Origin of the sequence: Wolbachia endosymbiont of Tettigetta isshikii, assembly GCF_041154185.1 — a bacterium.
Classification (GTDB): Bacteria; Pseudomonadota; Alphaproteobacteria; order Rickettsiales; family Anaplasmataceae; genus Wolbachia.
This window is the reverse complement of record NZ_JBFTEN010000002.1, coordinates 1-87833: the sequence shown is the minus strand read 5'-3', so window position 1 is coordinate 87833 and position 87833 is coordinate 1. Positions and strand designations below refer to the sequence as shown.

The 87833-nt window shown below is 35.4% G+C and carries 69 protein-coding genes, 3 tRNA genes and 7 pseudogenes; 28 read left to right on the top strand and 51 right to left on the bottom strand.

Annotated elements, in window-relative coordinates; genetic code table 11:
• Positions 1-238: 238 nt before the first annotated feature.
• The 5 genes and pseudogenes from AB6N09_RS01045 to AB6N09_RS01025 all read right to left on the bottom strand — a co-directional run bounded on the left by AB6N09_RS01045 (position 239) and on the right by AB6N09_RS01025 (position 5236).
• Complete coding sequence (locus AB6N09_RS01045) at positions 239-1216, bottom strand: RluA family pseudouridine synthase (protein ID WP_411131114.1); 978 nt, start codon at positions 1214-1216, stop codon at positions 239-241.
• Entirely contained in the window at positions 1216-1998 is a 783-nt protein-coding gene (locus AB6N09_RS01040) for a hypothetical protein (RefSeq protein ID WP_411131105.1), read from the bottom strand. Before AB6N09_RS01040 ends, AB6N09_RS01045 begins: the two co-directional genes overlap by 1 nt.
• A 77-nt stretch (positions 1999-2075) precedes the next feature.
• Positions 2076-2864 carry a hypothetical protein gene (locus tag AB6N09_RS01035; protein ID WP_411131104.1) on the bottom strand — a complete coding sequence of 263 codons (789 nt, stop codon included), beginning with the start codon at positions 2862-2864 and terminating at the stop codon, positions 2076-2078.
• Positions 2865-2909: 45 nt separating this feature from the next.
• Positions 2910-3065: a hypothetical protein gene (locus AB6N09_RS01030; RefSeq protein ID WP_411131103.1), complete on the bottom strand. Its 156-nt coding sequence runs from the start codon at positions 3063-3065 to the stop codon at positions 2910-2912.
• Positions 3066-3126: 61 nt separating this feature from the next.
• Positions 3127-5236 (bottom strand): annotated as a pseudogene (locus AB6N09_RS01025) (ComEC/Rec2 family competence protein).
• Between the two features lie 74 nt (positions 5237-5310).
• Here AB6N09_RS01025 and AB6N09_RS01020 point away from each other — a divergent pair.
• Positions 5311-5384 (top strand) — tRNA-Met (locus tag AB6N09_RS01020).
• A gap of 366 nt (positions 5385-5750) precedes the next feature.
• Here AB6N09_RS01020 and AB6N09_RS05725 read toward each other — a convergent pair.
• Positions 5751-6835, bottom strand: a pseudogene (locus tag AB6N09_RS05725) (Rpn family recombination-promoting nuclease/putative transposase).
• A gap of 565 nt (positions 6836-7400) precedes the next feature.
• Here AB6N09_RS05725 and AB6N09_RS00995 point away from each other — a divergent pair.
• Together AB6N09_RS00995 and AB6N09_RS00990 are read left to right on the top strand one after the other, a co-directional pair.
• Positions 7401-7556, top strand: a complete 156-nt coding sequence (locus AB6N09_RS00995) for a PQ-loop domain-containing transporter (RefSeq protein WP_411131099.1) — start codon at positions 7401-7403, stop codon at positions 7554-7556.
• Positions 7557-7665: 109 nt separating this feature from the next.
• On the top strand, positions 7666-8334 hold the full coding sequence (locus AB6N09_RS00990) for a thiamine diphosphokinase (RefSeq protein WP_411131113.1): 669 nt from the start codon (positions 7666-7668) through the stop codon (positions 8332-8334).
• A 31-nt stretch (positions 8335-8365) separates the two neighbouring features.
• On the opposite strand, the gene AB6N09_RS00985 is transcribed toward AB6N09_RS00990, so the two are convergent.
• On the bottom strand, positions 8366-9301 hold the full coding sequence (locus AB6N09_RS00985) for a hypothetical protein (RefSeq protein WP_411131098.1): 936 nt from the start codon (positions 9299-9301) through the stop codon (positions 8366-8368).
• A 126-nt stretch (positions 9302-9427) separates the two neighbouring features.
• Here AB6N09_RS00985 and AB6N09_RS00980 point away from each other — a divergent pair, with 126 nt between their 5' ends.
• Both AB6N09_RS00980 and lepA read left to right on the top strand, forming a co-directional pair.
• Complete coding sequence (locus AB6N09_RS00980) at positions 9428-10825, top strand: malonyl-CoA decarboxylase (protein WP_411131097.1); 1398 nt, start codon at positions 9428-9430, stop codon at positions 10823-10825.
• Between the two features lie 64 nt (positions 10826-10889).
• On the top strand, positions 10890-12686 hold the full coding sequence (lepA, locus tag AB6N09_RS00975; protein ID WP_411131096.1) for a translation elongation factor 4: 1797 nt from the start codon (positions 10890-10892) through the stop codon (positions 12684-12686).
• Between the two features lie 65 nt (positions 12687-12751).
• On the opposite strand, the gene AB6N09_RS00970 is transcribed toward lepA, so the two are convergent.
• From AB6N09_RS00970 to AB6N09_RS00925, 10 genes and pseudogenes are all read right to left on the bottom strand, one after another.
• Positions 12752-13501, bottom strand: coding sequence for an SDR family oxidoreductase (locus AB6N09_RS00970; RefSeq protein WP_411131095.1), 750 nt, complete (start codon positions 13499-13501; stop codon positions 12752-12754).
• 9 nt (positions 13502-13510) lie between these two features.
• Positions 13511-14335 (bottom strand): YihY/virulence factor BrkB family protein, encoded by an 825-nt coding sequence (locus AB6N09_RS00965; RefSeq protein ID WP_411131112.1) that lies wholly within the window; start codon positions 14333-14335, stop codon positions 13511-13513.
• 787 nt (positions 14336-15122) lie between these two features.
• Positions 15123-15710, bottom strand: coding sequence for a hypothetical protein (locus AB6N09_RS00960; RefSeq protein WP_411131094.1), 588 nt, complete (start codon positions 15708-15710; stop codon positions 15123-15125).
• Between the two features lie 127 nt (positions 15711-15837).
• Positions 15838-16380, bottom strand: a complete 543-nt coding sequence (locus AB6N09_RS00955) for a hypothetical protein (protein WP_411131093.1) — start codon at positions 16378-16380, stop codon at positions 15838-15840.
• 399 nt (positions 16381-16779) lie between these two features.
• A complete protein-coding gene (locus tag AB6N09_RS00950) occupies positions 16780-17451 on the bottom strand; it encodes a potassium transporter TrkG (protein ID WP_411131092.1) in 672 nt (223 codons plus the stop codon).
• A gap of 27 nt (positions 17452-17478) precedes the next feature.
• Complete coding sequence (locus AB6N09_RS00945; RefSeq protein WP_411131091.1) at positions 17479-18495, bottom strand: substrate-binding domain-containing protein; 1017 nt, start codon at positions 18493-18495, stop codon at positions 17479-17481.
• Positions 18496-19028: 533 nt separating this feature from the next.
• Positions 19029-19527 (bottom strand): annotated as a pseudogene (locus tag AB6N09_RS00940) (efflux RND transporter periplasmic adaptor subunit); the annotation flags it as partial.
• Between the two features lie 95 nt (positions 19528-19622).
• Entirely contained in the window at positions 19623-19949 is a 327-nt protein-coding gene (locus AB6N09_RS00935) for a cytochrome d ubiquinol oxidase subunit II (RefSeq protein WP_411131111.1), read from the bottom strand.
• Positions 19950-19982: 33 nt separating this feature from the next.
• On the bottom strand, positions 19983-23219 hold the full coding sequence (gene carB, locus AB6N09_RS00930) for a carbamoyl-phosphate synthase large subunit (protein ID WP_411131090.1): 3237 nt from the start codon (positions 23217-23219) through the stop codon (positions 19983-19985).
• Positions 23220-23815: 596 nt separating this feature from the next.
• Positions 23816-26443: a PD-(D/E)XK nuclease family protein gene (locus AB6N09_RS00925; RefSeq protein ID WP_411131089.1), complete on the bottom strand. Its 2628-nt coding sequence runs from the start codon at positions 26441-26443 to the stop codon at positions 23816-23818.
• A gap of 99 nt (positions 26444-26542) precedes the next feature.
• On the opposite strand from AB6N09_RS00925, the gene AB6N09_RS00920 reads away from it, so the two are divergent.
• From AB6N09_RS00920 to gatB, 3 genes and pseudogenes are all read left to right on the top strand, one after another.
• A complete protein-coding gene (locus tag AB6N09_RS00920; protein ID WP_411131088.1) occupies positions 26543-29941 on the top strand; it encodes an AIR synthase-related protein in 3399 nt (1132 codons plus the stop codon).
• A 738-nt stretch (positions 29942-30679) separates the two neighbouring features.
• A pseudogene (locus AB6N09_RS00915) lies at positions 30680-31331 on the top strand (hypothetical protein).
• Between the two features lie 473 nt (positions 31332-31804).
• Positions 31805-33235: an Asp-tRNA(Asn)/Glu-tRNA(Gln) amidotransferase subunit GatB gene (gene gatB / locus AB6N09_RS00910; protein ID WP_411131110.1), complete on the top strand. Its 1431-nt coding sequence runs from the start codon at positions 31805-31807 to the stop codon at positions 33233-33235.
• 49 nt (positions 33236-33284) lie between these two features.
• Here gatB and rho read toward each other — a convergent pair whose 3' ends face one another.
• The 4 genes from rho to AB6N09_RS00890 form a co-directional block, all read right to left on the bottom strand.
• Entirely contained in the window at positions 33285-34700 is a 1416-nt protein-coding gene (gene rho, locus AB6N09_RS00905; protein WP_411131087.1) for a transcription termination factor Rho, read from the bottom strand.
• A gap of 204 nt (positions 34701-34904) precedes the next feature.
• Positions 34905-35492 carry a cell cycle transcriptional regulator TrcR gene (locus tag AB6N09_RS00900; RefSeq protein ID WP_411131086.1) on the bottom strand — a complete coding sequence of 196 codons (588 nt, stop codon included), beginning with the start codon at positions 35490-35492 and terminating at the stop codon, positions 34905-34907.
• 622 nt (positions 35493-36114) lie between these two features.
• Positions 36115-36939, bottom strand: coding sequence for an exodeoxyribonuclease III (locus tag AB6N09_RS00895; RefSeq protein ID WP_411131085.1), 825 nt, complete (start codon positions 36937-36939; stop codon positions 36115-36117).
• The gene (locus AB6N09_RS00890; RefSeq protein ID WP_411131084.1) at positions 36939-37646 is read right to left on the bottom strand and encodes a uroporphyrinogen-III synthase; all 708 of its coding nucleotides are present in this window, start codon (positions 37644-37646) and stop codon (positions 36939-36941) included. Before AB6N09_RS00890 ends, AB6N09_RS00895 begins: the two co-directional genes overlap by 1 nt.
• An 837-nt stretch (positions 37647-38483) precedes the next feature.
• Here AB6N09_RS00890 and AB6N09_RS00885 point away from each other — a divergent pair.
• The 9 genes and pseudogenes from AB6N09_RS00885 (at position 38484) to dapA (ending at position 46397) form a co-directional block, all read left to right on the top strand.
• Positions 38484-39713 (top strand): lipoprotein-releasing ABC transporter permease subunit, encoded by a 1230-nt coding sequence (locus AB6N09_RS00885; protein ID WP_411131083.1) that lies wholly within the window; start codon positions 38484-38486, stop codon positions 39711-39713.
• On the top strand, positions 39706-40437 hold the full coding sequence (locus AB6N09_RS00880) for a hypothetical protein (protein ID WP_411131082.1): 732 nt from the start codon (positions 39706-39708) through the stop codon (positions 40435-40437). The genes AB6N09_RS00885 and AB6N09_RS00880 overlap by 8 nt, the downstream gene beginning before the upstream one ends.
• A complete protein-coding gene (locus AB6N09_RS00875; RefSeq protein ID WP_411131081.1) occupies positions 40434-41654 on the top strand; it encodes a heme biosynthesis protein HemY in 1221 nt (406 codons plus the stop codon). Before AB6N09_RS00880 ends, AB6N09_RS00875 begins: the two co-directional genes overlap by 4 nt.
• 298 nt (positions 41655-41952) lie before the next feature.
• Positions 41953-43392 carry a hypothetical protein gene (locus AB6N09_RS00870; RefSeq protein ID WP_411131080.1) on the top strand — a complete coding sequence of 480 codons (1440 nt, stop codon included), beginning with the start codon at positions 41953-41955 and terminating at the stop codon, positions 43390-43392.
• Positions 43393-43396: 4 nt separating this feature from the next.
• Complete coding sequence (locus AB6N09_RS00865; RefSeq protein ID WP_411131079.1) at positions 43397-44005, top strand: hypothetical protein; 609 nt, start codon at positions 43397-43399, stop codon at positions 44003-44005.
• Positions 44006-44009: 4 nt separating this feature from the next.
• A pseudogene (locus tag AB6N09_RS00860) lies at positions 44010-44824 on the top strand (hypothetical protein).
• A 12-nt stretch (positions 44825-44836) separates the two neighbouring features.
• Positions 44837-44910: transfer RNA gene (locus AB6N09_RS00855), tRNA-Arg, on the top strand.
• A gap of 61 nt (positions 44911-44971) precedes the next feature.
• Complete coding sequence (gene ssb / locus AB6N09_RS00850; RefSeq protein ID WP_411131077.1) at positions 44972-45454, top strand: single-stranded DNA-binding protein; 483 nt, start codon at positions 44972-44974, stop codon at positions 45452-45454.
• 9 nt (positions 45455-45463) lie between these two features.
• A pseudogene (dapA, locus tag AB6N09_RS00845) lies at positions 45464-46397 on the top strand (4-hydroxy-tetrahydrodipicolinate synthase).
• Between the two features lie 342 nt (positions 46398-46739).
• Here the strand turns inward: dapA and ispG are convergent.
• Both ispG and AB6N09_RS00835 read right to left on the bottom strand, forming a co-directional pair.
• Positions 46740-48014, bottom strand: coding sequence for a flavodoxin-dependent (E)-4-hydroxy-3-methylbut-2-enyl-diphosphate synthase (gene ispG / locus AB6N09_RS00840; protein WP_411131076.1), 1275 nt, complete (start codon positions 48012-48014; stop codon positions 46740-46742).
• Positions 48015-48030: 16 nt separating this feature from the next.
• Complete coding sequence (locus tag AB6N09_RS00835) at positions 48031-48657, bottom strand: TRP75-related protein (protein ID WP_411131075.1); 627 nt, start codon at positions 48655-48657, stop codon at positions 48031-48033.
• Between the two features lie 187 nt (positions 48658-48844).
• Here AB6N09_RS00835 and AB6N09_RS00830 point away from each other — a divergent pair, with 187 nt between their 5' ends.
• Complete coding sequence (locus tag AB6N09_RS00830) at positions 48845-49024, top strand: hypothetical protein (protein WP_411131074.1); 180 nt, start codon at positions 48845-48847, stop codon at positions 49022-49024.
• Here the strand turns inward: AB6N09_RS00830 and murB are convergent.
• The 5 genes and pseudogenes from murB to gap form a co-directional block, all read right to left on the bottom strand.
• Positions 49021-49906, bottom strand: a pseudogene (gene murB / locus AB6N09_RS00825) (UDP-N-acetylmuramate dehydrogenase). The gene AB6N09_RS00830 and the pseudogene murB overlap by 4 nt on opposite strands.
• Positions 49897-50775, bottom strand: a complete 879-nt coding sequence (gene hemC, locus AB6N09_RS00820) for a hydroxymethylbilane synthase (RefSeq protein ID WP_411131073.1) — start codon at positions 50773-50775, stop codon at positions 49897-49899. The pseudogene murB and the gene hemC overlap by 10 nt, the downstream one beginning before the upstream one ends.
• A gap of 248 nt (positions 50776-51023) precedes the next feature.
• Positions 51024-52547, bottom strand: a complete 1524-nt coding sequence (locus tag AB6N09_RS00815; protein ID WP_411131072.1) for a recombinase family protein — start codon at positions 52545-52547, stop codon at positions 51024-51026.
• A gap of 654 nt (positions 52548-53201) precedes the next feature.
• Positions 53202-53969 carry a twin-arginine translocase subunit TatC gene (gene tatC / locus AB6N09_RS00810; protein ID WP_411131071.1) on the bottom strand — a complete coding sequence of 256 codons (768 nt, stop codon included), beginning with the start codon at positions 53967-53969 and terminating at the stop codon, positions 53202-53204.
• Positions 53966-54952, bottom strand: a complete 987-nt coding sequence (gene gap / locus AB6N09_RS00805) for a type I glyceraldehyde-3-phosphate dehydrogenase (RefSeq protein ID WP_411131070.1) — start codon at positions 54950-54952, stop codon at positions 53966-53968. Before gap ends, tatC begins: the two co-directional genes overlap by 4 nt.
• Positions 54953-55115: 163 nt before the next feature.
• On the opposite strand from gap, the gene AB6N09_RS00800 reads away from it, so the two are divergent.
• The 4 genes from AB6N09_RS00800 to AB6N09_RS00785 all read left to right on the top strand — a co-directional run bounded on the left by AB6N09_RS00800 (position 55116) and on the right by AB6N09_RS00785 (position 58586).
• Positions 55116-55343, top strand: coding sequence for a hypothetical protein (locus tag AB6N09_RS00800; RefSeq protein ID WP_411131069.1), 228 nt, complete (start codon positions 55116-55118; stop codon positions 55341-55343).
• Positions 55344-55509: 166 nt separating this feature from the next.
• Positions 55510-57897 carry a phenylalanine--tRNA ligase subunit beta gene (gene pheT, locus AB6N09_RS00795; RefSeq protein ID WP_411131109.1) on the top strand — a complete coding sequence of 796 codons (2388 nt, stop codon included), beginning with the start codon at positions 55510-55512 and terminating at the stop codon, positions 57895-57897.
• Between the two features lie 140 nt (positions 57898-58037).
• Positions 58038-58286, top strand: a complete 249-nt coding sequence (locus AB6N09_RS00790; protein ID WP_411131067.1) for a hypothetical protein — start codon at positions 58038-58040, stop codon at positions 58284-58286.
• Between the two features lie 81 nt (positions 58287-58367).
• Complete coding sequence (locus AB6N09_RS00785; protein ID WP_411131108.1) at positions 58368-58586, top strand: type II toxin-antitoxin system RelE family toxin; 219 nt, start codon at positions 58368-58370, stop codon at positions 58584-58586.
• Between the two features lie 170 nt (positions 58587-58756).
• Here AB6N09_RS00785 and dcd read toward each other — a convergent pair whose 3' ends face one another.
• The 7 genes from dcd to AB6N09_RS00750 all read right to left on the bottom strand — a co-directional run bounded on the left by dcd (position 58757) and on the right by AB6N09_RS00750 (position 69179).
• On the bottom strand, positions 58757-59314 hold the full coding sequence (gene dcd, locus AB6N09_RS00780; RefSeq protein WP_411131066.1) for a dCTP deaminase: 558 nt from the start codon (positions 59312-59314) through the stop codon (positions 58757-58759).
• Between the two features lie 585 nt (positions 59315-59899).
• Entirely contained in the window at positions 59900-62803 is a 2904-nt protein-coding gene (locus AB6N09_RS00775; RefSeq protein ID WP_411131065.1) for a YhdP family protein, read from the bottom strand.
• The gene (gene rnhA / locus AB6N09_RS00770) at positions 62796-63233 is read right to left on the bottom strand and encodes a ribonuclease HI (protein ID WP_411131064.1); all 438 of its coding nucleotides are present in this window, start codon (positions 63231-63233) and stop codon (positions 62796-62798) included. Before rnhA ends, AB6N09_RS00775 begins: the two co-directional genes overlap by 8 nt.
• Before the next feature lie 184 nt (positions 63234-63417).
• Positions 63418-64311, bottom strand: coding sequence for a heme o synthase (locus AB6N09_RS00765; protein WP_411131063.1), 894 nt, complete (start codon positions 64309-64311; stop codon positions 63418-63420).
• Between the two features lies 1 nt (position 64312).
• Positions 64313-65863 (bottom strand): cytochrome c oxidase subunit I, encoded by a 1551-nt coding sequence (ctaD, locus tag AB6N09_RS00760; RefSeq protein ID WP_411131062.1) that lies wholly within the window; start codon positions 65861-65863, stop codon positions 64313-64315.
• Between the two features lie 15 nt (positions 65864-65878).
• Positions 65879-66643, bottom strand: coding sequence for a cytochrome c oxidase subunit II (gene coxB / locus AB6N09_RS00755; protein ID WP_411131061.1), 765 nt, complete (start codon positions 66641-66643; stop codon positions 65879-65881).
• A gap of 1015 nt (positions 66644-67658) precedes the next feature.
• Entirely contained in the window at positions 67659-69179 is a 1521-nt protein-coding gene (locus AB6N09_RS00750) for an HlyD family type I secretion periplasmic adaptor subunit (RefSeq protein ID WP_411131060.1), read from the bottom strand.
• 227 nt (positions 69180-69406) lie between these two features.
• Between AB6N09_RS00750 and fabG the strand changes: the two genes are divergently transcribed.
• Entirely contained in the window at positions 69407-70141 is a 735-nt protein-coding gene (fabG, locus tag AB6N09_RS00745; protein WP_411131059.1) for a 3-oxoacyl-[acyl-carrier-protein] reductase, read from the top strand.
• Positions 70142-70240: 99 nt separating this feature from the next.
• Positions 70241-70591, top strand: coding sequence for a TrbC/VirB2 family protein (locus tag AB6N09_RS00740; RefSeq protein ID WP_411131058.1), 351 nt, complete (start codon positions 70241-70243; stop codon positions 70589-70591).
• Between the two features lie 28 nt (positions 70592-70619).
• On the opposite strand, the gene AB6N09_RS00735 is transcribed toward AB6N09_RS00740, so the two are convergent.
• The 8 genes from AB6N09_RS00735 to AB6N09_RS00700 form a co-directional block, all read right to left on the bottom strand.
• Positions 70620-71900, bottom strand: a complete 1281-nt coding sequence (locus AB6N09_RS00735; protein ID WP_411131057.1) for a M48 family metalloprotease — start codon at positions 71898-71900, stop codon at positions 70620-70622.
• A 71-nt stretch (positions 71901-71971) separates the two neighbouring features.
• The gene (ribB, locus tag AB6N09_RS00730; protein WP_411131056.1) at positions 71972-72625 is read right to left on the bottom strand and encodes a 3,4-dihydroxy-2-butanone-4-phosphate synthase; all 654 of its coding nucleotides are present in this window, start codon (positions 72623-72625) and stop codon (positions 71972-71974) included.
• A gap of 3 nt (positions 72626-72628) precedes the next feature.
• Positions 72629-73123: a transcription elongation factor GreA gene (gene greA / locus AB6N09_RS00725; protein WP_411131055.1), complete on the bottom strand. Its 495-nt coding sequence runs from the start codon at positions 73121-73123 to the stop codon at positions 72629-72631.
• Positions 73124-73132: 9 nt separating this feature from the next.
• The gene (gene atpA / locus AB6N09_RS00720) at positions 73133-74674 is read right to left on the bottom strand and encodes a F0F1 ATP synthase subunit alpha (RefSeq protein ID WP_411131054.1); all 1542 of its coding nucleotides are present in this window, start codon (positions 74672-74674) and stop codon (positions 73133-73135) included.
• Positions 74671-75231 (bottom strand): ATP synthase F1 subunit delta, encoded by a 561-nt coding sequence (gene atpH, locus AB6N09_RS00715; protein ID WP_411131053.1) that lies wholly within the window; start codon positions 75229-75231, stop codon positions 74671-74673. The genes atpA and atpH overlap by 4 nt, the downstream gene beginning before the upstream one ends.
• A 293-nt stretch (positions 75232-75524) precedes the next feature.
• Positions 75525-75875, bottom strand: a complete 351-nt coding sequence (locus AB6N09_RS00710) for a TrbC/VirB2 family protein (RefSeq protein ID WP_411131052.1) — start codon at positions 75873-75875, stop codon at positions 75525-75527.
• Positions 75876-76021: 146 nt separating this feature from the next.
• A complete protein-coding gene (dnaJ, locus tag AB6N09_RS00705; RefSeq protein WP_411131051.1) occupies positions 76022-77134 on the bottom strand; it encodes a molecular chaperone DnaJ in 1113 nt (370 codons plus the stop codon).
• A 93-nt stretch (positions 77135-77227) separates the two neighbouring features.
• A tRNA-Arg gene (locus AB6N09_RS00700) sits at positions 77228-77302 on the bottom strand.
• Between the two features lie 165 nt (positions 77303-77467).
• Here AB6N09_RS00700 and AB6N09_RS00695 point away from each other — a divergent pair.
• The 4 genes from AB6N09_RS00695 (at position 77468) to AB6N09_RS00680 (ending at position 80317) form a co-directional block, all read left to right on the top strand.
• A complete protein-coding gene (locus AB6N09_RS00695; protein ID WP_411131050.1) occupies positions 77468-77773 on the top strand; it encodes a TrbC/VirB2 family protein in 306 nt (101 codons plus the stop codon).
• 131 nt (positions 77774-77904) lie between these two features.
• Positions 77905-78243, top strand: a complete 339-nt coding sequence (locus AB6N09_RS00690; protein ID WP_411131049.1) for a TrbC/VirB2 family protein — start codon at positions 77905-77907, stop codon at positions 78241-78243.
• A gap of 588 nt (positions 78244-78831) precedes the next feature.
• Complete coding sequence (locus tag AB6N09_RS00685; RefSeq protein ID WP_411131048.1) at positions 78832-79614, top strand: MlaE family ABC transporter permease; 783 nt, start codon at positions 78832-78834, stop codon at positions 79612-79614.
• On the top strand, positions 79607-80317 hold the full coding sequence (locus tag AB6N09_RS00680; protein ID WP_411131047.1) for an ABC transporter ATP-binding protein: 711 nt from the start codon (positions 79607-79609) through the stop codon (positions 80315-80317). The genes AB6N09_RS00685 and AB6N09_RS00680 overlap by 8 nt, the downstream gene beginning before the upstream one ends.
• An 8-nt stretch (positions 80318-80325) precedes the next feature.
• Here the strand turns inward: AB6N09_RS00680 and ccmE are convergent, their stop codons facing one another.
• The 8 genes from ccmE to AB6N09_RS00645 are packed head-to-tail and all read right to left on the bottom strand — an operon-like array spanning position 80326 to position 87219.
• The gene (ccmE, locus tag AB6N09_RS00675) at positions 80326-80724 is read right to left on the bottom strand and encodes a cytochrome c maturation protein CcmE (RefSeq protein ID WP_411131106.1); all 399 of its coding nucleotides are present in this window, start codon (positions 80722-80724) and stop codon (positions 80326-80328) included.
• A complete protein-coding gene (locus AB6N09_RS05720; RefSeq protein ID WP_458783164.1) occupies positions 80708-80845 on the bottom strand; it encodes a CcmD-like small membrane protein in 138 nt (45 codons plus the stop codon). Before AB6N09_RS05720 ends, ccmE begins: the two co-directional genes overlap by 17 nt.
• Positions 80842-81633 carry a biotin--[acetyl-CoA-carboxylase] ligase gene (locus AB6N09_RS00670; protein ID WP_411131046.1) on the bottom strand — a complete coding sequence of 264 codons (792 nt, stop codon included), beginning with the start codon at positions 81631-81633 and terminating at the stop codon, positions 80842-80844. The genes AB6N09_RS05720 and AB6N09_RS00670 overlap by 4 nt, the downstream gene beginning before the upstream one ends.
• A gap of 1 nt (position 81634) precedes the next feature.
• Positions 81635-83029, bottom strand: a complete 1395-nt coding sequence (locus tag AB6N09_RS00665; protein ID WP_411131045.1) for an NADH-quinone oxidoreductase subunit N — start codon at positions 83027-83029, stop codon at positions 81635-81637.
• On the bottom strand, positions 83026-84468 hold the full coding sequence (locus tag AB6N09_RS00660; protein WP_411131044.1) for a complex I subunit 4 family protein: 1443 nt from the start codon (positions 84466-84468) through the stop codon (positions 83026-83028). The genes AB6N09_RS00665 and AB6N09_RS00660 overlap by 4 nt, the downstream gene beginning before the upstream one ends.
• A gap of 3 nt (positions 84469-84471) precedes the next feature.
• Positions 84472-86328 carry an NADH-quinone oxidoreductase subunit L gene (gene nuoL, locus AB6N09_RS00655; RefSeq protein ID WP_411131043.1) on the bottom strand — a complete coding sequence of 619 codons (1857 nt, stop codon included), beginning with the start codon at positions 86326-86328 and terminating at the stop codon, positions 84472-84474.
• Positions 86329-86332: 4 nt separating this feature from the next.
• Positions 86333-86641 carry an NADH-quinone oxidoreductase subunit NuoK gene (nuoK, locus tag AB6N09_RS00650; RefSeq protein ID WP_411131042.1) on the bottom strand — a complete coding sequence of 103 codons (309 nt, stop codon included), beginning with the start codon at positions 86639-86641 and terminating at the stop codon, positions 86333-86335.
• Complete coding sequence (locus tag AB6N09_RS00645) at positions 86632-87219, bottom strand: NADH-quinone oxidoreductase subunit J (protein WP_411131041.1); 588 nt, start codon at positions 87217-87219, stop codon at positions 86632-86634. Before AB6N09_RS00645 ends, nuoK begins: the two co-directional genes overlap by 10 nt.
• Between the last annotated feature and the right edge of the window lie 614 nt (positions 87220-87833).

Below are 87833 nucleotides of genomic sequence, written 5' to 3'. Positions count from 1 at the left end.
CTCACTCTCTAATCCTGCAAATTGGCGTACTATACTGTCTTGAACGACTTATAAGCGCGTTTCAGCTTGTATAGGCAAAAACCTAGAAGTCTAGGTGAAATTAATAAAGACATGAGGTGCACATAGTGCAAAAAATTAAACATAAGACGCCAACCGTGATACTTTCGTCGTTTAACCTGCGCAGATTGAAGCTAAGTGAATAGCTTCAATGCTATAATAAGGGTAACGGCGGAGGTTGTCAAGTAGTTTTTTTGTTTCTACAATTTGTTAGTTCTTCAAACTCATCAATTAAAGTTCTCATGTCTTGCGGTAAATCAGAGCAAAAGTCCATATATTCCTTGCTCTTTGGGTGATATAATCCTAGCTTATAGGCATGTAATGCTTGTCTATTGAAGACACAAATAAAATCGGAGCTTTTAGCGTATTTTGCGCTTTTACTGCTATTTTTTCCGTAGACTTGGTCACCAACAATAGAATGTCCCATGTGACTCATATGTACTCGAATTTGGTGTGTTCTGCCCGTTTCCAAAACACATTTAACTAGGCTTGCTTTTCCTACAACTTTCTGCACCAAATAATGGGTAATTGCCAGTTTTCCTGTGGTTTTCGTTACATACATCATTTCTTTGTTGCTACGTTTTGGAGCAATATTAGTTTTTATAGTTCCCTGGTTAGAAGGCAATATTCCCCAAACTACTGCTAAATATTCCCGCTTTATCTTGCGATTTGAAAGTAATTCAGACAAAAAACTATGGGCTTCTTCATTTTTTGGAATTACCATCAGCCCACTAGTGTCTTTATCGAGCCTATGAACAATTCCTGGTCTTACGTGGGTATATGGAATTTTACCAAGGTGAGCAATAACTGCGTTCAAGAGCGTATCATTATTTGTCTCAGCACCTGGGTGCACTGTTAATCCACTTTGTTTATTGAGAACCATAATGTCCTCATCTTCGTAGATAATATCAAGTTTTATGTCGTGATTAGGCTCAATCGATGTGGATTCGTTATTAGAAGTAAGATGCACAACATACTTCTCATCTGGTTTTACCATGTGATCGTTATTAATTATAGGTACGCCAAGTAATCTCACTTGCCCATTTTGTATCAATCTCTGCGCTTTACTGCGTGATATGTTGCACTTTTCAGCGATATAGGCATCCAACCTTAATTTTTCCCCATTACTATCAATATTTAAGGTTACATCTATTGCAATTACCACACGCACGCTGCTTCAAATGCTGCTTGAATATTTTTATCTACGAAATCAACTTCTGTACTAGGAAGATCACCTTGTTTTTTAATATGGCAAATTGTCTGGGAACCATCTTTCCAGTGGATTATTATCTTATTGTTAAAATTCCGCAACGTTGCCTTTTCTCCAAGCTTAATGGATTCTAATACGTAATATAAAAATTCACTTGGTTTGCTGTTAATTTTTTCTTTTCGTTCCTTTACCTCTGGAGAAAGGCTTTCCTTTAACTTGGCATTTTCCTTTCGTAACTTTTCTATGTATTCTTGCTCTTTTAAATTTTTATTTTCTTCTTCTAGCATTTCTTTTTCACTTTGATGCAAGCCATTAGAGGCAGTGCTGCTAGTTTCAGAACTGATGCCACTATCAGCTTTGGTTTGATTACTTTCCTTTTCTTCTAATGCTCTCTCCAATGCCTTTATTTTCTTTTTTAGCTGCCCTATTTCTTTTACTCCTTCTGACCAATCAACTCGTTGTGTATCAGGTTCTTTATCACTACTTGCCTGTTCGCCTTGAGGTAATGAGCCATTTTCTCTAGGTGCATTAGTTAATCTTTTATCTGTAAAAGATGCTCCCATTAACCCCATACGTTCTCCAGGTTTAAGTCTGGCTACTCTATCTTCTAAAGTCTCTGCTAGCCTATTTATATTGTCTACTAAATCTTTTATACTGACCTCATCCAGTTTGTTTTGTACCTTCTTTCCAACTTCCTTACATAACTCATCAACACTTTTGCCAATGTCCACCAGACATTGAATTATTGCTTCATTTGCAGTTGCTTCTACTCCATCTAAATTTTGTTTTATGATCTTCTCTAAATTATTCAGTAAAGCTTTAATATGTTTTTTGTTTCTTCCAGAAACTTATCAACACTACTATTAAAGTGATTCTCAACTCCTTTGAATCTCTCATCTGCTATGCCACAAAGCTTACCACCTACTTCTTTAACAACTCCAATCAATCGAGACATCGGATCATTCTCCTCCTTACTTTCAAATTTATTTTCCATTACTGATACAACGCTACCTTTTCTGCACGGAAGTAGGATATCCTCATTATCGAATCTTTTAACGGTATTACATGCATTATCTACTTCATTATTTCTTAGTTTGCTTAATATTATGCATGCACCAACAATAGCTATAACACTTACTGCTGCAATGAAAGTCCATTGTTTCCAGCTTTGAATATTGACAAAGCAAAATTTTATCAATGCACCAACTACAGTTAGACCACTTAGCACATATGGCACAGTAAGCAAAACAATTTTATTTCTATTCTCTTGTCTTTTGTTCTCCAATATTTCTCTCTGTCTTCCAGAAATTGGTAAGACTATAGAAAAATTTTCTTTTTTGTTGCCTATAAAGCTCGTGTCTGGAACAATTTCTATTGTCAATGCATTTTGAGCAATCTCATTTATTCCATCACTTTCTCCGCCTCTAATCTCTCTATCTATTGTATTCTTGCCATTTTTTAATATTTCATCTTTTATTTCTTGCTTGTGTGCATGCTTTATAACAAGAGAAGCTAATAAAATTTTTCCAAGAATAACATAAGCAAGAGCATAGGCTGGCATTGCTCTTGAATTAAGAATATTTGTAATGAAGCTCATATCATGACTAGTGACTACGAATGCAGCAACATAGGCTAGGGAAAATTAAAGCCAAGCATTCACAGCTACTATAGGTAGAGTATTATTTACAGAATATTTCTTTGTTGCACACCATGCTTTAGTGAAAAAGCCAATAGCATCATTTATATTACCCACATTGTGAGTTACATTAATACCTGAGAGTAAAGTACCTGAGTTCATAAACTTCCTTACATCTTAACTAAATTAGTTATACATTAATAACAATGTAAAAGCAAGCTTTTTAACTTAAAGTCGCGTGCCAAGGCCTGTTTGAACGTACTTTACTAATCTTTATGTCACTATTTGTTAACCAAACAGAATGTGTGCCATATGTTTCTAAATCGGCGTGTCTAATAAATGTAGTATTACAAACTGGATAGTTGAATTTGCTCAACTGAATTATTAAGTCAACTCTGTCACAACTTTCTACAACCTCTTCTTCTTTATAAGCAAGCAGAACTGATTTATTATTCCCTTTATTATATATGCAGCCATAATCACTACACTTTAGTTTTTTGTTTGAATTATTGTATTTGGTATGATTTAAAATTTGATTCTGCCTGTTTTGCTTTGCCCACGTTCTGACAACAAAGTTCCTATTTTTTCTAGTGAGAGAATATAGCAAATCATCACTCTCCTTTACTGCAACATTATCAGCACTGACTAGAATATCAGGAGTTCTATATATAGCGCTGAAGAAAATACCCAGCACAATAAAGAAAATTCCAAAGAAACGCCAATTTCTTTCCCAAAAGCACAGCCACAATAACCCAAGTGTTGTTATGATAACTGATGAGGCGGGAAAAGCGCGAATGGGAATAACCAAATATTGAAAACTAGCGATTGCATTTGTTATATACAAAACACTGTCAATTGGGCGCTCTATGAGCGGCGCTATAATCCACTCAATGCCTAAAGGAATCAATAAACATAGATTATTCCAAGCGGAATAATAATTAATGTAACTATTGGTATAGCAATTAAATTTGTGATGATGCCGCTGATTGAAAGGTAATTAAAATTGTATACCGTGTATGGAACAGTTGCTAAGCTTGCTATTACTGAGCTGATCATTATTGACACAAAGTATTTCACTATTTTTATTTTGAAAAGCTTGTTGGCATTCATCTGATAACTAGCAACCAGTGCCAAAACGGCAGAAAACGACATCTGAAAGCCGGGCTTTAAAATCGCTTCTGGTTCTATTATAAGTATCACCGAAGCAGCAAACGCAATTGCTATTAATCCACGATATTTCCTCTCTATTATTATTGCAACAAGTACCAAGATCACCATAATATACGCGTGCTGTGCAGAAATTTGCATACCGGTGACCAGCAGATAAAATGTGGTTGGCAAAATGGTGAAAAATGCAGATATTTTCTTGGTGTTATACTTAAGAGTTAAAGTTTCAGATATTGCAAATAAATTACGAAACACTATAAAAACAGGCCAGCAACGAATGATAAGTGCAGACCAGATATAGCAAACAAATGTGCTATGCCTGAATCTCGTATTGCATCCATAGCTTTTTGGTCTATTCCATCCTTTTTACCGATCAGTAATGTGGAGATTATGTCCGCATGTGGTCTTTTGATATTTCGCTGCAGGTTTTCATAAATATATTGACGGAAAGACTCTATATACTCTTGAAATTTCCTTGCTTTAGCCTTTTTATGCAAAGCTATTTTGCTCGTTACAAAGCCTGTAGCACTTATTTTCTGATAATAGGCTATTCTTGCAAAATCATATGCATACTCCGAAGGTTCGATCTTTGGCGGAAAAAGCTTTGCTGACAATTTTATTTGATCGCCTATTTTAATGCCTTTTTCTACTTTAGTTCTAACTGATATTCTTATGTTGTCTAAAGCAATGTGGCCAGTGCGTGACGCTGGAATTTGTGTATTTTTTTCTGGATCCAAGTGTCTGGGCGCTGGGATAACAGAAGGAAGCTTTTCAACAGAGAGCAGAAACTGTCTATATGAGCCCTTATTGCTAATATCCTTTACTGTAGCAACGATATTTTTTACATACCTCTCCTTATCAAGAATTTGAGTATCAACTAAAGCTGTTCTCAGCTTGCTGGCTGTAAACCCTACAAGCACTGCAATCAAGGTGATACATAATATTGTATACCTTTTGTACAGTATTGCAATTAGAATTAGTATAGGTAAAAGCGAGAGAAAAATAGATGTAGTAAAAACACAGCTTGGTTCAGAGCTTAAAGAGAAACAGGTCAAAATTCCTACACATTGACATACGGGAAACCACAGTATCAAGTTATATTTCTCGCTGCGTAGGTTATTGCGTATATAACCGGCTGTGATGTCAAGAAAAGTCAATAAATACATAAAATGTGTGCAATAGTAGGATTTTATTCTTTTATTTTTTATTATTGTATATATAATAACTAAATAAACAACGACGCGGGGTGGAGCAGCTCGGTAGCTCGTCAGGCTCATAACCTGAAGGTCGTAGGTTCAAATCCTACCCCCGCAACTTGATTCGGTCGTCATCCAACAAAAACAAAAAAACTACTTGACAAGTTTCGCCAGTTTCAATATCAATGGTATTGAAGGTATTCAGTTATCTTCGTCTGTGCAGATTAAACGACGAAAGTATCACGGTTGGTGTCTTATGTCTTTATTAATTTTACCTAGACTTCTAGGTTTTTCCCTATACAAGCTGAAACGCGCTTATAAGTCGTTCAAGACAGTATAGTACGCCAATTTGCAGGATTAGAGAGTGAGCAACTTCTACAACACGATTCTTTTGTCTTTTTTTTCTGCTTAGTAAGTTTCTTAGCACTTAAGCTAAGGTTATTTACAGTTTAAGAGCAGCTAATACCAACCTTTGTAGTTTAAGCTACACTGAGAACGATTGGCAGTGAATCTTATTTGAGTGGTAAGACGTTACTTCTTGAAGTTGTTTAACTTCAGCTTGAGTAAGACCAGTGGATTCAAATATTAAGTCAATAGATACACCGGCTTTAAGTATGTTCTCTGCTATTTCGATTTTTCCTTCAGTTTTTTCTTTTTCAATACCAACTTCAACACCTTCATCAAATTTTTGGTTAAGACAGATCATCTTCACGTTTCTTATCTTGATCATACGTAAAACGCAGTTTTTCGATTTCATCAATAGATAACCCTGTTACTTTAGCAATGGTAGCAACATTCATGCCTTCAGCAAGCATTGCTTTTGCCACTTCGATTTTCCTTCAATTCTACTTTGCATGATGCAGGAAAAATTGTCATCCTAACGCTTTTTATCATCATAATATATAGCTCGTTCTTCCTTAGTCCAATTATATCCAACTAACTCATTATAGGCCCTGCATATAACCTCATCACTCCCCACTATTTTTCTTAGATCTTCTTCAATAGTCTCACTTGCGTATTTAAAAAAGTAACACCATTTTTCAAATATATTGTCTAATTGATCTTCTTTTGTTTTTGAAAATTTTGGCAATTCAATAAAGATAAATTTAAAATCTTTTAAGTAATGTCTATAGGTTTTTATATTAAGTATGTGATGAGTGGAAACATGTTCAGGCTCCTTAGGAAATAGAACGAAGTCAGTGATAGCAATGAAGATAACTTCTTTAAGGTCCTGATATTTGCCACCTACGTCGGCTTGGCTAAAATAAGCTCAAGCAGCATAGTACTGTGCACGTTTTTCGAATCCAGTCGTTCTAGCAACTTGCATTTCGACGATTACTTGTACTCCATTTTTGCTACTGCAAAGTACATCGACAATACTCTCCTTTTTAGAGGAAATATCGGGTTTTAAAATGTGGTTTAAGAACTCCACGTCCTGTATTTTGCTTCACCAGTGAGGTTTAGAACATCTTTGAAAAAGTGAATAAGGATATCTTTATTTTTCTCAGTACCAAATATACGCTTGAATGCATAGTTGTTTTTTGGATCTAGAAATTTTGACAAAACCATAAGAAATTCACTTAAAAAGCATTAGTAATTATACACTATTTTTTGCAGATCTTCAATTCTTTTGTGTCTGACTTTTTAAGTCTCGGATGTGTTGATCAAAAAAAATGATCTACGCAGATGGCTTTAGAATAGCATTTGATACTTTAGACGCTTTTGTACATCTTTTTGTAAATTCCTCTACAAAGCACCTTAAAACCCCAAGCCATGAGCTTGCAGCTGTAATAGATACCAAAAAACCCTATTTTTAGTTTGGGAGGCTAATCTCCTAACAAAAATACGAGCGTGAAAACTCAATTACGATTACCTACCATCGTGAGGACAGGTTTATTAACCTCCCACATTTCATATTATAAAGATCTTGAAACTCAATATCAACATATTTTAGTGGTAAATTTACGTTAAAAAATAGCAAACGCAGTATCGGCTAAGGCTGGAAGCTATTTTTCTGCTTAGTTTAGGCTATACAAAGAAGCTTAATGATATTATTACATATTAGGAGGTACTTTAAAAAGCCGATAGTACGAAACTTGAACCTGATATTGTTAAAGCAAGCGTAGGAAAATGCATGCACATAAATATTGAAGCATTCCTTGGTTTCATCGCGTTAATTACATCTCTAATTGGATTATTACCGCAAGTATATAAAGCATATTTCACTAAGCTTACTTGCGACATATCGATGCTGATGTTGGTAAATTACCTTATTTGTTCACTGTCTTAGATTGGCTACGGTCTTTGTCAGAGTTCAACTTTTGTAATACTTAGCAATGTTGCTTGGTTAGTAATTAGTATAATATCAATTATTCAAAAATGTTATTATGATGTAAAATCTGCACGAAGCATTTCATAATCATGTACAACGCTGTAGTATACAACAACAATATCGTTCTATCGTGGTATTGAATGGAGAAATACCTGATTCGTCGTTTTTTAAACAAAGCATACCTATTATTGCTGTAGATGGAGGAGTAAATAGGCTTTTATCAATTGACGTACAGCCTGATCTTGTAATAGGAGATTTAGATAGTATAAATCTGAATTTACGTACAGGTTTAAGCACAGTATATTTACCTGATCAGGATTACTGCGACTTTTCTAAAGCGATGGCTCACTTAAAAACAATTAAGTTACTGCCATCAATAATAACTGGTATTACTGGAGGAGCAATTGATCATATACTGCAAAATATTAACGTTTTTCTAAGTACAGGTAGTATCTTTTACACGCCTGCACCTCCCATGATAGGATACATCTTAAAAAAAGGTATTACCCATTTTTCTTTGCCGAAAAATACTAAAATATCCTTACTTGGTATACCGAGAGCTCAAATATCAACTAAAGGATTAAAATGGGAGCTATCTATTGATAAGCTTGCTTTTCTAGAAAAAAATTCTTGCTTTAATCGAAGTTTAAGCGATAGGGTATCCATAGAAGTGCATAGCGGTATATGTCTAGCAATGGTGTATTTAGAAGCAGTAGATGATGCTGGAGCATCTTAAGTTAAGAAGCGAAGGTTAGAAGGGTTAATCCTCAATTGCCATGAACATGCTGATTAATATGAGCAGGAGGTTTCACGCTTTCCAAATGGCTATCTACTTTCAATTGCTTTCTTAAATTTTGTTTTATTTTTGCTTCGAACTTAAATCCTAACTTTTCGCAGAATTTTTGAAAATATTCTTTTATGACATCAAACAGACTCTTGCCACCATCTTGATAGCTTTCTAGCTCCTTGGGAATAGTAAGTGATAATTTACCTTTTTTATACGTTACACCATCTTTGTCATCTTGAGACTCAAGTGTAAACTCTAGTGAGTCATTCAACTGACATATAACCGCTTCTTTTGAGTCACAATCGTGAGTTAGCAATTTAGTGTCTGTTATAGATATTTCGTTATCGGATTTGATACTAACACAGTTTCTATTGATACAGTTGATGTGGATAGTACCCTGACTTTGAAGCATTAGCTCATGTGGAAAAAGTGCAGGAGCGAGGACGTTTGTTACTAGCCCTCCACCATAGTAAGAAGACTGATTACAGTTAGTAACTAGCTCCTCTAAAATAGAATTGCTTGGAACTGTTGCTTTAGCGTATTGGAACATTTCCTTAAAAATCTCCTTTGCAATTGGGCGATAATTATTGTTTTTCTTTACTTCTTCTTTTAGTAGAAAAACTTTCTCTTCGCTGCTGTAAAGCTTTTTCCCATATGTATTAGTTCCTTTATCAATTAGACTGTGTTTGAGTCCTCTCCATGAATACTGCTTCCAAACTCCTTCAATCAAAGTGCTAATTAAAGTTTTGTCTATAATTCTCTCATTGATAACAAAATTCATTCTTGGGAAATCTGCATACATAGTTGCACCGGAGTTTGCTCCTTTGTTATCTTCTGCAGCTCTTAGTTTGCTGAAATCAAATTCTTTGGCTTGAGCTTTCAATGTAGCTATTGGATTTTTCTTTGCCTCTGCCATAATGTTTTTCTCTGTTAATACTCTATAAATTATATTATAAAAATTACTAATAATTCGATAACGGTGCCTGATGTGTAGACTAAGATTTTTCTTTGGTTTAATACAGATGTACGGTAAAAGAAATTTATGACGAAAGAATCACTAGTTAAAACTGATGTAGCACAAGTTGAAGATAAGAAAGCAGTAAAAGGCTTTTTTAAAATACTAGGTGAAGTCGCAGATGCTGTAAGATCGTGGGTTGGCAATATTAGCCCTGATTTAAGCAGTAGCCGCGATATCGATAGCTTGGTCTTGAAGATGAACGAGTGCTTAAACCCAAAGGGAGGGGAGGTCTCAGCACGTAAGAACACCGTATCTCTTGGTAATCTGTATTTAAGTTTATCGGGAAAGGGTAAAATAAAATTTTTGCAGACCCTGGCAGAAAAATTCAGTCTGAATAAAGCGGAAATAGATGAAAAAATAAAAGAATATAGGGAAAATCAGAATCACGATTTAAACTATAAATTTGAACAGGACTTGATAAAAGTCCTTGAATCACCGCGTTCTAAAATATTGAAGCAATTTATTTCTTTGCCGGAAGGCCTTAAGTTTATTGTCGATATGCGTTCTGACGTGCTTAAGTTAAAGAACCAATATAAAGAGCTCAATCGACTAGAAAGTGAACTGAAAAGCATACTTCTCTCCTGGGTTGACGTTGATCTACTTGATCTTCGTCAAATTACCTGGGATTCACCTGCATCGTTGTTAGAAAAACTTATAAAATATGAAGCTGTGCATAAAATTTCCTCTTGGGATGACTTAAAAAACAGGCTGGATTCTGATCGTCTATGTTTTGCCTTTTTTCATTACAAAATACCAAATGAACCTCTAATTTTTGTAGAAGTTGCATTGGTGAACAAAATTGCAGATAGCATTCAACATCTCTTAGGTGAGTCGGTACCTTCAAGTGATCCAAGCAGTGCAAGCACTGCCATATTCTATTCAATATCAAATACTCAAGCGGGGTTGTCTGGAATCAGCCTGGGTAATTTTTTGATTAAAAGAGTTGTGGAAAAACTATCGCAGGAGTTTAAGAGTATAAAAACATACGCAACGCTTTCTCCAATACCTGGCTTTACAAAATGGCTGAAAGAAAGTTTAAGCCAAGATATTACTTTATTGAGCAAACTGAATATAAAGCAATCTAGTGCAGAAATTTTAAAAAGCATAGAGCAGTTAAAAACCAATACTGAATGCGAAAAACAATGCTTGCTGAAGCTCTGTGCACATTATTTGTTAAAGGTTAAAAACAGTAGTGGAGGTGCTTATGATCCGGTAGCACATTTTCATTTAAGTAATGGTGCATCAATAAAACAGCTAAACTGGATGGCAGATACTTCTGAAAAGAGCATTAGTCAGTCAGCTGGAATGATGGTGAATTACCTATATGAATTGTCTAAAATAGATAATAATCATGAGAGTTATATGATTAATAAAGTGATTTCTCACTCGAAGCAGGTACTATCTGCGTTAAAGGGGAAGTAAGTAATTGCCCTTGCAGCACTTCAAATGTAAAATAGTTCTACTTAAATATGTAGAATAGCCATCAATGGATAATATAAGAAACTTTGCAATAATAGCACATATAGATCACGGGAAGTCAACGCTTGCTGACCGCTTGATAGAAGAATGTAATGGTCTTGAAGCAAGAGAAATGACCAATCAAGTGCTCGATTCAATGGAAATAGAACGCGAACGTGGAATTACAATCAAAGCACAGACTGTAATGCTCAACTACACTGCAAATGATGGGAATCAATATTGCTTGAACCTTATGGATACCCCAGGTCATGTTGATTTTTCATATGAGGTGAGTCGAAGCTTGGCTGCATGCGAAGGTTCGCTTTTAGTGGTGGATAGCAGCCAGGGAGTTGAGGCTCAAACTCTTGCGAATGTATACAAAGCTGTTGACAATAATCATGAGATAATAGTTGTGCTCAATAAAGTTGATCTCCCTGCTGCAGATCCAGAAAGGGTAAAACTTCAGGTTGAAGAAGTAATTGGTATTGATGCAAGTGAGTCAGTTTTAATATCGGCAAAGACTGGACTTGGAGTAAGGGATGTACTCGAAGCAATAGTGACGAAACTTCCAGCTCCACAGGGTGATGCAAACGCTCCACTGCAAGCAATTTTGGTTGATAGTTGGTATGATCCTTATCTAGGGGTAGTGATTTTAGTGCGAGTTAAAAATGGAGTACTAAAAAAAGGTATGAAGATTGTTATGATGTCCAGCAATGCTACATACCAGGTGAATAATATCGGTATTTTTACTCCTAAAAAGGTAATGACGGTTGAACTTTCAGCAGGTGAAGTTGGTTTTATAACTGCTTCAATGAAAGAAGTGGCGGACTGTAGGGTAGGGGACACCATCACTGAGGAAAAGAGGCCTTGTAATGAAGCACTGCCTGGATTTAAAGAAGTGCACCCTGTGGTATTCTGTAGCATTTTTCCCAACAAAACAGATGACTTTAAATATTTAAGAGAAGCACTGGAAAAACTACATTTAAATGATGCTAGCTTTACATTTGAGGCTGAAACCTCAAATGCGCTGGGTTATGGATTCCGTTGCGGTTTTTTGGGAGTGTTACACCTTGAGGTTATTCAAGAAAGGCTTGAGAGAGAGTTTGATTTAGACCTAACAGCAACCGCGCCGAGTGTTATATATAGGGTTACAACACGAAATGGTGAAATTCTGAACATTCATAATCCAAGTGATATGCCAGGCCCAACAAAGGTTGAGATGGTAGAAGAGCCTTGGATTACCGCAACCATAATGTTGCCTGATCAATATTTAGGAGAAATTCTATCTCTGTGTAAAGAAAGAAGAGGAGAGCAAAAAGATCTATCTTATGTTGGTAGCACAACAACAGCACTGATGAAGTATAAGTTACCGCTATCTGAGGTTGTTTTTGATTTTTACGATAGGCTAAAATCAATTTCTAAGGGATACGCGAGTTTGGATTGGGAAATTTCCGATTATCGGGAAAGTCAGATAGATAAATTGAGCTTTTTAGTTAATGGAGAGCCTGTTGATGCATTGGCATGCATTGTTCACAAAAGTAGAGCAGAAAAAAGGGGACGTGAAATATGTGCGCGCTTGAAGGATTTAATACCACGTCAGCAATATAAGATTGCAATTCAAGCAGCAGTGGGTAGCAAAATTATTGCCAGGGAAACGATTAATCCATACAGGAAGGATGTGACAGCTAAACTCTATGGTGGAGATGTAACGCGAAGAATAAAGCTTTTAGAAAAACAAAAGAAAGGTAAGAAAAGATTGCATTCTATAGGAAATGTCAATATTCCACATAATGCTTTTATTCAAGCTTTGAAGATAAATGACTAGTAGTATCTACTTTCATGACACCCTCCTGGTATGCTCGAGTCATAGTGTTCGTACAGCTATGCAACTTACTCAAGAAATTTGCTCAATGGTAAAATTTGTCCTGATACGCTACAATCTTCAGAAGCTAACTCCACAAATTTGTCTGTTAGTTTATCAGGTAGCACTAATTCAGGCGTATCCTTTCCAGGAAACGCTTGCTTGTACATTTCGCTGTCAACAGGTCCTTCTGGATATACAGCATTCACGCACAGCTTTGTATGTTTTGTCTCAGATGCATATATCTTTACCATGATTTCTAGTGCAGCTTTACTTGCAGCATAAGGTACCCAATACGGATAAGAGGAAGGATAAAGCGTTACTTCTGAAGTCATGAATATCACTCTTCCAGAATTAGATTTTTTCAGCATCGGATCTAAGTTTTTTAGCAAGTACCAATTGGCAGTGAAATTTGTATTCATTACATTCTGTAACTTCTCAAGCTCACAATCATGAACAGGATTCAATTTACCTAAAATTCCAGTACACGCAACTAATATATCAAGAGCCCCAGACTCTGATAATTTTAGGCTTTCTATCATGTTTGTTAGTATCTTTATGTTTTCAAAGTCCAAAAGATCAAGTTGAATTAGCTTAACAGAGCCTTCTTTGAATTCTTCAAATTCCTCAATTTCATTGTACAGTGGCTTGAGATGATCAATAGACCTTGAAATTAAAATTACAAACGCACCTTCCTTTACAAACCTTTTTGCAACAGCAGAACCAATTCCACCTGAAGCTCCGGTAATTAAAGCTATTTTGCCTTCTAACTTACCCATTCTTTCTCCTTAGCGAGACTCATTAAAACATTTTAGCTGAAAATTAAACTTTGCTCCATATATAAAAATTAAACTCACTATATAGAAAAATAGTAATGATACTACCACACCGCCCAAACTTCCATATATTAAGTCCAATTGGCCAAAGGAAGCTTTTAAGTATTGTTTGAAAGCTGAAGCAGAAGCTGTCCAGAGCATAACAACTACACAAGATCCAGGAAACACGTCTGGCATATTTTGTTTTACGCTGGGTAGCATAAAGTATAGCCAGGAAACCACTATAAAAAGTACAAATTCGATGAGGAGATATTTAGTGTAACTTAGTCCATTATAGGAAAAATCAATCAGCATTGGCACTAATGTAGAGAACACTATAGTCAGAGTTATAATGAGCGTAATTACTAAAAATTGCAATATACTGAGCACCCTTCTCAATATATAAGGTGGCGAAACTGGAACTTTGTAGGCTTTATTCAATATTGTTCTCAGCCCTTCAATCGTTGACGAGGCTGTCCAAACAGCACCCACAATTGCCAAAGTCAATAAATTCTGTGGTGGACCAGATATTATCTCCCTAATACGCGGCATTAAGGATGCTAAAATGTCCTGTGGCATGTGATCAATTATAAATGCCCAGCCGATGTTATATTGGTCTAAGAAATTTGCAAATGTTGACGCTAAAGCTATTAAAACGATGAGAAAAGGGAATATTGACAATAGGATTAAAAATGATAAATATCCGGCATGCTCCATTCCGTCATTATAAATTGTGTCAATCAAAGCACGGTAAAGACAATAAATAATGCTGTAAAACTTCTGTAGTAACTTATTCACTATATATAAATAAACCAAGTAAGATATTCTAAATGAAATAAAATATATTTTTAAGCAAAACCTTCTAATGACACTGAGAATTGTCATATTTTTTGCTGCTCTAAGCACTCTTTTTAAGCAAAATAAGATTTATGTCACTCCACTGGCCATAGAAACAGAACAAAAAACTACTTGACAACCTTTGCCGATACCCTTCTGTGCAGATTAAACGACGGAAGTATCACGGTTGGTGTCTTATGTTTAATTTTTTGCACTATGTGCACCTCACGTCTTTATTAATTTTACCTAGACTCTAGGTTTTTCCCTATACAAGATGAAACGCGCTTATAAGTTGTTTAAGACAGTATAGTACGCCAATTTACAGGATTAGAAAGTGAGCAACTTTTACCACGGAATTTCTTTTGTCTTTTTTTCTCCATTTGGTAAATTTCTTAAATATTTTTTACTAAAGTGGTATCCTGGATCCCAGTATCAAGTACTGGAATGACAAGAAAGAAAGGTACTTGGATGACAGGAGAAAAGGCTACTTGGATGATATCCTGAAGATTTAAAAAACCGTCATTTCGCTAAGCGTTAGCGGATGGGATACCCCAAGCATTTTACGGTGCCCTATGCGTTTCTCCTAAACCATAATGCAAGAGATCTAATGAAATAAAAGTCATTTCTTTGTGCAACAAAAAAGCAAGAATTTCAGGATGATTTACTTAGTCCTTCATCTAATTGTTTAAATAACTACCTTCCTATATTTGAAAAACTATAGACACAACTAAGAAGTGTAGGGGAGTTGCTATATTAGATCATCAGATGAGTGATAATGATTATGATTGTCTGACAAGCGATCTCCAACATCGTGATCTAACTCGCTCGCATCAAACTCAAATAAAGAAGGGCTATCGTCGGATTGTTGAGCAGGTTGTTGTTTCTCTTTAGAGCCAAATAACCATGAAAAGAATGATGAAATGGAACTAATAATGTAGTCAAGCGCTTGAAAAATAACTGATTGCTGAGTGCCTTGTTGGCTCTCTTCTACCTTTTCTTCCTTTGAGCCTGTATATTCTACTTTATTCAACTCTTCCTGACTCTGTGGTTTTTCTTTCTCTGATCCTAAATTCACCTTTGAATTTGGCAATATTGGTTGATGCTCCATTGGTTTCTCTGTGTCCGTATGTTTCACTTCATCTACGTCTTTTTCAGGTTTGCTTCTTCTTATAAGAGTCTTATCTAATCGTTTGTGTATATTCTTGTTTTGATTATCAAAATATATGCTATTTATATTATTCTTTTCATCCAAACGAATCGATAAAATACCATTCCCCAATCCATCACATTCACTAATATTTGAATTTAAACCATGGTCCATAGTGCGAATATTCATCTACACCAAGCTGCTTGCAAATAGCTCTATAGTTTTTTTCTTCTGCCTCTTGCCCGATAACATTCGCTATGAATTCAGTATCAATCAAATGCAAATTCCGTACTGCTTTTGCTGATGAAAAACGTAATTAAAATATATGACCTAGCTCATGACCTAGAACAAAATCCATTGAGTCTTGTTTGTATGTTAAAATATTACGGTAATCTGTTACTCCTCTTATAATATAACCTGGACCACCATCTGCATCTATATTTAGAAGATCGTTGTACTTTGTATAATCGCTTCTATTGTTGAAAATATAGACTGTGATATCGTAACTTGCATTACTATTTTCCATGCAAAATTTTTCCTTGAATGCCTCATATGCGTTTTTAATGTCCGTTTCTATTTGATTTTGCTCGTGCTTGGATAAGTTATCGTATTTCACAGTACAATTTATATATCCGTGTTTAACGGTTAAACTGTTGGGCAGTACATTGTGTATATCAGCGGGAGGATAGTGAAACTGCTTTGACTCAGCTTCTTTGTACAACAGATTTCCATATTTCACACCAGAATACTTCGGCAGTACAGGCACTTTGGTAATTAACTTTCCACTACCATCAAAAAAAAGAAATATCGGTACCCAAAATCTTACGACTTTGTATAGATTTACCGCAAGTGCCATCATTTGCACAGTCATGACGATTTTTTGTTGCTTCCATTTCTCACACCTCACTATTAAAGCTTAACTATATTAGCATTTCAGTAAAAATTATAATAATTCATTAACTCATACTTCAGATTTAGTCAGATGGAAGAAATTGACACACTACAAGGACCAAAACAAGAACCAGCATAATTAAAAACGACAGAAATAGCTTTACTCCACTGCTGAAGGAGGAATAATTACCCGAAGGCCCGATTAAGTTACTGAACCCTGGACCAGAGTTTGTAAGCGTCGCAGAGACTGCGCTAATGCTAGTTATAAAGTCCATATTGCCTAAGTAAGACATCACTATTGATGATATAGTGAACGTTAATATGTAAATTGCAAAAAACGTAAATATAGAGTGAACTTCGTCATCTTCTAGAATTTTACCCTATCACCTGCATTAGGATCTAATAAAAGGCGAAAGCGATTTCCTATAGATCTTAAAAAAACAATCAAACGGAAGATTTTGATTCCACCACTTGCAGAACCTCCACATCCACCAATAAAGGTTAGAAAAAAAGCTAAGACTGAGATGAAGCCCCAATCGACATAATTACACAACACATAGCCAGTTGATGTAATAAAAGAGGTGATGGTAAATGTGCTATATCTAAATGACAATGATATTCCTAAATCAACATTTCTGTACAACCAAAAACAAGCAAATAAAGATGAGATAATAACTATCCCAATAAAGTAAGAGACCTGTTCATCGCGGTAAATGTCTAACCGTCTTATGATTTTTAAATAGCTAAGAAAAGGTATAGAAACCAAGATCATGAAAATGATTGTTATAACTTCTAGTAAGGGATCATTATAGCGCCCTATGGAATCGTTATAGTTAGCAAATTCACCAGTTGATACAGCGGACATTCCGTGGCATATTGCATCAAATAATGGCATACCAGCTAGAAAATTTTTCCACTCGTAGCCTAGATACTTATTAGTAATAGAAGGAATGACCATTGTTAAGCTAAACACCAATAGAAATACCCCAATAATAAAAGCAATTGAACGCAACGTCCGCAAGTGCTGATGATTTTCCATAGAGTTACTTTTCAGAGCAAAAAGATATTACACTATATCATGAACTTTTGCTGAAACTTTCTTTATGTCTTCACTTGAAAGTGGGATCAGACCGAGCTTAGATAGGTACCCATCTTCAGCACTGATAGAATCGATAACTTCTCTAATGAACTCTCTTAATCCATCAACGGTATTCAAGTGTTCTTTCTTTATATAAAGATATAGAGGCCTTGCTAATATATATTTTCCCGATGATATATTTTCATAAGTTGGCTCAATTGCTGCAATTGTGCTTCCTTGTATTTTATCCTGGTTCCTGATCAAAAAACTAAAACTAAATATTCCCAAAGCGTTCTTGTTGCTTTTCAACTTTTGTATTATTATGTTTTCATTAATTCCAACTTCCTTATACCTTCTATCGTCCCTTATACTGCTACAAGCTTTCTTTCTTTCTTCCTGATCTTCATAATTCTCTTTGAAAATCCTTGAATTCATGCATGAGTATTGATCGAGCATAATAGAATTAATCAAAGTTTCGTACGTACCTGTATTTTGATGTGGACCATAAATTTCAATTTCTGTTTTTGGTAAGGCCTGGCTTACATCAGACCAAAGCTTCTTATTATTTTTTACCAGCTTACCATTCTCTTGAGAATATGCAGACAAAGTTTCAAATAAATCCTTTTTTGAGAAGTCAAATCTATGGCTTTGATTAGAGTTTGCGATTACAACTCCGTCATAGCCAATAATAATCTCTATCATTTCATCAACTTTATTCCTTTTGCATAGCTCCCTTTCTGCATTTTTTATAGAACGAGACGAAGCAGCAATATCTGGCGTGTCTTCCCCTATACCTGAGCAAAACATTTTGAACCCTGGCCCACTTCCTATTGATTCCACAACTGGAGTTCTAAAGGAGAATACACGGTTGAAATCCTCAGCTATAAATGAGATAAAAGGAAAAACAGTTGAAGACCCAACAATTCTGATATATTTCCTCGCATCAGCATTTGACAGCGGCATGAACACTGTGAATATAAAAATCAAGAGAAAGCCTCTAAGCATCGTTTTTAGTTAAGAACATAAGCATATTATTATAACAAAAGATCAAACTGAAAAGCCCTAATTTTCTTCTATGATTAAATTTCTTGCATTACCTTTCATCATCTTGAAAAACCTAAATTACTTTAGCTGTTATACACAGAAAGCAAATGTTACCCAACAGAAACAAAAAAACTACTTGACAAATTTCAACAATTTCATTATTATAACATTAAGGGTGTTTCTGACTCAAAACTTGTTTTTGATCTGCAGGCTCAATGACAAAATTCAGTAAAAAACTCAGGGTATTTTTGGCCGATTGTATCAAATTATAGCGCCAATTTAAAGTATTATAGAGTCAAAACTTGCCATTCGCGGTTTCTTTACCTTTTTCTCCATTTGGTAAATTTTTAAATATTTATTACTAAAATAGCATCCTGTATCCCAGTATCAAGCACTGGAATGACAAAAAAAAAGGGAGCGCTACTTGGATGATAAAAAAGACTACTGGTGTATTTTCGTATCAGAAAACACTCGCTAAGGTACTTTTTGGCCGCTTAACCGCTACATCCTTGACAGCCGAAGTCTAAAACTTTATCACCAAGTTTAACAAATAAGTGGCCTAGCACTATCAATTTTATAGGTTTATCTTCGTTATGTGCTCAGAGCTGAAGAAGGAATTTTATATGCAAACCTTTTGTTTGAAGGGAGTTTTACGCTAGCAGTTAATCCTTGCAAGGATATCATTTCATTATTAGTTATCTTTACTTCTACTCTATAGGATCCGGTTTTAGGCTCAGCAATTTTACTGATGAAACTCACTTTACCCTCTAGTTTCCTTCCATCTAGCAAATTAACTTGAGCTGCACTACCTAGCTCTATTTTATTTATTTCATTTTCTGAAACGTATAACACTACAAGAATTTGATCAAAATTAACTATGTCAGCTATTTTGTGCCCAGCGTTAATGAAATCCCCTTCATTTGTATTGATCGTATCTATATAACCATCGATAGGGGACTTAACTGCAATATTTTCTAAATCCAACACTAGTCTATAACAAACGGATTTTTATTGCCCATATGACTGGGTAAAGTTGCAAAATCACACAAATAAAAAATTTTTAAAAAACATAGTTGATAATAGGAATATCAAGTGTAAGTTAAAATAAGCGGTAAAAATGGTATCGTAACAACCAACATCAAAGATAAATTTGGCCAAGAAGCAGCCGCATCAAAAATAGTATAGTGAAAGGGTATAATCCATGGATAGATACTAATTCCTAAGCCTAAATACCCCATAAAAAAAATAGCAATACTGAGAAAAAATGGACGGTGCTCCCGTTTAGCATCCTGGAGATCAAACCACAATATGAAAAATAGCAAAGATGTTAGTAGCGGAACAAAAAATAAATAATAAAAATTCGGTACACTAAACCAAAAGTTTTTAATATCCTCATTTAAAAATGGTGTCACTATACTACTAAAAGCTATGCAAAAGGTCTATTTTCATTAACTATAAACGGCGTTTTGTATCTGCTGCAATGACCTTACTTCCAGCCTGCTGGTTTTTACATATTGAATTGCAAGTACTAACGCTTTACTTCCAGACGCTGTGGTGCTATAAGCTATATTTTGCAAAATAGCAGCTCTTCTAATGTCCTTACTGTCTGAGACTGATTTGACGCCTTTTGAGGTGTTGATCACTAGATTTATTTTTCCGTCTTTAAGCATGTCAACTATGTGGGGCCTGCCTTCTCTCACTTTATTTACAGCTTTTGCAGCAATGCCGTTATTGTTCAGATGCAAAGCTGTGCCTTTAGTGGCGTATATTTCAAAACCCAGCCCCTTCAACATTCGTGCAACTGGTAATATATATTCTTTATCATCATCTTTTACTGAAATCAAAGCTTTTCCTTCTGTTGGCAACTTATATCCTGCAGCCATGTAAGCTTTTACAAGCGCAGCCTCAAAGGATAAATCGATTCCCATTACCTCTCCTGTTGACTTCATTTCCGGACCGAGCAGAGTGTCAATTTCCGAAAAACGTGTAAACGGAAAAACAGCAGCTTTGACTGCAAAGTGATCAAGAGATTTCTTTTCTTGGTCTAATTTTTTGCCTAGAATAACTTGCGTAGCAAGCTTTGCTATAGGAATATTGACTACCTTGGAGATAAAAGGAACTGTACGGCTAGCTCTTAAATTCACTTCCAGTATATATATATTGTTCTCTTGAATGGCAAATTGAATGTTTATCAGGCCTTTCACTTTCAATTCAAAAGCTATTCTTTCAGTTTGCAATTCAATCTCTTTTACGACTTCATCACTCAGCGTGTTTGTTGGTATCGAGCAAGTTGAATCACCAGAGTGAACTCCGGCTTCTTCAATATGCTCCATAACTGCTGCAACGAAAACTTTTTCTCCATCGCATATAGCGTCAACGTCAACCTCAACTGCATTGACTAAGAACCTATCAAGTAGCAGCGACCCGTGTTCAAAAATCTTAGTCTGATCTAGTACATATTCTTTAAAGCTCTCAATATCGTGCTTAATCGACATAGATTGACCACCCAGAACGTAGGATGGCCTGACTACTAACGGAAACCCCAACTTCTCTGCATTTGCTAATGCTTCTTCCACTGAATGACAAATAGAGTTCTCAGGTTGTTTTAAATTAAGCTGCAAAGCAAGGTTTTTGAATCTCATACGATCCTCAGCAAGATCTATAGAGTCAAAAGATGTACCTAAGATATTAAAACCCCTTTCATTTAGTATTTTGGCTAACTTTAAAGGCGTTTGACCACCTATTTGCACCATGACACCTACTAGTGTACCATTCTCTTGCTCTTTGTTTAGTATTTCAAGCACATCCTCTACGGTTAGTGGAGCAAAATACAAACGATCAGCAGTATCATAATCAGTTGAAACAGTCTCGGGATTACAATTAATCATTATTGTTTCATATCCCATTTCTTTGGCAGCAGAAACTACATGCACGCATGCATAGTCAAACTCAATACCCTGACCAATACGGTTTGGTCCACTACCTAAAATGACAACCTTTTCTCTGTCAGAAACGTTCGCTTCGCACTCTGTCTTATTTATAACGTCTCCTTCATAACAGCCATACATGTACGCAGTACCCGATTCAAACTCGGCTGCACATGTGTCTACACGTTTATAAACCTGATGAATGCCAAATTTTTTCCTTATTGCTTCAATCTGTTCTATTTTTTTGCTACTTAATTTTGCCAACCTTGCATCTGAAAATCCCACTTTCTTTAGCTCTAGTATTTCATACGCGGTTTCAGGCAAACCAGCTTCTTTAATTTTTTGTTCAGCTAAGATGATTTGCTGTATATTTTGCAAAAACCACAAATCGTACCCTGTAATCGAATTTATTTCTTCTATGCTTATTCCATGACGTATTGCGTCTGCAGCAATCAGTAATCTGTTTGGTAGCAGTTTTGCTAATTGAAATTTTATATGATCAACATCTGTACCTTCAGAGAACACTTCATCAAGTCCCGTGAGACCAGTTTCAAGTGAACGAAAAGCTTTTTGTAGTGACTCATTAAAAGTGCGGCCTATAGACATTACTTCCCCCACCGATTTCATGGAGGTTGATAGCTCACAATTCGTTCCCTTAAATTTTTCGAATTCAAAACGAGGAATTTTAGTGACGATGTAATCAACCACTGGTTCAAATGCAGCAGGTATAATTGGCGCACAATCGTTGCGTATTTCGTCAAGTGAATAGCCGACAGCAAGCTTAGTTGCAACTTTTGCTATTGGATAACCTGTTGCCTTTGAGGCCAGCGCAGAAGAGCGAGAAACCCTTGGATTCATTTCAATTACAACAAGGCTGGCATCTTCTTTGGGATTAACTGCAAACTGGACATTTGCACCACCTGCACTAACATCAATTTCTCTCAGAACTGCTATAGATGCATTTCTCATTTGTTGGTACTCTGCATCACGCAGAGTTAAAGCAGGAGCAACAGTAATGCTATCACCTGTATGAACTCCCATGGGATCAACATTTTCTATTGAACAGACTATTATGCAGTTATCTTTGCAATCACGAATAACTTCCATTTCGTACTCTTTCCAACCGATAATAGATTCATCTATCTGAACTTCATTTATTGGCGAAATTTTCAGAGCATTCTCCGCAATGTTGATAAACTCCTCTTTATTGTACGCTATGCCACTACCTGCACCCCCAAGAGTAAACGATGAACGAATGATTGCAGGTAACCCTATATAATCCAGAGCTTTCTTTATTTGTCCTTGATTTTTTATAATAATGCTTTTAGGGTATTTTAGCCCTATTTTATCCATAGATTGGCGAAATAGTTCCCTATCCTCAGCTTTTTTAATTGCTTCTCTATTCACGCCAATGAGCTTTACGTTATATGCATCCAATACCCCATCATCTGCAAGCTTCATTACACAATTGAGCGCGGTTTGCCCGCCCATCGTTGGTAATATTGCATCTGGCTTCTCCTTAATTATGATTTTTTCTATGATCTCAGGTAGTATAGGTTCAATATACGTTGCATCAGAAAACTCGGGATCTGTCATTATACTTGCAGGATTGGAGTTTACCAGAATGACTTTATAACCTTCGCTCTTTAATACCTTACAACTTTGAGTTCCTGAATAGTCAAACTCACACGCCTGACCTATAATTATTGGACCTGCTCCTATTACTAATATAGATTCTATATCTGTACGTTTTGGCATAATTATAATGACGATCTCGATTTAGATAATGTTACCAATCTTTCCTGTATATGTGAATTTTTATTAGCCTTATAGGCTACCACTTTAGAACAACAACTCCACAAGCACTATGATTTGAACAGCCGTCATCCAATAGCAACAAAAAAACCGCTTGACAACCTCCGCTAGTTCCATTATCATGAAACTGGCGGTATTCAGTTATCTTCATCTGTGCAGATTAAATGACAAGATTATTATGGTTGGCGTCTTATGTTTAATTTTTTGCACTATGTGCACTTCATGTCTTTATTAATTTTACCTAGACTTCTAGGTTTTTCTCTATACAAGCTGAAACGCGTTTATAAGTCGTTCAAGACAGTATAGTACGCTAATTTGCAGGATTAGAGAGTGAGCAACTTCTACCACGGGATTTCTTTTGTCTTTTTTTCTGCTGAGTAAGTTTCTTAGTATTTATAGCTAAAGCAATTCAAAAGCCCATGAAGGGTGTCATTCCAGCGCGTGACGCTGGAATGACACCCTTGTTAACTGGCAAGATACTGTCAAAGTCCCAATAGTAGCCTCACTGTCAACGATGAGCCTTTAGGGTCTGCTGCTAACTACAACCACTCCCCTACCCTTTCTAGTTGTTTATAGCTGTTAAATCTTAGAAATTTATCAAAATATGGAGAGGCAATAAAGGGAGTGGTCTCTCTTAAATAATTAGATAAAAAATTCGGTAGATTATCTTGAAATTCCTGCATTTTTTGTCTGTAATCCTTCAAAGCAATAACCTTTACTTTATCATAGTCAAGTTTCCAATAAGCAAGTTCTGAAACTTCTTTTTTTGTTGTGTATTCTACCGCTAAAGCTTGTAAAATTAATTGTGGAAAAAATCCTGACATAACTTCCTCATTCGAAGGCGGTGAACCGAGTTTATAGTCTATAATTGCTACTTGCCAATTTGGCAGATATTCAACTCTGTCGCATCTTGCTGTTAATAAAATTTCTTGTAACCCACAAGTAGCTTCGGCATTACATGTTGAGACGCAAGCTAACGGATAGGAAAAGCTCTTCTCTAACTCAACGTGATTGTTTCTGGTCCTATCAAACCAGACAAAAGATTGAATTATCCTCTGCAACCTTACCCACCACATATTTGAAAAATTAAACCGATTAGCTGAAAATACTTCTTGTGCGATGCGCATTGGAAACTTTCTGTCACGCAAATATCTCTCAAGAATATTGTGCACCATAGTGCCAAATTCCAATATTGATGGCTTAAAATTTAAGTCTTTTAGCTGTCTAAGGTTCAGTATATGTTCAACGTAAAACGAATAAGGGTTACGAATCAATTTTTCTACCGCACTGCAAGACATCACTTGCAGTGTTTCTTCTCTGACCTCAGTTTGAGGTTTTGGCATAGGCTGAGTACATGGTACAACAAATTCAGGCGTATTTAATATTCTTAGCCAATCGCGATAAGGATACTTTGATCCTTGTAACAGAATTTCTAAACGCTGCAATAGAATTGGTTTTCTGTTGCTTAGCAATCTTGTGATATACACTTTACTTGCACCAAATAAACCGCGCAGAGTATATAAAAAACACCCCTGCTCCTCTTGCACGGAAGGAAGGTCAAATTTTTCTCTTGTCAGCGCATTCAAAAACGGATTTTGAAAACTTGGCATATCATAAAATCCAGCAAGTATTACAACTTTATTGTGATATAAACTGAATCTATTGAAGTCGCTTGCTACAGAAAAAAACTCTTTCTTCAAAAACAAGGTTAGAACTTGGCTATATAACTCCAGGGAACACTTAACCGTTATGCCCTCACATGCATTTAAAAAATCACTGGTAAAATTACCTACTTCATTACTTAGCTCTGAAAAATCTACCCCAGAAAGCAAATTAATACACTGCAAGTGAGCTGTTACCACATCAGAAATAGGGCAATTTATAGAATTAAGTAAAGGATTAAATATAGCTTCTAACTTATTGATAATGATCAATATATCTTCTTTATATTTTAGCTTTTCATGGGCATTTATGGCATTTATAATACTGCTTCGGCCGTTCGTACTGAAGCTGCGTAATATCTCTATTTCAAACTCAGATAAAATCTGAGTATATTCTTTCTGAGTGTAACCAAAAGTCACTAGCCTATGTTTAAGAAGAGAAAGAAGTGCCACGCTGTTCCAATTTGAGTTCGAAACTTCGATACTATAAAGTAGAAGTGTTATATAAGAGTAGTTTCCAGACATGGAACATGCCATACGAGTTGCAAGTAATTTATCAAAGACACACAAAGAAACGTTTTCATAACCTTCATTCTCTATAATTAGTGACGTCACTTGTGCTTCTTCCTCCCTCGAATCACAAGTGATGACTTCGATATTTCCAATGTACCCATCGCTAACTTTACTAAGGTCAGCAGTTGTATCAAAGATGTAATCAATAATTTCGTTATCCACAGTGCTCAAGCAGATAACATTTTTCCTATTCACATTTAAATAATCGAGCAGACCTTTCAGGCAATATTGATAGTGTTTTTTATCGAGCGATTTCCAGTCTTTCTCTTTAATTTTCAGATTCAGATTAGGGAAAATTATCTTTCCAAGTGGTAGTTCATATATAGCTTTAATCAATAACTTGTAGATTTCACCCTTTCCAATTCCAACAAAGATTATATGTTGATCTTTCTGTAGAGAGGTTATCATATTGTTTATGTAGTCACTTTTATGTTCTAGTATATCTACTACTCCAAGATCTTTTAAAGTGTTACTCGAAGTTTTAATAAGTAAGTTTATGAAATTCTCTATTTTCTTTGAGTGCTGATCGAACTGATAATAATCTGCTATTTTGGTATATTGGATTTTATCAAGCAGTGATGGCAAGCTATAAGCCAAATCAATGGGAAAATTATCATTGTTTTCCTTATTCCACTCCAATATGAACTGAATCAACAGCAGTGTCCTTTTTGTCGGCTTGATAACTTTAACTCTATCAAGATTTAATATTAAATATTCCTCATCGATGTTCTCTAGCGAAACTATCTCTGGTAAAATTATGCATTTTTTAGCGCTGCAATTCTTGAATGCACTCAGTAGTGCTATCACATCCCTCTTGCATGGAAGGATGACCTTTACCTTGGGAATTTCTTCTTTTCCATACTCAGAAAATATGTGCTGAGCAAGCACATCAAAAAAGGATTCATCTACGTCAGCAGTAAAAACTTTTCCCATGAAAAATGACAACTAGTACGATGTTTTATTGTACAGCAAAATATGAATGTGCTCACAGTTTCTTATGCTATTATATATTAAAATCTTTCATAACATTACATGACAAACATAAGAATAGAAGTTTTAAATAAATATGAGCAAGTTGGCAGCAGATGGTTAGTTAACGTTTATTCGATTTATATAAGCGAGGAATTACCATCAAAATTATATGAAGAAATTTGTAGGCTACTTTACAACAAAATCATACAAGACTGCCGTTATTACTCCTACAACGAAAATCTTGAAGAAGTTCAATATGATTTCATAGAACCACAGGCTGAGTGGGGCTTGGAAATAAGTTTCTTACCTGGCATGACCGACAACGTAGGCAACACAGCAAAACAGATTGTTAGAGAATATTTAATAAGCAAGGGCCATATTGATCCATCTGTCATGCAAATTTCCCACTCTATCATTCCAGCGCGTGACGCTGGAATCTATAGGTCCCAGTGTCGGAGCACTGGGATGACGGACGAAAGGGCTGGAATGACACCAATTGAGATCAAAGCAAGAAGCTCAAAACTGATCTTGGGTAAAGGAAACCTACCAACCGAGGATGATATAGAATTCAACCCTATCACTGAGTATTGCACGCTTATTTATAAGGAAAACGGCAATTTCCATTGGAGGTATTACAGTAAACAAAATATTCCACCTGGTGTCATCCAAGTAGCTGACACTGGAATCCAGGAAAAAAAACAGTGCCGGAGCACTGGGATGACATCCTATGGCACTTGGATGAGAGGGAGAAAAATAGGAATGACAGAAGGAAATACTGGGACGACACCAGGTAACGATGTTGCTAAGCCTGTCGACCTCAACGTAAGTGACCAAGAGCTTGAAAAGCTTAGCAGAGATGGGATCGATGGCAATGGCACTCTAGGTCTCTCCCTTGCAGCAATGAAAGCTATAAGGGATTATTTCAAAAAACTCGGTAGAAATCCATACGACATTGAACTTGAGTCTCTTGCACAAACTTGGTCCGAACATTGTAAGCACAACATCTTCTGTTCTCCTATCGATGAAATAAAAGACGGTCTATATGCGCATTATATTAAGCGTGCAACGTGTGAAATAAATTCTGACATATGTGTTTCAGTCTTCTTCGACAATGCAGGAGGAATAATTTTTGACGATGATTACTTGATTGTAGATAAAGTTGAAACCCACAATAGCCCTTCAGCTCTCGATCCGTTTGGTGGAGCAATGACTGGAGTGCTTGGAGTTAACCGCGATATACTGGGCTTTGGCAAAGGCGCAGAACCTGTAATGAATACCTATTACTTCTGCTTTGCCAAAAAAGCAAAAGGCAAATTTTATAGAGATAAAGAGCGCACTGATGAAATTTTGCCACCAAAATATATCATGAAAGAAGTAATTCACGGTGTTAATGTTGCTGGCAATTGTTCTGGCATTCCAACACAACTTGGATCGATATATTTTGACGATAGATTTTGTGGAAAACCATTGGTCTTTGTTGGAAGCGTTGGGATTATTCCGCGCAATATAAATAATGCACCTTCACACACTAAAAAGCCCAAAAACGGCGATAAGATTGTAATTATTGGCGGAATGGTTGGAAGGGATGGAATTCACGGTGCAACGTTTTCTTCGGAGGCGCTATCAGGAAACAGCCCTTCAACAGTTGTGCAAATTGGCGACCCTATAACGCAAAAAAAATTGTCCAATGCTGTCATAGAGGCAAGAGATCTTGGTCTTTACAATGCAATAACAGACAACGGAGCGGGAGGACTGTCATCGTCCATCGGTGAAATGGGGAAGAATGGATTTGAAGTTGATTTAAGCAAGGTTCCACTTAAAAACGATGGTATGGCCCCGTGGGAAATATGGATATCAGAATCACAAGAGAGAATGACCTTAGCAGTGCCGGAAGAAAATCTGCCTGCGTTTAAGCAAATCATGAAAAAACACGGTGTGGAAGTCAGCGTGATTGGGGAGTTTAATGAAAGTGGCAAAGCTGTTGTTAAATGTCCCGAAGAAACAGTAATAATGGATATGGAAACCGAGTTTCTTCATGACGGTAACCCTAAAATGCACTTAAAAACAAAGCCGTGGTCTAAGGAGGCTACTGTCATTCCAGCACCCTCCCTTGTCACCCAAGTAGCTGACACTGAGATAGCTTTAGCAATTAAAGAGAAACATTACGGCTCTGACCATCCTGAAGTCGCTAAACTACTGACAAACCTAGGTAACGCTTATGGGGACTTAGGTGATCATAAGAAAAAAAAAGAATTGCTTGAACGGGCTTTATCTATTCTTAAGAAACATTATGGCCATGATCATTTTGAAGTTGTTAAATCACTGGCAGGTCTCACTGGAATCAAGAAAAAAGAAGAATGGATCCCAGTGTCAAGCACTGGGATGACACCACATCAAGAAACTGAACTAAAAGAAATGCTGAGCAGACCAAACATTTGCAGCAAAGAGTTCATAGTGGTGCAATATGACCATGAAGTTCAGGGTTCGTCTGTGTTAAAGCCACTGCAAGGAAAAGGAAGAGTGTGTAGCGAAGCTGTTGTTTCAAGGCCAGTTCTTTCTTCAAACAAAGGTGTTGTGAAATCGCAGGGGTTCGGCTCAAGTTATGGGGAAATTGATACTTACCATATGGCAGCATGCGCGATTGACACTGCCATACGCAACTATGTAGCTGCAGGAGGAAATATAAATCATCTAGCGTTGCTCGACAATTTTTGTTGGTGTGACGCTTATGATCCAGAAAGACTGTGGCAACTAAAGAGGACTGCAGAAGCTTGTTATGACTTTGCAACTGCATTTAAAATCCCATTCATATCTGGAAAAGATAGCATGTTCAATGAATTCAAGGGATATGATGAAAATGGTAAGAAAGTTATTATATCTGCGCCACCTTCATTACTTATTTCAGCAATTGGAGTTATAGAAAATATTGAAAATGCGGTGTCGCTTGACGTGAAGATGCCAGGAGACTTGATATATGTGCTTGGTATAACATACGACGAACTTGGCAGATCTGAATATCAGCTATACAGTGGAATAGATAATAACAACGTACCAAAAGTTGATGCAAAGAGCGCCAAGAAGTTGTATGAGCGCTACAGCCTTGCAATAAAAGATGGCATAATTGCCTCTGCAATTGCACCAAATCTTGGGGGATTGGCTGTTGCTCTAGCAAAATCGCTAATCGCAGGAGATCTCGGTGCTGAAATTGATCTCTCACTAGTGCCAGTAGGGGAAACACAAAATGAAGATACAATAAACAAGATAGTAATGTTTTCTGAATCCCAAAGTAGAATTTTGGTTACTATTGCCCCACAAAATCAGCAGAGATTTGAAGAATTGTTTAAAGGTATAGTTTTTTCGTGTATCGGCAAAGTGATAGAGGAGAAAACCCTAAATATAAAGGATATCTTAAAAGTAGATCTGAAAGATTTAGGGAACAGCTATCGTAGCATAGTATAGAATATTTTTTTTATTATGCTAAATAACTCTTTTACTATATGTAATGTTTATTTAGAATGGATGTATGTTATTAAGTTTGGGTAGGTTATGTATATTTTATTAATGCTCTTGTTCATCAGTCTTTCTTTACTTAACAATTCAAATAAATTGATGATATGCGCTGCCCTAGTTACGGGAGCTGCTCTAGCTGTAAATTCAATGGTTAAGTTCTACGGCAAGAGAGAAGCTATATACAGCTTAATAAACGCGCACAGTGTCATGTTGTGTTCTTAAATGGCAAAATCTCAGTCCAATAATACTAATTTCATATACCGCAATTTTAGTATCCCTTTTCTCAAGTATCGTTATTTTTGATAATTAAAGTCTAAGTTTGACTTTCATATAACAAATTTCATTGCTTTTATTATAGCATCAGTAGTTGACAGTACTGTTGTGTATATTGGGTTACTATACAAATTCCCCGCAGGTAAATGCTTATCGATATACATTAGAGATTTAGCTTTCAAATTTTCTTATATATCAATATTAAGTATCTGCTTACTAGTAGCAACACACTTACTCCATTGGGCAAAGAAGAAGCATATTAAGCTTTTCGCGTAATCTGTTTTCGTGGCCAACGTTTTCTCAAGCCACATCGCCAGCAAACGCTGGCTAAGCTTAAATCTGCTACAATAACTTCAAAATATATTGACTTTATGTACAATATTAGCTTTAAACCAGTAAAATAGGTTTCAACACATGCGCTTTCTTTGTTCTAACTATGTTCTTTTTTTGTCTTTATTTTGTCTTTCATTTTTTTTGTTACCTTCAATAGAGGCCCAAACAAACGATACGTCAACAGCGGAATTTGTCCCCACACCACAAAGGAAAAAAAAGATAATTAAGCAACTGAGTACCGATGTTATGAAACAAACAGGCACAACCAAGGCAAATCATAGAAATGCAAGAAGAAGTTAATATCGACGAAAGCAGCCCAATTCTAAAAAGAAAAAAAGGTGTAGATACAAAGCTGAAAGATGCAGTAAAGCCTAGAGAAACAGAGAATGAAATAAAAAGCGAAAAGAGTTTTGAGAGCAAAAAGAACGAGTTAGTTGTAGCAGAAATTATCAATTCTATAAGAGACAAGCTCACAAAATGTTGGAGTATCCCTGAAAGCATAGCTTACAAAGAGAATTTTAGTATAAAAATCAATCTATTATTATCCAATCAAGGTGAAATAATTATGGCTGATGTAGCAGACAGTAGTTCCTACAAAAGTAATCCACTTTTCAGGTCAATAGCAGATAGTGCAATGCGTGCAGCATATAAATGTAGCTCAATAACTGGCTTACCTGCCAAACATTACCATATTTGGTATGAAGTGACACTAGACTTTATTCTAAATGGGTAAACAACAGACTGCTCACATGCAATCTAGGATACTATTTTAGTAATAAATATTTAAGAAATTTACTAAGTGAAAAAAAAGCAAAAGAAACGCCGAGTAGCTAGTTATTCACTATCTATCTTATAACATTGGCGTTTTTTATGTCTTAAACGACTTATAAGCGCGTTTCATCTTGTATAGGTAAAAAACCAGAAGTTTTAAAAAGACATGCAGTGCACATAGTGCGAAAAATTAAACATGAGACGCCAACCTTAATACTCTTGTCGTTTAATCTGAACAGACTGAAGATAAATAATAGCTCAAGTACTATAGTACTGGGGTTGAAAGAATTTGTCAAGTAGTTTTTGCATTCTTGGTACACACTGCTCTTAAATCACAGGTTAAAAAGTTAAGATAAAGGTATAAAAACATGAGTTTTGTTTTGACTTTTTGTGCTAATTTTGCAGAATATTGAGATTATCACTTGGATTGAATGCATGACAAAAGAAAATTGGGAGGCGGTAATTGGGCTTGAGGTGCACGCTCAGGTTTATTCTAAGGCAAAGCTATTTTCTAGCTCATCAACTGAGTTTGGTGCTGAACATAATACTCAAGTTTCCCTAGTTGATGCGGCAATGCCTGGCACATTGCCAATACTAAATTACTACTCCATAGAGCAGGCAATACGCACCGGTCTCGCGCTTTCTGCGGAAATTAATAAGTGTTCTTACTTCGACCGAAAAAATTATTTTTATCCTGATTTACCGCAAGGTTATCAGATAACTCAGTTCTTTGAGCCGATAGTTAGGAACGGTAGAGTGTTTATCAACAATAATGAAAAAGAAATAAGAATTGCGAGAATTCATCTGGAGCAAGATGCAGGAAAGAGCGTTCATGAAGAGAGCAAAACTTATGTGGATTTAAACCGCGCAGGGGTTGCTTTAATGGAAATTGTTTCGAAGCCGGACCTCCAGTCATCTGCAGAAGCTGCAGAATTTATGAAAAAATTGAGGCAGATTTTACGTTACATTGGCTCATGTGATGGTGATATGGAGAAGGGATCACTTCGTTGTGATGCAAATGTTTCTGTGCGTCCAAAAGGCAGCAGCACATTTGGCACTCGTTGCGAAATAAAAAACCTAAATTCAATACGTTATATTACGCAGGCTATAGATTATGAAATACAAAGGCAGATTGAAATTTTGGAAAGTGGGGGAGAAATAAGTCAAGATACTTTATTGTTTGATGTCGCTTTGGGGAAAACAAAAGTGATGCGAAATAAAGAAGATGCAAGCGATTACAGATATTTTCCTGAACCTGATTTGTTGCCTGTTGAAATAAGCCAGGACAAAATCGATCTTATCAAGTCATCTTTGCCTGAGTTGCCAGACCAAAAGAAGCTGCGATATATTAAAGAGTTAGGTATCAACGAATACGATGCAGACGTCATTACTTCCGATAAGGCAATTGCTGATTATTTTGAAGAATTGATAAAAAAGCATGATTCAAAGCTCGCCATTACTTGGCTCACTGTAGAACTTTTTGGTCATTTGAATAAAGCAGGTATTGATATTGTGAGCTCTCCGATCAAAGCAAACGCCTTGTCCGAGCTCTTGGATTTTATCGTTGATGGAACAATCTCTGCTAAACTTGGCAAGCAAGTTTTTGATATTATGTTTGAAACTGGCAAACCGGCGTCTTTAATTATAGAAGAGCAGGATCTAAAGCAAATAACCGATAAAGGTCAAATATCTGAAGTTATCGACAAGATCATCAATGACAACCAAGATAAAGTTCAAGAGTACAAAAGCGGTAAAACAAAATTATACGGATTCTTTGTTGGCGAAGTCATGAAACTTACAAAAGGAAAAGCTAGCCCTGATGTTGTGAATTTGATTTTAAGTAAAAAGCTAAGATTGAATTCCTAAATTTTATCTCACTGGAGGGGCAAAAAACCTTGCCCCTTGACGTTGATATTTAATTGTTCATAGAGTTGAAAAAGTCAGCATTACTCTTTGTTAAAAGCAATTTATCGCGTAAAAACTCCATTGCTTCAACAGATCCCATAGGATTAAGTATCCTACGCAACACCCATATCTTATTCAATATAGCCTTATCAATTAATAGCTCCTCTTTTCTAGTTCCAGATTTTGTAATGTCAATAGCTGGAAATATTCGCTTATCAGCAAGTTTTCTATCAAGTATAACCTCAGCATTACCCGTACCTTTAAACTCTTCAAAAATAACTTCATCCATTTTTGAACCAGTTTCTACAAGAGCAGTAGCAATTATTGTCAAAGAACCACCATTTTCAATGTTGCGAGCTGCTCCGAAAAAGCGTTTTGGTCTCTGCAGCGCATTTGAATCTACACCACCAGTTAGAACTTTTCCAGACGAAGGAATGACCGCATTATAAGCGCGTGCAAGACGGGTTATAGAGTCGAGCAAAATTACAACATCCTTTTTATGCTCAACCATTCTTTTAGCTTTTTCTATCACTATTTCAGCAAGCTGTACATGGCGGTAAGCAGGCTCATCGAATGTAGAACTCACTACCTCACCCTTTACAGAACGCATCATATCTGTCACTTCTTCAGGTCTTTCATCTATAAGCAATACTATTAATTCTATTTCTGGATGATTTGTAGCTATAGAATGAGCCATTTGCTGGAGCAATATCGTTTTTCCTGTGCGGGGTGGAGCAACTATTAATGCTCTTTGTCCTTTTCCAATAGGCGCAACTATATCCGCAGCTCGCATACTTATATCTTTTTTATTATCTACACAGCTGTTGTTTTCAAGAATCAACCTTTCTTCTGGGTAAAGAGGAAGCAAGTTGTCAAAGTGGACGTATTTTCTTAGCTCACTTACTTTAGTAGAGTTTATACTTTGAACCTTAGTTAAAGTAAAATATCTTTCCTTATCACTAGGTGGCCTAATTTCCCCACATACCATGTCCCCTGTACGCAAATTGAACTTTTTTATCTGTCCATTGGAAATATACACATCGTCAGTACTCGGAGCATAATTAGCACTTGCTGAGCGTAAAAAACCGAAACCATCAGGTAATATTTCTACTATTCCGCTTCCTGTAGTAGTGCCTCCTTCTTCGCTCATTTTCTTCATTAAGCTGAATATCATCTCCTGTTTCAGCATTCTGCCATTACCTTTACCATTAGTTGAAATTTTCCTTTCTTCAGCTAGATCCAATAATTCTTCTGCTGTTTTTTTTCTCAGTTCACTCAGATCTAGTGCTTTTTTGTTTTCTTTTACACCTTTATTTGTTGTTTGTTTTACCACATCGTTGTTGGAAATTTGCTCACTTGTTTTTGCTGATTCTAATTCAGCTGAAATCTTTGCTTTTGCTAAAACATCCTCATTGATTGTTACCATAGTCCTCCAAAAATTTTAATTGATTCTTACTAACCTAAAATGTGACTACAAGATAATAATTAGGCTAAACTAATCTTTAGGAAGTATTAAACTCAATTGCCATTAAGCTACATACTTTACCTACCATTATACCAATAAACACTAACAAGTCAAGTTAATTTAATATTAATAAGATATGAAAATAGATAAACAATCTGAGAGACTTTAATAATTTTCCTTTATATTTCTTAACCTTTCTTGTTTCTCTTCTTTTATTTTTGCTTTTTCTATTTCTGTTTCCAAATTTTCTTGACTGCATAAGCCTAGCAGTACAGGATCTTGAGGTTTTATATTTTGCATATTATAGTGAGACCCATCCCTTACCTGCTCCACTGTACAATTTGTTGTACTAATCAATTTAGCTATAACATTATTGTCCAAAATAGGAAGCTTTTTTATTAAATAATAAATCGCATCAGGTTTATCTCTACGCCTTGCCGGAGAAGCAAGGCCGGAAGCATTGCCGCTTGATTTACTCCTTTTTTTTACATTTTTTGCAACCAAACTTGGGATACGACTTGGTTTTTTTTTACAGTTATCAATTTCTTTTTCAGTTATTATTCCAGAAATAATAGGATTAAATCTTTCAACATCTATTTCCTCATCAGCTATATTCTGCACTTCTTCAAGAGTTAACTTACAGCATTGCGCTATTTGATTAAAAGTTAAAGCAGTATTGTCTACTAGCCAAGCAGCAATTTGCATGAGAAATTGTTTATTTTTATCATTGCCCTTAGAAAGTTCTGTTGACATCAAAAAGCATCTCCCATTTAAAATATTCGTTGTCGTTATTTAGAGCTAAAATATAAGCCATTAAAATTAAAAAAGCATTAATTTTATCACTAAATAGATCTCTTGCATTATGGTAGGGAGTTTTTAGGAGAAACACAGGTGAACGTCGCAGAATGCTTGACGCTGGAATCTAATGTCACTTTATAGTAGTGTCTCCAAGTAGCCTTTTTGTCATCTCAGCATCTCTTTTTCTTGTCATCCCAGTACTTGATACCGGGATCTAGGATACTACTTTAGTAATAAATATTTAAGAAGTTTACCAAATGGAGAAAAAGGCAAAGAAACCCCGAATGGCGAGTTTTGACTCTATAATACTTTAAATTGCCGCTATAATAATTTACTGACGCTTAGTTCAAGTGCAATTTGGCTGAATGTAGAAAAAATGAAAAAGACATGCAGACGCTATAATTTGATACAATCCGCCAAAAACACCATGGTTTTTTACTGAATTTTGTCATTGAGCCTGCAGATCAAAAACAAGTTTTAAGTTAGAAATACCCTTAGTACTACTATAGTGGTAACGGCGAAGGTTGTCAAGTAGTTTTTTGTTTCTATTGAATACCAATGCTATGTCAAAAATTTGTTATGCGATAAATCTATTGTGCAGCCGCGTTTTTTCTTCAACTTGGGGATTCATAATACACACAACGGGTGTATGGTCGGATGGGCCTTCCAGCTTGCGCAGCCTGCTATCTATATAACACGTTTCCAACCTATCAATAGCTTGCGGTGATAGCAGCACATGATCTATTCGCATTCCTTGATTATTTCTTAGTGAATTGTCTTGATAGTGCCACCAAGTAAACTGCTGTAAGTTTGGGTTGGATGTCCTAAATGCGTCTTTAAACCCAAGATTCAGGATTGCCCTTAATTTCTCGCGTTCTTTTATATGAAAACACACTTGACCATTCAATAAAATTTGGTCAAAAACGTCAATTTCATTCGGTGCAACATTGTAGTCGCCGGCTATAATAGTTAGCTCCTCATTCTTCAACAAATAGCCCATTCTTTCGTATAGGTTATCGAAAAACTTGAGTTTATACGCAAACGTGTCAGAATCTGGGCTTTGACCATTTGGAACGTATACGCTTCCTACTCTTATCTTCTGATTATTGTGCTTTACTTTGCACTCTATATAACGCGCTTCTTGATAGCCTTCTACAATGTCAATTTTCAATTTTTCTAGTATTGGATGTTTAGATAAAACACAAACACCATTTCTTGCAACTTGCCCATAGACAGCGCATTCATACCCGAGCTTCTCTATTTCCGCATAAGGAAATTGCTCTTCCGTACACTTTATTTCTTGCAGCAGAATTATATCTATCTGACTATCAATTATGAAACTACAGAGCTGCTCAACTCTTTTGCGTATAGAGTTGACATTCCAAGTGGCAATTTTTATCATCAGCAATCCTTATTAATCATATCAATTAAACTCTCTTTAGTAGGTAGCCTCGATGTTATGACTTTTTTCCATTTGATTGATTTTAAACTATCAGCAATATTCTTACTCATAGCGTATGCAACTATGTCGCTCATTGCATGAGATAGGCCACTTTTTGAAACTAAAGAACAGAATATTCTTGCTGTCTGTGAAGAAAAAAAAGCAACACTATCGATTTTACTACCTGATAACAAATTTTTGTACCTGTGGGTTAGATTCCTTTTAATAATTGTCTTGTAGAGTATAACTTCTCTTACGTTAAAACCTTCTTCAGATAACCTTTTTTTCAAATCGCATGATATTTCCTGTCCCCTGATGTATAGGAACTTTACTGCTATTGAATAGTTATTTTTTATAAATGATATCAGACCCTCAACATTACTGTCTGCTGATATGATATCAGAGAACCCTAAATCCTTTGCAGTTTGCATCGTTGAGCTACCAACTGTAATGATTGGAAGGTCATCTACCTTGCATATTTGGCTAAATGCTTTCACGCTGTTTTTACTTGTGGATATTACCACATCAAATTCATGTGCAGATATATCAGGCTGCAGATATTTTATTGTGAATACTGGCTCTATATATACTTTATACCCATATTTCCTCAGCGCACTTCTCGTATCCAGTGAGTCTGATAAAGGCCTAGTCAACAAGATAGACTTCATTCTAATCTACTTTACTACAGGTAAAAATAATACCTTTATAAAAAAATTACTGAATAAAAATTTTTAAGCAGATTATATTTCTTATCATCAATTCTGGGCCTCACTGAAGTCTCAGATGTACAGTTCCAGGGTATAATAAAGTGTGAGGAAAAAATACCATCAAAGGAGGAATTACTGGACCATACATCTAAAGTAGAATATTATTTGCCTAAATACGACTTTTCTTGTCAACTCACACATCAAACCAGTTTTAGCATATGCGAAAAAACTACTTAACAACTTTCGCCGTTACCCTTATTATAGTACTGGAGGTATTCAGTTATCTTTATCTGTGTAGATTAAACGACAAGAGTATTAAGGTTGGCGTCTTATGTTTAATTTTTTGCACTATGTGCACCTTATGTCTTTATTAATTTCACCTAGACTTCTAGGTTTTTCCCTATATAAGCTGAAACGCGCTTATAAGTCGTTCAAGACAGTATAGTACGCCAATTTGCAGGATTAGAGAGTGAGCAACTTCTACCACGGGATTCTTTTGTCTTTTTTTCTGTTTAGTAAGTTTCTTAGCACTTAAGCTAAGGGTCTGTTGCAGTTTAAAAGTCGCTCAATTGCAGCGTTTAAGACTTAAAAAAACGCCAATACTGAAAATAAACAATGGCTAAGGCTTCTTTTGCCTTTTTTCAGTGAATTTCTTATAGCTACCGTAAGCAGGATCTAGAGATACTCTATGAGCATTTTAAATTTCAAGAAATAAAAATTACTAGTTTTTAAGTGAAGAAAAGTCTACAATTATATGAAATCTCAGGAGTATAATGTTTAACTTCAAAATATTTCGTAATGTCCATTGCCTTTGAAGTTATCATGGCTGTTTGCTATTTGCGGGCAAAAAATGCCAGGTTTTGCTCTATCATGACTTTGTTTTCTATTATTGGCATTGCTCTTGGAGTTGCAACGCTAATAGTGGTGACGTCTGTAATGAACGGATTTAGGGGAAAGTTGCTTGACTCAATACTTGGCATTGATGGCCATGTTAATGTTTATTTCGATAGAAACATAAATTCAGATTATCATGCAGTATCAAAATCTATTGAGAAGATTCCAGGTGTATTGAAATCAACTCCTATGACCAGTGACCAAGTTATCATTGCAGCAAATGGTAAAATTACAGGTAGCGTGGTGCGAGGCGTATCAGTTAAAGATTTATTTAATAATACTACTGTTACAAATAATGTAATTGTGGGTAATGTAAAAAAATTTGATGAAGGGGTGATAATAGGGGCGAGATTAGCAGAAGCTTTGAACATTGACTGTGGCAATAAAATTGTGCTTATATCACCTGAAGGATTTGATACATTGTTTGGTGAAATGCCGAGAATGAAAGAATATGAGGTTATCGCAATATTTGATATTGGTATGTTTGAGTATGATAATACTTTAATGTATATGCCCATAAAATCAGCACAGGCTTTTTTTAATTATAAAGACAGTATAAGAAACATAGAGGTATTTGTAGATGACATTACTAAGGCTAATGAGCTAGCAAATGCTATAGAAAAAGAAACAGGAATGGAAGCTGAAAGTTGGCAATTACAACAAAGCCACTATTTTAATGCTTTAAAGACTGAAAGAAATGTGATGTTTTTAATTCTCACTTTGATTATAATTGTGGCAGCATTCAATATTGTTTCAAATTTAATGATGATAGTGCAAGAAAAGAAATCTGCAATTGCAATCATGCGTACATTTGGTGCAACAACTGGAAGCATTATGCGCATATTTTGCACTTGTGGGCTACTGATTGGTTTTATAGGAACTTGTCTTGGCTGTATTATAGGTGTTGTTTTTTCTCTCAATATTGAAAATATTAGAGTGTTTTTAGAAAGCATCACCAACGTTAAATTGTTTGATCCTATGATATACTTTTTTTCAAGCTTGCCAGTGATATTAGTTCCCCAAGAGGTAGTGAATATTTCTGCACTTGCATTATTTCTGTCATTTTTAGCAACAATTGCTCCTGCATTACAAGCAGCTGCGCAAGATCCTGCGGAGATACTACGGTATGAATGATACTCAGCAAAAATGCATAGGCTGGTTCTTAATTGTCTTATTATTTGTCAGCTATATTACAATAAATAACATGGTGTTTTTAAAAATAAATCAGCAAGAAAGCGAAGACAATATAAAGGTTTTGACGGGAAACATAGATGAGCTCAAGATGTTGCTTGAGGTTAATCAATCTAGAATAGAAAAAAAGATGTTTGAACTAAAGAGAAACCTGCACACTCAATGTGAGCAAGATGATGGTAGCCCAAGGCATAAAAACCTCGCAAAATTGCTGTTACTTGTGGTTAAAATGAAGAATTCGTTATTACAAGAAGCAAGATTTGATAATCATATAAATTCAATAAAGCCTTTAATATCAGAGCTTGACGATCCAGAGATAGAGAATGCAGTGAGTGAAGTGGAAAGTTTAAAAGAAGTAGATACTTTACATGAGTTAAAATTATCTTTTGAAAAGACTATTGCTGTTATTGACTATAATAAGAGTACATTCTTTAAAAGAGTCATTTCCAACTGGATAAAGGTAAAAGATAAAAACGATCCATTGAGAGTAAAGTTGGCAGAAATTGAGGAGTCAATAAACGATAATGATTGGCAGAGCATAGCTACTACAATAGGAGATTTAACACATCCAGAATTTAAACCATGGCTCAGTAAATTAAATGGTTTTATTGTAGCTTCTAATAATATTTCAATAATATATCATCACTTATTACAATATATCTCATGATTTACTTCATAGTTTTCGCTCTCTCTTTTTTATTTGGCATATGGGTCAAAGTGAGCGGTGAAGTAATGAGATTAGAGTTAGGCAGTTACACTATAAGTGTTGATCTATATTTCATTATTTTTGCTTGTGTATTTTTATTGTTTTTATTAATTATACTTGCACGCTTTTGTTCTTCCATTTCATCAACATTTGCCAACATAAGAAATAGAAGAAAGGATAGAGAAGAATTGCTTCTTTTTGAAGCTCTTTTTAGCATGGATTTGGGCAATACAGAGAACGCTCACAAGCTAGTTAAAAATCTAAATGAGGAGAGCGATAAGTTATCTTTAATAAAGCTCTTTAATTCAGGTAAGGTAGGAAATTACAGCTTCTTCAGCAACGGTTTAACAAGCATTGCAAGTAAAAATCGCAACTTAGCTCTGCTTCTGGCCAATAAACTGATTGTCCACCTTAAGCAAGAGGGGGCAATCTTTCAAAAATTCATAGAGTATTGCACTAGTTCAATTAATGATAAAATTCTGTCTATTCCCTTTCAAATAGAGCATTGCATATTGCAAGAAGATTGGGCTTGCGCAATTTTGAAGTTAAAGGAAGCTGCGAAGTTCAATATTTTTCTTCCTTTTGATTGCAAAAAAATGTTAGCAGTTTTTTATTGCGCTTTAGCAAAGCAATATGAAAGTAAAGGGAATTATAAGGAAGCTATAAAGTCTTTATTTAGAGCACAAAATCATTGCGCAACTTTTCAGCCTATCAATTATTTAAAGGCGAAATTATATATTAAACTTGGAAAAATCAGAAAAGCTTCTGCAGTACTAGAGGCAGAGTATACAGTAAATCCTACTCCTGAGTCAGCAAGAATTTACATCAGTTTAAATAGTAAAGGTGCTGAGAAACTATATGGTTTGCGTCCTGATTATTATTTTAGTTATTGTTTACTTGCTTTATCTTCGATTAGCTTAGGTAAGTATGATCTTGCAAATCAACATCTAGACATTGCTATGAAAAAAGCTAATTACATATCAATCTACCTTATTATGGTGCGGCTTAAAATTAAATTGCAAGAATATGAAGAGGCAGTTCACTTACTAAACAAGATGGGCCCAGAAGCTTTACTTGACCCATGTTGGAAATGTAAAAACTGTAGTAAACAGCTAAAGCAGTGGGACTACAAGTGTTCAAGTTGTAATAGCTTTAATTGTGTGTATTATGTTCAATAGTAGCTTATATACATAGCCATCATTTCTCACACTGCTTAGCTGCACAGATACCACTTTTTTACCTCACGTATTAATACTATATAAATCATAACCAGGTTAATGATTTATGTCAATTAAAATTGTAAAATAAAATTTCTTAATTTTGTTATATAAATAGGTTAATATTAGTACTAAATTTATCAAAAAATTATAATATAAATAATGTTGTCGTAGAAATTTATAACAATATTCCCTATAACGTTTAATAAATTTCAATAAATTGCTTTTTTAATTATGGATAAGTATACACTCTGTTAATATGTTTAGTTTAAAATCCAAAAGTAGGTTCATGCTTTCTGTTGGAGAAGGAGGTATAATATTATTATATTTCAAAAATAACACTTTAAATAAAAGATATTTCATTAAGGACAAAAATGATAAGGCAGTATCTGATCTAAGTTTATGCCTTTCATCGAATGAAAAAGCACCTTTATATCTAGTGCTCAATCATGCAGATCAGAATTATTTGCTACAGTCCATTCCAAAAGTAAATAGGATTAGTCCTTACCTATCAGCAAAAGCAAAGGTGGAGCATTTTGCTCGCAATAACGATATAAGCTCAGTTTATTTGGTTTCTCAACCAAATAAATTTAACCAAAACTGGTATTATCTTCTTGTTTCATCAAAAGCAAAACATTTAGTGGAATATTGGTTAAATGTGTTTATAGAGATAGGCTCTAACTTTAAGGGAATATTAATGTTTCCTATAGAAATAAATAATATGGCAAAAAAGGTCTTCTATAAAGACCCTGATAATTGGAAGATCATAGTTGCTGCAACCAAAACTGGAGGCTATAGACAAGTGGTTTTTAAAGAGAATAAAATGGTATTTACACGTTTAGTGCCGTTTACTAAAGATAATCTACCAGGGATTATTGCGGGTGGAATATATCAAGAAGTGCGAAATACTATTCGGTCTTTAACTAAGTTTGGCCTCAAGAAAAACGACCTTATCGACCTTTGCATGGTAGTACCAGAAGATATTAAGACTAGTTTATCAGTTATAAGTTTTTCGGAGAATAGCGTGAGCATATTAACTCCATATGAGCTGGGTAAATTGCTAGGGTTAGAATTAGCTGTAAGTGAGAAAGACAGTTTCTGCGACACCATAATTCTATTCCACAGTTTTAAGAATAAACCGGCAGCTGTTTTCAATACAAAGGAAACTAAAGAATTTTATCTATTAAACTACCTTTATTTGAACTCTCCTCGAATTTTTCTATACTTTGCTTCAATTTTAATTGTAATCAACATCCTTTATTTGTTAAATTTGCACTCGAATCTTAACGTTGCTGGTAATTTATCAGCAAAGAAGGGAGCCTTAGATAATCAATTAATGAAACTTAGCCAAAACTATAATATGAAAAAAATAAGTGAAGTCTACGATTTTATTAACATCAATAACATTTTATCTAAGATGGAGTATTCTCCTCTTGTACAAGTGAGGTATGTAGAAAAATTAAAAGTACAGGGTGTAGAACTTCAATCATTTGAGTGGAATTATAATGAGGTGGAAAATTATATTACTACAGCTCTAAAGTTTGACTTTCAATCTGGTAAAGATGTTTATTATCAATACAAGGAACTACAAAAAAAATTAAACAACAATTTTCGCACCTATGACATTAATATTGCTATTTTGCCTGCTACTAAAAAGCAAAATATATCTATTGATGTTAAAATAGGAGAGGCTATGTAAACTAATGACTATCTTCCAGTTAAAAAAAAGAGTTGCAATTCAACTTCTGTTTTATTTGTTATTATCTGTTGGGTTAATAGGAACGTTAACTTACGTTGTTATTTATAGCAAAAAAGTCCATAGTAAAAACCAAAATGCCATTGATGAGATACGTTCTATAAATTTACAAATCACTGAGGTCCAAAAAAAGGAAGTTGTTTTAAATAAAAATCTAGATTTGTGGAAAAGAATTTCTTCTTCAAATTTACACAGTAGCAGATACATTGCAAATTTGAATTTTGAGCTTGGCAAGCTATATAAAAAATATTACATACTAGAACCTGAAATATCAATTTCCATACCTGAGGAAGTTGAATTACACGGTGAAAGTGAGCATACAAAAGTGATAAAAAGTGAAGTTACCCTAAACTTCAGTTCAATTAGCGATAAGCATATTTTTTTATTTTTACAGTCTATTCCAAGTCTGCCTGGTTATGTCACGATCAAATCTCTTGTTCTGAATAAAGAGAGAAATATTGATGCTGCAACTATGAATCAGATTTTGAATGGTAATATGATAGAGATAGTGAGAGCTAATATGGTCTTTGACTGGTACACTATACTAAATAGATGAGATAATGAAGATAAAGCTGTTTTTTATTTTTACTCTACTGTTTTTCAGTGTGAATGTATATTGCAGCTGTAAAGGTATTATAGAAAGCATAGAAATTTGTAAAGAATATACTTGTCGACAATATATTGGTAATGAAGACTTTATCGAGCACAGAATATTTGGATTAAATAGCAAGGGTTTATGTGTATATATAGAAAAACAAGGTAATGATGAAATGGTTTGTCATCACTCTAAGCATGGGGTAATGATGGAAAAAAAATATTTCGAGAGCATTTTCAAAGTTGGCAATCAAGAAGTCGATGATTTTATTAACATAGCAAATTTGCGTGCAAAAGAGTGTCTCTTTATAAACGGTCGAAAAACAAATTATACTGATCAGGATGATATAATAAAGGAAGCAGTGGAGAGTGACTCTGACGTCTTATCACAATACAATGATATGAAAAGCATTTTTTTTGATGAGGAATCGATTAATAAGATAGTCAGTGAGATGGAAAAATTTCACCAGCGGTCTTCAGGAGCTGCAGAAGAAAGGATATTAGACAATTTTAATTGTAAGGTGGTGAGTTTAGATTCGATTTTATACTTTTCTTCCGATACATGGAGAATATAGGTGAATGGAAGGCTTTTTTCGAATGCTAAGGATTTAAAAGTTCATTTGGTGACTGAAAACTATGTAACTTTTGTATGGGCTGTAGACCAAAAAGTGCTAAAAAGCGAGCGAATAATTCTCAGAATGTATATTTAGATGATGGGAATGTTATGTTCACGTTTTATCCAGGCCAAAAATTTGACTTAGATAGCTTATCTATTAGATAATTTAATATATGTGCGCTTGTAGCTCAGTTGGATAGAGCGTTGCCCTCCGGAGACAAAGGCCGTGGGTTCAAATCCCTCCAAGCGCATTAGATTTGACAATAGTGTTTTCGCATAAGATAATATAAAAAGTTTATTCAAAGCACAATTATGTCCAATGGTACTATAAACAAAGTCATATTAATTGGTAATTTAGGAAGGGATCCTGAAATTAGAACTATGCAAAACGGAAAAGAAATGGCAAGTTTTTCAATAGCCACATCTGAAAGTTGGACTGATAAGTCTTCTGGTATACGCTCTGAAAAGACAGAGTGGCATAGTATTGTAGTGTTTAATGAAGGATTAGTAAAAGTCGTCAAGGATTTTGCACGTAAAGGCAGTAAAGTTTACATTGAAGGTTCTTTGAGAACTAGGAAATATACTGACCAAAATGGTAGTGAAAGATATATCACAGAAGTGTTGCTGCAGAATTTTAGTGGCATTCTTGCACTCTTGGATTCACGAAATAGTGCACCAAGCCCTGACTATAAACCAAGTGAGTACAAGCAAAACGAAACAGAGCAAAAAAATCAGTATGAAAATTTTGATAGTGAGATAAAAGAAGAGCTAATCGATGACGAAATACCATTTTAATAACTTCAATTGAAATCATTATATACATTTCTGTGGACTGCTTGTGTCACGCCTTTTAATTGTAGCGGAGATAGCGTAGATTACCCCAGTTTGCAGCGTTTACTTACAATGCAGGCTGAAGCTGGAAATGGCGTAGTGTTGCTAAGTAGCACAGTTGAGGGCCTATCACTCACTGATTCTGAAAAACGTGCATTAGTTGAATCCGTGTGTAAGCTGGAATTAAACATGAAAATTATGGTTGGCGTACCGGGAGTGAGTTTACATCAGACTCTCAAGTGGCTTGACTTTTGCAAGGATATGCCTATTCATGGCTATCTCATGACAACTCTAATTTATACAAAGCCTTGAATCAAGGTACACACTTTGTGGTTTGAAAAGCTACTTGAGAAAGCACGTGTGCCAGCTATGCTTTATAACATTCCATCGAGAGCAGGAGTAAATCTTCATGCTGAAACTGTGCTTAACTTATCCAGCCACGAAAAATTTTGGGCTATTAAAGATTCAAGTGGCACTATTGATACTTTAATTGAATATAAGAAGGTTGCACCAAACATCGAAGTTTTTTGTGGAGATGATAATATGATACTTGAAATGGCTGCTTGTGGTGCAACTGGTCTGGTCTCTGTTGCTTCCAATATTTGGCCACGTGTGGCGCATAAATATGTTAAGCAATGCCTACTGTCATTCCAGCACATGACGCTGGAATCTAAGAAAAAAAACAACTGCTCAAACGGTAGAAAATGACGCAAAAAGTTCGACAAATGTTTGGCAACAAGCCTGCAAAGCACTATTTATTCTCAGTAACCCAATACCTACCAAAGCACTCCTGCACGATATTGGGCTCATAGAGCACAAAACTGTCCGTCTACCACTTAGCACACAAGACTTGCCTTCCGTTGAAACATTAAGGCAAGTGAATGCTTGGAAGGAAGGAATTGACTAACAGGTAGGCAACGTTTGTTAACATTATTAGACTTTCCGTACGACCATGTAAAAAACCAAACGCATGATGCACAACTATATGAACATTATGATTTGAGCATACCAAAACCCCAGTGCCTTCTTTTTCTGCCATCCAAGTAGCTGATACTGAGATCCAGCATTTCCATAATCATCAAAACGTCGTATTTTATCATAAAACAGCTACTTTTATACTCACTAACTTAATAAAATTCCTGGATCTCATGTCAGCTACTTGGATGACAAAAAAAGAGTACTGAAATGACGGAAGGAGGGATGCTAGAATGATAAGAGAAGGAGGCGCTGGCATAACGCCCTTGGATGATTATGTAAAATGCTTCTTCACATAATTATCAATAATTGTCTTAAATTCTCCAAAGATGTTACTGCCTTGTAAAGTTTTAAAGTATTTGCCGTCTTTATAAACTGCTGAAACGGACTTTTCTCCATATCCTGGTAAGCTTATTCCCAAATTTGCGTGTTTACTCTCTCCATGGCCATTTACGATGCATCCCATAACAGCAATACTCATATGCTCCACACCTGGATTTTGTTTCTTCCAGGTCGGCATGCGAATTTTTATGTAATCATTTACTTCTTCAGTTAATACCCGAAAACGATCGCTATTTGTGCGTCCACATCCGGGACATGAGATGACTTGAGGATTAAAGTAGCGTAAACCTATAGACTGCAATATTTCTTGACATGCTATTACCTCACTAATTCTCGATTCGCCAAGGCGTTGAGTTAAAGAAGCACGTATCGTGTCTCCAATACCATTTTGTAATAAGTAAGCAAGCCCTGCCGTAGTATTTATCACGCCTTTGTTGCCCATACCAGCTTCAGTTAAGCCCAAGTGCAAAGCATAATCGGAAGATTTTGCAAGCGCTGTGTAAACTGAGATTAAATCTTGCACTCTACTAACCTTACACGAAATGATTATTTTATCCGTGCTGAGGCCAATTTCTTCAGCCTTCTGTGCATTGCTCAGAGCTGACACTACAAGTGCCTTGCGCAATATAACATTAGAAGGTTTTGGATTACTAGAGAAGGAGTTCTCATCCATTAGTTTTTGTAAAAGGTACTTATCAAGGCTGCCCCAATTTACTCCAATTCTAATCGGAATGTCATGCTTTATTGCATACTCTATAACCCTTTCAAATTTTTCATCACGTTTTTCGCCAAAGCCTATATTGCCTGGATTTATCCTAATTTTACCCAGCATTTTGATGTTGTCTGGATAATCATGAACTAGTCTGTCCACCTCATATTGCCCACAACCTACCAGTATCTTACTATCGAAACCTCCTTTATTTAACTCTTCTACTATATAAGGTATTGCTTTTGCTACTTCCTCTGAATTCAAAGCAATTCTCACCAACTCCGAACCCGCATGCGCTAGTTCTATTACTTCTTTTGTATATTGCTTAGCACTGCTTTTTATGTCGCTAGGATCTATGTGTACACCAAGTGTCATGGATTGAACAACTATAGGATTATTTCCACCTATCTTCACTTGTCCAACTTTTACAGTATGAGTCTTATGTCGAGAGATGGGTTCATCACTCAAGTTATAATCTACCAAATCCTCATTCAACATGTCATTAACGACTAACCTATTTTGCTGTATCAGCTACACTTCCAAATGAATCCGAACCGTTTAAGCTGTGCTGCGTCACATTATTTAGATCGGCAATGGAATCACGCGAGCATGTTTTTTTTGATGGAGTGTCTTTTATAGTAACATTTATAGGAGAGATTTTTTTCTCTCGTGTTGTAGTAGCCTTTTTTCCTTCATGCCGTTTGCTTTCAAGTTGCTCACCTTCATATTGAGCTTGATCTATGAATACAGCTCCTTTCAGGCGTGTGATATTGATGCCATGCTGATTTACCATAGCATCCTCTCCATCTTCGACTATACAAGCTTCCATGTCACTTGGTTTATTACTGAGGAGAGCAATTTTTTTTTCTTTTAATTTCTTGGCTAGGTTTTCTTTGTCTATGTTAGCATTAGCTCGGCCTTGCAACTTTTTTTTCTTTAGGAGTTCCCTGCGCTTTTCATATAGTCTGTATGACTCAGCAAAATCCTCATCTTCATGAAAGTTTGTACCGCCAGGATTACCTTGTGGTACATATTTCTTACTAAGTTTCACCTTAGATTTAGCTGGAGTATCATGTGAAATAAAAAGACTAAAACCCAAAAACATTAATATAAATAAAACTTTAGAAAAAACCCTAAGCATATGGTGCTATAGTAAATACTGTCTTTTAAAAAATAACAATTAACGGACTTTAAGTAAACCAGAATCTTTACTAACTTTGTAATGAATGGTGATTTCATATCCAGTTAACACAGGCAAGATTTATATTTTTTAAATATTTATATGCGTCTTTCTCACTTATCTAATTCCTGTTTTTCTTTTTATTGATATGCTTCTAAAATATACAGATAACGAAGAAGATAGAGACACTATAAAGAAATCAATGCCCAATAAACGTACAGTTTTTATGAGCAAAGACCAAGCTAATAAATTTATAAAGGACACTTTGAAAATTAAGATAGATAGTATTGAACAACTGGGAAATATAGCAGCTGTAAAAACCGCCTAATAGCTACCTAAGACCCTTATTTCCCACTCAAGTTCAACGTAAACTTATCCCTCACTGCATCTCTTACCTTGTTGCCAAGGTTTTCCAAGTCAGATGCAGTTGCATTATTGTAATTGAGCAGAAAATTATAATGTTTCTTAGAAATTTTAGCTCCACTGTTATCTAACCATCGACAGCCGGATTTATCAATCAATTCCCATGCCTGATAGTCTTTTGGATTTTTGAATATGCAACCAGCAGTTTTTCCTCTTATTGGTTGGCTTTTGTTTTTTTATCGATAATTTCCTTTAGCCTACGCAATATAATCTCGTGCTCTGAACTTACCCCTTTAAATTCAGCTTCAACAAAAATCCACCGTCCTCTCAAATTATGCCCACGATAAAAATAACCCATCTCTTCGCTGGAGAATTCATATAGATTTCCATCCTCTAGATTCACTGCCTTTATGGATTGCACAACACTTGCGATATCATTACCATACGCACCTGCATTCATTTCTAGTCCACCGCCAACTGTGCCTGGAATTCCAACCAAAAACTCAAGTCCACTAATTTGTTGTTCCACTGCAAAGTAAGCAAGATTGCTAAGTAGCGCAGCGCCACCTGCAACAATAGAATTGTTACCTTTACATTTAATATACGCAAACTCCTTACCCAATTTCACTGTTATGCCTCGAATGCCACTATCTCGCACTATTATGTTAGATGTTGCACCGATAACGTTAATTGGCAATTCAGTATCTTTAATCAAGCATGTTAAATCTTCAATATCACGTGGTTTAAACAACACATCAGCTTGTCCACCGACATTCAACCACGTCATTTTAAACATCGAAACATTACAGCGATAGATTCCACGTACTTTAGGCAAGCTTATAAGCATTTTGATTTCAACTCTAATCCTGCATCCATACCCATTTTTTCTGCATCTTCTGCAAATGAAGTGCGCTCAGTAAAGTATATGTTTTTTTCGTCTGCTAACATACAACGAAGATGTAGCATATTCTCACTCACATATTCTGCCAAAGCCGCAAGTGGTGTAAAGCATGAACCATTTACTGTCTTCATGAAGCTACGTTCCGATTTTGCCCTTATAAAAGACATATTATTATTAATTTTCTCTAAAAGATCGATAATTTTTACATCATTTTTTCTACATTGAATGCAAATTGCCCCCTGCCCTACTGCACTTAACATGATTTTTGGTGATAATACCTCTGTAACTAAGTGATGTTTCTTTAACCTTATGAGCCCTGCTTCAGCTAGAATTATTCCATCAAAACTATGATTTTGCAATCTAGTTGTCACGTTTCCGCGAAGTGGCACTATATTGAGATTTGGTCTGAAATTTAGTAGTTGAACTTTTCTTCTTATTGAGGAAGTTGCAATCAATGCTTGCTGCGGCAAAGACTCAAGGCTAATATATTTATTAGAAATAAACGTGTCGCATGGACTTAACCTCTCTAAAACACAAGGAATTGCTAAATCTTTCGAGAAAAATGCAGGGACATCTTTCAGCGAATGAACTGCCATATCTATATTATTCTCAAGTAGTTCAGTTTCGATTTCTTTGAGGAACAGTCCTTTGCCTCCTATTTCAACGAGGTTTGCATTTGCATATTTGTCACCAGAAGTTTTTATTTTAATGATCTCAGCAGATAAGCGAGGAAAAGAGTCCAGCAACTTTTGTTTTGCCTCTAAAGCTTGAGCAATCGCAAGGCTGCTTCTTCTGGTACCTATTCTGATTAACATGTATGTAGCTATTAAAATTTCTTAGGTGCAGTATCACTACGTAATATGACACGAAATATTATAGAATTCAAGTCTGTGATCGCTAGAGTTGCATTATCTGCATTTTATCGGCACAACACAAAAGTAATACAATGCAGATATTATGCTGATAAAGTTTGCACCAAACTAAGCAATTTTTATGTCAAAACTTGCTCCCTAAACTCCAGTAACAATATCATACATTTTGAATTCATCCATTTTGAGCAAGATTAGACAAGCTCTTTTATTCGAAATACTATGGTTATGTGATCAAGGCTAACCTCAATTCTCTTGACTAATTTCTTTATTACACTACGTCTGTCTATCCAATGCAATTGGTCAAGCTCTGGATTAATATTAGAGGAAAACCTCTTTAAGCTGTTTGCAATACTAGCTAACTCTCGTTGTACTGCTTCCTGATCTTTCATCTTTTCCTTTTGCTTTTTAACTTTCTCCAAATCTTGCTTTATCTCCTCCATTACCAGCTTAAACCCTTCCTCATCTATGCGTCCTTTATTATAACAGCAAGTGAGCCTTTCAATACTTTGATTTAATCCGCTTTCTTCATCCTCATGATTATGTTTTGGGGTATAGCCATCAATGAGTATTTCAATACTTCTATTTAATCTACCTTCCTGTTTCTCAAACGTTTCACCTAATGGTTTATTATTTCTATGTTCTAAAATTCTATGTTGGTACTCCTTTATAATTCTGTCTGGCTCTTTTAACAAGTTTTTTACTTCTTCCCAGATAGGAGTTTCCAATATTTCTGCACGAATTGGCTTACTACTATATATTCTGGTTTCACCACAATAATAAAGGTTCGAACCACTACAACGATAGTAACTTCTTTTAATATCGCCACTTTTTATATTGTGATAGGTATATCTACAATGCCAATATACAATCAACCATTGCAGCAAAGACGTTTCTTTACCCTTCTGTACTCTTGCTCTTTTCCTATTCTCAGCCAGTTGTTCTTGTACTGCATCAAATAATTCCTCTTCAATTATGCTTGGTATTGCTATATGAATCCAATTTTCTCGGTCATTATGATAGACGGAATAGTTTTTTTCGCGCATTTCCCACGCTACCTCTTTTTTTATTGGACCTACCTTCGTTTTACCAAATGCCGCTTGCCCTTTGTATGCAGGATTCTTCAAGACCCTACTAATTACACTTGGATACCAATCTCTTTTGCCCTTTGGTGTAATAATACACATCTCTTTCAGTCGTTGTACAGCTTCTCTTAAAGTCACTCTTTCTTGGCCTACCCATGCAAACATTTTGCGCACTATTTCCGCTTCCTTTTCATTAATTTCAAACCTTTCTTCTTCCCTCACTATATGCCTTACATAACGGTAACCATAAGGAGCATTACTCATTACACTTACACGACCTTCTCTCGCTGCACGGATTTTCCATTGACGATTTCGTTCTTTCATCTTCTCGTACGAGTGTTCTGCTGTCATTCCTCGCACATCTTCTAGTAGTTCAGATTCTAGACTATCATCTAAAATGATTACCTCTGTTCCTGCTTTTTGGAACTCTTTAAATAAGAATTTCAGATCTGTATATTTACGTGACAAACGGTCAGGCGAATGAACGTAAATTTTACTAATTTTACCTTCTGCTACTTTACCACGTAAACTATTTAAACCAGGACGCTTTAAATTTGATCCGCTATGACCATTATCGATAAATTTATATTCATTTAGCAGCTCGTATCCATCCTTATCAATTCTACCTTCCAAGTCAGCAAGTTAGCTACCTATTGTATCCTCTTGTGCTTGCCTTTTCGACGAAACTCTCGCATATAAACTTACTACTGTAATTTTACCGTACTTTGTAAAGTCTGCTACTATTAATAGTTTATCTCCACTTTACAAATATACTAACCTTTTATGTCTAATGAGTTAAGCTTACTGTATGCCAATGTCAAGCATACATCTGTTGTTTGCGAGGGCAGTGCTAAATATTGCAACAGATTTTGCCTAAAACAAAAAGTGTCATCCAAGTAGCTGACACTGGAATCCAGGACACTACTTTAATAATAAATATTTAAGAAATTTACCAAATGAGAAAAAAGGCAAAAGAAACCCCGTTAGCTAGTTATTCACTATCTATCTTTTAAATTGGCGTTTTTTATTATCTTAAACGCTTTAACAAGGGCGTTTTATCTTATATTATGTAAAAACCTTGAAAGTTTGTAAAGACATAAGGTGCACATAGTGCAAAAAATTAAACATAAGACGCCAACCATAATACTCTTGTCGTTTAATCTGCACAGATGAAGACAACTGAATACCTCCAGTTACATGGTAAAAGGAATGGCGAGGGTTGTCAAGTAGTTTTTTTGTTTTTGTCGAATCCAACACACTGTTAAAAGCTATATGGTTATGCAAACGTCAAGCATTACTCTTTGTTTTCTTCTTTTCAATATATCTGCAAACTAAAATGGACAATTCGTATAGAATCAACATTGGTACAGCAAGTCCTACTTGGCTCAATACATCAGGTGGAGTTAAGATTGCAGCAATAATAAAAATCACCACTATCGCGATTCTGCGCTTGTTCGACAAGCTTTGCGCAGTAAGCAGCCCAACCCTGACCATTAACGTGAGTATGACTGGAATTTGAAATGCAGTACCAAACGCAAACATGAATTGGAGAACTAGGTCTAAATATTCACTGACTGATGGCATAAACTCTATTGGTATACCGAAAGATTTGCCGCTATGTTCAAAAGCAATAAAAAACTTCCAGGCTAAAGGGAATATGTAGTAATAAACTACCGCAGCCCCTGTTATAAACAAAACTGGCGTTGCAATCAAGTATGGCAACAGCACTGCTCTTTCGCTTTTATATAAGCCAGGTGCTAAAAACATATAGAATTGCCATGCAAACACGGGAAAAGAAAACAAAAGCGCGCTCATTAGCGCAACTCGGAGATACACAAAAAACGCCTCTGTTAAGTCTGTATAGATTAGAGAAAAATCATCGCTATCTTTTGTAACTTCTATTAAAGGTGCAAGTAGAAAACGGTATATGCTTTCTTTAAAATAGTAGCAAAAACCAAAAGAAATGCAAAAAAATAGAAAGCAAAAAATAACCCTTCTCCTGAGTTCTGCAAAGTGCTCATAAAATGAAGCATATTTGTTTGAGTTCTTATTCATACTCTATTATAGCACAATAATGCTATGTCTAACATTCTCAGCGAAAAGGCCCATTCATTATCATACCACGCCGCAACTCTACAAACATCACCTGTGACGTATGTACCGGCTAGATCTACAATCGCACTATGAGGGTTATGCACAAAGTCTGTTGAAACTAAAGGTTCCTTGCATACGGAAATCACATCATTTGTTGAATTCTCAAATATTTCATTTATTTCTCCGGCTGTTGCTTTCTTATCGGTTGTAAATTTAAAATCAACCAGAGAAACATTGCTAACCGGAACTCTGATGGCAGTGCCATCTAGCTTTCCTTTTAACTTAGGAATGACAGAGCCAATTGTTTTTGCTGCTCCAGTTATTGTTGGTATCATAGATAAACCACAAGCCCTTGCCCTTCGTAAGTCCCTGTGATTACCGTCGAGAATATTTTGATCATTCGTATAGGCATGTATAGTAGTCATAAAGCCGCTTTTTACACCTAAATTGGAGTGTAGAACCTGCACAACCGTAGCCAGGCAATTTGTAGTACAAGAACCAGCCGATATCACTTTGTGCTCTTTTTTGAGCATATCGTTATTCACACCATAAACTATAGTTACATCGGCATCTGAAACTGGAGCAGAGACAATTATTTTTGTCGCATTATGCCCTGTTGCTTCCGCATATCTGTTAAATGCACCTGTGCATTCAAGCACTACATTGACATTCCAAGGGATATTTTCAGGGCTCCGTTCTCTATATAGAGAAAATTTTCTGCCATTTATAGAAATCCAATTTTCAGACTCGTCAAAATCAACATCACCATTGAATTTGCCATGAACAGAATCATACTTAACCAAATGTGCATGCTGCTCAGCACTGAGTGACCCGTTCACTGCCACAACTTCTATCTGCTTATTATATTTTTCTATTTCGAAAATAGCACGCAATACGCTTCTGCCTATTCTGCCAAGGCCGTTAATCCCTACACGAATTTTCATTTCTTCATTCAAAAAGTCTAATTATAGAGGATAAAGAACAGGAATTAAAAGGGTTACATATAAAATCACCTAAACTAATTTCCTAATCCATAGTTAGAGTTGTTAAATAACTTGACTTTACATGTTATTTTAATTATAATTTAATTTTTTAGTGAGGTATATCATGAATGCAATAGATTTTACTAATCAGCCTTTAAATTTAGAACATGAATTTGGCAACGGGTACATCAAATTAACAGATCGTTCCTTTAACGAAGGCACTGGCCACTACCACATAGAAAACGAAATACTAGATGAAAGCCATCAGATGATAGGAAACTTCACTATTGATACTTACATTTATAACTTCCATATAGATGACCAAAATATGAATACTAAACTCTACATGTAGATGGATTTAAAGGTGATATGAGGAAGATAAATTCGCTGCGCAAGGATATATAAAATTACAACAGCTTCTACATCATTGCTCGTGATGTAGAAGTATTCCACTACAACAAACTTTAAAAGCACTACATTTTATATTACAATAGCTTTTTTTGTTTCTCTTTATATCGATGAAATTCACATTATCTTGGTTGCTAGAGCACTTAGAAACCACTGCTAGTCTAGAAGAAATTACCGATAAATTAACCTATATAGGGTTGGAAGTAGAAGATGTGATCGACAATGCCAAGTTGGCTGGATTTGTTGTTGCGAAAGTATTAGAAATCGCACCACACCCAAACGCTGATAAGTTAAAACTATGTAAAGTAGACGATGGAAGTAAAGTCCTACAGATAATCTGCGGAGCAAATAACATCAGAGTAGGCATGAAAACTGTACTTGCATCTCTTGGTAGCACGTTGCCAGAAAGTGATTTTACAATTAAGCCAGCAAAAATACGAGGAGTGCTAAGTGAAGGGATGCTCTGCTCTGCTTCTGAACTCGTGCTGGTGCAAGAAGAAAGTGAAGGAATAATCGAGCTTTCTGACAATTATAAAGCAGGAGATAAATTTTTCAATTGCGACCCTGTAATTGATATAAATGTTACTCCAAACCGTGGAGACTGTCTAGGTGTTTATGGAATAGCTCGTGATTTGGCAGCAACTGGAATTGGAACATTGAAGACTTTAACCTGCTTTGGCGTCATTCCAGCGCGTGACGCTGGAATCCAAGATAAATCCCAGTTTCTGGCTACCTTGATGAAAAGGAATTCTTCTATAAATGTCAAAGTCACTGACGGAGAAAGTTTTATTAGTGGAACATACATTGCCAATATAAAAAACAGGGAAAGCCCAAAATGGCTAAAAGATAGGCTGCAATCGATAGGAATGCGCTGTATTTCTGCAGTAGTTGATGTTATTAATTATATTATGATATCTTTTGGCCGTCCAATGCACGCATATGATGCAAAAAAGATAGAAGGAGAGCTCGTAGTACGCAAAGCAAATAGCGGAGAAAAATTTACTGGTTTAAACGATAAAGAATACTTATTAAATAAAGACATAAGCGTTATTTCTGATAATAAAAATATTCATGCAATTGCTGGAATTATAGGTGGCAAGTGTAGCGAATGCACGCTTAAAACTACTGATATCTTTTTAGAGTCTGCTTGGTTTGACCCTATCTCTATTACCAAATCTTCAAGGCAGCTCGGCATCTCCACAGATTCAAGTTACAGATTTGCACGTTCAGTAGACCCTAAATTTACCCTTGATGGACTAAGTCTTGCGACTCAGATGATCTTAGAGTTATGTGGTGGAGAAGCCTCAAGTGTGTTGTCTGCTGGCAGTTTGGATAGGGCCGACACCAAAGTGAACTTTGATTATCAAGATATAAACAAGTTTGGAAGTGTGTTTGTATCGCCTGACGAGACATTCGATATTTTAACAAAACTAGGGTTCAGCATTGATAAAAACACTAAAAATAATTGGAGTGTACAAGTACCAAGCTGGAGACTAGACGTAACCATATTGGCTGATCTAGTTGAAGAGGTAGTGAGAATATATGGCTATGATAAAATAAAGGAAGAGCCACTAAAAGGAAATACTGAGACAGAAACCAGAGCTCAAGATGATTTGCGCATTTTAATGACAAGTAGAGGATTTCATGAAGTATTCACTTGGTCTTTTATGAGTGAATCAACAGCTGAAAAGTTTGGTTATTCGGACAAGTTGTTTATTATCGATAACCCATTTAATAACAACTTCAACATAATGAGGCCAAGTGTCATACCCAATTTATTGCAAACCACTGCAGATAATATTGCCCATGGAACGTCTGATCTTGCAATTTTTGAAATCGGATCAGTGTACGATAGTCTCAATCAGCCTAAGTATGTTCTAAGTGGAATTAGGTCAGGAAATGATTTGCCAAGAAACCATTATAATATCGACAGGAAAATAGATCTTTTTGACGCAAAGGCTGACCTTATAACGGCCTTGGAATTCTTTAATGTCAATTGTGATAATTTAACGATAGAGAGAGCAGAAAAAGAATATTACCACCAAGGAAAGTCAGGCATCTTATCTTTTAGAAGTAAAATAGTTGGTCATTTTGGTGAACTACATCCAAACATACTGGATTTTTTTGATATCAAGCAAAAAGTTGTGGGCTTTGAGTTGATATTAGAAGATATCAGAAATTTACCTGTAAGTAGAAAAAAGTTTACCGAATATAAATATCAAAGTGTAAAGCGCGACTTTGCGTTTATTGTAAATAAAGATGTAGTAGCAGGTAATATAATCAATATAATAAAAAAAAGTTCAGAGCTCATCACGGAGGTTTTGGTGTTCGATGTGTACCATGGAGATAATATAGAACCGAATAAGATGTCTATAGCGTTGTCAGTTACTTTCTGCTCTCCAACTCACACTTTAACCGAAGAAGAAATCCAAAAAGAATCAAGTGCTATAGTTAACTTAGTACATGAAAATACCGGAGGGGTTTTGAGGTATAGCTAATTTTAACTTTGCAGCTATGAGTATCACTAATAAAAGTGACTATATTTCATACAGTTCTTCTACATACTAACAACTTTTTTTATTGAAAAATTTAGAAAGATATTATAGAATTATTATAGTAACAGACTTCGGTAAAACTTATGGCAGATTTAAAGGTTGTTATAACACTTAATTCAAAAGCTTTACATAACCTTACTCAGCTAGCTGCATTCAACAAAGAGTCCGTTGAAAAACTAGCAAAAAGATTAGTCATAGATGGAATTGAGTGTGAAATTGAAAATATCGCGCTTTCTAAAATTATCAAGGAAACCGATTCTCCTAATGCGGAGATGGTTAGAAGTGGGGATGTAGACTTGGATACACTATTATCCGCAGAAGCAAAACCATAAATTGTGAAGTATGATGTTGACTACCCGAAAAAATTCTTAAAAGAGACTTTCTTCCCTTATCACCGAAAATAAGAAAAAAAAATAAAAAAACTCATAGAGGATAAAATTGCAGCTAATCCATTTAAAGTCGGTAAGCCGTTAAGTGGTAAACTGAAAGGATATAGAAGCCTAAGGACTAAAGATTACAGTATTGTGTACCGCATAAACATTGCAGAACATAAGATAATTCCGGCTTCAGTAGGATACAGAGACACCATTTACGAAGAGGCTATAAAAATAATCAATAAATATTTTCAATAACACATTTTCTATCAAGTCAAATTATACTGTAAAGACTATATATATTTATACAGCCCCTTTTCCTGATCCATTCTCTACTTAGGCGGCTTTGCTCAGCTTACAAAAGCCTCGATTTTTTGGTCTCTATATATTATTGGTCTAACACAGTTTTTTTGGTATTCTTTAGCAATTCACTTCACCAGCGGTAAAGTAATACCGCACTGCTTCATATACTTTCCTTTCATGTCATCATATGATTTTTCACACTCGCTTTCACCACTTAAAAACACAAATTGGCACGCCCCTTCATTAGCATAAATTTTTGCAGGAAGTGGAGTAGTGTTTGAGAATTCGAGTGTGACATGACCTTCCCATCCAGGCTCCAAAGGAGTAACGTTTACTATAATCCCACACCTTGCATAAGTTGATTTACCAACACAAATAACTAGTACATTCCTTGGTATACAAAAATATTCAACTGTACTTGCAAGTGCAAAGCTGTTTGGTGGAATTATGCATACATTTGTTTCCTTATCTATAAAACTACTCTCGGAAAAATTCTTAGGGTCTACCACAGCTGAATTAACGTTAGTAAAAATCTTGAATTTATTGCCAACTCTTGCATCATATCCATAAGATGATAGTCCAAAAGATATAACACCTTTACAGCTTTTGTGATCCACAAAAGGTTCTATCATTCCAAAGTTTTCAGCTTTTTCTTTTATCCATTTATCCGGCATAACCGCCATAATTGTTCTCTAAAGTCGTGTAATACTTACAATAATATAAAATAAAATTTAAATTGTAAACTATGTGCCGGCACTGAAATGATGCCGTCTTATCCAGTTCATAAATTGTTTAACTATAAACACTAAGAAATTTACTAAATGAAAAAAAGGTAAAAGAAGCCTTGGTCAGTATTTATTTTTAGTATTGGCGTTTTTATGTCTTAAACGCTGCAATTTAGCGACTTTTAAACTGCAACAGACCTTGGTTTAGATATAAAAAAATTTACTAAGCAAAAAAAAAGGCAAAAGAAACCTAGAGCAGCTAGTATTCAAATACTCCCTTGTTCTATTTGACGCTCTATACTGTCTTAAACGACTTATAAGCTCGTTTCAGCTTGTATAGGCAAAAACCTAGAAGGTTTATAAAGACATGGAGTGCACATAGTGCAAAAATTTAAACATGAGACACCAAATACAAAGTTTCCTTTGTCATTTTAATCTGCAGATTGCAAAGTTAAATGAATAGCTTCAGTACTATGATAAGTGAGTCGGCGAAGGTTATCAAGTAGTTTTTTGTTCCATTTCTATAAATAGCATATTATATGCCTAGCGCGTTGCCATTTTTATCATAGCACGGTCAAACACTCCCAGCAACCTCTTAAATAGGCTTGGAGTTAGCGAGGAAATAGGATTAACAGATACGTTGCTGCTTTTATCATCACCGTTCGCTTTGTAGTCTATTGAAATAATCCCCCTACTTTTCCCACCAGTAAGGAGTTTTCCAATTATAGGGATTTTCAACAAAGATTTATTGATCGAGTATGCTGGTATTACTTGTCCTTCAACCTGGAATTTATAATTTCTAATATCAAGCTTACCACTAGTGCTAATGCCCAGTTCTGCTCCCTCAAGCCAAGATTCTTCAATTTCAACAGTGCCATCTTTATATGAAAAAGGTGCATTACACTTATAAAAGTATACACCTTCGTTCTTTATAGCATTTACAATACCAGGCAGTGAAGACATCGATAGTAAAGTAGTAAGCAATGAAGCATCTTTGATATAGAAATTGCTGATAGATAACATGCCATAATGTTCTCCATTTTCTCTCTTAGGAGATAGATAAAAAGATAATTTGCCGTTTTTAACTGATTTACCAATGCCTAAAGAGCGCAAAAGCATACCTGAATTATCCGCATATATTTCGAGCCCTATTCCACTGTATTCCGCTGATATTTTGCTGTTGTCTTCCAAAAACTGTCCTGCAAATTTACTTCCATTACAATCACCTTTAGTGCAGGTTACATGTAGCTTGGCGTTTTTGACAACAATGCCTTCTTTCATCATTACATTGTCAACATTCATACTTACTTCTATGTCATTGTTTAATCCACTACTATTTTTGCCAAGCAACCCTAAAATATCACTCAAATTAATTTTCCCACCATAAATAGTTACAATGCTTCTTTCTTTACCTAACTCAATTTCTACATTAAGATCATTGTCCGGTAATTTAAATTTGCCAGAACTCAAATACAAATTCCCATTCTCTACTTTTCCGCTAAATTTTATATCTAGGTTATTTCCTACAACGTCTAATTTGTCTATTAACAATTTACCCGCTCCTTTTAGCCTCGTAGAAAACAAAATTTTATTGTGATCTTCAAAGCGATTTCTCCACCCCAAGTAGCTTGAATGTGACTCAAGCTCTGACAAATCTATATTACCACTAACATATCCGGTCTTATCTTGATTTATCACTGACTCTATATTTGTGTTGACGTAACCACCATCAAAATTAAGTATTTGATCAGGTAAATCTCCGGTTGAATTCCAGGCAAAACTTTCATTTTTGTTGCTACTTTTCAAGTCAAATAATAGTTGTGTATTATTTACCATGCCACTGCCATTTAAATCAATGAAGTCCTTGCCAAAATCAAGCTTAATATCGTGCTTACCAAGACTTGCACCATAGAGAACCAGATCGTCAATTTTGGAATGAAAATTTGCTAAGAAGTCTACTTTTTTATCGTCGACATTCAGGTTAAAAATGCGAAAACTGAACACAGATTTTGCTATTCCACCAATCTTGTCTCTTGTAACCTGAATCATATCATCCAGCTTAAATTTTATAGGCTCATATAACCCGTAAGCATCGCTTGTGGCCTTACCATTGATGACTAGAACTGACTCTTCCTTATCGAGAAAGTTCATTTCAATGCTACCACCATCAATAGTGAAATTCTGAAACTTAGCGCCATTTACAGCAATTGTAAGGTTGTTATTTTTGAGAATTAAATCACCGTTTAATCCTTTCACTTGCTCAAAATCTTCATCAAATCTTACGCTGCCGTTTTCTATATCGGCAGCAATTACGACGTCTGATAGATCATCATTAACTAAGCTGTTGATTTTGCCGTTGAAACTTATGATTGTATTTACAATATCCCCATCAATATTATCACAATACCATTTTTTAAATCTGTTGTTCACTATACTATCTGGTACATAAGTACATAAATCCTTCGCGGCAAACTTACTAATGTTGACCCTAAGCAGAGTATGATTTGTGCTAAAGTTCATTTTGCCAATCAAAGAAAGGTACATACCACTTAACTTAAAATGAAAGTTTTTTACGCTGATGATTTCATCACTATATGTCAAATTTACATTTACATTAGTCAAGGCTAAGTTTTTACCCGAGCGATTCTCTGTATTTAATACGTATATATTTCCATCTACAACTTCATCCTTTCCATTAATTCTCATTGAAAAGTTTCCTTTGAACCCTATTTCTTTGTCCAAATTGTAACTTTTAACTAGTGTGGAAAACTCGTTAAATAGCCCCAACTTTAGGTTATAGAATGTTCCATACAAATTTAGTAAATTATTGCGATTTTTTATCGTAATGGATAAATCACCTAGAAATCCTTTACCTTCTTTTGTATGGACACGGATATCCAAAACATTGAAATCTTCTCCCTTCCCTGCATATACTTTATCAATGAAAAATTCACCTTCCGTGCTTTTATTGATAGCAATGTTAGTAATTTCAATTTTTGAACTTGCATTTAGGTCAAAAAAGAATTTCCTCATTGCTTTCAAAAAATTTTTTGAATTAAAATCAACTGCTTTGAAGTCATCTTTTTTCTGGTTGATACACACATACATACTATCAGCCGAGACTTGAGAGAAATTTACACTGGTTTTTAACAAAGAACTGAACTTAAAATGCACAAAAAGGTTAGGAACTTTTATAGTAAAGCCAGGATTCACTATTTTTAAATCTGTAATGACTAGATATGGATCTGTGCCATCCCTTTGCCAAATAACTGAAGTACTCTCCATATTGACGTTTGAGTTGGCAAGCGTTTTCGATATCTTATTCTTTAAGTAAAAATTGATATAACTAATATTAATTCCCAAGGGACACTTATCTTTGAAAAAGATAAAGAAGCAGAGCGTAAATAATAAAACTATAGAAAATAATATAGTGATTTTTTTAAGCATCGATTATTGCTTTTCTTGCTAAACTATCAGCCTCCTCATTATATTTATCGCCATTGTGAGCTTTAACCCACCTCCAATTAATCTTGTGTTGTGAAGCGATGTCATCCAATTCTTTCCACAACTCCATATTTTTTACTGATTTTTTATTACTTGTCTTCCAGCCATTCACTTTCCACTTATTTATCCACTCTGTTATACCATATTTAATATAGAGACTATCCGTATATAAATTAATACTACAAGAAAATTTTAACGCCTTTAGTCCATTGATCACTGCTGTTAACTCCATTTTATTGTTTGTAGTATTTTCTTCCCTACCATAAACATCCTTTCTATGATTTTGAAATAGTATAATTGCTGCCCATCCTCCTGCTCCAGGATTACCAAGGCACGCTCCATCCGTGTATATTGTCACTTCCTTTTTATTCATCCTTCATTATATGAATTAACAAAGTATATAGCTGCTTTTATGAAAACACAATTTCAATGAGACACATTGATACAAGGCGTTTAAGCTATACCCTTAAATTTTATTACAGAAACAAAGAAAAGCGTAACAACGAACAATATTAGAAGGAAAAACAAAAAATAGTTTTTATGTTTCTGCCGTTCTTTCATAGATAAAACAAATCAGTAGAACAAAAAATAATACTAGTAAACAGAAAAAATAGATAAGAAATTGAATAAGAAAACATTTTTTTCTGTGAGCTATGATTTTTGAGCCTTATAATAGATACAGCATACCAAATAAAAATGCAACCCTCAAGGATTGCCAGACTTAGGTAAAATATAGCCTTTTTCAAAAACAGTGCTGGAAGTAAGCTAGTTAGCACCAGCAACACACTGTAAATTAATATATGTTTTCTTGTTTTCTCTGAGCCATAAACAACATTAAACATTGGCATCGACGCTTTTACATAGTCTTCGTATTTATTTAAGGATAGAGCCCAAAAGTGCGGTGGAGTCCACATAAAAATTATTAGGAATAGAATAAAACTTTCCCAACTTACAGAGTTAGTCACAATTGCCCAACCAATCATTGGAGGAAAAGCACCTGATGCACCGCCGATAACAATATTTTGTGGAGTGCGTCTTTTGAGCCAAATTGTGTATATGAAAACGTAAAATAACATGCTAACTGCAAGCAAAGCAGCGGAAATATAGTTCACTGCTATTGCCATAATAAATATCGACAATACTCCAATGGTTATACCAAATTCGAGAGCACTCTCTGCAGAAACTCTACCTGAAGGTATAGGACGATTTTTTGTTCTTTCCATAAGAAGATCTATGTCTCTATCGTACCACATATTTATGGCACCTGCGGATCCTGAACCAAGAGCAACACATACAAGAGATATTAGTGCAAGAAAAGGATGAATACTACCTGGTGCAGCAACCATTCCAGCAACTGCAGTAAATACTACAAGATACATTATCCTTGGCTTCAGCAAACGCCAAAAATCCAGTATTGTTGATTCAACATTTAACAAAGTACTTGTATACATTCTATTTTATCACTGGCGGTTTTTCGAAAGTATGAAAAGGTGGTGGTGAAGATATTGTCCATTCCAAGGTATCACCTCCCCAAGGGTTATTTCCAGCTTTCTTGCCCCATTTGAAGAGGTGCACAACTATAAACACAAAAAACATAACTGAAATGAAGGACATATATGAACCAATTGAGGATACATAATTCCAAGGAATGAATGCATCTGGATAGTCGGGTATACGCCTTGGCATACCAGCTAATCCAAGAAAATGCTGAGGTAAGAAAGTGATATTGGTACTAATAAAAGTAAGCCAAAAATGTATTTTTCCCAGGCATTCATTATACTGTTTACCCGACATTTTACCTATCCAATAATAAAAGCCAGCGAAGGCTCCGAATATTGCAGCAAGTGACATGACATAGTGAAAGTGAGCAACAACATAATAGGTATCGTGCAAAAGCTTATCTATTCCACCTTGAGACAGAATTATTCCGGTTATACCACCGCCAACAAACATAAAAATAAAACCTAGTGCAAATAGCATAGGAGTTTTAAGCTCAATCGCTCCACCCCACATAGTTGCAATCCAGCTAAAGACTTTAACACCAGTTATAACACCAATGAAAATTGTGCTGGTGCTAAAAAATATGGCAGCATCTTCACTAAGCCCAACAGTAAACATATGGTGAGCCCAAACAATAAAGCCAAACACTGCTATGCCTATCATTGCATAAACCATTCCCATATAACCAAATATCGGCCTGTGAGAAAAAGTTGACACGACTTGGCTTATGATACCAAACGCAGGAAAAATAATTATGTAAACTTCCGGATGACCAAAAAACCAAAACAGATGTTGAAACAATACAGGGTCACCACCACCAGCAGGATCAAAAAAGGAAGTACCAATATTGCGATCAGTGAGCAGCATAGTTATAGCACCAGCAAGCACCGGTAAAGCGACAATTAGCATGAATGACGTTAATAAAACAGACCAAACAAATAGTGGCATCTTAGTTAATGACATGCCATTTGCACGCATGTTAAATATAGTAACTATAAAATTGATCGCTCCAACAATCGATGACATACCAGCAATATGAAGTGCAAGTATGGCAAGGTCAACTCCTGCACTTGGATGGGACATGACTTGCGACAGAGGTGGGTATAAAGTCCAACCTGTTCCAGGACCTTCGCCAGCAAATACTGAAAGGACAAGCAAAATAAAAGATGATACTAACAACCAAAAACTTAAATTATTCATACGGGGAAATGCCATATCTGGTGCACCAATCATAAGAGGCACGAACCAATTACCAAACCCTCCCATTAGTGCTGGCATTATCATAAAAAACACCATTATTACCGCATGCCCTGTAACCATTACGTTATATAATTGATAGTTATTGTTAAGTATATTAATGTGCATTAGTTGAGTACGAATAACCACTGATAACAATCCACCAATAATTCCAGCTAGTATGGAGAAAATAATGTACAGCGTTCCTATATCTTTATGATTAGTAGAAAATAACCAACGCTTTATACCTTTTGGTACATCACTCATATCTATACTCCCAATTTAACTCACTAATTTTTTATTTTCGATCCACTTATTAAAATGTTCTTTACTTACTGCCTCAACAACAATTGGCATAAACCCGTGGCCTTGACCACATAATTCATAACATTGCCCATAATAAATACCAGGCTTTTTGACATTAAACCATGCTTCATTTAGTCTTCCTGGTATTGCATCAATTTTTACACCGAAAGATGGTATTCCCCAGCTATGTATCACATCTCCTGCCGTCACTTGTAAACGAACGTTAGTATCGATAGGCAAAACAACGTTATTATCAACAGAGAATAGTTTCAAATCTCCTTCGCTAAAGTCATCTTTTCCCTTAATGTAGCTGTCAAACGACACGCCTTGATATTCTGGATATTGATATCTCCAATACCATTGATGACCAATAACTTTCAGTGTTATGTCAGCCTTTGGTACTTTTTCCTGTAGCTTAATTAATTCAGCGTTTTTAAAGGCCAATACTCCAACAATAATCGTTGGTATAACAAACCAGACGATTTCTAAAAGGAAATTATGACTTGTATTACTTATATTCTTCACTTTGCTCTTACGAAAGCGAAATACTACATAAGCAAGCAGTGCCCACACGAGAAGCATTATTGCAACCATTATACTCATCACAAACGAATGTGACTTAACTACAACTTCCATTATCTCAGTTGCAGGAGAAGGAAATCCAAATTGCCAGGAGTTAGGAGCAGAAGCAGCTGATGTGCTCGAGTAAAACATTATCAATAATACAAATAACTCCACCATATTTGTTTGCTGTAAAACCAAGTGACATACCGTATAATAGTATATATAAACTTACTATGCAAATAGAGATTAGCAATAATTAATAATTTTTTAGCATTTGATAAGTATAATAATATAGTACTAATTTAGGGGAAAAAGCATTTACATGAATCTATTTTAAGTTAAAATATTATAATATTTTTAGTTAAGTATTTACTTTAAGTAAATTCTATAATAAGTTTAGTAGTGTCTGTTACTGATAACAACCCTCTAGCCTCACACCTAAAAGCAGTAACAGACACTATTAAACTTTATGATAAATTTACTCATCTGTAAGTATAAAGGCCTGCCTTATATTTTATATAATACACTATACTTTATTAACTAACTTTTAATGCCTGTAGCAGGCATATATGATTTACATATTAAAGAAAACAATCATAAAGTATACTACTTGTAACCAATATAAAATTCTTATTCAGCACCATTTCTATTATTTTGGGGTGTTAAAGCACTTGAAACTTAAAGCAAATGCACCTCGGCTTTCCGCAAGGGATAACTGGGTTATTAACCCCTGTAAACAAAATTTTTAGAGAAGTCAATAAAATCTTATAATAAATCTCAATAGTAAATTAAAAAGTTTCCCTAAGATTAGAGGTTTAGCAATTTATTATGTATCTTGTTTGATAACAAAAGTTGGTGTAACCTTTATGCTTAAGAAATTTACTAAATGAAAAAAAGCAAAAGAAGTCCCGTAATAGCTAGTTATTCACTATCTATCTTATGATATTGGCGTTTTTGATGTCTTAAACGACTTATAAGCGCGTTTCAGCTTGTATGGGTAAAAACCAGAAGTTTTAAAAAGACATGCAGCGCACATAGTGCGAAAAATTAAACATGAGACGCAAAATATGCTAAGTTTTTTCTCATTTAATCTGCACAGATGAAGATAACTGAATATCTCCAGTTACATGGTAAAAGGAATGGCGAGGGTTGTCAAGTAGTTTTTTTGTTTCTATTTACTTTAACAAGTGAGCTACCTTTCTATAAAAGACCTATCAACTGTTGCAATTATAGGTGTAAACAAGAATGACAAAAGAGTACGGGATTGAGTAACTATATACACTTCTGCTGGCATACCGGGATATAGATATACATTTTTGAACTGAGCAAGCTCTGACTTTGGTATCACCACACGTACTGAATAATAACGCCCTAACCTTGGATCATCGAGGGCATCAGGAGAAATATGGCTTACTATACCGTTAATTAGACTCAAACGACGTGCACTGTAAGCACTCAGCCTTACTTTCACCTTTAGCCCTTCCAATCCGTCAATAGAGACTATATTGCTATCTTTTTTTTGTGCCGACAGTATCTCCTCTATATTTCTAGTCTGAATTTTAGCGTCTATTATTAAATCATCATTAGATGGCACTACGCTCATAATCCGCACACCAGACTGTATAACACCACCTTCCGTATGGTATCGTATATCCGTAACTATTCCGTTTTGAGGCGATCTAATAATTGTGCGTGCTAACGCATCTTCTGCAACCATCAATCTTTCTCTCAAGTCAGCAATAGACGTGCTAATTTCCTTAAGCTCAATGTTTGCTCTCTCTTGAGCGTCATTCTTCACATTTATGATCTCTAACTCGGTTTCTCCAACTTTTTGTTGTACTTGAGATATTGCAGCACGGTAATGACCAACTCTACCTTCAATTTCAGCAAACTGCTTTTCCAAAGCCAAAATGTGCGGCTTACCTATGTGACCACCGCTAAGAAGTTGCCTTTTTGTTTCTAATTCCTCAGCTATTAAATCATATTGCTTGAGAGCCGCATCCAGCTGAGAATTCAGCCCTACTAGCTCATCATGTAACTGTCTTATACGCTGTTGTAGTATGTTAGTTTTTCCCAATATACTCTTGTGCTGGGAATCAAATAATTTTATCTGATTTTTCATTGCTTTGTTTGCAAGATCGCCATTAGATAATTCTTTGACTTCATCAGGAAATTCAATTGTGTCTAAGCCTCCTCTAATAGCAATAAGTCTTGCCTCAGTTGCCAAAAGCGATAAGAGTTTTTCTTTGATTATACTCAAATTCGCCTTCTCATTAACATCACTTAACAAAACTAAAGGCTCATCTTTTTTGACTGCTTGGCCCTCTTTGACAAAAATTTTACTTATTATTCCTCCACCCAGATGTTGAACTATTTTCCTGTTTGAAGATACAATAACTTCTCCACTTGCATGCACTGCACCATCAATTGGAGCTATAGCTGACCAAATACCACCTATTCCAAAAAAAATGAGTATCACTATCAGGCCAAAAAACAGTGGTCCCCATGTCACTCTCAGAACCTCATTTACGTTATTACCCTCGCGTTTTAAAATAAAGCTTGTCACCGCATCAATCAATGTGAACGTTTTATCTAAAAACTTCGGATACTTCTTCTTTTTATTTTTTGTTCCTTGCATGCTTATATTATCACTATGGCCAAGTAGGCCTGTAAAAGAGAATCCAGCGCTAAGTTTTTTTAACTTACTTATCATATATTACTGTGAACTTGCGTTAGCATTAAGATAACATACAAAAACAAAGAATCCATGACTTATGCACTTCATTTGGGCTGCAAAACACCAGAATAAACTATTTAGTAACAATTCTTGCATATCTTAATCTGACTTAGCTGTCATAGATCCAAGCTACTTGTGTCGTACAAACAATCTATTGCCAACTAGACAATGCTCTGTTAGTAATCAGATAAAGCGAGGTCATTATGTTTCGATTAGAAGGCAGAAAATTCCTGATTACTGGTGCATCAGGTGGAATAGGGAAGGCAATTGTAAGAACTATGCATAAAGCTGGAGCAATTCTATGTATTTCTGGTACAAAAAAAGAAGCCCTAGAAGAAGTTGCTAAACTATATGAAAAAAATATTTATATACTTCCTTGCAACTTATTAAATGTCGAGGAAGTACAACAGCTGATAAATAGTGCAAATGAATTGATGGAAGGTTTCGACGGGCTCGTATGTAATGCAGGCATTACACAAGATAGTTTATTGCTGAGAATGACAGATGAAGCATGGCAAAAAGTGATTGATATTAACTTGAGTTCTACGTTTAAACTAAATAGAGAAGCATGCAGGAAACTAATTAAGAATAACTGGGGGAGAATTATAAATATTTCTTCAATAGTAGGGTTAACAGGGAATGCTGGACAGGCAAATTATGCAGCATCAAAAGCTGGAATAATAGCCATGAGTAAATCCATAGCAAAAGAAGTTGCAAGTCGCAATATAACAGTAAATTGTATTGCTCCTGGGTTTATAGATACTAAAATGACTGAAGTTTTAACTGAAGAACAAAAGAGAAAAATACTAGATAATATTCCAATGAAAAAAATGGGGACGGGAGAGGAAATAGCGGCAGGAGTCCTGTTTTTAGCAAGTGATGAAACAAAATATATCACAGGGCATGTGCTGAACATTAATGGCGGTTTATTTATGTAGTGATACCTTATTTGTGGACAAACCATAAACTTTACTTTAAAATATATGTGTAATGAAATTGTTCTTGTTACGCTATTTTATTATTTAGAGGCAAAAAAAATGAGCTCTACAATAAAAAAGTTTTTTAATGTTTTATGTTTGGTGTTGTTTTTATCAGGCAATGCAGATGCCTCCAACGCTAGTAGTGCTGGTATCAATGACACAACTGCCCAAGTAATATGTAATATTATTGGTTATGTTTGGGGAATAGGTGGTCCACTCATGACAGTAGTAATAATTGGTGCATCCTTGCTTGCAATATTTGGCAGAATGCCTTGGCCAGCTCTCTTTGCTTTAGGTATGTTTTGTGGTGTATTTTTTGGCGCTAAGACGATCATAATGAACATTATACCCAATGTAAGCGATGAAGTCAAAAAAATGTTGGATCAGTGTGGACAGAATGGTCCTTAAAAGTAAGGGTGTACTAAAATGCTTGTTGTTATCCATTAAATCGCTTCATGTCTTCAATTTGCAACAAGTAAGGGCTATCTTTTGGTAAGGTTTTAACAGCCAGTTCAGCATATTTCATAAATTGTTTTAAATTACCTTCAATGCAAGCCTTTTTAGTTAAGGCAAAATAATGCATTGCCGTATCAGCATTACATTTATATGCGATACTTAAATACTTCCAGACGAAGGCATTATTTGGCTCTACACTTGCGATCTGTTCCAGGTAAAAAATTGCTTTCTTTGCATCACCGTACAACAATAAAGTATGGGATAATGTAAGTTTCACCAAATAACTGTCTTTCTCAGATAAATACCTAAGCGATTCTTCGTACATTTTTATTGCTTCATCTAAATTCCCCGCCTTGTACAGCATTTCTGCTCTTAATTCATATAAGTATGGGTCATTGCGTGACTTTTGAACTAATGAATCAACTATAGCGATAGCCTCTTCCATCTTCCCTTGCCTATAATGGATTATAGCATTTACGTACTCAGAATTACCTCCATATTTATTAGATAACATATGTATGGGAGAAAAGAAGGAATCTAGCTTTGTAACCATACGCTTAAACCTTAGTAACTTATCTGCAAGAATTGGTTTCACATTGTTTTTAACCTTATAATTTTGTACAGCAAATATGCGCTTATCACTAAGCGGATGAGTGCGAAAATACCCTTCAGCATTTTCATGTTCGATACTTTTAAAGTAGTCAAAAATCTCTTTCATACCTGAATTATTATAGCCAGATTCGTCAAGGTACGTTAAAGCATAGCTATCTGCTACACTTTCTTGCTCTTGAGAATAGTTAAAAAACAGCCTTGAGCTGAGTACTACACCGCTTAGCAAAATTGCACTAGCGACCTGGGAATTAATGATAATAGTAGAAACCAATCCTACCACATAACTGATCATTGCTATCGATTGAAAATAACTCACAGCGCCACTCATCTGCAATACATGACCAGCAGATATGTGAGCAATCTCATGTGCTAATATGCCAAGCAAAATGTAAGGCTCAGTCGAATGTTGCAAAAGTCCTAAGTGAGTGAAAATGCTATTATTATCAATTACGAAAGCATTAATAGAATTATCACTAATTATGAAAACTTTTATCCGATCACTATCGATGCCTGCAGCAGAAAATAAGGGTTGCGCTAGTTCTTTTATCACTGCTTCCACCTCACTATCTCTAATAACGTTAACAGAGTAAGCGCTACTGCAATATATAAAAAAGAGCAATAAGATAAAAAACTTAGCAATTTTAAACATGAAAACTCCGTGTTTGTATAATTTTTAGGAATTTTACATTTTAACACTTAAATTATACAAATTTATAAACGCTAGCTTAACTTTTCAACGTATCTAACAAGTTTATCGATGGTAGTTAACTTAATCTTATGTTGTTCAGCAAATTTAAGCAACTGAGGTAAGCGCATCATAGAGCCATCATCGTTCACTAATTCACACCCTACAGCTGCGTGATTAAGGCCAACTAACTTTGCTATTTCAACACTTGCTTCAGTATGACCATTGCGTGCTAAGACTCCACCATCATTTGCAATAATAGGAAAAACATGACCGGGAGTAATAATATCATCTTTAGTACTCTTTTCATCAATAGCAGTAAGTATCGTGCGCGTTCTATCATGAGCAGAAACACCTGTTGTAATACCATAACGTGCATCAATTGATGTAGTAAATGCAGTGTGAGGAATAAGCTTTTCATCTACATTACTTTTCCTCATAAATTCAAGGCCTAGCCTACTCATATGAGGTCTTGTCATAGCTAAAAATACAATGCCAGTACCATATCTAACCATAAAAGTTACATGTTTTGGCTCTAGTTTTTCAGCTAAGACAATCAGATCACCTTCATTTTCTCTATCTTCATCATCAACTAAAATAAACAACTTACCAGAACGGGCATCCTCTAACACATCTTCCACAGGAGAAATGCTGGATAGACTCATTGATACATAAGTGGTCTGTACCATAATTTATTTAAATTCAATCTTAACTACTTTATATAACTTCTCTCCGCTTGGCACTACCACTTCCACATACTCGCCAACTTTTTTGCCAATTAAAGCACTACCTAAAGGTGAACTAGTAGATATCAACTGTTTTGAAACATCAGCTTCATACTCACCTACAATTTTATAAATATATTCTGCTTCACTACCATCATCACTGAGCATGCTTAATGTTACTGTTGCGCCAAACATTACTGAATCGCCAAACAAGCTTTTCACTTCTATTACTTCTGCGTGTGAAATCTTGTTTTCTAACTCCATTATACGTCCTTCAATAAAACCCAACCTTTCTCGTGCAGCATGATACTCCGCATTTTCGGACAAATCACCTTGATCACGTGCATCAGAAATAGCTTGTATAATGGAAGGCTTTTCTTCCTTTAATTTCTCAAGCTCGGCTTGCATATGTTCAAAACCTTCCCTTGTCATAGGAAACTTATTAACAATTGATGAAGCCATAACCACCACCTAAACGTAATTAAATTGAGTAATAAAATTACTCACAACATTGAAAATATTGTCTTTTATACCATCATTCATGCTGTTTGACAACTTTTTTAAAACCCCAGGGTGCACAGTATGGAAATAATTGATAAGATCATATTCAAATTTATTGACATCGCTTATTTGCACCTTGCTTAACTGATCATATAGATTAGAAAAGACGTACATCAGCGCCACTTGCTCTTCTATTTGCATAGGTGAATGCTGTCTTTGCTTTAATAACTCAACAAGATATTTACCCTTATTTAAGGATAGTTGAACACTAGCATCGAGATCAGAACCAAATTTTGCGAAATCTTCTAACTCTCTATATTGAGCCAAACTTAGCTTTATAGAACCAGCAACTTTTTTCACAGATTTCAATTGCGCAGCAGAGCCAACCCGCGAAACTGATAAACCTATATTTACTGCAGGACGAAATCCTTTATGAAATAATTCTGACTCTAAGAAGATTTGTCCATCGGTAATCGAAATTACATTAGTTGGAACATATGCAGATACATCACCAGCTTGAGTTTCGATAATAGGCAAAGCAGTTAGAGACCCCTGCCCTTTTTCATCAGACATTTTAGCAGCTCTTTCAAGCAAACGAGAATGCACATAGAATATATCTCCAGGATAAGCTTCACGGCCAGGAGGACGCCTCAACAATAAGGACATCTGCCTATATGCCACAGCGTGCTTAGATAAATCATCATAAACCACCAAGCAATGCATTCCATTATCACGAAAAACCTCTCCAATGGTGCAACCAGCATAAGGTGCTAAAAATTGCATAGGCGCGCAGTCAGATGCACTAGCCACAACTACAGTTGTATACTCTAATGCCCCACTTTCTTTTAGCTTATTTACCACTTTTGCTACTGTTGAAATCTTTTGTCCAATAGCAACGTAAACACAGTAAACTTTTTGGTTTTCGTCCACTTCATCATTAATCTTCTTCTGATTAATGATGGTATCAAGCGCAATAGTAGTTTTACCGATTTGTCTATCGCCAATAATTAATTCACGCTGTCCTCTGCCTATTGGAATTAGTAAGTCTATAATCTTAATTCCGGTTTGCAGAGGTTCATGCACAGATTTACGATCAATAATGCCTGGCGCCTTAGACTCCATGTCCATTTTGTTTTTGGTTCTAATTTTCCCGCCGTTATCTATAGGGTAACCTAATGCATTTACAACTCTTCCCAATAATTCATGCCCTACAGGAACCTGTACAACATTACCACTGCATTTTACAATATCCCCCTCTTTGACATCACGATCATTACCAAGTACCACTATCCCAGCTATATCATGATCTAAATCAAAAACTATTCCTTCTATACCACTTGCAAAGAATACCTTTTCACCAAATTTTGCTTTTTCAAGTCCATAAACCAATGCAATACCATCAGTTACTGAAATCACTTCACCTATACTTTCTCGCTTTACAGGATTATCAAACGCCTCAACTTTTTCTTTTATTATGTTTACTATTTCAGAAGCATTTATACCGTTTTTCATACATAATTCCTTATTTTCAATATTTCCATTTTACTCAAATCAACCAATCTATCTAAGTAACTTTTCAGCGAAGCATCAATCAAATTAAAACCATACTTCACCACAAAACCGCCCAGTATAAAAGGGTCAACCACGTTACTTACCTTTGTTATTTTACCAAGAAAGTTTAGAGATTCAGTAATTATTTTTATATCAGGTCCCTTTAAAGCCTCTGCTGACTTTACGATAACTTCTAATTCATTTTCATTTTCTCTCGCAAGATTTAAGAATTTTTCTAATATCAGGATTAATAAATTAGAGCGCCTATTTGCGGATACAACAATAATAAATTTCACTAAGTTCTCACTTAAGTTTTTATCTATAGAGAGTATCGCTTCTTTTTTGCGTGCAAGAGAAATCATAGGATGAGATAGATATATAAAAATATCACGTTGATTTTTAAAAAAATCCAACAAAAATTCTACTTCTTTTCTTATAGTATCTAGTTTATCTTCTGAGATATAAAACAGCGCTCTAGCATAAGATGAAACTAAATTATTGTATTGAGTCCTTTTCATATAAAATTACTTATATATAGCCGTAGCTTGACCACAAAATCCAGCCTAAAAAATTTAGATTCCAGCGGGCTTTGTTGTGTAAAAAAACTACTGACAAATTCATTATAAAATAGCTATCAAGGGAAAAATATTCTAGAAACAATGAAAGTCAGTAATTACACTTAATATAACAGATTTCTCAGAGAAAGGGAAGTATTTTTTTATTATCAATGAAGCAACTTGATATAAGAAATGCAAAGCAGCAACTATCTGTTGCAGCTTGTACAATGGAAGCAATTTATTAGCAAAAGAATTTATTTCTTTTCTTCCGCTCCGCATTTGTCCATGATGGAAGTATTTCCAGTATCACCTACGCCACCGATTACTTTTGTCACAATAGCTTTTACACCAAAAAACACAGCGCAAAATACACCAAGTGCAAAAAGAGCAGGCCAAGGCATTCTACCGAATATCGCGAGCAAAGCTGCACCTATTATTACTATAGTCATAAGAGGTCCGCCTATTCCCCAAACGTATTTAATGATATTGCATATTACTTTGGTGGTTGCATCAAGATCACTATCAGCAGCACTGCTCATATGAGAAAAGGAAATAAATAATATTATAAGAAAAACACCAAAAACTTTCCTAATTGTAGGGTTCATCCCTATACCTTAAATTTAGACGTTGCAATTATATCTAAAATAGTATATTTTTTGGTAAAGCTAGCATAAAGACTAAGAAGGTTCAAGCACCAGGAGACAATGGAGAGCAGCTAATTAACTGCCTTTGATATCACTGAGCAAATTTCCTATTTTTTTTTTACTTTACTAAAGAACCCTTCAGATTGTCGTTGCATGTTTGCCTTTTCTTCTTCTTCAAGCGCTTTCAACAGCTCAATTTGTTTTTCAGTTAAGTTCTTTGGATTTAAAGTTTCAACTATTACCTGCACATACAAATCACCACGTACGTTTGAATTCATACATGGCATACCCTTTTCTCTACAGCGTAGTTTGGTACCAGTTTGAGTGCCTTCAGGAACCTTTACTTTTATTTTAGCCCCATCAATTGACTGGACATCAATTTCACCACCAAGCACTGCTAATGTCATTCTTATAGGCACTTTGCAATGTAAATCTGCTTTATCCCGAGTAAAGATCTTGTGTGGAGCGATTTTAATATATACGTATAAATCTCCGCTTTTTCCACCTCTTACTCCAGCTTCTCCTTTACCACTTACCCTTACCTTAGCACCTTTCTCTATGCCTTTTGGAATTGAAACTGATATATTGACTTCATCTCTTCTGCGTCCATTTCCACCACATTTTTTGCATTTATTCTGTATTATTTCTCCTTCCCCATAACATGTTGTACATGTTCTCTCGATTGTAAAAAAGCCCTGCTGGGTCCTGATCCTACCGCTTCCTTGGCACATGTGACACTGAACTGATTTGAAAGTTCCTTCGCTACCTGTACCTTTACATGTGTCACATTTTACATTTGTAACGTAATGTATAGGCACTTGTATCTCTTTAAATGCGTCTTCTAAGGTAATTTCAAGATCATAACGTAAGTCCGACCCAGGCACTTTCGTTGTGTTTCTCTTTGCCCTACTTGATCCCCCAAATCCTCCGCCAAAAAAATCGTTGAATATGTCACTAAAATCTCCCGCAGCCTGGCTAAAATCAAATCCACCAAAACCACCATCCTCATATCCGTAACGATCATAACCTGCCTTTTTTTCAGGGTCAGACAGAACCTCATACGCAGCCGTTATTTCTTTAAATTTTTCCTCTGCTTCTTTATTACCAGGATTTCTATCTGGATGATACTTTAACGCTAATTTCTTATATGCTTTTTTTATCTCATCAATACTAGCATTTCTGCTTACTTCCAGCAGTTCATAGTAGTCTTTTGTGCTCATATACAACAGTTCAGTATTTAACCTTTAAAGATAGGTACTTCATACATCAATTTCAAGTGTGGCCTCTGTTTTCTGCATAGACTAAAAACATTGTGCACCCTGAGCGACTCGAACGCCCGACCTTTTGATCCGTAGTCAAATGCTCTAATCCAACTGAGCTAAGGGTGCCTTTGATAAAATCAACTTTATCAGATTTTACAGCTTGATTCAATTGGTTTGGCTAAAAATAAATGGCACCAAAGTTAAATTAATGGTATGACGAATTTACTAATACCCTTAACTTAAATTTAATAAATGCAAAAGAAAATCTAGCATAAAATTATTGGAGACATAATGAAAAAATTTCTTCTATTTATAGCTTTAGTCCTATCTTTTGCATTTGATGCAAATGCCGATAAGCAGAGTAAAACTCAAGGTGATGAAACATCAGAAGTGATATGCAGCATAGTAAAATATACCCAAAGCATAGGTGGGCCGATGATCACAGTAGTAATAATAGGTGCAGCTCTGCTCGCAATATTTGGCAGAATGCCTTGGCCTGCTCTTTTTGCACTCGGTGCATTTACTGCCGTGTTTTTTGGTGCACCAAAGATTGTAACAGCAATAGCACCAGGCACAGTAAAGGCATGCATCCCGTAGAAAAACGCTAATCTTCTGGCAAAGCTGCGAACTAAAGAGCCTCAAATTTTAGGTAAGTGATACTTCTAGCATCATTTACCTAAATTTAATCAAAGCGGAGTAGCATAAAATATGAAATTATTGGAGGTATAATGAAAAAATTTCTTCTACTTGTGGCTTTAATTCTCTCCTTTGCGTTTGATGCAAATGCTGATGTAACATCACAAGTGATATGCAAAATAGTAAACTACACTCACAGCTTAGGTGGGCCGATGATCACAATAGTAATAATTGGTGCAGCTTTACTTGCAATATTTGGCAGAATGCCTTGGCCTGCTCTTTTTGCACTTGGTGCATTCACTGCTGTGTTTTTTGGCGCTCCTGCTGTTGTAACGGCAATAACAGGAAAAGCAACAACTTGTACCCAAAAAGGATGCACCGAGAATAAAGGAACTTGGGATGACACTAAGAAAGAATGTACTCTTCCGTAATAAACCTTTACAGATGATATACGGATAAAAATTTCTGAGTTTCAGCGTCAAGCGCTGGAATGACAGGTATATGGGTGCATCCAAGTGCCTCCTTTTTTGTCATCCCAGTACTTGATACTGGAATCCAGGATACTATTTTAGTAATAAATATTTAAGAAATCTACCAAACGAAAAAAAGCAAAAGAAGCCCCGTGGTGGCTAATTATTTACTAGCTATCTTATAACATTGGCGTTTTTGATGTCTTAAACGACTTATAGGCGCATTTCAGCTTATATAGGTAAAAAACCAAAAGTTTTAAAAAGACATACAGTGCACATAGTGCAAAAAATTAAACACGAGACGCCAAATATGCTAAGTTTTTTGTCATTTAATCTGCACAGACTGAAGATAAATAATAGCTTCAGTACTATGATAAAGATAACGGCGGAGGTTGTCAAGTAGTTTTTTGTTTCATCAAACGCACTATCAAAAGTTTGTTATACGAGAAGTCTAAAGTATATTGAACTTAGGACGTATCTTAGCTATACTCTGCGATGAAGTTAACAAAATTTTCAGTAAAACTGATTTTTAGCTGAGACAAATGCAAAGTGAACTCTTTTGATATAAATGGTATTAGAATAATCGGCAGGTGCTTTATCAACCTCTTGTTGAGGTTTGGCAGTGCATTTATATTTTTTATTCAATCTCTATATCACTGCTTTACACCGCCGTACTATTTAAGCAACATAGCAAGACAAATTATAGAGATAGGCTTTCTTTCATTGCCAATTGTTGGACTTACAGGGGTTTTTATAGGAGCAGTGATAGTCTTGCAAAGCAGCTTGAGTGGTCCATTGATTAGTCAAGAGCAAGTAATACCTAAGCTTGTCACGGTCACCATCATTAAAGAGTTAGGACCAGTTTTAATCAGCTTAATAATGGTAGGAAAAGTTGGATCATCAATTGCGGCAGAAATTGGCACAATGTACATCACCGAACAAATAGACGCACTTACAACCTTGAACATCAGCCCTTTCAAATACTTAATTGCACCAAGGATTTTAGCGTCAGTTATAGTATTCCCTATACTTACAGTATGTGCAGATCTAATAGGAATATTCGGGGGATATATCACTGCAGTTTTTGAATTCAACCACAACGTGAACATATATATAAAATATACAGCTCAATTCTTCAATATGAACGATTTTATCACTGGGCTAGTGAAAGCAACTGTTTTTGGCGTCATAATTTCTGTCTCAAGCTGCTATTACGGTTACCACTGCAGAGAAGGTGCTCGAGGAGTCAGCATTGCTACAACATCAACTGTTGTTTTATCATCCATACTGATTATTTTAGCAAACTACATGATTACTTTGATGCATGCATAGTCCCATAATATCAATATCGAACTTAAGCCTATCTTTTGATGATAAAACGGTATTAAACAACATAAGTTTTGATATATTTAAAGGAGAATCACTAGTCATACTCGGTGGCTCAGGGAGTGGCAAGTCTGTATTAACAAAAACAATCATTGGCTTGCTGACACCGGACTCAGGGTCTATTAAAATAAATAGCAAAAGCAAAAATAAATTTGGAGTTTTATTTCAGAATTCCGCCTTATTCGACTATGTTACAGTCTGGGAAAATATATCTTTTAATTACACGAAACGCTTCAATATCAACAAAAAGGAGGCAAAGCAACTCGCAATTGAAAAATTAAATGATGTCGGGCTGGAGAAAAACATAGCAGATATGTTTCCGATAGAGCTATCAGGTGGAATGAAAAAAAGGGTAGCGCTTGCAAGAGCAATTGCACACAACTCAGAGATTATTGTATTGGACGAGCCAACTTCAGGACTAGACCCAATTATGTCTGATACAGTAAACGAAATAATAATAAAGCTTTCTAAGGATTCCAGCTCTACAATTATCACAATCACACATGATATTCATAGTGCATTTAAGATAGCTGATAAGACAGCAGTATTATATGAAGGGAGCATCATCTCCCATGGAACTGTTCAAGAAATAAAAAGTACTAAAAACGAATATGTAAGAAAATTTATTCGCTACGTACGTACAAAGTAAAAAATTCTCTATTTTGTTACTTGCTTTCGAGGCATATAATTCTCATCATGTTTTGCAAACACTGTGTCTGCTAAAAAGGCGCCACTGCCGAGCATTTTACCTTGTACAACAACACCACTTTTTTCTGAAAACATTGGTGGGAGTATTCCCTGATATTTTACCACAACGCTCTTGTTAAAATCTGTCATTTGAAAAACCACTTCACTTTCGTTGCGTATCACGCTATCCTCAACAATCATTCCACCGATACGGATTGGCTTTTTATTCTTTGGTAAAACTATTGCTTCACTTACTGTATAAAAAAATGAGATATTTTCTTTGAGTGTTGTTAGGATGAGAAAAACTATACAATTTAAAAAGAAGAAAACTCCTGAAGCTATAAGTAATCGCTTATGTTTTTTCTTCATCATTATTTTTAAGGCTTTCTAAGGTTCTTTTGCTTTTAATATAGCAAGAAATAGTAAAAATCAGTTCCCCAGCAATCAATGCAAAGCCAACAAGGTAAGCGAAAATTACATATGTATTCATAATGTACTATCAACAAATAACTCACCTGCATCAGAATAAATTAAACTTCCATCTTCTTGCTGTAATACCAATCTACCACTTTTATCTATATCAATAAAAATCCCCTCGTACAATTTGCCAGCTAACTTTACGATGATTTGTTCATTCATTTTGAACGCTCTTTTCAGCCACATTTCCCTTATAACATAAAACCCGTCAAACATCCACTGTTTTCTTAGTTTATTAAAGTTTATTATTAATTCTTTTAATAGATCTGTGTTAGATACAGACTTGCCGTAGCTGCTAACGTATGTTGCTTCTGAAAGTGGTGCATGATCAATATTAATTCCAATTCCTATAACTAACCAATTTGAATTAGATTTTTTTTCAAGCAATATTCCACTTATTTTCTTACCACCCACCAAAATGTCATTTGGCCATTTATATTGAATGTTACTATCACCTATAAATAATGATAATGTATTGCCAACAGCAACAGCAGTAACAAAAGTCAATTCTGTTAACTTACTTAGATTTTCTCTATCATTCCAGCACGTAACTCCGGAATCCAGCGTTGGAATGATACCAGAACAATTATATAAGAGATCTGTAATTAAACTTGCACAAAAATTACCTTTTGGAGAAACCCAGCTTTTCCATGTGCGCCCTCTACCATCTGTTTGCTTATCAGCAATAATAACGGTTTCATTTGATATCTCTTTATCAATTAAGTCCAATGCTTCCCTATTAGTGCTAGAGACTTCTTTATAATGATGAATATGAAAGCCCTCGAATATTTCAGGAATCACTTTATAACCCTTGAGTTACTAAATGAATTAGCGAGTATAAATCCTCTACATATATAAAAAGAATGATGTTGATTAAGGAAGCCACTGAAGTGATGATGAATAGCCCCTTATGGTAAGTAATTTTATTACCATTAGCCTTATCAAAATACATAGCTTTTATGATATTTAGGTAGTAATAACATGATATAACACTTGCTACTACAAAGATCAAAGATAGACTGATAAAGCCTGAGTTTATTAGAACTTTAAATATAAATAGCTTAGCAAAAAACCCTGCAAGTGGCGGTATTCCTGCCATAGAAAGCAATAGTATAGAAAGATGAAATGCTAAAACCGGGTGTTTCTTCCCTATACCAGATAAATTTGCAATATTGCAATCGTCATCATCAATTTGTATGAAATATGAGAACAATCCTATGCTTGTAACGATATATATCATCAAATACGTCAAAGAGCTGTCTGTTCCCATCCGCGTAAAAATAGAAAGCGAAGCAAATATGAAGCCAACATGACCTATTGAACTGTAAGCAAGCAGCCTTTTTAGGTTTTTTTGTCGCAAAGCCCCAAAAGCTGAGATAAGCACAGATAATGCTGAAACATATAAAAAAACAGGTTGAACATAATTTTTGACATTTACTAATTCCTCATTCATCAGTCTAATTAAAAATGTTACAAGTGCAGCTTTTGGAGCAGTAGAAAAAAACGCAGTCACTATGGTAGGTGCACCTTGATAGACATCAGGAGCCCACATATGAAAAGGAACAATAGCAAGCTTGAAACACAAACCTATAAGGATAAAGAACAACCCAAAAACTATTCCATAGGTTACCTGATGGTTTTGTACAAATGAACTTAACTGAGAAAAATCGATTTGCCCTGTATATCCATAAAGTAGCGACATTCCGTATAACATGATGCAGGAAGATAACGCACTGAGCGTAAAATATTTCACTCCTGCTTCGCATGAATAAACTGAATCTTTATTAAAGCTCGCAAGAACATATAAAGGTATACTCATCAATTCAAAAGCTAAATAAAAAGAAATTAAATTATTTGCTGAAACCAGCGTTATCATGCCAAACAGCGCAAAAAGAATCAGTATTGAAAATTCATATTTATAGTCATATTTTGACAAATTCAGCAGCAAGAGTACTAAAACTCCTACGGTAAGGATCAATCCTTGGGCCGATCTGATGTATAAGTTAAGTTTTAACAGTGAATTGAAGAAAAAAACTTCATTATTTTCTGCTAAGAGAACTAAAACAATCAAGGTAATCGCTGTGCAGCCTAGTGCTAGCAAGTTAATAGTACGGCGGTTGAACACGATCCCAAGCAGCAGCAATACTAACGAGGAAACAATAGAGAACGTTTCTGGCAATATCTGTATATAGCTCATAGGACGTTATACTTGACTAATAAATTTGCCATACATGGCTTCAAATAATTTAGTGCAAGAGTTGGGTAAAATCCAAGCAAAATAACAAGCACTGCAAGCAGAATTAAGACAGAAAATTCTATGCTATCTAAACTGTTATTCAATAATCTAGAATAGCTGACTCCCCATATCGTTTGCTTGCATAAATTCAGCATATAAACTGCACTCAAAATGGTACCAAGTGCAATAAACCCTGTAAAAAATCCTATGCTCTTAAACACCCCAATCATAGCCAAAAACTCACCTATAAACCCAGACGTTCCAGGCAACCCAATCGAGGCCATTGAAAATAAAATAAACATAAAACCAAATTTTGGCATCGTGTTTACTATGCCAAAATACTTTGCAATCTCCAGAGTTCCAGCTCGAGTATATAGCACCCCAACACACAAAAATAAAGCAGCAGAAATAAGGCCATGACTAATCATTTGAAACACAGCACCAAGTACCCCCTCCTCACAAAATGAAAAGAGGCCAGCAGTTACGATTCCCATGTGCGCTATTGAAGAATAAGCTATTAGCTTCTTTATATCGTTCTGAGCAAATGCAACTAGTGAAGCATATATTACTGCAATTGCGCTTAACACAACAATGAAACTTGAAAAATAGAGACTTGCATGAGGAAGCATTGGAATAGAGAACCTTAAAAATCCATATCCTCCCATTTTAATAAGCAGGCCAGCTAAAATTACCGATCCAGAAGTTGGCGATTGCACATGCGCATCAGGAAGCCAAGTGTGGAATGGAAACATCGGAACTTTTATTGCAAAAGAGACAAAAAATGCAATCCACAACAATGATTGCACCCCAAGATCAAGACTTGGCATTAATGTGGCTAATTTTTGTATATCGAATGTTCCAAAGACATTATACATATACACTAACCCAAGCAAAAACAACAATGAACCGGCAAGTGTATAGAGAAACAATTTAAATGCCGCATATACCCTTTGTTTTCCTCCCCAAACACCGATAATAAAGAACATTGGTACTAAAGCAGCTTCAAAAAATACATAAAAGCTTACGGCACTCAGTGAAATAAAGAAACCGACCAGAAAACTTTCAAGCAGCAAAAATAATGCCATATACGGCTTGAGAGTGGTATAACTCATTTTGCAATTGTAGAGTACACAAATAACAAATAAGAAAGTTGTGAGTAGAAGGAAAGGCAGCGATATACCATCCACCCCTATTCCTACGTTTCTAATTGGGTAGCTAACGAGCTGAAAGTCCGCATTATTATAATCAAATCCTATACAAGCTACAATGCTAAGTAAAAACGGCAGTACAGCAAAAAGTAGAGAGAGGAATCTTAGGTATATGGATTTATGATTGATCTTGATCAGAGATAAAATCAACGCTCCTATTAGTGGAAGCAAGAATATACTAAGTAACAACACTTTCTATTTAATTCCAATAATATACAAAGCACCGACTATTAAAGTAAAAAACATAATAAACGCATAATCAAATATGTAACCTGTCTGTAACTTTATAGAACTTTTTGAACACTCATTAACCAAACTTACCACACCATTTGGTCCAAATGAATCAACAGCTTTAACATCAAACTTCCATAGAAACCTAGATATAAACTTCATCGGTGCAACTATGACAAAATCATATACCTCATCAAAGTACCATTTATTCTGCAAAAATTTAAGTAAAAATTTACTTTTAATCTGCTGAAATTTTTGATAGCGGTAAATCAAGTACGCAAGCGCTATTCCGCTTAGACTCACTAGAGTTGGTAGTAACTTTATAAAGAAGTTACGGACTTCATGCTCATTAACAACTACTAAACTTGATCTCCAAAACGCATTACTAGTTATATTCAAAACATTTGCTCCCCATATTCCAGAAAATACCGATCCAAGAGCAAGTATTAGTAGTGGTATGAGCATAATTTTCGGTGCTTCATGTATATTAATTTTACTTTGTTTTTGGCTATGAAATACAAGAAGCAATAACCTCCAAGAATAAAACGCCGTAAAGAACGCAACAACCAAGCTCATTACAAAAGCAAAACTATCAGCACTATAAGCGTGCTCAATTACTAGGTCCTTTGAATAAAAACCTGCAAATGGAAATATCCCAGAAAGTGCAAGGGATCCAATCCACATGAGAGCGTAAGTGCAAGGAATTTTTTTCCAGCAGTTTCCCATTTTCTGAATGTTTTGCTCATGATGCATTGCATGAATCACATTACCTGCACTAAGGAATAATAAAGCCTTGAAGAAGGCGTGTGTCATTAAATGAAAAATAGCTACATTGTAAGCAGAAAGGCCACACGCCATGAACATATAACCAAGTTGGCTGCAAGTTGAATAAGCAATTATTTTCTTTATATCGTTCTGAGTAATCGCAACGGTAGCCGCAAAAAAGGCAGTAAGCGCACCAACAATTACTATCAATTCTTGTGCTACATTTGACAGCTCAAACAACGGAGAGCATTTTGCTACTAAAAATATACCTGCCGTTACCATAGTTGCTGCATGAATGAGTGCAGAAACAGGGGTTGGCCCTTCCATTGCATCTGGCAACCAAACATGCAGGCCAAGCTGAGCAGACTTTCCCATACAGCCAATAAAAAGTAATATGCATATTATATGAACCACTCTGAATTCACAACAGAACGCCCTAATGTTCTGTGCACCAAGAAGATCAGCTGTGTCAAAAATTTCAGCAAATTTCAAAGAATGAAATGTATAATAAATAAGAAAAATCCCGATTAATAGCGCAAAGTCCCCTACTCTATTTACAACAAATGCTTTGAACGCTGCATTATTTGCAGAGTATTTCTGAAACCAAAATCCTATGAGTAAATAAGAGCACAAGCCAACTCCTTCCCAGCCAAAGAAAAGCTGCACAAAATTGTCACTCACGATCAGCACAATCATGCAAAACGTAAACAGCGATAAACAAGAAAAGAATCTAGACTTTCCCTTATCATGTTTCATATAACCGATAGAATAGAGATGAACTACCAGCGAAACGGTGGTAATTACAATCAGCATCAAAGATGAGAGAGCATCCACACTAATCGCCAAATTTACTTTTAGGACGCTCAACGAAAGCAAAGGGAATAAACTCAAGTGATAATTTTGAGAAAAGGTGAAAAAAACATACCAAGATAAAACAGCAGATATTCCGATTCCTGCAGTTGTTATTAACTGACTAAAAATATCTCTTCTAAAAAGCGCTGCAAATAATGAACTAAAAAGTGGCAAAAACACTATTAATTTTAGTATATCAGTCATACCTTCACTCTTTCATTAAGTTCGCTCGTTCAACATCTATATTGCCACAGCTTCTATAATACACAACCAATATTGCAAGTCCTATTCCTGACTCCGCTGCGGCAACAGTCAACACAAACATGACAAAAATTTGCCCAACTATATCATTTGTAAAAGCAGAAAAAGCGACTAAATTGATATTAATTGCTAGCAATAATACCTCTACTGACAATAATATATTGATTATACTTTTACGGTTGATGAAAATACCACACACTCCAATAGTGAATAAAATAGCGGCAACTACCAAGAAATGATTTAATCCTATTTCCATTCTACTCCTTTTCCAAATTTAGCCTTAACCAACTTTACAGATGAGGATTGTGTCAATTGCTTTAATATATTCTGTCTTTTGATTCCTTTTTTCTTATCCTGCAAAGTAAGAGCAATTGCACCCACAATTGCAACAAGTAGCAAAATGCCAGAAAGGTGAAAAGCGTACATATAATCAGTATAGAGCAAATTACCGATGGCTTTCACATTATTGGCATTATAGTTTATAACATTGCTTATATTCAGTGCTGAGCTGCGGATTACGAAACTGATAATGAGAAAAAACACGACACATAATATAGAACCAACAGTCAGATGCTTTGCAAAACCTTGACGCAATCTTATATAGTCAATATCGAGCATCATAACTACAAAAAGGAACAACACTGCAACTGCCCCGATATATACTATTAGCACCATCATAGCAATAAACTCAGCTCCAAGGAGAATAAAAAGAGCTGCAGAGTTAACGAAAGTAAAAATTAAAAATAATACTGCATGCACAGGATTCCTTGTGCTGATCACACAAACAGAGGATAAAATGCTAAGAATTGCAAAAAAATAAAAGAAAAAAGTCATTAATATTTAACTGCAACAACAGTTACTACTTTAAAGTAACTATTGCTATGAAGTCAATAAACTTATTGCATGGCAGCGTGTGTCACGAAACGAAAAACTACTTGACAAGTCCCTCCAGCTTTTTCACCTTAACAGTAAGGGTATTTTTGACTCAAAACTTGTTTTTGATCTGCACGCTCAATAACAAAATTCAGTAAAAAACTCAGGGTATTTTTGGCGGATTGTATCAAATTATAACGGCTGCATGTCTTTTACATTTTTTCTACATTCAGCCAAATCGCGCTTAAACTAAGCGTCAGTAAATTATTATAGCGCCAATTTAAAGAGTCAAAACTTGCCACTCTGGATTTCTTTGCCTTTTTTTTCTATTTAGTAAATTTCTTAAATATTTATAGCTAAAGCAATTCAAAAGCCCGTGAATGGTGTTACTCCAGCGCGTAACGCACAACTGTACGAATATTGCAATTAGCAGGTAATTTGCAGGTGGCCGAGTAGACCGGTGGAACTTCCCCACCAGCCCCTCACAGAACTGTGCATGAACCTCTCGATTCACACAGCTCTTGTCATTTTTAGCCTTTACATCAAAGACCTACCTTAATTATTTGCTCCTCCCA

Excerpts from the sequence above, each read along its gene's own strand:
- AB6N09_RS00790 (WP_411131067.1), top strand. The coding sequence starts at position 58,038 with ATGGCAGATTTAAAGGTTGTTATAACACTTAATTCAAAAGCTTTACAT.
- AB6N09_RS00750 (WP_411131060.1), bottom strand. The coding sequence starts at position 69,179 with ATGATAAGTAAGTTAAAAAAACTTAGCGCTGGATTCTCTTTTACAGGC.
- fabG (WP_411131059.1), top strand. The coding sequence starts at position 69,407 with ATGTTTCGATTAGAAGGCAGAAAATTCCTGATTACTGGTGCATCAGGT.
- atpA (WP_411131054.1), bottom strand. The coding sequence starts at position 74,674 with ATGAAAAACGGTATAAATGCTTCTGAAATAGTAAACATAATAAAAGAA.
- AB6N09_RS00880 (WP_411131082.1), top strand. The coding sequence starts at position 39,706 with ATGAATGATACTCAGCAAAAATGCATAGGCTGGTTCTTAATTGTCTTA.
- AB6N09_RS00735 (WP_411131057.1), bottom strand. The coding sequence starts at position 71,900 with ATGTTTAAAATTGCTAAGTTTTTTATCTTATTGCTCTTTTTTATATAT.
- AB6N09_RS01030 (WP_411131103.1), bottom strand. The coding sequence starts at position 3,065 with ATGAACTCAGGTACTTTACTCTCAGGTATTAATGTAACTCACAATGTG.
- nuoL (WP_411131043.1), bottom strand. The coding sequence starts at position 86,328 with ATGACTGATATACTAAAATTAATAGTGTTTTTGCCACTTTTTAGTTCA.
- AB6N09_RS00970 (WP_411131095.1), bottom strand. The coding sequence starts at position 13,501 with ATGGGTAAGTTAGAAGGCAAAATAGCTTTAATTACCGGAGCTTCAGGT.
- AB6N09_RS00980 (WP_411131097.1), top strand. The coding sequence starts at position 9,428 with ATGACGAAAGAATCACTAGTTAAAACTGATGTAGCACAAGTTGAAGAT.
- AB6N09_RS00920 (WP_411131088.1), top strand. The coding sequence starts at position 26,543 with ATGACAAACATAAGAATAGAAGTTTTAAATAAATATGAGCAAGTTGGC.
- AB6N09_RS00950 (WP_411131092.1), bottom strand. The coding sequence starts at position 17,451 with ATGGAAAATCATCAGCACTTGCGGACGTTGCGTTCAATTGCTTTTATT.
- AB6N09_RS00830 (WP_411131074.1), top strand. The coding sequence starts at position 48,845 with ATGCTTCTAAAATATACAGATAACGAAGAAGATAGAGACACTATAAAG.
- AB6N09_RS00665 (WP_411131045.1), bottom strand. The coding sequence starts at position 83,029 with ATGAGCTATATACAGATATTGCCAGAAACGTTCTCTATTGTTTCCTCG.
- pheT (WP_411131109.1), top strand. The coding sequence starts at position 55,510 with ATGAAATTCACATTATCTTGGTTGCTAGAGCACTTAGAAACCACTGCT.
- nuoK (WP_411131042.1), bottom strand. The coding sequence starts at position 86,641 with ATGGAAATAGGATTAAATCATTTCTTGGTAGTTGCCGCTATTTTATTC.
- gatB (WP_411131110.1), top strand. The coding sequence starts at position 31,805 with ATGACAAAAGAAAATTGGGAGGCGGTAATTGGGCTTGAGGTGCACGCT.
- tatC (WP_411131071.1), bottom strand. The coding sequence starts at position 53,969 with ATGAATAAGAACTCAAACAAATATGCTTCATTTTATGAGCACTTTGCA.
- AB6N09_RS00895 (WP_411131085.1), bottom strand. The coding sequence starts at position 36,939 with ATGATAAAAATTGCCACTTGGAATGTCAACTCTATACGCAAAAGAGTT.
- coxB (WP_411131061.1), bottom strand. The coding sequence starts at position 66,643 with ATGGTGGAGTTATTTGTATTATTGATAATGTTTTACTCGAGCACATCA.
- ctaD (WP_411131062.1), bottom strand. The coding sequence starts at position 65,863 with ATGAGTGATGTACCAAAAGGTATAAAGCGTTGGTTATTTTCTACTAAT.
- AB6N09_RS00865 (WP_411131079.1), top strand. The coding sequence starts at position 43,397 with ATGACTATCTTCCAGTTAAAAAAAAGAGTTGCAATTCAACTTCTGTTT.
- AB6N09_RS00885 (WP_411131083.1), top strand. The coding sequence starts at position 38,484 with ATGTCCATTGCCTTTGAAGTTATCATGGCTGTTTGCTATTTGCGGGCA.
- AB6N09_RS01035 (WP_411131104.1), bottom strand. The coding sequence starts at position 2,864 with ATGAGCTTCATTACAAATATTCTTAATTCAAGAGCAATGCCAGCCTAT.
- AB6N09_RS00690 (WP_411131049.1), top strand. The coding sequence starts at position 77,905 with ATGAAAAAATTTCTTCTACTTGTGGCTTTAATTCTCTCCTTTGCGTTT.
- AB6N09_RS00995 (WP_411131099.1), top strand. The coding sequence starts at position 7,401 with ATGCACATAAATATTGAAGCATTCCTTGGTTTCATCGCGTTAATTACA.
- AB6N09_RS00955 (WP_411131093.1), bottom strand. The coding sequence starts at position 16,380 with ATGATGGCACTTGCGGTAAATCTATACAAAGTCGTAAGATTTTGGGTA.
- AB6N09_RS05720 (WP_458783164.1), bottom strand. The coding sequence starts at position 80,845 with ATGAATACATATGTAATTTTCGCTTACCTTGTTGGCTTTGCATTGATT.
- dcd (WP_411131066.1), bottom strand. The coding sequence starts at position 59,314 with ATGGCGGTTATGCCGGATAAATGGATAAAAGAAAAAGCTGAAAACTTT.
- AB6N09_RS00875 (WP_411131081.1), top strand. The coding sequence starts at position 40,434 with ATGATTTACTTCATAGTTTTCGCTCTCTCTTTTTTATTTGGCATATGG.
- AB6N09_RS00800 (WP_411131069.1), top strand. The coding sequence starts at position 55,116 with ATGAATGCAATAGATTTTACTAATCAGCCTTTAAATTTAGAACATGAA.
- carB (WP_411131090.1), bottom strand. The coding sequence starts at position 23,219 with ATGCCAAAACGTACAGATATAGAATCTATATTAGTAATAGGAGCAGGT.
- AB6N09_RS00765 (WP_411131063.1), bottom strand. The coding sequence starts at position 64,311 with ATGTATACAAGTACTTTGTTAAATGTTGAATCAACAATACTGGATTTT.
- hemC (WP_411131073.1), bottom strand. The coding sequence starts at position 50,775 with ATGTTAATCAGAATAGGTACCAGAAGAAGCAGCCTTGCGATTGCTCAA.
- AB6N09_RS00960 (WP_411131094.1), bottom strand. The coding sequence starts at position 15,710 with ATGAATATTCGCACTATGGACCATGGTTTAAATTCAAATATTAGTGAA.
- AB6N09_RS00695 (WP_411131050.1), top strand. The coding sequence starts at position 77,468 with ATGAAAAAATTTCTTCTATTTATAGCTTTAGTCCTATCTTTTGCATTT.
- ssb (WP_411131077.1), top strand. The coding sequence starts at position 44,972 with ATGTCCAATGGTACTATAAACAAAGTCATATTAATTGGTAATTTAGGA.
- AB6N09_RS00680 (WP_411131047.1), top strand. The coding sequence starts at position 79,607 with ATGCATAGTCCCATAATATCAATATCGAACTTAAGCCTATCTTTTGAT.
- dnaJ (WP_411131051.1), bottom strand. The coding sequence starts at position 77,134 with ATGAGCACAAAAGACTACTATGAACTGCTGGAAGTAAGCAGAAATGCT.
- AB6N09_RS00870 (WP_411131080.1), top strand. The coding sequence starts at position 41,953 with ATGTTTAGTTTAAAATCCAAAAGTAGGTTCATGCTTTCTGTTGGAGAA.
- AB6N09_RS00945 (WP_411131091.1), bottom strand. The coding sequence starts at position 18,495 with ATGCTTAGAGGCTTTCTCTTGATTTTTATATTCACAGTGTTCATGCCG.
- AB6N09_RS00835 (WP_411131075.1), bottom strand. The coding sequence starts at position 48,657 with ATGCTTAGGGTTTTTTCTAAAGTTTTATTTATATTAATGTTTTTGGGT.
- ispG (WP_411131076.1), bottom strand. The coding sequence starts at position 48,014 with ATGTTGAATGAGGATTTGGTAGATTATAACTTGAGTGATGAACCCATC.
- AB6N09_RS00740 (WP_411131058.1), top strand. The coding sequence starts at position 70,241 with ATGAGCTCTACAATAAAAAAGTTTTTTAATGTTTTATGTTTGGTGTTG.
- AB6N09_RS00900 (WP_411131086.1), bottom strand. The coding sequence starts at position 35,492 with ATGTCAACAGAACTTTCTAAGGGCAATGATAAAAATAAACAATTTCTC.
- AB6N09_RS00890 (WP_411131084.1), bottom strand. The coding sequence starts at position 37,646 with ATGAAGTCTATCTTGTTGACTAGGCCTTTATCAGACTCACTGGATACG.
- greA (WP_411131055.1), bottom strand. The coding sequence starts at position 73,123 with ATGGCTTCATCAATTGTTAATAAGTTTCCTATGACAAGGGAAGGTTTT.
- ccmE (WP_411131106.1), bottom strand. The coding sequence starts at position 80,724 with ATGAAGAAAAAACATAAGCGATTACTTATAGCTTCAGGAGTTTTCTTC.
- AB6N09_RS00710 (WP_411131052.1), bottom strand. The coding sequence starts at position 75,875 with ATGAACCCTACAATTAGGAAAGTTTTTGGTGTTTTTCTTATAATATTA.
- AB6N09_RS00775 (WP_411131065.1), bottom strand. The coding sequence starts at position 62,803 with ATGCTTAAAAAAATCACTATATTATTTTCTATAGTTTTATTATTTACG.
- AB6N09_RS00925 (WP_411131089.1), bottom strand. The coding sequence starts at position 26,443 with ATGGGAAAAGTTTTTACTGCTGACGTAGATGAATCCTTTTTTGATGTG.
- rnhA (WP_411131064.1), bottom strand. The coding sequence starts at position 63,233 with ATGAATAAAAAGGAAGTGACAATATACACGGATGGAGCGTGCCTTGGT.
- gap (WP_411131070.1), bottom strand. The coding sequence starts at position 54,952 with ATGAAAATTCGTGTAGGGATTAACGGCCTTGGCAGAATAGGCAGAAGC.
- lepA (WP_411131096.1), top strand. The coding sequence starts at position 10,890 with ATGGATAATATAAGAAACTTTGCAATAATAGCACATATAGATCACGGG.
- atpH (WP_411131053.1), bottom strand. The coding sequence starts at position 75,231 with ATGAAAAGGACTCAATACAATAATTTAGTTTCATCTTATGCTAGAGCG.
- AB6N09_RS00645 (WP_411131041.1), bottom strand. The coding sequence starts at position 87,219 with ATGACTTTTTTCTTTTATTTTTTTGCAATTCTTAGCATTTTATCCTCT.
- rho (WP_411131087.1), bottom strand. The coding sequence starts at position 34,700 with ATGGTAACAATCAATGAGGATGTTTTAGCAAAAGCAAAGATTTCAGCT.
- AB6N09_RS00985 (WP_411131098.1), bottom strand. The coding sequence starts at position 9,301 with ATGGCAGAGGCAAAGAAAAATCCAATAGCTACATTGAAAGCTCAAGCC.
- ribB (WP_411131056.1), bottom strand. The coding sequence starts at position 72,625 with ATGGTACAGACCACTTATGTATCAATGAGTCTATCCAGCATTTCTCCT.